This is a genomic window from Nitratireductor sp. ATLC21 (assembly GCF_057196525.1).
This window is the reverse complement of record NZ_JBXUOU010000004.1, coordinates 169,004-279,135: the sequence shown is the minus strand read 5'-3', so window position 1 is coordinate 279,135 and position 110,132 is coordinate 169,004. Positions and strand designations below refer to the sequence as shown.

General features: G+C 62.8%; 111 protein-coding genes and 3 riboswitches (1 of these 114 cut by a window edge). Of the genes, 61 read left to right on the top strand and 50 right to left on the bottom strand.

The annotated features are described in order from the left end of the window. The 3 genes in view from AC2CHD_RS19310 to AC2CHD_RS19300 are tightly spaced (at most 3 nt apart) and all read left to right on the top strand, a layout consistent with a single transcriptional unit that may run on beyond the window. Positions 1-454, top strand: partial view of a sugar ABC transporter ATP-binding protein gene (locus tag AC2CHD_RS19310; protein ID WP_484554950.1) — the final stretch only. The gene continues 1,064 nt to the left of window position 1, outside the view; only the last 454 of its 1,518 coding nucleotides appear in the window; its start codon lies off the left edge, out of view; the stop codon is at positions 452-454. Next, entirely contained in the window at positions 451-1,380 is a 930-nt protein-coding gene (locus tag AC2CHD_RS19305; protein WP_484554949.1) for an ABC transporter permease, read from the top strand. The genes AC2CHD_RS19310 and AC2CHD_RS19305 overlap by 4 nt, the downstream gene beginning before the upstream one ends. A 3-nt stretch (positions 1,381-1,383) precedes the next feature. Continuing rightward, positions 1,384-2,079 carry a GntR family transcriptional regulator gene (locus tag AC2CHD_RS19300; protein ID WP_484554948.1) on the top strand — a complete coding sequence of 232 codons (696 nt, stop codon included), beginning with the start codon at positions 1,384-1,386 and terminating at the stop codon, positions 2,077-2,079. Here AC2CHD_RS19300 and AC2CHD_RS19295 read toward each other — a convergent pair. Together AC2CHD_RS19295 and AC2CHD_RS19290 are read right to left on the bottom strand one after the other, a co-directional pair. Next, positions 2,076-2,462: a hypothetical protein gene (locus tag AC2CHD_RS19295; RefSeq protein ID WP_484554947.1), complete on the bottom strand. Its 387-nt coding sequence runs from the start codon at positions 2,460-2,462 to the stop codon at positions 2,076-2,078. The genes AC2CHD_RS19300 and AC2CHD_RS19295 overlap by 4 nt on opposite strands. A 144-nt stretch (positions 2,463-2,606) precedes the next feature. Next, positions 2,607-3,725 carry a Gfo/Idh/MocA family protein gene (locus AC2CHD_RS19290; protein ID WP_484554946.1) on the bottom strand — a complete coding sequence of 373 codons (1,119 nt, stop codon included), beginning with the start codon at positions 3,723-3,725 and terminating at the stop codon, positions 2,607-2,609. 104 nt (positions 3,726-3,829) lie between these two features. Between AC2CHD_RS19290 and AC2CHD_RS19285 the strand changes: the two genes are divergently transcribed. The 7 genes from AC2CHD_RS19285 to AC2CHD_RS19255 all read left to right on the top strand — a co-directional run bounded on the left by AC2CHD_RS19285 (position 3,830) and on the right by AC2CHD_RS19255 (position 11,196). Further along, on the top strand, positions 3,830-4,642 hold the full coding sequence (locus AC2CHD_RS19285; RefSeq protein ID WP_484554945.1) for a MurR/RpiR family transcriptional regulator: 813 nt from the start codon (positions 3,830-3,832) through the stop codon (positions 4,640-4,642). 142 nt (positions 4,643-4,784) lie between these two features. Continuing rightward, positions 4,785-6,707 carry a bifunctional 5-dehydro-2-deoxygluconokinase/5-dehydro-2-deoxyphosphogluconate aldolase gene (locus AC2CHD_RS19280; RefSeq protein ID WP_484554944.1) on the top strand — a complete coding sequence of 641 codons (1,923 nt, stop codon included), beginning with the start codon at positions 4,785-4,787 and terminating at the stop codon, positions 6,705-6,707. Continuing rightward, complete coding sequence (gene iolD / locus AC2CHD_RS19275; RefSeq protein WP_484554943.1) at positions 6,704-8,527, top strand: 3D-(3,5/4)-trihydroxycyclohexane-1,2-dione acylhydrolase (decyclizing); 1,824 nt, start codon at positions 6,704-6,706, stop codon at positions 8,525-8,527. The genes AC2CHD_RS19280 and iolD overlap by 4 nt, the downstream gene beginning before the upstream one ends. Beyond that, positions 8,528-9,436, top strand: a complete 909-nt coding sequence (gene iolE / locus AC2CHD_RS19270) for a myo-inosose-2 dehydratase (RefSeq protein WP_484554942.1) — start codon at positions 8,528-8,530, stop codon at positions 9,434-9,436. Continuing rightward, the gene (locus tag AC2CHD_RS19265; protein WP_484554941.1) at positions 9,433-9,633 is read left to right on the top strand and encodes a DUF3329 domain-containing protein; all 201 of its coding nucleotides are present in this window, start codon (positions 9,433-9,435) and stop codon (positions 9,631-9,633) included. Before iolE ends, AC2CHD_RS19265 begins: the two co-directional genes overlap by 4 nt. A 10-nt stretch (positions 9,634-9,643) precedes the next feature. Then, positions 9,644-10,459, top strand: coding sequence for a 5-deoxy-glucuronate isomerase (gene iolB, locus AC2CHD_RS19260; RefSeq protein WP_484554940.1), 816 nt, complete (start codon positions 9,644-9,646; stop codon positions 10,457-10,459). A 104-nt stretch (positions 10,460-10,563) separates the two neighbouring features. Further along, on the top strand, positions 10,564-11,196 hold the full coding sequence (locus AC2CHD_RS19255; protein WP_229450874.1) for a MarC family protein: 633 nt from the start codon (positions 10,564-10,566) through the stop codon (positions 11,194-11,196). Between the two features lie 7 nt (positions 11,197-11,203). Here AC2CHD_RS19255 and AC2CHD_RS19250 read toward each other — a convergent pair whose 3' ends face one another. Genes AC2CHD_RS19250 through AC2CHD_RS19240 form a run of 3 tightly spaced genes read right to left on the bottom strand, consistent with a single transcriptional unit; the run spans position 11,204 to position 13,433 of the window. Continuing rightward, positions 11,204-11,848 carry a CDP-alcohol phosphatidyltransferase family protein gene (locus tag AC2CHD_RS19250; RefSeq protein WP_484554939.1) on the bottom strand — a complete coding sequence of 215 codons (645 nt, stop codon included), beginning with the start codon at positions 11,846-11,848 and terminating at the stop codon, positions 11,204-11,206. Beyond that, on the bottom strand, positions 11,845-12,795 hold the full coding sequence (locus tag AC2CHD_RS19245; protein WP_484554967.1) for a phosphatidate cytidylyltransferase: 951 nt from the start codon (positions 12,793-12,795) through the stop codon (positions 11,845-11,847). Before AC2CHD_RS19245 ends, AC2CHD_RS19250 begins: the two co-directional genes overlap by 4 nt. Then, positions 12,795-13,433 carry a lysophospholipid acyltransferase family protein gene (locus AC2CHD_RS19240; protein WP_484554938.1) on the bottom strand — a complete coding sequence of 213 codons (639 nt, stop codon included), beginning with the start codon at positions 13,431-13,433 and terminating at the stop codon, positions 12,795-12,797. The genes AC2CHD_RS19245 and AC2CHD_RS19240 overlap by 1 nt, the downstream gene beginning before the upstream one ends. Before the next feature lie 212 nt (positions 13,434-13,645). Here AC2CHD_RS19240 and ugpB point away from each other — a divergent pair, with 212 nt between their 5' ends. Genes ugpB through AC2CHD_RS19220 form a run of 4 tightly spaced genes read left to right on the top strand, consistent with a single transcriptional unit; the run spans position 13,646 to position 17,852 of the window. Then, on the top strand, positions 13,646-14,968 hold the full coding sequence (ugpB, locus tag AC2CHD_RS19235; RefSeq protein ID WP_229450870.1) for a sn-glycerol-3-phosphate ABC transporter substrate-binding protein UgpB: 1,323 nt from the start codon (positions 13,646-13,648) through the stop codon (positions 14,966-14,968). Positions 14,969-15,028: 60 nt separating this feature from the next. Beyond that, positions 15,029-15,910, top strand: coding sequence for a sn-glycerol-3-phosphate ABC transporter permease UgpA (gene ugpA, locus AC2CHD_RS19230; protein WP_484554937.1), 882 nt, complete (start codon positions 15,029-15,031; stop codon positions 15,908-15,910). Positions 15,911-15,922: 12 nt separating this feature from the next. Continuing rightward, positions 15,923-16,759: a sn-glycerol-3-phosphate ABC transporter permease UgpE gene (gene ugpE, locus AC2CHD_RS19225; RefSeq protein ID WP_484554936.1), complete on the top strand. Its 837-nt coding sequence runs from the start codon at positions 15,923-15,925 to the stop codon at positions 16,757-16,759. A gap of 16 nt (positions 16,760-16,775) precedes the next feature. Further along, positions 16,776-17,852, top strand: a complete 1,077-nt coding sequence (locus tag AC2CHD_RS19220; RefSeq protein ID WP_484554935.1) for a sn-glycerol-3-phosphate import ATP-binding protein UgpC — start codon at positions 16,776-16,778, stop codon at positions 17,850-17,852. Here AC2CHD_RS19220 and AC2CHD_RS19215 read toward each other — a convergent pair whose 3' ends face one another. The 5 genes from AC2CHD_RS19215 to AC2CHD_RS19195 are packed head-to-tail and all read right to left on the bottom strand — an operon-like array spanning position 17,853 to position 22,179. After that, on the bottom strand, positions 17,853-18,338 hold the full coding sequence (locus tag AC2CHD_RS19215; RefSeq protein WP_484554934.1) for a hypothetical protein: 486 nt from the start codon (positions 18,336-18,338) through the stop codon (positions 17,853-17,855). Between the two features lie 27 nt (positions 18,339-18,365). Further along, on the bottom strand, positions 18,366-19,424 hold the full coding sequence (locus AC2CHD_RS19210; protein WP_484554933.1) for a D-TA family PLP-dependent enzyme: 1,059 nt from the start codon (positions 19,422-19,424) through the stop codon (positions 18,366-18,368). A gap of 4 nt (positions 19,425-19,428) precedes the next feature. Then, a complete protein-coding gene (locus tag AC2CHD_RS19205; RefSeq protein ID WP_229450864.1) occupies positions 19,429-20,340 on the bottom strand; it encodes a MurR/RpiR family transcriptional regulator in 912 nt (303 codons plus the stop codon). Between the two features lie 2 nt (positions 20,341-20,342). Continuing rightward, complete coding sequence (locus AC2CHD_RS19200; RefSeq protein WP_484554932.1) at positions 20,343-21,410, bottom strand: ABC transporter ATP-binding protein; 1,068 nt, start codon at positions 21,408-21,410, stop codon at positions 20,343-20,345. 10 nt (positions 21,411-21,420) lie between these two features. Further along, a complete protein-coding gene (locus AC2CHD_RS19195) occupies positions 21,421-22,179 on the bottom strand; it encodes an SDR family NAD(P)-dependent oxidoreductase (protein WP_484554931.1) in 759 nt (252 codons plus the stop codon). A gap of 316 nt (positions 22,180-22,495) precedes the next feature. On the opposite strand from AC2CHD_RS19195, the gene AC2CHD_RS19190 reads away from it, so the two are divergent. The 5 genes from AC2CHD_RS19190 (at position 22,496) to AC2CHD_RS19170 (ending at position 27,403) form a co-directional block, all read left to right on the top strand. Further along, positions 22,496-23,728 (top strand): ABC transporter substrate-binding protein, encoded by a 1,233-nt coding sequence (locus tag AC2CHD_RS19190; protein WP_484554930.1) that lies wholly within the window; start codon positions 22,496-22,498, stop codon positions 23,726-23,728. Positions 23,729-23,812: 84 nt separating this feature from the next. After that, positions 23,813-24,688, top strand: coding sequence for a carbohydrate ABC transporter permease (locus AC2CHD_RS19185; RefSeq protein ID WP_065818001.1), 876 nt, complete (start codon positions 23,813-23,815; stop codon positions 24,686-24,688). Continuing rightward, positions 24,685-25,509 carry a carbohydrate ABC transporter permease gene (locus AC2CHD_RS19180; protein ID WP_007007193.1) on the top strand — a complete coding sequence of 275 codons (825 nt, stop codon included), beginning with the start codon at positions 24,685-24,687 and terminating at the stop codon, positions 25,507-25,509. Before AC2CHD_RS19185 ends, AC2CHD_RS19180 begins: the two co-directional genes overlap by 4 nt. Before the next feature lie 25 nt (positions 25,510-25,534). Continuing rightward, on the top strand, positions 25,535-25,900 hold the full coding sequence (locus AC2CHD_RS19175; protein WP_484554929.1) for a RidA family protein: 366 nt from the start codon (positions 25,535-25,537) through the stop codon (positions 25,898-25,900). A 24-nt stretch (positions 25,901-25,924) separates the two neighbouring features. Next, entirely contained in the window at positions 25,925-27,403 is a 1,479-nt protein-coding gene (locus AC2CHD_RS19170) for a M81 family metallopeptidase (RefSeq protein WP_484554928.1), read from the top strand. A 22-nt stretch (positions 27,404-27,425) separates the two neighbouring features. Here the strand turns inward: AC2CHD_RS19170 and AC2CHD_RS19165 are convergent, their stop codons facing one another. From AC2CHD_RS19165 to AC2CHD_RS19150, 4 genes are all read right to left on the bottom strand, one after another. Next, the gene (locus AC2CHD_RS19165) at positions 27,426-27,890 is read right to left on the bottom strand and encodes an Rrf2 family transcriptional regulator (protein WP_484554927.1); all 465 of its coding nucleotides are present in this window, start codon (positions 27,888-27,890) and stop codon (positions 27,426-27,428) included. Positions 27,891-27,894: 4 nt separating this feature from the next. Then, positions 27,895-28,356 carry a group III truncated hemoglobin gene (locus AC2CHD_RS19160; protein WP_484554926.1) on the bottom strand — a complete coding sequence of 154 codons (462 nt, stop codon included), beginning with the start codon at positions 28,354-28,356 and terminating at the stop codon, positions 27,895-27,897. A 369-nt stretch (positions 28,357-28,725) separates the two neighbouring features. Then, a complete protein-coding gene (locus tag AC2CHD_RS19155; protein WP_484554925.1) occupies positions 28,726-28,989 on the bottom strand; it encodes a hypothetical protein in 264 nt (87 codons plus the stop codon). Positions 28,990-29,322: 333 nt separating this feature from the next. After that, a complete protein-coding gene (locus tag AC2CHD_RS19150) occupies positions 29,323-30,171 on the bottom strand; it encodes a GntR family transcriptional regulator (protein ID WP_229450854.1) in 849 nt (282 codons plus the stop codon). Between the two features lie 168 nt (positions 30,172-30,339). Between AC2CHD_RS19150 and fahA the strand changes: the two genes are divergently transcribed. The 4 genes from fahA to AC2CHD_RS19130 are packed head-to-tail and all read left to right on the top strand — an operon-like array spanning position 30,340 to position 34,357. After that, positions 30,340-31,665, top strand: coding sequence for a fumarylacetoacetase (fahA, locus tag AC2CHD_RS19145; protein WP_484554924.1), 1,326 nt, complete (start codon positions 30,340-30,342; stop codon positions 31,663-31,665). A gap of 19 nt (positions 31,666-31,684) precedes the next feature. Continuing rightward, the gene (locus tag AC2CHD_RS19140) at positions 31,685-32,713 is read left to right on the top strand and encodes an ABC transporter substrate-binding protein (protein ID WP_484554923.1); all 1,029 of its coding nucleotides are present in this window, start codon (positions 31,685-31,687) and stop codon (positions 32,711-32,713) included. Then, the gene (locus tag AC2CHD_RS19135) at positions 32,713-33,531 is read left to right on the top strand and encodes an ABC transporter ATP-binding protein (RefSeq protein ID WP_484554922.1); all 819 of its coding nucleotides are present in this window, start codon (positions 32,713-32,715) and stop codon (positions 33,529-33,531) included. The genes AC2CHD_RS19140 and AC2CHD_RS19135 overlap by 1 nt, the downstream gene beginning before the upstream one ends. Further along, positions 33,524-34,357 carry an ABC transporter permease gene (locus AC2CHD_RS19130; RefSeq protein WP_484554921.1) on the top strand — a complete coding sequence of 278 codons (834 nt, stop codon included), beginning with the start codon at positions 33,524-33,526 and terminating at the stop codon, positions 34,355-34,357. Before AC2CHD_RS19135 ends, AC2CHD_RS19130 begins: the two co-directional genes overlap by 8 nt. Before the next feature lie 117 nt (positions 34,358-34,474). Here AC2CHD_RS19130 and uxuA read toward each other — a convergent pair whose 3' ends face one another. The 11 genes from uxuA to AC2CHD_RS19075 form a co-directional block, all read right to left on the bottom strand. Beyond that, positions 34,475-35,635, bottom strand: coding sequence for a mannonate dehydratase (gene uxuA, locus AC2CHD_RS19125; protein WP_484554920.1), 1,161 nt, complete (start codon positions 35,633-35,635; stop codon positions 34,475-34,477). Then, positions 35,632-37,092, bottom strand: a complete 1,461-nt coding sequence (locus tag AC2CHD_RS19120; protein WP_484554919.1) for a mannitol dehydrogenase family protein — start codon at positions 37,090-37,092, stop codon at positions 35,632-35,634. The genes uxuA and AC2CHD_RS19120 overlap by 4 nt, the downstream gene beginning before the upstream one ends. 6 nt (positions 37,093-37,098) lie before the next feature. After that, positions 37,099-38,160, bottom strand: a complete 1,062-nt coding sequence (locus AC2CHD_RS19115) for an ABC transporter ATP-binding protein (RefSeq protein WP_484554918.1) — start codon at positions 38,158-38,160, stop codon at positions 37,099-37,101. A 2-nt stretch (positions 38,161-38,162) separates the two neighbouring features. Further along, positions 38,163-39,404, bottom strand: a complete 1,242-nt coding sequence (locus tag AC2CHD_RS19110) for an AGE family epimerase/isomerase (RefSeq protein WP_484554917.1) — start codon at positions 39,402-39,404, stop codon at positions 38,163-38,165. Continuing rightward, positions 39,401-40,231: a carbohydrate ABC transporter permease gene (locus AC2CHD_RS19105; protein ID WP_484554966.1), complete on the bottom strand. Its 831-nt coding sequence runs from the start codon at positions 40,229-40,231 to the stop codon at positions 39,401-39,403. Before AC2CHD_RS19105 ends, AC2CHD_RS19110 begins: the two co-directional genes overlap by 4 nt. Positions 40,232-40,278: 47 nt before the next feature. Next, positions 40,279-41,166, bottom strand: coding sequence for a carbohydrate ABC transporter permease (locus AC2CHD_RS19100; RefSeq protein ID WP_484554916.1), 888 nt, complete (start codon positions 41,164-41,166; stop codon positions 40,279-40,281). A gap of 78 nt (positions 41,167-41,244) precedes the next feature. Continuing rightward, a complete protein-coding gene (locus tag AC2CHD_RS19095; RefSeq protein ID WP_484554915.1) occupies positions 41,245-42,567 on the bottom strand; it encodes an extracellular solute-binding protein in 1,323 nt (440 codons plus the stop codon). A gap of 144 nt (positions 42,568-42,711) precedes the next feature. Next, positions 42,712-43,974 (bottom strand): neutral/alkaline non-lysosomal ceramidase N-terminal domain-containing protein, encoded by a 1,263-nt coding sequence (locus tag AC2CHD_RS19090; protein ID WP_484554914.1) that lies wholly within the window; start codon positions 43,972-43,974, stop codon positions 42,712-42,714. Beyond that, a complete protein-coding gene (locus tag AC2CHD_RS19085; RefSeq protein ID WP_484554913.1) occupies positions 43,971-45,122 on the bottom strand; it encodes an N-acetylglucosamine-6-phosphate deacetylase in 1,152 nt (383 codons plus the stop codon). Before AC2CHD_RS19085 ends, AC2CHD_RS19090 begins: the two co-directional genes overlap by 4 nt. Further along, positions 45,119-45,889 (bottom strand): sugar isomerase domain-containing protein, encoded by a 771-nt coding sequence (locus tag AC2CHD_RS19080; RefSeq protein WP_090330209.1) that lies wholly within the window; start codon positions 45,887-45,889, stop codon positions 45,119-45,121. The genes AC2CHD_RS19085 and AC2CHD_RS19080 overlap by 4 nt, the downstream gene beginning before the upstream one ends. Next, positions 45,882-46,580: a 6-phosphogluconolactonase gene (locus AC2CHD_RS19075; protein WP_484554965.1), complete on the bottom strand. Its 699-nt coding sequence runs from the start codon at positions 46,578-46,580 to the stop codon at positions 45,882-45,884. Before AC2CHD_RS19075 ends, AC2CHD_RS19080 begins: the two co-directional genes overlap by 8 nt. Before the next feature lie 256 nt (positions 46,581-46,836). Here AC2CHD_RS19075 and AC2CHD_RS19070 point away from each other — a divergent pair, with 256 nt between their 5' ends. Next, positions 46,837-47,847, top strand: coding sequence for a LacI family DNA-binding transcriptional regulator (locus AC2CHD_RS19070; RefSeq protein WP_484554912.1), 1,011 nt, complete (start codon positions 46,837-46,839; stop codon positions 47,845-47,847). Positions 47,848-48,053: 206 nt separating this feature from the next. Here the strand turns inward: AC2CHD_RS19070 and AC2CHD_RS19065 are convergent, their stop codons facing one another. After that, the gene (locus tag AC2CHD_RS19065; protein WP_229450839.1) at positions 48,054-48,962 is read right to left on the bottom strand and encodes a LysR substrate-binding domain-containing protein; all 909 of its coding nucleotides are present in this window, start codon (positions 48,960-48,962) and stop codon (positions 48,054-48,056) included. A 137-nt stretch (positions 48,963-49,099) separates the two neighbouring features. Between AC2CHD_RS19065 and AC2CHD_RS19060 the strand changes: the two genes are divergently transcribed. The 16 genes from AC2CHD_RS19060 (at position 49,100) to AC2CHD_RS18985 (ending at position 64,270) form a co-directional block, all read left to right on the top strand. Next, on the top strand, positions 49,100-50,074 hold the full coding sequence (locus tag AC2CHD_RS19060; protein WP_484554911.1) for a Bug family tripartite tricarboxylate transporter substrate binding protein: 975 nt from the start codon (positions 49,100-49,102) through the stop codon (positions 50,072-50,074). Positions 50,075-50,111: 37 nt separating this feature from the next. Then, entirely contained in the window at positions 50,112-50,624 is a 513-nt protein-coding gene (locus tag AC2CHD_RS19055; protein ID WP_484554910.1) for a tripartite tricarboxylate transporter TctB family protein, read from the top strand. A 27-nt stretch (positions 50,625-50,651) separates the two neighbouring features. Continuing rightward, a complete protein-coding gene (locus AC2CHD_RS19050) occupies positions 50,652-52,145 on the top strand; it encodes a tripartite tricarboxylate transporter permease (protein WP_007007220.1) in 1,494 nt (497 codons plus the stop codon). Beyond that, positions 52,138-53,328, top strand: a complete 1,191-nt coding sequence (gene argE, locus AC2CHD_RS19045; RefSeq protein ID WP_484554909.1) for an acetylornithine deacetylase — start codon at positions 52,138-52,140, stop codon at positions 53,326-53,328. The genes AC2CHD_RS19050 and argE overlap by 8 nt, the downstream gene beginning before the upstream one ends. Positions 53,329-53,422: 94 nt before the next feature. Beyond that, a complete protein-coding gene (locus AC2CHD_RS19040; RefSeq protein WP_229450835.1) occupies positions 53,423-54,340 on the top strand; it encodes a LysR family transcriptional regulator in 918 nt (305 codons plus the stop codon). 98 nt (positions 54,341-54,438) lie between these two features. Further along, positions 54,439-55,443, top strand: coding sequence for a TRAP transporter substrate-binding protein (locus AC2CHD_RS19035; protein WP_229450834.1), 1,005 nt, complete (start codon positions 54,439-54,441; stop codon positions 55,441-55,443). A 35-nt stretch (positions 55,444-55,478) separates the two neighbouring features. Next, entirely contained in the window at positions 55,479-55,982 is a 504-nt protein-coding gene (locus AC2CHD_RS19030; protein WP_007007224.1) for a TRAP transporter small permease, read from the top strand. Positions 55,983-55,997: 15 nt separating this feature from the next. Then, the gene (locus AC2CHD_RS19025) at positions 55,998-57,281 is read left to right on the top strand and encodes a TRAP transporter large permease (RefSeq protein ID WP_484554908.1); all 1,284 of its coding nucleotides are present in this window, start codon (positions 55,998-56,000) and stop codon (positions 57,279-57,281) included. 37 nt (positions 57,282-57,318) lie between these two features. Next, positions 57,319-58,125: a carbon-nitrogen hydrolase family protein gene (locus AC2CHD_RS19020; protein ID WP_478361433.1), complete on the top strand. Its 807-nt coding sequence runs from the start codon at positions 57,319-57,321 to the stop codon at positions 58,123-58,125. 11 nt (positions 58,126-58,136) lie between these two features. After that, complete coding sequence (locus AC2CHD_RS19015; protein ID WP_007007227.1) at positions 58,137-58,796, top strand: RraA family protein; 660 nt, start codon at positions 58,137-58,139, stop codon at positions 58,794-58,796. Between the two features lie 163 nt (positions 58,797-58,959). Beyond that, a riboswitch (TPP riboswitch) is annotated at positions 58,960-59,085 on the top strand. A gap of 112 nt (positions 59,086-59,197) precedes the next feature. Then, a complete protein-coding gene (gene thiC, locus AC2CHD_RS19010; protein WP_484554907.1) occupies positions 59,198-61,012 on the top strand; it encodes a phosphomethylpyrimidine synthase ThiC in 1,815 nt (604 codons plus the stop codon). A gap of 3 nt (positions 61,013-61,015) precedes the next feature. Further along, positions 61,016-61,984: a glycine oxidase ThiO gene (gene thiO / locus AC2CHD_RS19005; protein ID WP_484554906.1), complete on the top strand. Its 969-nt coding sequence runs from the start codon at positions 61,016-61,018 to the stop codon at positions 61,982-61,984. Continuing rightward, positions 61,968-62,165: a sulfur carrier protein ThiS gene (gene thiS / locus AC2CHD_RS19000; protein ID WP_484554905.1), complete on the top strand. Its 198-nt coding sequence runs from the start codon at positions 61,968-61,970 to the stop codon at positions 62,163-62,165. Before thiO ends, thiS begins: the two co-directional genes overlap by 17 nt. A 1-nt stretch (position 62,166) precedes the next feature. Beyond that, positions 62,167-62,940, top strand: coding sequence for a thiazole synthase (locus AC2CHD_RS18995; protein ID WP_484554904.1), 774 nt, complete (start codon positions 62,167-62,169; stop codon positions 62,938-62,940). Further along, complete coding sequence (locus tag AC2CHD_RS18990) at positions 62,937-63,542, top strand: thiamine phosphate synthase (protein ID WP_484554903.1); 606 nt, start codon at positions 62,937-62,939, stop codon at positions 63,540-63,542. Before AC2CHD_RS18995 ends, AC2CHD_RS18990 begins: the two co-directional genes overlap by 4 nt. Then, positions 63,512-64,270, top strand: coding sequence for a hydroxymethylpyrimidine/phosphomethylpyrimidine kinase (locus AC2CHD_RS18985; protein ID WP_484554902.1), 759 nt, complete (start codon positions 63,512-63,514; stop codon positions 64,268-64,270). The genes AC2CHD_RS18990 and AC2CHD_RS18985 overlap by 31 nt, the downstream gene beginning before the upstream one ends. 7 nt (positions 64,271-64,277) lie before the next feature. Here the strand turns inward: AC2CHD_RS18985 and iolG are convergent, their stop codons facing one another. The 5 genes from iolG to AC2CHD_RS18960 form a co-directional block, all read right to left on the bottom strand. Then, entirely contained in the window at positions 64,278-65,279 is a 1,002-nt protein-coding gene (iolG, locus tag AC2CHD_RS18980) for an inositol 2-dehydrogenase (RefSeq protein WP_484554901.1), read from the bottom strand. A 37-nt stretch (positions 65,280-65,316) separates the two neighbouring features. Further along, positions 65,317-66,117, bottom strand: a complete 801-nt coding sequence (locus tag AC2CHD_RS18975; RefSeq protein ID WP_229450824.1) for an ATP-binding cassette domain-containing protein — start codon at positions 66,115-66,117, stop codon at positions 65,317-65,319. Positions 66,118-66,133: 16 nt separating this feature from the next. Next, a complete protein-coding gene (locus AC2CHD_RS18970) occupies positions 66,134-67,120 on the bottom strand; it encodes an ABC transporter permease (protein WP_484554964.1) in 987 nt (328 codons plus the stop codon). 122 nt (positions 67,121-67,242) lie between these two features. After that, positions 67,243-68,187, bottom strand: coding sequence for a sugar ABC transporter substrate-binding protein (locus tag AC2CHD_RS18965; protein ID WP_229450823.1), 945 nt, complete (start codon positions 68,185-68,187; stop codon positions 67,243-67,245). A 226-nt stretch (positions 68,188-68,413) separates the two neighbouring features. Beyond that, entirely contained in the window at positions 68,414-69,244 is an 831-nt protein-coding gene (locus AC2CHD_RS18960) for a TIM barrel protein (protein ID WP_484554900.1), read from the bottom strand. 193 nt (positions 69,245-69,437) lie between these two features. Between AC2CHD_RS18960 and purU the strand changes: the two genes are divergently transcribed. Further along, complete coding sequence (gene purU, locus AC2CHD_RS18955; RefSeq protein WP_484554899.1) at positions 69,438-70,292, top strand: formyltetrahydrofolate deformylase; 855 nt, start codon at positions 69,438-69,440, stop codon at positions 70,290-70,292. A 21-nt stretch (positions 70,293-70,313) separates the two neighbouring features. Here purU and AC2CHD_RS18950 read toward each other — a convergent pair whose 3' ends face one another. The 4 genes from AC2CHD_RS18950 to AC2CHD_RS18935 are packed head-to-tail and all read right to left on the bottom strand — an operon-like array spanning position 70,314 to position 73,974. Further along, positions 70,314-71,822 carry a tripartite tricarboxylate transporter permease gene (locus AC2CHD_RS18950; RefSeq protein ID WP_484554898.1) on the bottom strand — a complete coding sequence of 503 codons (1,509 nt, stop codon included), beginning with the start codon at positions 71,820-71,822 and terminating at the stop codon, positions 70,314-70,316. A 4-nt stretch (positions 71,823-71,826) separates the two neighbouring features. Continuing rightward, positions 71,827-72,258, bottom strand: coding sequence for a tripartite tricarboxylate transporter TctB family protein (locus tag AC2CHD_RS18945; protein WP_025031717.1), 432 nt, complete (start codon positions 72,256-72,258; stop codon positions 71,827-71,829). After that, on the bottom strand, positions 72,255-73,223 hold the full coding sequence (locus tag AC2CHD_RS18940) for a Bug family tripartite tricarboxylate transporter substrate binding protein (RefSeq protein WP_484554897.1): 969 nt from the start codon (positions 73,221-73,223) through the stop codon (positions 72,255-72,257). The genes AC2CHD_RS18945 and AC2CHD_RS18940 overlap by 4 nt, the downstream gene beginning before the upstream one ends. A 58-nt stretch (positions 73,224-73,281) precedes the next feature. Further along, positions 73,282-73,974, bottom strand: coding sequence for a GntR family transcriptional regulator (locus AC2CHD_RS18935; RefSeq protein WP_484554896.1), 693 nt, complete (start codon positions 73,972-73,974; stop codon positions 73,282-73,284). A gap of 149 nt (positions 73,975-74,123) precedes the next feature. Here AC2CHD_RS18935 and AC2CHD_RS18930 point away from each other — a divergent pair, with 149 nt between their 5' ends. The 3 genes from AC2CHD_RS18930 to AC2CHD_RS18920 all read left to right on the top strand — a co-directional run bounded on the left by AC2CHD_RS18930 (position 74,124) and on the right by AC2CHD_RS18920 (position 77,577). Continuing rightward, a complete protein-coding gene (locus AC2CHD_RS18930) occupies positions 74,124-75,089 on the top strand; it encodes a hydroxymethylglutaryl-CoA lyase (protein ID WP_484554895.1) in 966 nt (321 codons plus the stop codon). Positions 75,090-75,093: 4 nt separating this feature from the next. Beyond that, positions 75,094-76,326 carry a CaiB/BaiF CoA transferase family protein gene (locus AC2CHD_RS18925; protein ID WP_484554894.1) on the top strand — a complete coding sequence of 411 codons (1,233 nt, stop codon included), beginning with the start codon at positions 75,094-75,096 and terminating at the stop codon, positions 76,324-76,326. A gap of 246 nt (positions 76,327-76,572) precedes the next feature. After that, the gene (locus AC2CHD_RS18920) at positions 76,573-77,577 is read left to right on the top strand and encodes an LLM class flavin-dependent oxidoreductase (RefSeq protein WP_484554893.1); all 1,005 of its coding nucleotides are present in this window, start codon (positions 76,573-76,575) and stop codon (positions 77,575-77,577) included. A 7-nt stretch (positions 77,578-77,584) separates the two neighbouring features. Here the strand turns inward: AC2CHD_RS18920 and AC2CHD_RS18915 are convergent, their stop codons facing one another. Together AC2CHD_RS18915 and cobD are read right to left on the bottom strand one after the other, a co-directional pair. Beyond that, a complete protein-coding gene (locus AC2CHD_RS18915; RefSeq protein ID WP_484554892.1) occupies positions 77,585-78,091 on the bottom strand; it encodes a tyrosine phosphatase family protein in 507 nt (168 codons plus the stop codon). Next, positions 78,091-79,137 (bottom strand): threonine-phosphate decarboxylase CobD, encoded by a 1,047-nt coding sequence (gene cobD, locus AC2CHD_RS18910; RefSeq protein ID WP_484554891.1) that lies wholly within the window; start codon positions 79,135-79,137, stop codon positions 78,091-78,093. Before cobD ends, AC2CHD_RS18915 begins: the two co-directional genes overlap by 1 nt. Between cobD and cbiB the strand changes: the two genes are divergently transcribed. Continuing rightward, entirely contained in the window at positions 79,130-80,095 is a 966-nt protein-coding gene (gene cbiB / locus AC2CHD_RS18905; protein WP_484554890.1) for an adenosylcobinamide-phosphate synthase CbiB, read from the top strand. The genes cobD and cbiB overlap by 8 nt on opposite strands. A 157-nt stretch (positions 80,096-80,252) precedes the next feature. Here cbiB and cobO read toward each other — a convergent pair whose 3' ends face one another. The 3 genes from cobO to AC2CHD_RS18890 are packed head-to-tail and all read right to left on the bottom strand — an operon-like array spanning position 80,253 to position 82,011. After that, the gene (cobO, locus tag AC2CHD_RS18900; protein ID WP_484554889.1) at positions 80,253-80,867 is read right to left on the bottom strand and encodes a cob(I)yrinic acid a,c-diamide adenosyltransferase; all 615 of its coding nucleotides are present in this window, start codon (positions 80,865-80,867) and stop codon (positions 80,253-80,255) included. Between the two features lies 1 nt (position 80,868). Further along, positions 80,869-81,375 (bottom strand): bifunctional adenosylcobinamide kinase/adenosylcobinamide-phosphate guanylyltransferase, encoded by a 507-nt coding sequence (cobU, locus tag AC2CHD_RS18895; RefSeq protein WP_484554888.1) that lies wholly within the window; start codon positions 81,373-81,375, stop codon positions 80,869-80,871. Between the two features lie 15 nt (positions 81,376-81,390). After that, a complete protein-coding gene (locus tag AC2CHD_RS18890; RefSeq protein WP_484554887.1) occupies positions 81,391-82,011 on the bottom strand; it encodes a HupE/UreJ family protein in 621 nt (206 codons plus the stop codon). 35 nt (positions 82,012-82,046) lie between these two features. After that, positions 82,047-82,245, bottom strand: a riboswitch (cobalamin riboswitch). 60 nt (positions 82,246-82,305) lie between these two features. Continuing rightward, positions 82,306-82,507, top strand: a riboswitch (cobalamin riboswitch). A gap of 173 nt (positions 82,508-82,680) precedes the next feature. Between AC2CHD_RS18890 and cobW the strand changes: the two genes are divergently transcribed. The 6 genes from cobW to AC2CHD_RS18860 are packed head-to-tail and all read left to right on the top strand — an operon-like array spanning position 82,681 to position 90,370. Beyond that, positions 82,681-83,718, top strand: a complete 1,038-nt coding sequence (cobW, locus tag AC2CHD_RS18885) for a cobalamin biosynthesis protein CobW (RefSeq protein ID WP_484554886.1) — start codon at positions 82,681-82,683, stop codon at positions 83,716-83,718. Positions 83,719-83,722: 4 nt separating this feature from the next. Next, positions 83,723-87,055 (top strand): cobaltochelatase subunit CobN, encoded by a 3,333-nt coding sequence (gene cobN / locus AC2CHD_RS18880; protein ID WP_484554885.1) that lies wholly within the window; start codon positions 83,723-83,725, stop codon positions 87,053-87,055. Next, on the top strand, positions 87,052-88,239 hold the full coding sequence (gene cobG / locus AC2CHD_RS18875; RefSeq protein WP_484554884.1) for a precorrin-3B synthase: 1,188 nt from the start codon (positions 87,052-87,054) through the stop codon (positions 88,237-88,239). Before cobN ends, cobG begins: the two co-directional genes overlap by 4 nt. Further along, entirely contained in the window at positions 88,240-88,872 is a 633-nt protein-coding gene (locus AC2CHD_RS18870) for a precorrin-8X methylmutase (protein ID WP_484554883.1), read from the top strand. Then, the gene (locus AC2CHD_RS18865) at positions 88,869-89,609 is read left to right on the top strand and encodes a precorrin-2 C(20)-methyltransferase (RefSeq protein WP_484554882.1); all 741 of its coding nucleotides are present in this window, start codon (positions 88,869-88,871) and stop codon (positions 89,607-89,609) included. Before AC2CHD_RS18870 ends, AC2CHD_RS18865 begins: the two co-directional genes overlap by 4 nt. Beyond that, positions 89,606-90,370: a precorrin-3B C(17)-methyltransferase gene (locus tag AC2CHD_RS18860; protein WP_484554881.1), complete on the top strand. Its 765-nt coding sequence runs from the start codon at positions 89,606-89,608 to the stop codon at positions 90,368-90,370. Before AC2CHD_RS18865 ends, AC2CHD_RS18860 begins: the two co-directional genes overlap by 4 nt. Here the strand turns inward: AC2CHD_RS18860 and AC2CHD_RS18855 are convergent. Continuing rightward, positions 90,334-91,107, bottom strand: coding sequence for a cobalt-precorrin-6A reductase (locus tag AC2CHD_RS18855; protein ID WP_484554880.1), 774 nt, complete (start codon positions 91,105-91,107; stop codon positions 90,334-90,336). The two genes, AC2CHD_RS18860 and AC2CHD_RS18855, sit on opposite strands and share 37 nt — an antisense overlap. Here AC2CHD_RS18855 and cbiE point away from each other — a divergent pair. Genes cbiE through cobF form a run of 8 tightly spaced genes read left to right on the top strand, consistent with a single transcriptional unit; the run spans position 91,106 to position 98,136 of the window. Then, entirely contained in the window at positions 91,106-92,353 is a 1,248-nt protein-coding gene (cbiE, locus tag AC2CHD_RS18850; protein WP_484554879.1) for a precorrin-6y C5,15-methyltransferase (decarboxylating) subunit CbiE, read from the top strand. The two genes, AC2CHD_RS18855 and cbiE, sit on opposite strands and share 2 nt — an antisense overlap. Further along, on the top strand, positions 92,332-92,736 hold the full coding sequence (locus AC2CHD_RS18845; protein WP_484554878.1) for a cobalamin biosynthesis protein: 405 nt from the start codon (positions 92,332-92,334) through the stop codon (positions 92,734-92,736). Before cbiE ends, AC2CHD_RS18845 begins: the two co-directional genes overlap by 22 nt. Continuing rightward, the gene (gene cobM, locus AC2CHD_RS18840) at positions 92,733-93,497 is read left to right on the top strand and encodes a precorrin-4 C(11)-methyltransferase (RefSeq protein ID WP_484554877.1); all 765 of its coding nucleotides are present in this window, start codon (positions 92,733-92,735) and stop codon (positions 93,495-93,497) included. Before AC2CHD_RS18845 ends, cobM begins: the two co-directional genes overlap by 4 nt. Continuing rightward, a complete protein-coding gene (gene cobA / locus AC2CHD_RS18835) occupies positions 93,494-94,270 on the top strand; it encodes a uroporphyrinogen-III C-methyltransferase (protein ID WP_484554876.1) in 777 nt (258 codons plus the stop codon). Before cobM ends, cobA begins: the two co-directional genes overlap by 4 nt. After that, a complete protein-coding gene (locus AC2CHD_RS18830; protein ID WP_484554875.1) occupies positions 94,267-95,580 on the top strand; it encodes a cobyrinic acid a,c-diamide synthase CobB in 1,314 nt (437 codons plus the stop codon). The genes cobA and AC2CHD_RS18830 overlap by 4 nt, the downstream gene beginning before the upstream one ends. A 4-nt stretch (positions 95,581-95,584) precedes the next feature. Next, on the top strand, positions 95,585-96,349 hold the full coding sequence (cobS, locus tag AC2CHD_RS18825) for an adenosylcobinamide-GDP ribazoletransferase (protein ID WP_484554874.1): 765 nt from the start codon (positions 95,585-95,587) through the stop codon (positions 96,347-96,349). Between the two features lie 9 nt (positions 96,350-96,358). Then, complete coding sequence (gene cobT, locus AC2CHD_RS18820) at positions 96,359-97,372, top strand: nicotinate-nucleotide--dimethylbenzimidazole phosphoribosyltransferase (protein WP_484554873.1); 1,014 nt, start codon at positions 96,359-96,361, stop codon at positions 97,370-97,372. A gap of 2 nt (positions 97,373-97,374) precedes the next feature. Next, positions 97,375-98,136 carry a precorrin-6A synthase (deacetylating) gene (gene cobF, locus AC2CHD_RS18815; protein WP_065817931.1) on the top strand — a complete coding sequence of 254 codons (762 nt, stop codon included), beginning with the start codon at positions 97,375-97,377 and terminating at the stop codon, positions 98,134-98,136. Positions 98,137-98,337: 201 nt separating this feature from the next. Here cobF and AC2CHD_RS18810 read toward each other — a convergent pair whose 3' ends face one another. From AC2CHD_RS18810 to AC2CHD_RS18770, 9 genes are all read right to left on the bottom strand, one after another. Beyond that, on the bottom strand, positions 98,338-99,555 hold the full coding sequence (locus AC2CHD_RS18810; RefSeq protein WP_484554872.1) for a GTP-binding protein: 1,218 nt from the start codon (positions 99,553-99,555) through the stop codon (positions 98,338-98,340). Between the two features lie 195 nt (positions 99,556-99,750). Then, positions 99,751-100,581 carry an amidohydrolase family protein gene (locus AC2CHD_RS18805; RefSeq protein WP_484554871.1) on the bottom strand — a complete coding sequence of 277 codons (831 nt, stop codon included), beginning with the start codon at positions 100,579-100,581 and terminating at the stop codon, positions 99,751-99,753. A gap of 2 nt (positions 100,582-100,583) precedes the next feature. Further along, on the bottom strand, positions 100,584-101,024 hold the full coding sequence (locus tag AC2CHD_RS18800) for an RbsD/FucU family protein (RefSeq protein WP_229450791.1): 441 nt from the start codon (positions 101,022-101,024) through the stop codon (positions 100,584-100,586). Continuing rightward, entirely contained in the window at positions 101,024-102,064 is a 1,041-nt protein-coding gene (locus AC2CHD_RS18795) for an aldo/keto reductase (protein WP_484554870.1), read from the bottom strand. Before AC2CHD_RS18795 ends, AC2CHD_RS18800 begins: the two co-directional genes overlap by 1 nt. Next, entirely contained in the window at positions 102,061-103,356 is a 1,296-nt protein-coding gene (locus AC2CHD_RS18790) for an L-fuconate dehydratase (RefSeq protein ID WP_484554869.1), read from the bottom strand. The genes AC2CHD_RS18795 and AC2CHD_RS18790 overlap by 4 nt, the downstream gene beginning before the upstream one ends. Positions 103,357-103,439: 83 nt before the next feature. Continuing rightward, positions 103,440-104,387, bottom strand: coding sequence for an ABC transporter substrate-binding protein (locus AC2CHD_RS18785; protein WP_404935120.1), 948 nt, complete (start codon positions 104,385-104,387; stop codon positions 103,440-103,442). 80 nt (positions 104,388-104,467) lie between these two features. After that, complete coding sequence (locus AC2CHD_RS18780) at positions 104,468-105,475, bottom strand: ABC transporter permease (protein WP_007007278.1); 1,008 nt, start codon at positions 105,473-105,475, stop codon at positions 104,468-104,470. Next, positions 105,472-107,046, bottom strand: a complete 1,575-nt coding sequence (locus tag AC2CHD_RS18775; protein WP_484554868.1) for a sugar ABC transporter ATP-binding protein — start codon at positions 107,044-107,046, stop codon at positions 105,472-105,474. The genes AC2CHD_RS18780 and AC2CHD_RS18775 overlap by 4 nt, the downstream gene beginning before the upstream one ends. A gap of 10 nt (positions 107,047-107,056) precedes the next feature. Continuing rightward, positions 107,057-107,806, bottom strand: a complete 750-nt coding sequence (locus AC2CHD_RS18770) for an SDR family oxidoreductase (RefSeq protein WP_484554867.1) — start codon at positions 107,804-107,806, stop codon at positions 107,057-107,059. Between the two features lie 142 nt (positions 107,807-107,948). On the opposite strand from AC2CHD_RS18770, the gene AC2CHD_RS18765 reads away from it, so the two are divergent. After that, entirely contained in the window at positions 107,949-108,713 is a 765-nt protein-coding gene (locus AC2CHD_RS18765) for an IclR family transcriptional regulator (protein ID WP_484554866.1), read from the top strand. Between the two features lie 113 nt (positions 108,714-108,826). Further along, a complete protein-coding gene (locus tag AC2CHD_RS18760) occupies positions 108,827-109,951 on the top strand; it encodes an extracellular solute-binding protein (protein ID WP_484554865.1) in 1,125 nt (374 codons plus the stop codon). Positions 109,952-110,132 lie beyond the last annotated feature (181 nt).

Sequence of the window (110,132 nt, the reverse complement as noted above, 5' to 3'; positions counted from 1 at the left end):
TCACCATCGCGCCGTCGGTTCCTTGCCCGTTGTCTCGTGGCGGCGGGCGCGGGCGGGCATTCGCTCCGCGCTTGAAGGGCTCAGCGTCAAATATGGCGGCCTTGGCGATCGCATCTCCACCCTGTCGGGCGGCAATCAGCAGAAGATCATGATCGGCCGCTGGTTCGATCCGTCGCTGAAACTGTTCCTGCTCGATGAGCCGACGCGCGGCGTGGATGTGCGCTCCAAGGCGGAGATCCACACCCTGTGCAACCGCCTTGCGGGCGAGGGCGCGGCCGTTCTCTTCGCCACCAGCGATCTTGAAGAACTCCTGATGCTCGCAAGCCGTGTCGTGGTCATGGCGCAGGGGGCCGTCACGCTCGATGCGCCCAACAGCGCCGTCACGCGCCAGTCCGTCATCGACGCTACGTTTCACGCCTCGCCGCAGCCATCAAAGCCGGAGACACGAGTTTGAGCTTTTCCGCCCGCTACGGAACCCTGATCGGCCTTTTGGCCATCGTCGCCCTTTTTGCCGCGCTCTCGCCGGAGGCCTTCGCCAAGGGCTCGAACCTCATCAACATCACGCAGCAGATGTCGCTGCTCGCCATTGTTGCGCTGGGGGCCACCTTCGTCATGTCGCTGTCGGAGTTCGATCTTTCGGTCGGCGCGGTGGTTTCCATGGCGGGCATTGTTTCCGTCACGCTGTTCGGCGCCGGCTGGGGCATCGTGCCAGTCATGCTGGTCACGCTCATTGCAGGCTTTGCCGTCGGTGCGATCAGCGGGCTCGCCATCGCCACCTATCGCATGCCGAGCTTCATCGTCACGCTTGCCATGGGCACGATTGTCGGTGGCATCACCTACTGGATCAGCGATGGCGCAACGCTGTTCGGCAACATTCCGGTGGGCTTCCGTGATCTGGGGCGCGGCTATCTCGCCGGTATTCCCGTTCTCACGCTCTGGGCGCTCGCGGCGACGCTGTTTGCCGCCTTCATTCTCGACCACACGGAGCTTGGCCGCCGCATCCTCGCCATTGGCGGCAACCGGGAGGCGGCACGGCTCACCGGTGTGCGCATCGTGCCCAACAGTGTGTGGGCTTTCGGCCTCTGCACGCTGTTTGCCGCGCTTGCCGGCCTGCTTCTCACCGCGCGTCTCGGCAGCGCCCATCCGACCGGCGGCAACGGTTTCCTGCTTCAGGCCTATGCGGCAGTCTTCCTCGGCATGACCGCTTTCCGAGACGGGCAGGCCAATGCGCTCGGCACGCTTCTGGGCGCGGCGATCATCGCCGTGGTCGCCAACGGTCTCACCATTCTCGGTGTGCCGAACTATCTGCAGGATATCTTCACCGGCCTCATCATCATCGGCGCGGTGCTGGTGCGGAACATCGGCGGCAGGGCGGCCTGAGGCATGGGAGCGGATCACGCCTATCAGCGCCTTGCCAACAGGCTCATCCGCGAGCTGACAGGCGGTCTGTGGCGCAATGGCGATCCGCTGCCATCGGAAAACGCGCTGGCCACGGCCTACGCGGTTTCGCGACGCACCGTCAGGCAGGCGCTAGAGCTGCTCCAGCGCGAGGGTTTCGTGTCGAAGGGGCAGGGGCGCAGCACCGTCTACCGTGAACGCGCCATCGGGCGCAGCGGCGAGAAGCTGATGGATTTTCCCACCGCCGCGCGCGAGGCCGGCTTTCGCCCGTCAACGCGTCTTGTCTCCACGGGGCGTGTTGAGGCGGGGCTCTCCATCGCCCATGCGCTCTCACTGCCGCTTGGAACCGAGGTCTTCGAGATCCGCCGGGTGCGCCTTCTGGAGGGCCGTCCCGTCGTTCATCAGACCTCGCTTTTGCCGGCAGCTCTGGCTGAGAAGCTGAACGTCTCCAGCCTCGCGGAAACCTCGCTCTACACCATGTTGCGGGCTGCCCTTGGCGGCGAAATTTTCCTGGCGCGCGAGCACGTCTCGCTTCTGTCGGCTTCGCAAGAAGAGGCAGAGGCATTGTCCATACTGAAGGCCTCGCCGCTGCTTAGGGTCCAGCGCGTGGTGGTGGATGGGGGAGGCCGGCCCGTTGAATATTCCAACTCGGCCCTGCAGGATTCCTTCTTTCGGTTCTAAAGCCGCTCCACAAGCTTCACCTGAAACGTGTGCATCTGCCCCTGACGGGAGATCGAGATATATTCGCCCTGCCGAAAGCGTTCTTCGCCGAGGCGGAAGCCGATCTCGTCGTCGCGGTCGCCTTCTTCGTAATCGAAATACCATTGCCCGCCGGGCTTGCGGCGCAATCGGCCGATCTTGTCTTCCGCATTGGGTTCGAAGCGCCGCACGCGGCATTGCGCTTGGTGCTTCTTCCATTCCGCGGCGTCGAGATGCCCCTCCGTGTCGAGCGGAACCAGCAGGTCATATCCTTCGTCATGATCGCCCAGGGGGTGGCCCTTCTCGCGGGCCAGTTCCAGGCGCACATGCCGGAATTTCGGGGAGAGATCAGAAGCTGAGGTCATGCTGGATCCTTTCGTTCTCCACCACCCTATGGGTATGATTCTGGTCCTGCTTTGACAAAGATCAAGCAGAGAAATTGCCCCTTCTCTCGTGGCGGTCAGATCCGGCCACCGGTCGGCGCGGCATTGAAAGGGTTCATGCCCGCCCTACACCGTCACACGCTGTCCCTCGTGTGCAGAAGCAGCGATGGCGTGAATGACCTTCTCGAACTCCAGCGCGTCCGTGAAATCGGGACCAACTTTCGCACCGCCTGCTATTTCCCGCAGGAAGGCACCGGCCTCCAGAACCTTGAGATCGTTGAAACCGAGCTGATGGCCGGGCGCGGGACAGAACGCAGCATACGCTCCATGGGTCGGGCCGGTGAGTATTGTTCGAAATCCCTGCTCGGCCGCCGGACCCTCGTTCCGATAGAGTTGGAGCTCATTCATGCGCTCCTGTTCAAAAGCGATCATGCCCTCGGTTCCATGAACTTCGAAACCCAGCCGGTTCTTGCGCCCCCATGCGGAACGGGAGGTGGCCAAAATGCCTTGTGCCCCGCTTCCGAACCGCACCAGGGCCGAAGCCACGTCCTCATTTTCCACCGCCCCGCGCCCGTTTCCGTCGGGCATCGGGCGTGTCTGATGAATGGTCTGCATATCGGCGATCAGGCTTTCGATGGGCCCCATCAGTCCATAGGCCATGGAAACCAGGTGGCAGCCGAGATCACCAAGCGCGCCGAGCCCGGCATCCTCGATGCGCGCTCGCCATGTCCAGGCGAGTTCCGGATCGGCTTGGTAGTCCTCGTCCACAAAGCCGCGAAAATGTATCGGTGTGCCGATGGCGCCCCTGGCAATCAGTTCTTTGGCATGTTCGAAGGCCGGATTTTTGATGTAGTTGTAGCCGACCATGGTTTTGACCCCGGCCCTGGCCGCGGCTTCTGCCATGGTGCGAGCTTCTTCGAGTGTCAGGCCCATCGGCTTTTCGCAATAGACGTGCTTGCCGGCTGCAATGGCTGCCAGCGCCATCTCGCAGTGCATCCGGTTTGGGGTGGTGATGGAAACAAGCTCCACAGCCGGGTCATCGACCAGAGCGCGCCAGTCTTCCGTGGCGCGCGCAAAACCGAATTGCGCAGCCATCTGCTCGGCGCGCGTGGCCGGCGTGTCGCACAGAACCTCCAGTCGCGCTTCCGGCACATCGGCGAGGACAGCCCTTGCTGCGCGAAAGGCCAAAGCATGAGCCTTTCCCATGAAACCCGTCCCGATCAGGCCGACGCCGATGTCGCTCATGGAAATTCTCCTCCAATACTGGAATTTTTATTCCAAATGCGTAAGATCATCCCAGCCACGCTGTCAAGCGAAAGACCCATCGAGCAAAAGAAAGAGAGCCGGGCATGAGAGAGCCTTCCGCACCACAAACAATCGAGGAGTTGCTCGATCGAATGCTCGAAGTTTCAGACGGTTTGCCCAAGCGGTTGAAGCAGTGTGCTGATTATGTAGCCGCAAATCCGGATCGCATCGCGGTGTCCACCGTTGCGGAAATGGCGGAAGGCGCCGGTGTGAAACCATCGGCGTTCATGCGGTTCTGTCAGGTGCTCGGCTTCTCCGGATTTTCGCAGATGCAGCGGCTTTTTCGGGATTCCTATGTTCAGAATTGGCCCGATTATCCGACGCGGCTTGAAAAGCTGAGAGAGAGTGGGGCGGGGAGTGCGTCCGCACTCCTGGCCGAGTTCATCGAGGCCGGACGTTTGTCGCTTGAAAGCCTAGCAAAGACCATCGATCCGGAGACGCTCGACGCAGCCATCAAAACTCTGTCTCAAGCGAATATGGTGCACATCGTCGGGTTGCGTCGGGCATTTTCAGTGGCAGCCTATTTCGCTTACGCCTTCGAGAAGATGAATGTGCCGACGATGATTCACGACCACGTCGGCAGGCTCGACAACCGGCATGCCATCCGCAAAGGCGATGCCGTCATAGCAATCACTTTTGCGCCCTATACGACCGAAACCGTCGAATTGGCCGAAGCCGCGCGCGCTGTCGGTGCCGACGTGATCGCAATCACCGATGCCATCGCAAGTCCGTTGCGGCCCATCACCCCTCTTATGCTCACCGTATCCGAAGCCGATTTCGGCGCCTTTCGATCACTCTCTGCAACGCTGTCACTGGCTGTGGCGCTCGTGGTCGCTGTGGGCGCCAACACGCAGTAAAATGGAATTCTGATGTTGATTTTGCCATTAAAATAGAACATATCTTCCATTATGTGAATGATGGAGCGCCGGACCCGGTACACCATCGCCCTCTGCCGTTGCGCGACCACAAGCGCGGCAGAAATGTATGGAGGAGACAAGGATGAAGTCCCTCGACCTCATCACCATCGGCCGCTCCTCGGTCGATCTGTATGGCGCGCAAGTGGGCGGGCGGCTGGAGGATATGGGCTCCTTCAACAAATATATCGGCGGATCTCCCACCAACATCGCGGCAGGCACGGCACGTCTCGGCCTCAAATCGGCATTGATCACGCGGGTGGGCGACGAGCATATGGGGCGTTTCATCCGCGAAGAGCTCGAGCGCGAAGGTGTCGACACACGCGGTGTGGTGACCGACCCCGAACGCCTGACGGCACTTGTGTTGCTCGGCATTCGCGATCAGGAGCAGTTCCCGCTGATCTTCTATCGCGAGAATTGCGCCGACATGTCGCTGGGTGAGGAAGACATCGATCCGGATTTCATTGCCGAGGCCCGCTGTGTGTGTGCGACCGGCACTCATCTTTCCCATCCGCGCACCGAGGCCGCCGTTCTCAAGGCGCTGCGGCTTGCCCGCGAGCATGGCGCGCTGACCGCGCTCGATATCGATTACCGTCCCAATCTCTGGGGGCTTGCCGGGCATGACGCCGGTGAAAGCCGCTTCATCGAATCCGAACGTGTCACCGCCAAGCTGCAATCCACCCTGCCTTTGTTCGACCTGATTGTCGGCACGGAAGAGGAGTTCCACATCGCAGGCGGTTCCACCGACACGGTTGAGGCGCTGAGAAATGTGCGTGCGCTGACGGACGCCGTGCTCGTGTGCAAGCGGGGACCGATGGGAGCCTCCGCCTTCAAAGGCGCGATCCCCGACACGCTGGATGAGGGCGAGGCAGGGGAGGGGTTCCCGATCGAGGTGTTCAACGTGCTTGGCGCGGGCGATGGTTTCATGTCCGGGCTTCTGAAAGGGTGGCTCTCGGGTGAGGACTGGCCGACAGCGCTGAAATACGCCAATGCCTGCGGCGCCTTTGCGGTCTCCCGTCATGGCTGCGCGCCGGCTTACCCATCGCTTGAGGAGCTGGAATATTTCTTCCGCACCGGCATTCGGGAGAAGGCGCTGCGCAAGGATGCCGCGCTTGAGCAGGTGCATTGGGCGACGACACGGCATGGCGAGTGGCCGCAGATGCGTGTTTTCGCCTTCGATCACCGCATGCAGCTGGAAGCCATGGCCGATGAGGCGGGCGTCTCGCATGAGCGCATCGGCGACTTCAAGAAACTGTGCCTCGAGGCGGCAAAGACCGTCGCTGGCGGGCGCCACGGATATGGAATCCTGTGCGATGGCCGGCTCGGGCGGGAAGCCCTCTACGCGGCCTCGGGCTCCGGACTGTGGATCGGCCGTCCGGTCGAATGGCCGGGCTCGCGCCCGCTCACGCTGGAACCGGCCATTGGCCCCGATTGCGGCGGGCTCAATGAATGGCCGCTGGAAAACGTGGTCAAGGTTCTGTGCTTCTATCACCCGGACGATGAGCCGCCGATGCGAGAAGAACAGGAAGAAACGGTCAAACGCCTGTTTGCCGCAAGCCGCCGCAACCGGCTGGAAATGCTGCTCGAAATCATTCCGTCCAAGGTCGCCGTGTGTGACGATGACACCGCAGCCCGCGCCATTCAGAGGTTTTACGAGATCGGCGTCTATCCCGACTGGTGGAAACTCGAACCGATGACCTCGCGCGCCGCATGGCAAAAGGCCTGCGATGCGATCAAGCGCAACGATCCGCATACGCGCGGGATTGTTGTGCTCGGGCTTGATGCGCCGGCAAAGGAGCTGGAGGAGAGTTTCGCGGTTGCCGCCTCTTTCGATCTGGTCAAGGGTTTCGCAGTTGGTCGCACCATCTTCGCCGAGGTGGCGCGGCGCTGGCTTTCCGGCGCGATCGACGACAAAACGGCGATTGCTGAAATGGCGAGAAATTACGCAGATCTCTGCGCTGTCTGGGATCGGGCGCGGGCACGGGCGCAAAAGGGAGAGGCAGCATGAAGACAACCCGGCTGACGGCGGCGCAGGCAATGATCCGCTACATCGCCGCCCAGAAGAACGAGGACGGCGAGCCCTTCATCGCCGGCATGTGGGCCATTTTCGGCCACGGCAATGTGGCGGGCATGGGCGAGGCGCTTCATGCCGCGCGTGAAACGCTCACCACCTATCGCGGGCACAATGAGCAGTCCATGGCGCACGCCGCCATCGCCTATGCAAAGCAGCTTGGCCGCCGCCGCGCCATGGCGGTAACATCGTCCATCGGCCCCGGCGCTACAAACATGGTGACGGCGGCTGCACTCGCCCATGTGAACCGCCTGCCCGTGCTTCTCATACCGGGCGATGTCTTTGCCAATCGTGGTCCCGATCCCGTCTTGCAGCAGATCGAGGATTTTGGCGATGGCACCGTAAGCGCCAATGACTGTTTCCGCCCTGTCTCGCGTTATTTCGACCGCATCACCCGGCCCGAGCAGCTCTTGACCGCGCTGCCACGCGCCTTCCGCGTTATGACAGATCCGGCCGATTGCGGGCCGGTCACACTCGCCTTCTGCCAGGATGTGCAGGCGGAAGCGTATGATTGGCCGGAGAGTTTCTTTGCAGAAAGAACATGGCGCCGCCGCAGGTCCCGGCCTGATGAAACGGAACTGGCCGATGCCATCGAAACCATCCGCGCCGCAAGCCGCCCGGTGATTGTGGCTGGCGGTGGCGTTCACTATTCAGGGGCTTGCGATACGCTGAAAGCGTTTGCGGAAAAACACGCCATACCGGTGGTGGAAACGCAGGCTGGCAAGTCCGCGCTCCCGTGGGACCATCCGCTCAATCTCGGCCCGGTCGGGGTCACGGGTTCGGCGAGCGCCAATGCGGTCTGCGAGGAGGCGGATCTGGTTTTCGGCATCGGCACGCGCTTTCAGGATTTCACCACCGGGTCCTGGGCACTGTTCAAAAAACGGCCCGGAATCCTGTCTCTCAACGTTCAGCCCTACGATGGCAGCAAGCACGACGCGCTGGCGCTGATCGCCGATGCCGATGTCGGCCTCAAGCTTCTGACTGAAGGGCTCGGTGGATGGAAGGCGGAAGCGCCATCGCCGGCACTGAAGGAAGACTGGTTCAGGGCCGCCGATGCGGTGACGGAAGCACCTTCGATGGACGAAAACGCGCTCCCCACCGACATGCAGGTCATCGGCGCGGTGCAGCGCGCGGCGCGTGAAAACACGGTGGTCATGTGCGCGGCCGGCACCATGCCCGGCGAATTGCACAAGCTGTGGAAAGCCGGGCGCCCCGGCTCCTATCACATGGAGTATGGCTATTCGTGCATGGGTTATGAGATCGCCGGCGGACTGGGCATCAAGATGGCCGAGCCCGAGCGAGACGTGATCGTGATGCTGGGCGATGGCTCCTACATGATGATGAATTCGGAGCTGGCCACCGCAGTTTCCATGGGCATCAAGATCACCGTGGTCATCACCGACAATCGCGGTTTCGGTTGCATAAACCGGCTGCAGATGGGCACCGGTGGTGCCGAGTTCAACAATCTGCTCGACCATACGCACCATGTGAACCCGTCGCGGATCGACTTTGTCGCCCACGCGGCTTCGATGGGGGCCAGGGCGTGCAAGGCCGGTTCCATTGCCGAGCTGGAGGCCGCCCTTGCCGAAGCGCGCTCTGCCGAGGGGCCTTTCGTTGTGGTGATCGACACGGACCCCTATCCCTCGACAGAGGCTGGCGGGTACTGGTGGGATGTCGCCGTGCCCGAGGTTTCCGACCGGCAACAGGTCAAGACCGCCCGCAGGGCCTACGAAAAAGCGCTGAAGGAAAGACACTGAATGATCCGTTTCGGCACCAATCCCATTGCCTGGTCGAATGATGACGATCAGACCATCGGCGCGCATATTCCGCTTGAGCAGTGCCTGTCGGAAACGGCGACCATTGGCTTTGACGGCATCGAGAAGGGGCACAAGATGCCCTCCGATGGCGAGACGCTCAAAGCGGTTCTGGCCGGGCACGGCCTCGTCTTCGTTTCCGGCTGGCACTCGCTCAACCTTCTGGCCAATGCCATCCAAACCGAGAAGAAGGCGATCCAACCGCATCTCGACATGCTGAAGGCGAATGGCTGCAAGGTGTGCATCGTCTGCGAGACGTCGAACGCCATTCACGGCAACGATGCGGTTCCACTGGCGGACCGTCCCCGCCTTGAGGATGATCGCTGGCCAGCCTTCTGTGCCGGCGTCGAGGACATTGCAGAGTATTGCGCGGGCCAGGGCGTCACACTGGTCTATCATCATCATATGGGCACCGTGGTTGAAAAACGCGAGGAGATCGGTCGCCTGATGGATGGCACAGGCCCCGCGACCCACCTTCTGCTCGACACCGGCCATGCCTGGTTCGGCGGGGCCGACCCGGTGGAACTGGCCGAGACCTATGGCGAGCGGGTGGCCCATTTCCATGCCAAGAATGTTCGCCCCGCCATTCGCAGCGAAGTGGAGCAGGAAAGGCTGTCCTTTCTCGAAGGCGTGCGTCGCGGCGTTTTCACCGTGCCGGGAGACCCCGAAGGTGGCATCGCGTTCGAGCCTGTGCTGAGCGTGCTCGCGAAGAAGGGCTATGATGGATGGCTCGTGATCGAGGCCGAGCAGGACCCGCTCAAGGCCGACCCGGTCAAATATCAGTCCATGGGCTTGAAAGCGCTCCGGCAGGCAGCGCATGCTGCCGGCCTCACCCGGAACCCTGCAGAATGAGTTTTCTCGATCCACGCCATCCCTTCTTCAAGCCGCTTTGGCGACGGGTGGTCGTGGTGGCCGTCTGTCTTGGCTGGGGACTTTTCGAGTTTTTCTCCGGCGCGCCGTTCTGGGGAATGCTGTTCACTGCCGCAGGCGTCTATGCGGCCTGGTCGCTGCTCTACACCTTCACGCCCGGCGACACCGAAAGCGAATAAGGGAGGAACCATGCCCGATCTTCTGGTCAAACCCGCAGGCACCGCCGGCAAGGTGCACGACATCACACCGGCATCGGCAGGCTGGGGCTATGTCGGCTTCGGCCTCTACCGTTTGAAAGCCGGCGAAACGGCCTCCGAGGCGACAGGAGACCGCGAGGTCATTCTCGTACTTGTGGAAGGGAAGGCGGATATTTCGGGCGCAGGCAAGGCTTTTGGCGAACTGGGCGAGCGCATGAATGTGTTCGAGCGCCTGCCGCCTCATGCAGTCTACATTCCCGATGGGACCGAATGGCAGGCCACAGCCACCACGGACTGCACGCTCGCCGTCTGCAGTGCGCCGGGTAAGAGTGGCCATGAGGCACAGGTGATCGGCCCCACAGGCATCAGCCTCGAAGAGCGCGGCAAGGGCGCCAACACGCGCTACATCCACAACATTGCCATGGAAGGCCGCGATGTAGCAGACAGCCTGCTCGTCACAGAGGTCTACACCCCGCAGGGCAACTGGTCGTCCTATCCGCCGCACCGGCATGACGAGGACGATTTCCCGAACATGACCTATCTGGAGGAGACCTATTATCACCGGCTCAACCCGGCGCAGGGTTTCGGCTTCCAGCGTGTGTTCACCGAGGATGGCGAACTGGACGAGACGATGGCCGTGAGCGACCATGATGTGGTTCTGGTGCCGAAAGGGCACCACCCCTGTGGCGCGCCCTATGGCTATGAAATGTACTATCTCAACGTCATGGCCGGCCCACTGCGCAAATGGCGCTTCGCGAACCATCCGGATCATGACTGGATCTTCCGGCGGGATGCAAAAGCCGGCTGATACCAGCGTCGCCCGTGGCGCAGCTTGATGCCATACTGCCTCGGAATTCAGTGAGTCGTTTTTTGCTTTGGCAGTGAGGCGAAATCGGCAGGCGGGGCAGGATCATGGACTACACCGAACTGACAAAAGCCTTCGGCGCATTCTTTGCCATCATGAACCCGTTCGTGAACTTGCCGATCTTTCTGGCGCTGACGGCAGGTTTCACGGTTCAGCAGCAACGCTTTCTGGCATTCAGAATTGCGATTTTCTCAGCCATCATGTGCGCTGTTATCCTATTTGCCGGCCAGGCGATCATCGGGTTTTTCGGCATTACTGTCGATCAGTTTCGCGTCGCTGGCGGCATCGTGCTGGCGCACATCGCCTGGTCGATGCTCAATGGAAACGGCTTCTCGTCCCACCATGGAACCGAGAGCGAACAGAATCGCATGGGCGACCTCTCGGGGCTCGCCTTCTATCCGATCACCTTTCCGATGATTGTCGGTCCCGGCACCATTGCAACATTGATCATCTATGCGGGGCATGCGGGCGGGTTTGAGGCGACTTTGGCCGTCGGCTCTGTTGTCGCCATCATTCTGGCGATCCTCTTCGTTGTTCTTTTCTTCGCAGCAGAAATCGGACGTGTGCTGAGCGAAACCATGCGCGTGATCACCACCCGGCTCATGGGCATGATCCTGCTCGCCATCGCCGTGGAGATGATCGTCGCAGGTGTGAAAGCCGTGCTGCCGGGCCTTGCCTGAAGATAAACTAGGCCTGGCCGCGCAGCTCCTTCACCAGCCGCACGGAGCGGCGCAGTGCTGTCAGGACCGCGCCGATGGCGACGATCCAGAGTGCCACCGTCAGCACCTCGCCACGCCCGTTCCAAAGAGGTTCGAACAATGAAAGTGCGGCGGCAAGTGTGATCGCCGCCATCCGATGCGGTTTCGCCATGGGGCCGGAGAAATCCGCTTCCTGGCCGCAGGCGCGACCCAGCTCACGCACATAGGCGGTGAGGACGGCGAAGCCGGCGGCGGCCCAGCCAAGCGCAGGCTGGTCGACCCCATAGCCCACGCCGATGAGGATCGCGATGTCGGCCACACGGTCGGGGAACTCGTTCCAGAAGGCGCCATCCGGCGATCCCTTACCCGCCTCCACGGCCACCATGCCGTCGAACAGATTGCACAGCAGCCGGCATTGCACCAAAAAACCGGCCAGAACCAGGAGAAAAGCCCGCGCAGCGCCCTCCGTCTCGCCCACTTGCCAAAAGGCAAGACCGGCAAGCGCCGCGAACACCACGCTCGCCATGGAGATCTGGTTGGGCGTGATGGATGTTTCGGCCAGCCGGCGGGCCACGGCCTTCGCCCAGCCGGTGTCGCGGCTCGCCAGAGGGCGGCGGTTTTCGGTCTTGTTCATGTGAGCGACCACCAGTAACGCACGAGGTGAAAGAAGATGGGGGCGGAAAAGATCACCGAATCCAGCCGGTCGATGAAGCCGCCATGGCCGGCGATCAGATGCCCCCAGTCCTTCACGCCACGGTCGCGCTTGATGGCCGACATGACGAGCCCGCCGAAAAAGCCCATGAGCACGATGACAAAGGACAGCAGTCCCGCCTGAAATGGCGTGAAAGGTGTCATCCAGAACAGTGCCGCGCCGACAAGCGTGGCGCTCAGCGCACCGCCGATGAAGCCTTCAACCGTTTTGGAGGGAGAGAGTTTTGGCGCGATCTTCGTGCGCCCAAGCATTTTGCCCCAGACATATTGCAGCACGTCGCTCGACTGCACGACGACCACCAGGAAGGCGATCAGAAGCAGGTTGCGCCCCTCATAGCCGGGGATCTGCAGCGTAAGCAGTGCCGGCACATGCGAAACGCAGAAGACGCAGATCATCAGCGCCCATTGGACTTCCGCCACACGCACAAGGAAATGGTCCGTGTCCCCCCGCAGGGCCGAGATGATGGGCATCAATAGAAACGCATAGACCGGAACGAGGATCGAATAGAGCCCATACCAGTCGATATAAACCAGATAATACTGAACCGGCAAAACAATGAAGAATGCGGAGGCAAGCGCCCAATGATCGCCGCGCCGTGTGTCCGTCAGCGTCACAAACTCACGCAGGGCGGCGAAGGAAGCGAAGCCGAAGAGCAGAATGGCTCCCAATCGGCCGAAAAGCAGCGCGCCGCCCATCAGGATGATCATCACCCACCAGGCATTCACCCGGTCGTTCAGGTTTTCGATGACGGTGTTGGTTCCGTCGGGGGAGAGCTTGCGCTTGAGAAGGCGTCCTGCGAGAGAGGCCAGAACAAGTACGGCGGTGAGCCCGCCGAGCAGTTTCAGAAGGTCTATCTGATGCTCGTTCATCATGCGTTGCCTTCGACTGTTCCGGAGGTGGATAGGAGCGCGTCGCGTGCTCGCTTCACAAATGCGTCCTTGGTCTCGTCGGATTCCACACGCAAGGGCGCACCAAACGTGACCGTGCAGATCAGCGGAATCGGAACAAACTCTCCTTTTGGCATGACACGGTTCAGATTGGCGATCCATACCGGAACGAGATCGATGTCGGGCCGTTGTTTTGCCAGATGAAAGATCCCGCTCTTGAAAGGCAGAAGCGGATTGTTCGTCTCATTGCGCGTGCCTTCGGGAAAGATGATGAGCGAGGCGCCGCCATCCAGTGCATCGGCCATCTGCTTGATCGGGTCGTCGGCACGTGTCTTGCGGTCGCGATCGATCAACACGGCGTTGAACACATCGCGGCCGATAAAGCGCCTGACGGAGGATTTCAGCCAATAGTCCGCGCCCGCCACCGGACGGGTCTGCTCGCGTAGGCGCGGAGGCAGGACCGTCCACAGGAGAATGAAATCGCCATGGCTGACATGATTGGCAAAATAAATTCGCTGTCGGGGGATAGGTTCAATGCCATCCCAAACGGCCCGCACGGCAGTGATGAAGCGCGCGAAGAGCGTGATAGCACCAGCCGCGAGCCGCGTCAGGAAACTCATTTGATCCTCAGACCCAGAATTCGATTCGACCCTGCACTTGTATAGGATGGCGAGAGGCTAGGCCAATCGCGTGAGCGCTGTGCTGTAGTATGAAATTTCTATACTGGAAAAGGTATGGACAATGTATTCTACAGATGCTGTCATCCAACGGTAACACAAGCCGACCAAGAGAGACCGGTTAACCGGCGATCGACGCTACAGGGAGAGACACAATGAGATTTCGCGCAATGCTTTCCGCAGCCACGGCTCTGACCGTGGCGCTTCCGGCCATGGTCGGCGCCGCACAGGCGCAGACCCAGGTCCAGTTCTGGCATGCCTTCACCGGCCGTCTCGGTGAACTGCTGGAAAAACAGGTCTCCGATTTCAATGCCAGCCAGGAAGATTATGAGGTCGTTGCCACCCTCAAGGGAAATTACTCCGAAGCTCTGAACGCCGGCATCGCCGCCTTTCGTGCTGGCGAACAGCCGCACATTCTGCAGGTTTTCGAGGTTGGCACCGCCACAATGATGGCGGCCAAGGGCGCCATCAAGCCGGTCTATGAAGTGATGGCGGAGGCTGAAGCCGAGTTTGATCCGAACGCCTATCTCGCGCCGGTCGCGGGCTATTACACCAATACGGACGGCGAAATGCTGTCCTTACCATACAACTCCTCCACGCCCGTTCTCTACATCAACAAGAAGGCGCTTGAGGAGGCCGGTCTTGACCCCGAGGCGAAGCCTGCCACCTGGCCGGAAGTCGAGGAACTGCTCGTCAAGCTCAAGGAAGCCGGTTCTGCATGCCCGCTGACGACGGCATGGCAGTCCTGGATTCATCTCGAGAATCTCAGCGCCTACCACAATGTGCCGTTTGCCACGCAAGCCAACGGCTTTGCCGGCACCGACACCGAACTCGCCTTCAATGGCGATCTGCAGGTGCAGCACATCGACAAGATGGGCGAATGGGCCAAGGAAGGCCTCTTCAGCTATTCGGGCCGGCGCAATGAGGGCGGTGCGCGCTTCCGCTCGGGCGAGTGCGCCATGTTCACCGAATCGTCAGCCGGCTATGCCGGTGTGAAGGCCGAGGCCGACTTCCCCTTCACCGTGACAAACCTGCCTTACTGGCCGGATGCGGAAGGCGCGCCCTACAACACGATCATCGGCGGTGCTTCGCTGTGGGTCATGTCGGGCCACGAGGCCGAGGAATATGCCGGTGTTGCCGCATTCCTCAACTATCTCTCCAGCGCTGAGGTGCAGGCCCAGTGGCACCAGGACACCGGTTATCTGCCGATCACCACCGCCGCCTATGACCTGACCAAGGAGCAGGGTTTCTACGAAGAAAACCCGGGCACCGACATTGCCATTCTGCAGATGACGGGCAAGGCTCCGACGGAAAACTCCAAGGGCATCCGTCTTGGCAATTTCGACCAGATCCGCGCCATCATCGACGAGGAACTGGAAGCCGTCTGGCAGGGCCAGAAGGACGCCAAGACAGCGCTCGACGAAGCCGTGAACCGCGGCAACGAGCTGCTGCGCCGCTTCGAGCAGTCGACGCGATAAGTCTGTGAAACCTGCGGGGCCGGCAGAAATCTTGCCGGCCCTGGCATTCTTGGTTTGCCCATGGAAAAGCGCGTCACCTTCGATAACCGTTTGCTGCCCTATCTGCTGCTCGCGCCGCAGCTCGCAGTGACGATTGTTTTTTTCTTCTGGCCGGCCGGTCAGGCCCTTTACCAGTCGCTGCTTCTGCCCGATCCGTTCGGTCTCGGCGCGCGCTTTGTCTGGTTTTCGAATTTCGAATATCTCTTCAACGACCGGTACTATCTTCAGTCCTTCGTCACCACCGCCGTCTTCACCTTCTTCGTGACGCTGGTCTCCATGTCGGTCGCGCTGCTCTTTGCCGTGATGGCCGATCAGGTCATCAAGGGGGCGGGGGCATACAAGACACTGCTCATATGGCCCTATGCCGTGGCCCCTGCCGTTGCCGGCGTGATGTGGCTCTTCATGTTCCAGCCCTCCATCGGCGTGATCGCCTTTTACATGAAGGCGATGGGCATCGACTGGAACCCCGTTCTCAATGGCGGTCAGGCGATGACGCTGGTCATTCTCGCCGCCGCATGGAAGCAGATCAGCTACAATTTCCTGTTTTTCCTGGCCGGCCTTCAGGCGATCCCCAAAAGCCTGATCGAGGCGGCGGCGATCGATGGCGCGGGCAAATGGCACCGCTTCCGCACCATCATCTTCCCGCTTTTATCGCCCACCACTTTCTTCCTGCTCGTGGTCAACATCGTCTACGCCTTTTTCGAGACCTTCGGCATCATTCACACCATGACGGCCGGCGGGCCCGGCCAGTCCACCACCATCCTCGTCTACAAAGTCTATTCCGACGGATTCGTCGGGCAGGATCTCGGCTCCTCCGCCGCCCAGTCCGTCATCCTGATGGTTGTCGTGGGCATTCTCACCGTCATCCAGTTCCGCTTCATCGAGCGGCGTGTGCACTATTGAGGAGGGCGGAGCGTGGTTGAAAAACAGGGCTTTGGCACGATCTTGATGCATGCGGTGCTGATCATCGGCATCGCCATTGTCTGCTTCCCAATCTACCTCACCTTTGTCGGCTCGACGCTGACGCATTTCGAGATCATCCGCCCGCCCATGCCGCTGGTGCCGGGGCCGCATTTCATCGAAAATTACAGCGAAGCGCTCACTTCCGGCATCACCGCGCCGGTGGGGCGCATGCTGTTCAATTCCTTCGTCATGGCCATGGGCATCGCCATCGGCAAGATCGCCATTTCGATCCTGTCGGCCTATGCGATCGTCTATTTCCGTTTTCCGTTTCGCATGTTCGCCTTCTGGGCCATCTTCATGACGCTGATGCTGCCGGTCGAGGTGCGCATCGTGCCGACCTATGAGGTCGTGGCTTCGCTTGGCATGCTCAATTCCTACACCGGCCTTATCCTGCCGCTGATCGCTTCCGCCACAGCCACATTCCTGTTCCGCCAGTTTTTCATGACCGTGCCGGATGAGCTGGTGGAGGCTGCCCGCGTCGATGGCGCCGGGCCGCTGCGCTTTTTCAAGGACATTCTCCTGCCGCTCTCGGTGACCAACATCGCGGCGCTGTTCGTGATCCTGTTCATTTACGGTTGGAACCAGTTCCTCTGGCCGCTTCTGATCACGACCAAGCCGGAAATGAACACCATCGTCATGGGGCTGAAACAGATGATGCCGACCGCCGATGACTACGGCAACTGGCCCGTGACCATGGCCGCCGCAACGCTGGCCGTTCTGCCGCCGGTGGCGGTGGTGATCTTCATGCAGCGCCTTTTCGTCAAAGGCCTTGTCGAGACAGAGAAATAGAAGGACCGAAATCGGCATGGCGACGATTTCCATACGCGACGTTCGCAAATCCTACGGCAAGACCGAGGTCATCCATGGCGTCAGCCTGGATGTGGCCGATGGCGAATTCATCGTCATTGTCGGCCCGTCCGGCTGCGGCAAGTCCACACTCCTGCGCATGGTGGCCGGTCTTGAGCGCATCACCGCCGGCACGATGGAAATCGGCGGGCGGGTGGTCAACGATCTGGAGCCGCGCGAGCGCGACATCGCCATGGTGTTCCAGAACTATGCGCTCTATCCGCATATGTCGGTCTTCGACAACATGGCCTATGGTCTGAAGATCGCCGGCAAGACGAAGGACGAGATCCGCCAGCGGGTCGATCAGGCCGCCGCCATGCTGCAGCTCGAACCCTATCTCGACCGCAAGCCGCGCGCGCTTTCCGGCGGCCAGCGCCAGCGTGTCGCCATGGGCCGCGCGCTCGTGCGCAACCCGGCCGTCTTCCTGTTCGACGAGCCGCTGTCAAACCTCGATGCCAAGCTGCGTGTGCAGATGCGACTTGAGATCAAGCAGATGCAGCGCTCCGTCGGCACCACCGCGCTTTACGTGACGCATGATCAGGTGGAGGCGATGACGCTCGCCGACCGGCTCGTGGTCATGAATGCCGGCATCGCCGAGCAGATCGACACGCCGATGGCCGTCTATGAACGCCCCGCGACACGCTTCGTTGCGGGCTTTATCGGATCCCCGGCGATGAACATCCTGAAGGGAAGCGTTTCGGGCTCCGACTTCGTGCTGGAAGGAGGCGGAAAACTCGCGCTCGACACGAAGCCGGCCGAGACCGGCCGGCCGCTGCTCTTCGGCGTGCGTCCCGAGCACCTGCAGATTGCCACAGCGAAAGAGGCGACGCTCAATCTTTCCGTCACGGCGGTGGAGACGCTTGGAGCCGACACACTGGCCCATGGCGCGCTGTCAGGTGCCAATGGTGCCGGCGGTGAGCTGATCGCCCGGCTTCCCGGCAGCGCAAAGGTCGCGCCCGGCGACACACTGCCGCTCACCGTTCAGGAGAACATGACCCATCTCTTCGATGCCGAGACGGGCCGGCGCGTTGAATGATCAGCCACCCAGTGGGTGCGGCATGTAACCGACAAAGCCGGTGATCTTCCAGCGCCCGTCGATCCTGGCGCAGAAATAGAGCGTCTGCCAATTCAACCGGTCGACGCTTCCATCGGCCTTCGCCACATTGCCATTGAATTTCTTGTGCAGCACCGCGCGGTCGCCATCGATGTCGATGTCGCGCATGTTCGTCACGCGGAAGAGCGCATCGCGCAGCGGCTCGGCAAACTCCGTTGCCGCTGTTTCCCTGCCCTGCCGCAGCCATTCGTCGCGGTAGGTTTTCACATCGGGAAACTGAAGCCGCCAGGAATCCGCGTCGCTGAGGAAATGCGCATGCATGCCGAAGAACCGGTCCTCGGCAAAATCTCCTTCCACCATCGACCAGTCCTGCGAAAGGAACGCGTCGATGTCGCGCCGCACCAGCATTTCCCAGAGATAGTGACGGTCGGCATCGCCTTCAGGGAAGGGGTTCTTGTCGTAGGTCATATGCTTGTTCCTCGGAATGACTGGTTCTCAGGTCAGGCGGCCGCGGGCGGCAACGGCAAGTGTTTCGGTGACCCTGTCGCCCTCAACGAGGTTCACCGCGTCGTAAAGGTTCGACACCGGGCAGACATGATTGGGAATGATGCGCAGCTTCTCGCCGATCTCAGGTTTCGTCGCACATTTCGAAAGGTCCACAATACCATGCTCCTCGCTGAGCGAGGCGATTACCGCATCGGGATACTCCACGATGTGCCCGTGGCCGGGCACGGGTGCGGTGTCGGCAGCGAGTGCCTTGGAGCCGGTATCGATGATTGCGCGGTGTTCGGTCGGCCGGCTCACCACCGTGGCCAGCACGGTGAACGCGCAGTCTTCCAGCGTGCCATGACCGAAAGCCACCTGCATGCGGTCGCAATAGATATAGGTGCCGGGCCTGTGTTCGGTGGCGCTGGTGATCTTCTGGGCCTGGTAAAAATCGGGCGATCCGCCATTGGAAACCGTGTTCACCGCCAGCCCGCTCTCCTTGAGCGCGGCGATGGCATCCGCCAGCCAGCGTTCCACTGCCTCGGGCTCGCCGCGCGGCGGATAGGTCATCAGCCCTTCGAAGCGCAGCCCCGGTGCTGGATCGATCTGTTTCGCCAGCGAAACGACTTCTTCCACCGTTTGCACGCCGCAACGGCCCATGCCCGTATCGCATTCTACGAGCACGGGGAGAGGATGGTCGGGATCGGTGAAATGCCCGGCATAGCCGGCAATCGTCACCGCGCTGTCCGCCGTCACCGAAAGCGTCACGCGCTTGTGCAGGGCAAGAAGCCGGTCGAGCTTGGCCGTGCCGAGAATGTTGTAGGGAATGAAGATGTCGGTCAGCCCCGCATCGGCCATCACTTCGGCCTCGCCCACCTTCTGGCAGGTGATGCCTGCCGCCCCCATCTCGCACTGCATTTTTGCGAACAGGGGTAGTTTGTGGGTCTTGATGTGCGGGCGCAGTTTCAGCCCGTGCGTGTCCGCGTGGGCCTGCGCGCGGGCAAGGTTTGCGCGAACTTTCGCAAGGTCGATCACCACGGCAGGTGTTTCAAGGTCGAGAATGCGCAAGGCATCAGTCTCCGATGGGAAGGTTGGGGTTCTTGATGTTCTGGCTCGCCAGGCTGTGGCGCACCCGCCTGAGCGGCTCCAGCACCTTGGTGCCAAGCGTGAGTGCGGTCGCCATGGCGATCATGTCCACCGCGGCGAGCAGCGTGTAGCGCATGGAAGACGGCTTGTAGAGATTGCCGTCCTCCTTGAAGGTGAGAGGCAGGATATCGTCGCCGGCAGCGGCCAGCGGCGAGTTTGGGGTGGTCACCACAAAGGCGCGCGCGCCATATTGCCGGGCGATCGTCACCGCATCCATCACCGAGGCGGCCTGTCCGGAAACGGAGAAGCCGATCACCACAGCCTTGGGCTCCAGCACGGAAGCGCTCATGCGCTGGAGCTGCGGGTCCGTGTGCGCGGTCACGTGCAGCCCAAGGCGGAAGAGCCTGTTCTGCAGTTCCACCGCCGCAAAGGAAGAGCTGCCGCCCGTGCCATAGACAAGGATCTGGCTTGCCCGGCTGATCTGCCTGGCCATGGGCTCCAGATCGATGTCTGCAAGCGCCATCGTCATGAGATCAAGGGCTGCATGGGCACCGGAGGCAACCTTTGCCACCACCTGGCCGGAGAGCGGCAGTTCCTCCACCGGTGCGCTCGGCTCGCGCAGATAGGCGCCACCAATGGCGAGCGCCTGCGCCAGATGAAACCGCATTTCCCGCGTACCGGGAAAGCCGAGTGCGCGTGCCAGCCGCGTGATGGTCGGCTCGCTCACGCCTGCGCGCTCGGCGATCTGCGCGATCGGCGCGTGGGCGGCAAATTGCGGATCGGCCAGAATGCTCTCCACCAGGCGGATTTCCGCGCCGCGCCCGCGCTCAAGGCGATCCTGCAACCGGGCGATGATATCGACCGTGCGTTCGCTGTCGTCGGGCACGCGTTCGTCCATGATCAGTGTGGCTCCAGCCTTTGTCCGCCGTCGCGGTCGAAGATGTGCACATGCTCGACCGGCACGGAAAGCGCAAGCGTCTCGCCCGGTTTCGGCAATTCCCTGTCGCGCAGCACGACACGCACATCCTCTCCGGCAATCGTGCCGAACACATGGATCTCCGGACCGGTCGGCTCCACCACCTCGACCTGAAGTTTCAGCGGCCCTTGCGGGTCCCTTTGATAGGATTCGGGGCGAATGCCAACGGTCACGGTTTCATGGCCGAACCCCTGCGCAACGGGGAGGCTCGTCCCATCCTGAAGCACCGCCACGGGTGTCGCGCCCACCATGCCCGTTTCAGCTTGCAAAAAGCTCATCGCCGGCGAGCCGATGAAGCCGGCAACGAAGGTGTTGGCGGGCCGGTCGTAGAGTTCCAGCGGTGTGCCCACCTGCTCGATGTTGCCGCCATTCATGACAACAATCCGGTCGGCCATGGTCATGGCCTCTATCTGGTCATGCGTCACATAGACGATGGTCGTGCCAAGCTTCTGGTGTAGCGCCTTTATCTCGGTGCGCATCTGAATGCGGAGCTTCGCGTCGAGGTTCGACAGCGGCTCGTCGAAGAGAAACACTTTCGGATCGCGCACGATGGCCCGGCCCATGGCGACACGCTGGCGCTGGCCGCCGGAAAGCTGGCCCGGCTTGCGGTCGAGATAGGCGCCAAGATTGAGGATTTCAGCCGCTTTCTCGATGCGCTGTTCGGTCTCGTCCTTCGGCTCGCCGCGCACGCGCGGTCCGAAGCTGATGTTTTCCCGAACGCTCATATGCGGAAAGAGCGCATAGGACTGGAACACCATGGAGGTGTCGCGCTTCTGGGGAGGAATATCATTGGCGCGCGCGCCACCGATGAAAAGGTCCCCGCCGCTGATCGGCTCCAGCCCAGCGATCATGCGCAACAATGTGGATTTTCCGCATCCGGATGGCCCGACCAGGACCACGAACTCGCCATCGTCAATCGCCAGCGAGAGTTTCTCGATCACGGTCAGCGAACCGTAGCGCTTGGAAATGTCCTTCAGTTGCAATTCTGCCATGAAGCGCTCCTCAGCCGGCTATCTGTTCGAGAAAGGGCAGGTTGCCGGCAGAAATCCCGGCATCCACGGGAAGCACCGTGCCGGTGATGCCGCTTGCAAGCGGTGAGGCGAGAAAGGCGGCGGCACGCGCCACTTCGGCGGGCTCGACCATGCGCCCCAGCGGATAGAGCTGACGCACCTTTGCCAAGATGCCCGGATCGCGCTCGATGCGGTGGTCCCATGCCATGGTGCGCACTGAGCCCGGTGTGATCGCGTTGGCGCGTATGCCATGCCGGCCTTCCTCCGTGGCGATGGCGCGCATCCAGGCGATCAGCCCTGCCTTGGCCGCCGCATAAGCGGGGTTGCCATAATGCGAAAGCGCGTTGATGGAGGAAATGAACACGAACGCTGTGCCGTTCTCCCGGTTGCGCATGGCGGGCAGAAAGGCCTGCGAAAGCCGCGCTGCGCTGCGCAGGTTCAGGTCCAACTCGTGAGAGAGCGCCTTGGGCGTCACGTCATCCAGAGTTTCGGCGCGCGTCCAGCCGGCGTTGGAGATCACGGCATCCGGAACGCCCCCGTCGCAGATGCGCCTTGCCGCCGCTTCAACCGCACCATCGTCCAAAAGGTCAAAGCGCTGTGCTTCCCCAACCCCGTCAAACGACAGGTCGGCCTCCTCCAGATCGCAAGCGACCACAAACGCGCCAAACCCCGAAAGGACGTCCACCATGGCCCGGCCGATGCCCCCGGCCGCACCCGTTACCACGATCCTGTGATCCTTCAGATCGATCATTGCGCTCCCGTTCTTCCCCTCATGTCGTCCGGTTTTCAGAAGTCTCCCCGGTTACCAGCAGTTTCACTGTCTTTTTTCGGGTCTGTTCCGGGCTGTGTGACACCGTCCCCATTGGGACTGTCAGCAAAGATTTGCCGATAAATCGTAATTTAGCAACATGAATGTGTGATTTCACTTGCGTATTTCTATTTTCTGTAAAAAAATTACACAAAAGATCGCCATCCGCGCCGGGCGGCGATCCCAAGAAACAGTGCAGGCGCAAATGCCCTTTGCCGGGCATGCATCAGAAACCCGAGAGAGGAACAGGGAGTTACCAATGAACAGCACCGCATTGAAAGCCACCGTCGCCGGTGTCGCGCTTCTATCCATGGCTGGGTGGGCGCAGGCCGAGACCGTGCGCGTCACCGTGGCTGAATACAGCTCCAAGACCGGCCCCTATTTCGAAGAGGCCGCCAAGGCGTTCGAGGAGGCCAATCCCGGCTCCGATATCCAGATCGAGGTGGTGCCGTGGGATGTGCTTCTGCAGAAGCTGACCACCGACATATCCGGCGGCGCCAATGCCGATCTGTCGATCATCGGCACGCGCTGGCTGATCGACTTCGTCGAGCAGGGCATTGCCGCGCCGCTGGACGATTACATGACGCAGGATTTCAAGGACCGGTTCTTCCCGGTGTTTCTTGAGCCCTCCGTGATGCAGGACAAGACCTATGGTCTGCCCATCGCCGCATCGGCCCGCGCCATGTATTACAACAAGGCCCTGTTCGAGCAGGCCGGCATCACCGAGGTTCCCGACACCTGGGACGAGCTTGCAGAAGCGGCCAAGAAGATAGGTGCGCTGGGCGACGACATTGCCGGCTTCGGCCTTCAGGGCAAGGAGATCGAGACCGACGTCTATTTCTACTACGCCTTCTGGGCTTATGGCGGCCAGCTTGTTGAGGAAGACGGCACATCCGGCCTCGACACGGATGCCGGCTACAAGGCGGCCGAGATGTACAAATCGCTGATCGATTCCGGCGCGACACAGCCCGGCGTTACCTCCTATAACCGCGAGGATGTGCAGAACCTGTTCAAGCAGGGCAAGGTCGGCATGATGATCACCGCGCCGTTCCTTTCAAACCAGATCAAGGAAGAGGCGCCGGATCTCGAATATGGCGTTGCCGCCATTCCGGCGGGACCGGATGGAGAGCGCGGCACCTATGGCGTGACCGATTCCATCATCATGTTTGAAAATTCCCAGAACAAGGATCTGGCCTGGAAATTCCTCGATCAGCTCTTCACCACCGAGTGGCGCGCGAAGTTCACCTCGGGTGAAGGCTTCCTGCCGGTTAATCCGGAGGTCGCGGCGCAGCCCGCCTTTGCTGACAATGCGGATCTGAAGGCGTTCACGGCGCTTCTGCCGGACGCCCGCTTCGCGCCCGTCATCGCCGGCTGGGAGGAGATCGCCGCCACCACGTCGGATGCGGTGCAGACCATCTATCTCGGCAATGGCGAACCCAAGGCCACGCTCGACGCTGCCGCTGAAGAGATCAACGGCATCCTCGGGCAATAGCAGATCCATTGAAAATGGCATGCGCGGTTGTGGCCGCGCATGCCGCTTCTGTCCGCTTGAAATCCTGCGAAAACTGACGGGACCATGATCCGCTCGCCCCTGACAAATCCCTATCTGTTGATCCTGCCGGGGTTTCTTCTCGCCGCGTTCATCATCCTGTGGCCGCTTTATCAGCTCGGCACGATTTCGCTCAACGACGTCAACCGCTTCGGCCAGCTGCGCGGGCTCAACGGCGTCGAAAACTATGTCGCCGTCTTCACCGATCCGGATTTTCTGGGCGCGCTGTGGCGCACCTTCATCTGGACCGGCGGCATCGTCTTCGGAACGCTCATCGTCTCCGTGCCTGTTGCCATGATCCTCAACGAGGATTTTTATGGCCGCTCGCTTGCACGCGTCATCGTCATGCTGCCCTGGGCCGTGTCGCTCACCATGACAGCCATCGTCTGGCGCTGGGCGCTGAATGGCGAGAGCGGCATGCTCAATTCGGGCCTGCAGAACATCGGTCTGATCGATCAGAACATCCAGTGGCTCGCCCGCGCCTCCACCGCCTTCCCGGTGCAGATCATGATCGGCATTCTGGTCACGATCCCGTTCACGACGACCATCTTTCTCGGCGGTCTCTCGTCCATTCCCGACGATCTCTACGAGGCTGCCAAGCTTGAAGGTGCATCGCGCTGGCAGACCTTTCGCGAGATCACCCTGCCGCTGATGAAGCCGTTTTTGAACATCTCGATCGTGCTCAACATGATCTATGTGTTCAACTCGTTTCCGATCATCTGGGCGACCACGCAGGGCGGGCCGGCCAATTCCACCGACATCCTCGTCACCTATCTCTACAAGCTCGGTTTCCGCTTCGGCAAACTGGGCGAGGCGTCCGCCCTGTCGGTGATGATGTTCGCGCTGCTTCTGGCCTTCACCATCCTCTATGTCGCGCTCGCCATGCGCAGGGAGCGGACATGAACCCCAAGCTGAAGAAATCGCTGCTCTACTGGGCGCTGCTGTCACCGCTCATCGTGCTGATCCTGTTTCCGTTTGCCGTGATGTTCATCACCGCCATCAAGCCGGCCAATGAGGTGCTGTCGCCCACCTGGTGGCCGCGTGAGGCGGCATGGCGCAATTTCATCGACATGTGGGCCGTCACCAATTTCGGCACGGCGCTGTGGAATTCGATCTATGTCTCGGTGCTGTCGACCGTTCTGGCGCTCGCGGTCTCCATTCCAGCGGCTTACGCCATGAGCCGTTTCCGCTTCAGGGGGCAGGGCTTTTTCCGCCAGTTCCTGCTCGTCACGCAGATGCTCTCGCCCATCGTGCTTGTCATCGGCCTGTTCCGGCTGGTGGTGTGGCTCGGCCTGCTCGACAATGTGAACTCCATCGTCTTCGTCTATGGCGCGTTCAACGTCGCTTTCACCGTGTGGATGCTGCAGAGCTATTTCTCGACCATCCCGAAAGATCTTGAGGAAGCCGCGTGGATCGAGGGCGCGAGCCCGGCCAAGGCGCTGGTGATGGTGTTCCTGCCGCTCGCCCTTCCTGCGATGACGGTGACTGCCATCTTCTCCTTCATCAATGCGTGGAACGAATTCGTCATTGCGCTCACCATGCTGCGGCGTCAGGAAAGCTACACGCTGCCGATCCAGATTTTCTCTCTGGTCGCCGGCCGCTATACGGTCGAGTGGCATCACGTCATGGCGGCAACCTTTGTCGCCACGATCCCCGTCGCCGTCATCTTTGCCTGGCTACAGCGCTATCTCGTGCGTGGTTTGGCCATCGGCGCGGTGAAATAGAGCAACCCGAAAACGGAGTTTATCAATGACCAAACAGTGCTTCGGCACCTCCCATGTGCCGCTCTCCCCCGCCGTGCGCGCCGGCGATTTCGTCTACATCTCCGGTCAGGTTCCGGTGGGCGCCGATGGCGTTGTCGTCAAGGGTGGCATCACCGAGCAGACCGTGCAGGTGATGGAAAACGTCAAGGCGGCATTGGCGCTTGCCGGTTGCACGCTGGACGATGTGGTCAAGACAACCGTCTGGGTGGAAGACGCCCGCGATTTCGGCCCGTTCAATGCGGTCTATGGCAAATATTTCCCGAAAGACCCGCCCGCGCGCACCACGGTTGAATCGCGGCTGATGCTCGACATCAAGATTGAGGTCGAGGCCGTCGCCTACAAGCCGCTCTGATCCACAAAGCCGGGACATCAACGCATGCGTGTCTTCACCGCCTCCTTCGCCACCGAAACCAACACCTTCTCACCGATCCCCACGGATCGGCGTGATTTCGAGATGGCGTTTTATGCGGGGCCGGGGAAGCATCCCGAGACTCCAACGCTCTGCTCGGCGCCCATCCCCGTGTTGCGGCGGCGGGCGCGGGAGGAAGGGTTCACCCTGATCGAGGGCACTGCCACGTGGGCTGAGCCGGGTGGCTATGTGCGGCTCGATGTCTATGAGGCGCTGCGCGACGAGATTCTGGATCAGCTTCGCGCCGCCATGCCGGTGGACTGCGTGGTGCTTGGTCTCCACGGTGCGATGGTCGCGCGCGGGCTTGATGATTGCGAGGGCGATCTTCTTGCCCGTGTGCGCACGATCGTCGGGCCAAACGTCATTGTGGCAGCAGAGCTCGACCCGCACAGCCATTTGACGGCGAAGCGCGTGGCGGCAGCCGACATTCTGGCGTCTTTCCTGGAATTCCCCCATACGGATTTTCTGGAGCGCGCCGAGCATGTGGTGGATCTGGCGCTGCGCGCCACGCGCGGCGAAATCCGCCCGGTCATCTCCACCTTCGACTGCCGTATGATCGACGTCTTCCCGACGAGCCGAGATCCCATGCGCTCTTTCGTGGACCGCATAAAGGCACTACAGGGCAGGGAAGGGGTTCTCTCCGTCTCGCTCATCCACGGCTTCATGGCCGGAGACGTGCCGGAAATGGGCACGCAGGTCATGGTCATCACCGACAATGAACCGGAGAATGGCTCAGCGCTTGCCGAAAAACTCGGCCAGGAGGTGCGCGCCATGCGCGGCAAGACCGCCATGGAAAGCCTTTCTGCTGCCGATGCCATAGCCCGGGCAAAAGCCGGGGGCATCGGCGGCAAGCCGGTCGTCATCGCCGACATGTGGGACAATCCCGGCGGCGGCACGGCGGGAGACAACACCGCCCTTCTGCATATTCTCGCCAAAAGCGGCATCACCCGCGCCGGCGTTGCCACCATATGGGATCCGCAGGCCGTCGGCTTCGCGCATGGTGCGGGCGAGGGCACCATTCTCGATATGCGCATTGGCGGCAAGGCAAACGCCGCCAGCGGCACGCCATTCGACGGCGCATTCGAGATCCGCAAGCTGGCTGAGGAAGGCTGGCAGACATTCGGCACCAGCCGCGTCACGCTTGGCCCCGCCGCGGTGGTGCGGCTTGTGGGCACCGAGATCGACATCGTGCTCAACACCAACCGCACCCAGACCTTCGAGCCCGACATTTTTTCCAATCTCGGCGTCGATCCGCTCGAAAAGCAGTTGCTGCTGATCAAGTCGACCAACCATTTCCACGCGGGCTTTGCTCCCATTGCCGAGGAAATCATCTATGCAGTCGTGGAGGGCTGCTACCCGAACAACCCAAAAACCGCCGGCTACAAAAAGCTCGCGCGTTCGATCTGGCCTATCGATGAGGATGCGTTTGACGAACGTGCGGGATAGAACAGGGCAAGGGGCGCCGTTCTCAAGCTGATGTCACGGCATCAGAGGCTTCCATCTCGACACCGAGCAAGCCCGCAAGGGATTGCCGATTGGTCACAAGATCAGCCAGTGTGTAGCGATCGAACACGGCGAGATAGGCATCCAGCGCCTCGGCGACGATGCCTTTGAGCCGGCAGGCCGGCGTCAGCACGCAGGCGCTTTCTCCTGCGCCCATGCACTCGACAAGGGTGAGGCTTTCCTCCATGCCGCGAACAATGCCCCCTAGCTCGATGTTTTCGGGTACCTCCGCCAGCATGATCCCCCCTGCGCGTCCGCGCAGTGTCGTGACCGCGCCAAGTTGTGCGAGCCTGCGGGCGACCTTCAGCAGATGATTGTGCGAAAGCCCATAGGCTTCGGCCACATCACTCACGGTGCAGGGTGCCTCAGGCCGCACTGCCAGAAAGATCAGCATTCGCAGCGCATAGTCGGTGTGGAGTGTCATGCGCATCGCGTCACTCCCGCGACCGGGCGCGGGCCGCATCAGGCCCAAGCGCAGCAGGCAGGCGAAAGAACATGGCAAGCTTCAGGCTTTTGGCTATGCGCTCTGCCCGTTCCAAGAACGTCGCTGCAACCGCCGGCGCGCAAAGCTCCTCAACGGTTTCACGAAACAGCCCCAGCCAGATATCGAAGTCAGCTTCCACAACCGTTTTCAGTTTGAGATGCGCCGGCACCGGCCTGCCGTGATAGCTTCCGTCCTTGAGGATAACGGCGCACCAGAAATCGGTCATCTTCTCCAGATGGGGCTCCCAGTCATCCTTGATTTCGCCGGCAAAAATGGGCCCCAGCCGCGCGTCGCTTCGAACACGCGTATAGAACGTTCGCACCAGTCGCCCGATGAACTCCCTGTCTACGGCAGGGTCCTCAAGAGCTTTCTCTGGTTGAGGTTTTGGCCGGGCGATGAAGGTGCCGCTCATGGAACTCTCCAAAACTGGTATATTATATGCCAGTTTATCATGCCCGCGTGTCCGCACAACAGACGCGATGCCGCAGGCTCAAGTCTGGAATCAAGTTCTCACGGGGATGTTATCTGGGCTTTGAGCCGGAACCAGCGCTCGCACACAATGATCACCAGGGATGCGGCCGCACACAGTGGCGCCGAGATAGGGATATCACAGCGGACGTTCTCAAATAAGCGCGGCAAATCCTGCCCTGAACGGCGGTATCCGCTCCCCGTATCGGCGCATCAACTATCAGTTCCGCCTGTCGCGGTGAAACCATAAGTCAGCGCCTGGATCGCGCCGAATGAGATGGCGCTCACCAACCCTTCTGCGGGGGGTATTGAGCTATTCCGTACCCCGTTGCCAGATCGGCATGCCGAGGGCAATTGCCGCGCAGGCAAAGCCGATATGTGCCGGCGCGCCCTCCTGCCGGTATTTGGCGACCGTCGTTCTGGATATCTGCAAGGTTCTGGCTGCATGCCGTTCGCTGAAATTGACGTGCTTCAGCCATGCGCAGAACTCTTCCGCCGGCATGGCGGCGCGCCGGGGTTTATTGGCTGTCTTTTCAGTAAGCTGCCGTTCCGGATCGTCAAAAGCGAGAGTGTCCACCCGTTCCCCACCGCCAAAAAGCTTGCACTGTGAATGCCGCGTGCAAGTTGCAATAAACTACGCTGGATTGCATTATGCAACCTGGAGATATCGATTTCCCACAACCGAAGCGTTTGCTTGGACGCGACAAAAGGGGCAGTGCCCCCGATACTCCGGACGGGCCACTGATGCCCGCCCCCCGGGACCATGACTATCCGCTCGACGGGCCCCTACACAACCCCTCTGGTGAAAACTGTGCGGACAGGCAACTGGAATGCGCCGAAGCAGAATTCAGGCTGCAAGAGCAATGAAATCCCACACCGGGGCTTTTTTTTTCTTGGCGCGACTGATCCTTCAGAGCAGCTTGTAGAACTTTTCGAACGCCAGATAGGTTGATTTCACATGCTGGCGCGCAATCAGCTCGGCTTCCGCTGGATCTCGAACTGCGATCGCATCGGCGATCGCCTCGTGCTGCTGTTGGAAAAGCGCGGCCTCTTCGCGAGAGACGAATTGCGCGAAACGGTGGGCGAAATAGTACTGCATGTTTTTTCTGATCGCACTCACCAGGCGTTCGTTGCCTGACGCAGCGAAAATCAGCCCGTGCAGCTCCCGGTTCGATGTCAGACGGTCCGAGATATTGTCGAAATCGAGTTCTGAACGGGCGGTGGTTGCAGCCACGATCGATGCGACCTCTTCTTCGCTTGCGCGAATGGCAGCCTGCGCGGTGGCAAAACCTTCCAGCGCCATGCGCACCTCGTAAGATTCCCGAATCTGGACGAGATCGAGCTTACGCACTTCCCAGCCACGCTTGCGCCGCGAGAGGAGGCCATCGGCAGAAAGCCGCTGCATAGCTTCGCGCACCGGAGTGCGGCTGACGGCAAGCGCGTCCCCGATCTCGGCTTCGATCAGAGGTGTGCCGGTAGCAAGGGCACCGGTGCGAATTGCAATTCGCAGCATCTCGTAAACGATGTCGACAAAGGGGATAGCTTGTGCGGCAATTTTCGCCGGGTCTTCTGATTGCGTTTTTTCATGCCGCAACTCCTCGGCAAGTCGCCAGAAATCACCGCCTGCGATAACGCGCTCTTCCAGGTGCTGCAACCAGGAGGGCGATGCCTGGCTGGCAGGTGTCATGCGGTCGCGCGGCAGCGGTCCGTCGATGACCCAGGCTTCGTTTTTGCAATGCTGTTCTCGAGACTTGCTCATACGGCTCAAACTGCTCCCTAACCGCGCGCGGAATCCGGTCTGCCACGTCGGAATGAATATTCCACAAACCGATTGGCCTTCAAACTCATATTTGCATCCCTTGACGTATCCTAATTTGGATGCTTCTTTGTATACAAACTTTGTAACTATTTATCGGCGCAACAATCAATGACAATCTGGATGCTCGACGAAACACATGATCCCCAAACGGAAAGCTGGGTTTCCAGCGCCAATCGGGTGTCCTGTGATTTCGCACTGCAGAACCTGCCCTATGGCGTTGCTGCGGCGGGCGATGCGGCCAAGCCGGTGATCGTCGTTGCCATTGGCGATCAGGCGCTCAATCTCTCGGCCTGCGCCCAGGAAGGGCTGCTTGATCAGCTTTTTGGCGCAGACGCACGCAGCATTCTGTGTCGTGACGATCTGAACGCGCTGATGGCGTGCTCGCCTGCGGAATGGCGCGCGCTGCGTCTGTGGCTGCATCGCGCCCTGCGTGCCGGCTCCGAGATGCAGTCGAGCATCGAGGGTTTCCTTCTGCCGATTGAAAGCCTTGAGATGTGCATACCGGCGCGGATCGGCGACTACACGGATTTCTACTGCTCGGTCGAGCACGCCACCAATGTTGGCAGGCTGTTTCGGCCGGACAATCCATTGCTTCCGAACTTCAAGAGCCTGCCGGTCGGCTATCATGGACGCGCGTCGTCCATCGTTGTTTCGAACTCACCGGTGCGCCGCCCCAACGGTCAGATCCGCGTGGATGGCGACATCGTGTTCGCACCGAGCCGTATGCTCGATTACGAGCTGGAGCTGGGCGCGTTCATCGGCGGCGGCAAAAATGACACCAGCGTGCACCGTTTGCCAGAAGCGCGCGAACGGCTGTTTGGCGTGTGCCTCGTCAATGACTGGAGCGCGCGCGACATTCAGGCATGGGAATACCAGCCGCTTGGACCGTTCCTCTCCAAGAGCTTTGCAACGACCATCTCGCCCTGGGTGGTGACGATGGATGCGCTGGCTCCTTTCCGGGTGGCCGCGCGCGAGAGGCTGGCCGACGATCCGGCGCTGCTCGACTATCTCGCCGATCAGGACGAGGCCGGAGGCGGCGCTCTGACCATCGATCTGGCCGTGCGTCTTGAAAGCGCGGCGATGCGGGAGCGCGGCGATGCCCCGCTCACCGTGACACGCACCAATGCGGCGGGGCTCTACTGGACCTTCGCGCAGATGATCACGCACCACATGTCCAATGGCTGTCCGGTACTGCCGGGCGATCTGATCGCCAGCGGGACGATCTCCGGTGAAACGCCGGGATCGCAGGGCTGCCTGCTCGAGCTGACGCGCCGCGGCGCGGAGCCGCTCGAACTCGGCAATGGAGAGAGCCGCAGCTTTCTGCAGGACGGGGATGAAATCGTACTCGAAGGCCGATGCGAACGGGAGGGTTTCCGGGCAATTGGCTTTGGCGAGTGCCGTGGAGCCGTGCTCCCGGCATCTGACTGGTCGTAGGCAAAACAGGGAGGACCGAATGTTTAACGACTGCAAGACAATGGCACAGAAGGCATCGCGCTGGATGCGCCACATGGGCGTGGCGGCTGCAGCGCTCGCAATCACAGGCGGGGTCGCCATGGCCCAGGAGCTGAAGCAGGTCACGGTGGTTCTGCCGGGCTCTTCCGCGATGGCCTGGTATCCGATGATCGTCGCGCAGCAGCGCGGGTTCTTCAAGGAAGAAGGCCTTGAAGTCACGATCAAGAGCCTGGATGGATCGGGCGCCGTTCTTCAGGCTATGGAAGCCGGCCGTGCCGAGTTCGGCGCGCCTGGACCGGGCCCGGTGCTCAATGCCGTTGCGCGCGGCGCTGACGTAAAATTCTTCTACAATCTGTTCTCGCGCGGCCTGTTCGTGCTCGCCGGTGACCGCAATGACGGTATCGACAGCGCAGAAGGTCTGCGTGGCAAGCAGATCGGCGTCTCCACGGCCGATGGCGCGGAAGTGTCCTTTGCCCGAAGCGCGCTTGCATCCGTAGGCGTGCAGCCGGACGAATACAAGTTCGTGACCATCGGCCAGGAAGGCATGGCTGTAACGGCGTTTGATCGCGACACGATCCACGCTTTTGCGGCATCCTTCACCGGTATCGCGGTGCTGAAGGACCGTGGCGTCGACGTGGTCGACCTCACGCCTGAGGGGCTCGACCTGTTCGGCAATGGTCTGGCTGTTCGTGGCGAGATCTACCGTGACAACCCGGAGATGGTGGCCGGCTTCGCCAAGGCGATCCACAAGGCAACCAAATGGGGCATGGAGAACCCGGAAGGCGTTCTCGAAGATGGCGAAACCTACAATCCGCAGGAAGTGGAACGTCGTGAATATGCGCGTGCTCTTCTCGACACCGTGAACCAGCAATATGCGCCGATTGGCGACAACACGCTCGGCTATCTGCCGGAGAGCGGCTGGAATGCATGGCACAAGAGCCTGCTCGAAACGGGCGAGCTTGATGCAGCGATCGAGGATCTGTCAGTCGTCTACACCAACGAGTTCGTCGAAAACCTGGAGGCCAAGTGATGCATGATGTGCGGTCGGACGGGGACGCGATCCTTCGTCTTGATAATGTGAACAAGCATTACCGCCGCGCACGATCAGGCCAGGCTGACATCATCCACGCCGCCAAGGATGTGTCGTTTGAGCTGGAGAGGGGCCAAATGGCCTCTCTCGTCGGCGCGAGTGGGTGTGGCAAGTCGACTGTTCTGAAGATGATCGCCGGCCTGATCCCGCCGACGGGCGGAGAAATCACGCTCAGAGGCGAGGCTCTGACCGGGCCGAATGAGCATATCGGCATCATGTTCCAGCAGCCCACGCTTCTGCCGTGGCGCAGCGTGATGGAAAACGTGCTGCTTCCCATCGAAATCCGCGAGGGGCGAAAAGCAGCGAACGCTGCGCGCGAACGCGCTACGCAGCTTCTCGAGATGGCGGGGCTTGCCGAATTTGCCAATGCGGTGCCATCGGAGCTTTCCGGCGGCATGGCGCAGCGCGCGGCCATTTGCCGGATGCTGGTGACACAGCCGGAAATCCTGCTCCTGGACGAACCGTTCGGCGCGCTCGATGAATTTACACGTGAGCAGATGAATGTGGAGTTCGAGCGGATCTGTCGTTCGCGCGAGGCCACGGCCATCATCGTTACGCACTCCATCCAGGAAGCGATCTTCCTGGCGGATTCCGTCTTCGTGATGTCGCCGCGACCGGGCCGGATCGTCAAGCGCATCGACATCGATCTGCCGCGTCCGCGTACGCCCGACATGATCACCGGCAACCGCTTCAACGAATATGTCCGCGAAATTCACGACCTGCTGTTCGGAAGCGGAGAGGGGGCCAGCCATGACTGACAAGCAAACTGTCGATCCCGAGGTGCTGATCGCGCTTGCCGAAAACGAGCGCAAGACGCTGATCGAGCGCACGCCGCAATGGCTGCTCGTGCTGCTGTTCGGTGCGGCCGTTGTCACTGTGTGGCATCTGGCTGTCACCTATAGCGGCATCTCGCAGCTGGTTCTGCCGGGGCCCTATCAGGTACTGCAGGATCTCATCTTCACGCTCAACAACCTGTTCACTGGCGGTTATGTGGCCCATGCTACATGGATCACGCTGGTCGAGGTTGTCTTCGGCTTCCTGCTGGCTTCGGCCATCGGTCTCACGCTCGGCATGATCATCGGCGCGACCACGTTCGGCCGCAAGGCAATCATGCCCTATGTGGTGGCGATCAACACCATGCCGAAGGTCGCCTTCGCGCCGCTGTTCGTCGCGTGGTTCGGCTTTGGCATCGAATCGAAGATCATGATGGCCGCGTTCATCTCGTTCTTCCCCGTGACGATCAACACGGCGGCGGGTCTGGCGGCAACCGACAGCAACATGTCGATGCTGTTCAAGTCTCTTGAGGCAAACCGCTGGCAGACGCTCATCAAGCTGCAGATGCCCTATGCGACGCCCTACATCTTCGCCGGCCTCAAGCTGGCGGCCGTGTGGAGCGTAATCGGCGTTGTCGTCGGCGAATATATGGGCGGCGGCGAAGGCCTGGGTGAACTGGTCCGTGTCGCGGCAAGCCAGCTGCGCGTTGGCCGTGTTTTCGCACAGATCCTGCTGCTCAGCCTGATGGGGCTCTCGGTGTTCGGCTTCGTGACACTGCTCGAGCGCTATTTCGTGCGCTGGAGGCGCTAGGGTTTTTACGTCAGGTTTCGGTTCCTGAGACCGCCCGCATCCGTTCTATCGTGGATGCGGGTGGTTCTTATTTGTAGAGAATCCGTAGCGGGCTTGCGGCGCGGGAAGCCATCGGTGTCACGTACGCACGTACTCAAGTGTCCGCATCACGCCGCGCAGTTCGGCCAGCCCTTTCAGCCTGCCGATACCCGAATAGCCCGGGTTCACCCGTTTGCCGAGATCGTCCAGTATCGCGTGCCCATGGTCGGGGCGCATGGGTATCTGCCCGCCACGCCGCCTCTCTTCTTCCATCAGGGCAGCCACCACGGCGATCATGTCCGTGTCGCCTTCCAGATGCTCGGCCTCATGGAAAGAGCCGCATGGCTCCCGCTTCACGTTGCGCAGATGCGCGAAGTGAATATGGGGCCCGAGAGCTTTCGCCATGGCCGGAAGGTCGTTTGCCGGGTTCGCGCCGAGCGAGCCGGTGCAGAATGTCAGTCCGTTTGCCTCTGAGGGGACAGCCTCGAGCAATGCCTTCAGGTCGTCATGCGTGGAAACGATGCGCGGCAGGCCGAACAGAGGGAACGGTGGATCGTCGGGATGGATCGCCATCACCACGCCTTCCTCCTCCGCCACCGGTATGATCTCCCGGTGGAACTCTGCCAGGTTTTCGCGCAGGCCATCGGCCGAGATGTCGCGATAGGTATCCAGCATGCGCCGGAAGCTCTCGCGGTCGTAGACGAATTCGCGGGCCGGCACCCATTCGATGAGATTGCGCTCCAGCCGCGCCAGATCGCTTTCGCTCATCGTCTTCAGGCGCTCGCGCGCGGCCTCCACCCGCTTGGTCGGGTGGTCCGCCTCGGCGCCCGGACGCGCCAGGATAAAGACATCGTAGACACAGAACTCGACTGCATCGAAGCGCAGCGCCGTCCCGCCATGCGGCATCGGATAGTCGAGATCCGTGCGCGTCCAGTCGGTGATGGCCATGAAATTGTAGCAGATGGTGCGCACCCCGGCGCGGGCGACATTGCGGATCGAGGTCTTGTAATTGTCGATCAGGGCGCGAAAGTCGCCGCTGCGCGTTTTGACATGCTCATGCACGATCACACTTTCGACGACCGACCATTCAAGGCCGGCCTGTTCGATTTCGTGCCTGCGTTTGTCGATCTCGTCCTGCGGCCAGGCGCGGCCGTCATTGAGGTGGTGCAGGGCGGTGACAATGCCCGTCGCACCCGCCTGCCGCACATGGGCGAGCGTCACCGGATCGTCCGGGCCAAACCACCGCCAGGTCTCTTTCATTGGGGGATGTCTCCTCGAGCATATTGGGCAAGGGTCGCCGAAACGCCATGATCCGAGATGCGCTGACAGGCATCGAGGACGGCAGGCAGGTATCGGTCGACCCTGTCGAAACGGGCAGCCTGAAGAACGGCGGCGACAGTGTCAGCGGGACTGGTTGTGTTTGCGATGGCCGCTTTCAGCGCCTCATCCAGCGGATCGGTAAAGGCCGGCGGCTCGCCTCTATCGGCGAGTGCTGCAATCCAGAGTGCAACACCGGCGGAAAGATGCGGTGCATCTTCGCCCGCATCGAGCCGCTCCAGCAGCGGATTGATGAAGCGCTGCGGCAGTTTCTGCGAACCGTCATTGGCAATCTGCGCCGTGCGATGGCGCAGCGCCGGATTGGCGAAACGGTCTGCAAGCCGGGCCATGTATTCGTCCGGCTTCAGGCCGGCGTCGCCGGAAAGCGTCCGGGCAGATTCCCACCAGAGCCCCTTCACGAAACCATGGATAACCGGATCGGCAAAGGCATCCGCCACCGTCTCGTGCCCGAGCAGCTGTCCTGCATAGGCGATGGCCGAATGCGCGCCGTTCAGAAGCCGAAGCTTCATCTCCTCGAAAGGAGCGACATCGGCCACCATCTCGACGCCATGGCGTTCCCAGGCGGGCCTGCCCATCGGGAAATTGTCTTCCACCACCCATTGCATGAAGGGCTCTGTCACCACGGGCCATGCGTCTTCAACGCCGAGCGCCTGCGAAACCCGTTCGCGGTCGTCATCGGTGGTCGCCGGAACGATGCGGTCCACCATGCTCGAAGGGAAAGCAACATTCTGCTCGATGTAACGGCCCAGTTCGGGATCGCGCAGGGTCGCAAATTCGGTCACCAGCCCGTGTAGCGTTTTGCCGTTGGCGGGCAGGTTATCGCATGAAAGGACAGTAAAGGGAGGGATGCCGTCAGCCATTCTTCGGGCGAGGGCTTCTGTCAGAAAACCCAGTATGCCGGTCGGCCGGTCGGGGTTGGCAAGGTCCGCCGTCACTGTGCGATCCTGCACATCCAGCGTGCCGTCCGAATTCCGCGGATAGGCCTTCTCCGTCACGGTCAGCGTCACGATCCGCGTCTGCGGACTGCTCATCGCGGCAAGAACGGACTGCGGATCCTCCTGCGCCACCAGCACCTTCATCACGGACCCGATGACCTTCAGCGTTTCACTGGAACCATCACGCTGTGCAAGTGTGTAGAGACAGTCCTGCGGGGCGAGGGCGTCGCGCATGGCGGAACTGCGGAGGGAGACACCGACGATGCCCCAACTGGCATCTCCCTCCGCGAGACAGGCATCCACATAGGCGGCCTGGTGGGCGCGGTGAAACGCCCCGATGCCGATATGCACGATGCCCGCGAGCAATCCGGTTGGATCGTAGGCCGGACCCTGAATGGCGCCGGCCAGATGCGAAAGACTGGAGCGGTTAAGACGCTGCGCCATCACGGATCAGCCAAGCCTCTGGCTTGTCTCCGCGTCGAAGAGATGCGCCTTGGCCGCCTGCACACCAAGGCGCACTGTGTCGCCCGCGCGAATGTGGACGCGATCACGAAGCTGCGCCGAGACGATCTGCTCCCCCACGCGAACCTGAACGAGGGTTTCAGACCCTGTCGGCTCGACATTGGTCGCAACGGCCTCGAACCCTTCGCCATCAGCGGCCAGATGCAGATGTTCGGGGCGTATGCCGTAGATCACCTTGCCGGCGGCAGGTGGCGCGCCTTCAAGCGGCAGTTCCGCGCCGCTTTCAACACGGACGCTCTTGCCACCATTGGTAAGGAGGCCCGGCAGAAGGTTCATCGAAGGCGAGCCGATGAAGCTTGCCACAAAGGTGTTGTTCGGTCGGTCGTAAAGGTCCAGCGGCGCGCCCACCTGCTCCACGATGCCATCGCGCATCACGACGATGCGGTCGGCCATGGTCATGGCCTCGATCTGGTCATGCGTGACATAGACGGTGGTTGTCTTCAGGCGGGCATGAATGTCCTTGAGCTCGGCTCGCATCTGAACGCGCAGCTTCGCGTCGAGGTTGGAAAGCGGTTCGTCGAACAGAAAGACCTGCGGATTGCGCACGATGGCACGGCCCATGGCGACGCGCTGGCGCTGACCGCCGGAAAGCTGGCGCGGATACCGGTCGAGATAGTCCGACAGGCCGAGAATGCCGGCGGCCTCGCGGACCCGCTGATCGATCTCGTCTTTCGGGCGCTTGGCGAGCCTGAGCGAGAAGCCCATATTCTCGGCAATCGTCATGTGCGGATAGAGCGCATAGTTCTGGAACACCATCGCGATGTCGCGGTGCTTGGGTTCCACATCGTTGATCACACGCCCGCCAATGCTGATCGTGCCACCGGAAATGTCCTCAAGCCCGGCAATCATGCGCAGCAGGGTGGACTTGCCGCAGCCGGAAGGGCCGACCAGAACCACGAAGGCGCCATCCGGCACTTCGACGGTTACGCCCTTGATGGTTTCGAGCTGTCCGTAGAATTTGCGGACATCCTGGATGTCGACTGAAGCCATGGTTACCTCGAGGCGTAAGCGGTGTGTGACGTTGAAAGAGCCTCCGCAACGCGGATCGCGGCAAGAAGGCTCAGACCGGTGTGATATCCGGGGTCGAGATCGGGCGTGGCGGGCACATAGTCCGTCGGGCCATCCGCAGTGCGGGTCTGGTAGGCGATGGCCGGCGCACCGTGCCAGTAATGGTCGAAGAATGCGCTGTCCGCCTCTTGCCAGATGGCGAGGCTGTCGGCGCTGCCGGTAAGCTGGTGGCAGAGCGCGGCGGTGCGGATCGTTTCCGGCAGCGACCACCATGGCCGGTAGGGGCTTAGCTTTTCGCCGGAAGAAACCGAGACGGTGAGATGCAGCCCGCATTCGGCAAAGCTTGCCCGAAAGGACGCAATCAGGATGCGCTCCAGCGTGGCCACCAGCGCCGCGTTCCGGCGAACGGGCGCATGGTCCAGCGCAAAGCCTGCAAACTCGATGCCGTGGCCGACATTGCACTCATCGCCGCCCGGCACATTGCGCAGCAATCCGGTTTTCTCGTCCAGATGGTTCTCGATGACATGATCGATGAAACGCTGCGCATAGGCGGCGTGATCTGAAAGGCCGCAGCGTTCCAGCATGCCGGCAGCGCCGAGCAGAATCATGCGCGGTCCGAAATCGTCCGGTTCGCCGGCGAGCGCTTCGCCTCCCAAAGGCTTCTCCTCGCCCATCTGGAAGCGGCCATCCTCGATTGCCGCAATCACATCGGCGAGATAGCGCAGATGCCCGGGCAGTTCTTCAGGCGCATAGCGGGCGGCTGCCGCCACCAGTCCCTTGGCGGCGAAAGCGTCGGAATAGGTGAACACGTCTCCCGCCGGTTCCTGGGCAGTCACCGCGCCATCGCCGTCCGCGCGAACAGGGCGAAGCCCGGCATCGTAGCGGAAATAGACATGGCCATCGCGCGCCTGCAGTTCCTTGATGCGCGCGAAGAGCGAGCGCCCGGCATCATCGAGCCGCTGAGAAAGCGCCGCATCGCGCGTCTCGAAGAAAGCCGCATGGCTGACCAGCGCTTCCAGCCCACGCCCCTGAATCCAGCCATAGGTGTAGTCCGGCCCGCGCAGCCCGTCGGCCTCGCCATAATCGGCAAGCGTCAGGCTGTTGACCTTGGTGTTCAGGAAGCCCGCCCCAAGCAGGGGGCGATCCAGCATCCATCTGAGCGTGCCGGCATTTGCCGATGCATAGCGGTCGGCGGCCTCTGGAAAGAAGGCGTTCCCGGCGGTCATTCCTTCATCCCCGTGCTGGCCACGCCCTGCACGAAGTTGCGGCGCAGGATCACGAACAGGGTGATGGAAGGCACGAGCACGGCCGCAGACGCTGCACTCAACCGGCCGAGATCGACCGTGAATCCGGTCTGGAACAGAGCGAGGCCAACCTCAATCGTGTAGCTGTTGCGGGTCGTCGTCACGATCATCGGCCAGGCAAATGACGTCCATGCCTGGAAGAAGGCGAGAACGGCAAGCGCGCCGAGCGCGCCGCGCAAGAGCGGCAGGACGATCCTCCAGAAGATCCAGAACTCTCCCGCCCCGTCGATGCGCGCAGCCTCGAGCAGTTCGTCTGGAATGGAATGCATCACATTCTGGCGGATCAGAAAGATGCCGAAGCTCATCACCAGATAGCCAAGCAGCAGACCCCAGAGAGAATTGAGCACGCCCAGCGCCTGTGCCTGGAAATAAAGCGGGATCATATAGACCTCGAACGGCACGATGGCCGTGGCGAGGATCAGGATGAAGATGATGTTGAGCGAGCGAAACGGAAACTTGGCCAGCACATAGCCGGCGATTGCCGAGGTCATGACAATCGCCACCATGGAAAGGGTGGAGAAGGCGACGCTGTTGAAAATCCAGAGCGGCAGAGGCGTGTCCGCCAGCACCGAGCGGAAATTCTCCAGCGTCGGATCGGTGGGGATGATGCGTGGCGGCCAGGCGACGATCTCTTCAGGCGTCTTGAAGGCGTTCGAGACGAGAAACACCAGCGGCAGGATCATCAGGATCGAGAAGCAGAACAGGAACACATCGATGGCGAAGTCGATGAGCTTGCCCCGCGTCTTCATGCGTCCGCTGGCTTTCGGGCGTGGTGTGGAAGCGGCAATCGTTTGTGTCATTTCCGCCCCTTTTCCCGCAGAAGACCGAACTGGATGAGAGTCAGCACGAGGACGATGGCCAGAAGCACCACGGCCTCGGACGCCGCGTAACCGACGCGGTAATTGCGGAAGCTGTTTTCGAGCATGTCGAGCACCAGAACCCGAACCTGTCTGCCGGGCGCGCCTTGCGAATCCGAGGCAAGGACGAAGGCCTGCGCATAGACATTGAAGCCGGAGATCAGCGTGACGACGGAAACATAGAGCGTGATCGGTTTCAGCATCGGCACCGAAACATGCCAGAAGCGCTGCACGCCGGACGCGCCATCAAGCTTGGCTGCCTCGAAGAGAGAGACCGGAAGGTTCTTGAAGCCGACGAGATAGATCAGCACGGCATAGCCGAGCGCCTGCCAGGAACACAGAATGATGATGCAGATCACCGAAAGAACGGGATCGAAAAGCCAGGCCTGCGCCGGAATTCCAAAGAATTCGAGCAAAGCGTTGAGCGGGCCGAGCTTGGCGTCGAAAATCCATTTCCAGGCCATCGCCGCCGGCACCAGCGACACGACATGCGGGATGAAGACCGATGTCTCGTAGAACCCGGAGAAGCGCGAATGCGTGCGGTGGTGAATGAGCCCGGCGATCACCATGGCGGTGGGCACCGTGAGAATGACCACGCCGAAAGCGATGATCGACGTGTTTGTCAGGGCATTCAGGAAAAGCTGGTCCTGAAAGAGCTCACGGAAATTCGCCAGACCGATGAACGGTTTGTTCTTCGACAGGATGTTCCACTGATGCAGGCTCAGCCGCAATGTCTCGACGATCGGGTACATGCGCACCCAGGCGAAGATCGCCAGCGTCGGTAGGATCGCCAGAATGGCAAAGCGCCATCGCTTTTGTTGCAGCATTTTGTTCCCGTCCGCCTGAAGTCACAGATCGGAAACGGCGCGGACGCCGTTTCCGGGATGATGGTATCGATGAAGCGCCTATTCGGCGAGAAGGCCTTCGCGCTTCAGGATGTTGTTGGTCTCTTCGGCAGCCTTTGCAAGCACCGCGTCGATGGCGGCGTCATCCTCGGCGAGCACGGGGTTGCTATAGGCGTTGGTGAGCTGAGCGGCGAGACGGGTCAGCACCTCCTCGATCGGACCAATGGCCGGCAGGGTGAAAAACTTGTAGTCCTCCGGATAGTCGACGAATGCGCCATAGGCGGGCACCTTGTCCGTGACGACGCTGTAGTCGACGCCCGAACGGTTGGGCAGCCAGCCGACATTGTCGAGAAGCCAGACGAGGTTCTCCGGGTCGTTGGCGGCCTGCACATAGGCCCATGCAGCCTCTGCGTCCTCACCCTCGACGGAGTTCACATAGAGGTTGGCCGGCAGGGCGATGGAGCCGACCGGCAGCGGCGCGGTCGCATAGTTCAGGTCCGGAGCCTTGGCCGCGATGTCGGCGATAACCCAGGACTCGCGGATGAACATCGCCGTCTGACCGCGCTCGAAAGCCTCGGCATCTGCCGGCATTTCGGGCGTGACCGTCTTCAGCACATGCACGTTCTCGAGATACTGCTTGAGTGCCTTGCGGCCGGCCTCATTGGCGTAGTTCGCCTTCCACTTGCCGTCGCTCACCTCTTCGATGACCGAGCCGCCATACTGGAACAGGTTGATCCAGAACTTTTCGGCAATGCCCTGGCCGCCGCCCGAGAGGCGCAGGCTCCAGCCTGAAACGGTCGCCTTGCCGTCAGCATCGCGCTGGGTCAGCTTCTCGGCGTAATCCGTATAGGCCTCCATGGTCTGCGGCGGCTCTTTGAGCCCCGCCGCTTCGAACATGTCGACATTGTAGAAAAGCGCGCCCTGTCCGCGGAAAAGCGGAACACCGTAAACGGTGCCATTCTTGGAAGCGGCACCGACGAAGAACTCGCCGAAATTATCGCTGTTGGTGACGAAATTCGCCACGGCTTCCGGTGCCGCCGGCAACAGATCGTTTTCAATGTAGCGGCTGGCCGTGGAGCCCGCGAGTTCGATCACGGTCACGCCGGCGGAGCCGGAAGTGAGGCCGAGCGCAATGCGCTTTTCGTGCTCGCGCAGGGCAATCGCTTCAACGTTGACTGTGAGGTCAGGGTATTTTTCCTTCAGCCCTTCCGCCACATGCTCATAAAACGGCGCCATTTCGGGGTAGCCGCTCCAGACATTGATGGTCTGGGCAAATGCGGAACCGGAGATCGCGGTAATCGCGGCCCCCAGTGACAGCGCCGCCACCCGAGCCGTGAAGCTCGAGCTGCCGGATTTTGTGTTGCTGGACCTGTACGCTCTCATCTTTTGTTCTCCCTTTCGACGTGAGCAGACTGCAATTTCGTTCCCAATGAAAAACTGCCATGCAACCGGTTGCGCGTCAAGCCGACTTCCTTTTGCATCAGCATGGGCCGCCCGCATTTCGCGAAGGCGTCGCCTCGTCTCCCTCTATTCCCTGCCAGAGTGCGTTTTCTTCAAAAGTGTCACACTGGCCGCAGCGAGTGCTTCTGCGCAACCGGGTGCGAAACTTGCCGGCTGGCCGTAATAGCGGTGCGCTTCATCCACCTCATATCCGCCGAAAGCAAATTCCTCTGACGGCGGAATATAGCCGGGATTGTCCTCCGCAAACCCGGCGATGAAGGCCGGGCGCTCACTGCATGCAGCCCGCAGGCCAAGCGCGGTCGCCGCAAAGATCTCTCCGGGCAGGCCAAAGACTGGCAATCCGCCCCAATCGAGCAGGGACACCCGGCCCGACAGGGCGTCGGCTGGCTCAAGCGCAATGGTCTCCGCCCAGTGGATCCAGGCATCGAGCAGCGCTGCCTGCGCGGGTTCGGCGCCCGCGCGCTCAGCGCGCCACCGCGCTGCCAGTTCTTCCGGCGTCTCTGTCTCACGCCGCTCGAATGGCAGGGAAACCTGCGCTTCCAGTGCCGTCACATCCCCGCCAAGCGCCAGCTCCGGTGCATCCATTGCCGCCTTCGCAATCGCCTCGCCAATCCGTTCGGCGGCGGCAAAGCTGCGATCCGGGTTGGCGGCGAGGCTGATCGAGGCATGGGCGCTGTGGCCCGTGTTCGCGTCGCCCACACATCCGGTAACGAACAGGGCGGTGGCTCCGGGATGCGCGGTCTCAAGCGCCCGGCGCACATAGTGCGGATAGTCGGCGGTCCACCGCCTGTTGTCTGCGCCGAGCACCACGGGGTGGCAGGCATAGCCCGTCATCAAGGCGATCATGCCGCCATTCTCGTCGCGCACACGCAAGAGCGGCAGAGCGCGATCCACCGGGCCGCCCGGATGGCGGCGATTGCGCGCAATGTCGGGGTCGGATCCGAGCCCGACCGAAAGCGTTGCAGGCCTTTGTGCGGCAACAGCCTGATCGATGGCTTCGACACAGGCATCCTCCAGCCTCTGCAGATAGGCCTCATCGGTCTCAATCGTCAGGCGTCCGGCCATGGAAACGGGGCCGCCATGATTGTGCAGGGCGCTGATGATGACATTCGTCTCGGGGAGGGCGCAGCGGCGGCGGATGCGCGCGCTCATGTCTCCGTGCAGGCCGATCACATCGGCAACCACCATCGCCGTATCGTTGACAGCCAGCGCACGCACCGTCAGCGGGTCATGTGCGCCGGTGGCCGGCAGGGTGCGGGCGGCAAAGCCGGAAAGCGGCACGCCCGCGGGCGGGGTGATGTCTACCGTGGCGACGCCTGCGCGGATCATGCGGAGAACACCTCCTCGCCGTGAACAAGCGTGGTCTTCAGCTCAAAGGAGCCGGTTTTCCCGTCAATGGTAAAGCGGATCAGATCGGCCGGTGCATCCAATTTCATCACGCCCCGCCCGCCGACAAACGCGCCGGGATTGGCCGTGGCGAGCCTGAGTGCCTGCGCCAGCGAAAGCCCGGCCATGCGCATCGCGATGGGGATGTTTGCAATCAAAGGCAGGCCGGCTCCGGCCAGATATGGTGTCCCGGCAATGCCCACGCGTCCGTCGGCGCGCACCTCGACATCGCCGCCAATCGGCTGCCGGTAGATGCCGGGCTCCATGCCGGCCAGCGCCACGCTGTCGGAAACGAGCAAGGCGCGTTCCAGCCCCTTGGCGCGCAGCATGGTCTTGAACGTGTCGCCCGGCAGGTGATGCCCGTCGGCGATCAGCGTCGCCGTCAGCCGGTCATCGGCGAGCTGCGCCCAGATCAGGTTCGGATGGCGCGGCATGAGCGCGGCAGCGCCATTGCCCAGATGCGTCGAAAGCCGCGCACCGGCCTCGGCTGCCGCATGCACCTGCTCGGGTGTGGCAGAGGAATGCCCAATGGCGACATGAACACCCTGCGCCGTCACTGCGCGAATATAGGCCGGGGCCTCTTCATATTCGGGCGCAAGGGTCACGAGACGGACAAGACCGCCGCTCGCCTTCTGCCATGCATTGAATTCATCAAGCGATGGTGGCCGCACATGCTCTACGGGATGCGCGCCGCGCGGCCCGTCCTCGGGCGCGATGCTCGGGCCTTCCATGTGGACGCCGGGGATCATCCGCGCGCAGAGAGGATCTTCGCGCCGCGCCGTGGCGATGGCGTCAAGCCCATCGAGCAGCCGCTCGCGAGATCCGGTCACAAGGGTTGGAAGATAGGTGGTCACGCCGAGCCCGGCCATGATGCGGGTGAGCTCGCAAACACGCTTCGGCGTCAGCGCGCCGTCATTCAGGTCGAGGCCCGCATAGCCGTTGACCTGAAGGTCGACCAGGCCGGGCGTGAGATAGGCTTCATCCTGCGCGCCCGTCTCGGCAATGGCCGCGATCCGCCCGTCGCGCATCGTGATGGCGATGCCGCCTCCGGTAACGGGATCGCGCCCGGTTATGGTCTTCTCCGTGTTCACAGCGCACGAACCCGGTCGCGAAAGCGCGCCAGAAAGCGGGCGTTTGCCTCATCGCCACCCGGTGCATTTCCGCTGCGCCAGACCGGCGGTTCGACGCCACGGTCGAGCAGCTTCGCGACGGTGCGGATCACGAGGCAGTTCAGTGCGAACGCATTGGCAAATGTGGAGATGGCGGAGATGTTCTCGGTCATGCCGGGCAGGCTGACCACCGCATCGCCGATCGGGACTTTCGTGTCGATGGCGATGTCGACCACATCATGCAGGTTCTTCTTCTCCGGGTGGCGCGCCGGGTGGTCCGGGCTCGTGCTTTCGGCATGCTCGCGCGAGCTGACGCCGATGAGAAAAGCCCCGCGAGACTTCGCCTCCAGCGCCGCGTCGATCAGGGCCGCATTGATGCCGTAGGCGTTTGCGAGGATCAGCACATCACCTTCGCCAAGCCGGGCATCGGCAATGACAACGCGGCCATAGCCCGGCGTCCGCTCAATCGCCATGGAGCGCAGTGCGCCGTTGGAAAGCAGCGTGCCTTCATCGAGAATGGCGCTCATATGCATGAGGCCGCCGGCCCGGAAGAACACCTCCTGGCTGGCGAGATTGGAGTGGCCGCCAGGGCCAAAAATGTGGATAAGCCGGTCTGCCTCGATCTGGGAGGCGAGGCGCTCGGCAGCCTTGTCCAGAGTGTCACGCTCTTCGACAAGGATGCGCTGCATGAGCGCGTGGCTCGTTGCGAGATAGTCTGCGCAGATCGCGTCGGCGTTGATCTCAGGCATCCGGGTCAGCCTCCTTGTCCAGATAAAGCGTGCAATTGCCGTGCTCGCGCAGGATGCTTGCCGGGCAATCTGTTGTCAGCGGTCCGTGTAGCGCCCCGTGCACGGCATCGCGCTTGTGTGCGCCCGGCACGATGCAGAAGAGGCGGTCCGCGCGCAACAGTCTTGGAATGGTGAGTGAAAGCGCGGTGCGAGGCACTGCGTCGAGGCTTTCAAATCCGCCATCATCATATTGCTGCTGGCGGCAGACCGCGTCGAGCTCCACGAGCTTGACGTCCAGCGGATCCTCAAAATCGGCGATGGGCGGATCGTTGAACGCGATATGGCCGTTGACGCCGATGCCGAGGCACACAAAGTCGATGGGCGCTTCGTTAAGCAGCGCCGCGTAGCGTTGCGCTTCTCTCTCCGGGTCTGCGCCGGGATCGATCCGGTGTGCGGCAGCCAGTGGAAGCGCATCGAAAATGTGCCGGTTCAGCCAGTGCGCGAAGCGCTGGGGCGCATCCGGCGCAAGGCCGATGAACTCATCCATGTGAAAGGCGGTCACGCGTGACCAGTCGATGTCGGGCATGGCGCGAAGCTGCTCGATCATCGAAGCCTGGCTCGGCGCGGAGGCGAAAATGACGCGCACATTCTCCTGGCTGGCCAGCCGTTCGCGCAGCGCTTCTGCAATATCGGCTGCAGCGGCCGCTCCCATCGCTTCGCGGTCTGCAAACGTCTTTACGGTGAGCCTGTCGATCTTCCGGTCAAGAAGCGGGGTTGGCTGGAGCGCGGCTTGGCTGTGCTGCAAATCATGTCTCCCAAGAGTGCGCCCGCTGATCGCAGGGCCTTGCGGCAGAGTAGAACGAGAATGCGCGCACTATGCTGTGCAACCGGTTGCATGTCAACCGGTTGCCTGACGCCTCGCGGCGGTGCATCTTGTGGCAAGCAAGCAGAGGGTTCGAGGGCAGGCAGTGGCAGCGGAACGCAAGGGCGGCGTCACGATCAGTCAGGTGGCAAAGGAGGCCGGGGTGGCGCGTTCGAGCGTGTCCCGCGCCTACACGCGACCCGATATGCTGAGCCCGGAGACCGTTGAACGGATCAAGGCCGCCGCCGGCAAACTGGGTTATGTACCCAATCACACGGCCCGCGCGCTCAGCACCGGACGCTATGGCAATGTGGCGCTGATTGTGCCGGACGTCGCAAACCCGTTTTTCCCGCCCATGATTCGCGCCGCCCAGGTTGAGGCGGATCGCTCCGATTTTTGCGTGTTTTTGGGAAATTCCGATGAAGACCCGGAGAAGGAGGACCAGCTTCTCGGTCGTTTTGCCGGGCAGGTCGAGGGCATCATCCTGGCATCGCCCCGGCTTTCGGACGAGCGCATCGCGGCCCATGCGCTGCTGCGCCCTCTTGTTCTGATCAACCGCGATGTGAAAGGCATCCCGAAAGTGCTGATCGACAGCGGCACCGGCATTGCCGAGGCGACGCAGCATCTGGCCGATTTCGGGCACCGCAACATCGTCTATGTCAGCGGCCCGTCCACATCCTGGTCCAACAAGCAGCGCCGTGCCGCCGTGCGCCATGCCTCAAAGAAACTTGGCCTTGAGCTGAGCTTCGTCTCCGCCAGCGTTCCGAGTTTCGAGGCCGGTTTGCAGGCGGTCGATGCCATCCTTGCCAAGGGCGCGACGGCGGCGATTGCCTTCGACGACGTGACGGCGCAGGGCATTCTGGCCGGCCTTGGCGAGCGCGGCGTCAGCGTGCCCGGTGAATTCTCGGTGGTGGGCTGCGACGATGCGCTGGGACCGTTGACGGTGCCAAGCCTCACCACCGTTTCCAGCCGCTCCATAGAAGCTGGAAAGCTGGCTGTGTCTCTGCTGCTGGAGGTGCTGGGCTCGCAGGCGGTGCGCGATGCCTCCTATGTTCTGGAGACCCATCTGATCGTGCGCTCGACCACCGGTCCTGCGCCCGAGCGCGGGCAGGACTGAGAAAAGATACCGCACGGGCTGGTGCCCACCGGGTTTCCCCCATGGGGAAGGCTGGGAAAAGCTCTCGTGTTCTTCCCTGCAGATGGCCTTGCCCATTTGCCTTATGGCCAAGTGGGCTGTGAATGCGACGGCAACGTTTGATGCAATGTTGCGATCACCCCATTCAACAGTAGCTCGCATAATATGCATTATGGAACTTGCGACCATCACGAAAGAACACCCTCTTCTCGCAATTCGCCGATTTCGGCTCTGATCGTTTCGATGAAGGCGTTCTCGATGCGGCTCAGCGGCCGGTCTTCATGGTGGAAAATCGCCATTTCCCAGGGAATGGAAGGCTCCAGTGGTCGTTCAATCACATCATCGCCCGATGGCAGGAGAATGCTGAACGGGTCGACGATTGCGATGCCCACGCCGCGTCGCACGAGACCGTGCACCGCGCGCAACGTGCGCGCTTCGGCGGCAATGCGCCGCTGGGCGCCCGCCGTCTGCATCATGTAGTCCACGCGCGTGCGCAGCGGGCTGCCGATGGCCAGCTCGACGAACACCTCGCGCCGCAGGTCCTCCAGGCGCACAACGTCGCGGCTCGCCAGCCGGTGTCCGCGCGGGATCAGGCAGCGCGCCTCGCAGGCGCCGAGCGGTATCAGGCGTGCGCCATAGGGGCTCGCATCGAGCGTGATGCCGACACCCAGATCGCAGCTCCCCTCGTTGAACATGCGCAGCAGCTCTTCCAGTCCCGTATCGACGATCTTCACCGCCACGTCGGGATGTGTCTGTTTGAAGCGCGCCACCACATCGAGCAGAAACGTATCCACATAGATCGGCTGGGCCGCCACCACGATGCGCCCCACCTGACGGTTGGCGATGGCGCGCGCCTCGCGTTCGAGTTCCTGAAACGTGGTCAGCGAGCGTGAGACATTGGCGTGAAAAAGGATCGCCTCATGTGTCGGCATCAGCTGGTTGCGTTTGCGGACAAACAGCGGAAAGCCGATCGTCTCTTCCAGTTGTCCCAGAAGCCGGCTCACCATCGGCTGGCTGATCTTGAGCGCGGCCGCTGCCCGTGTCGCCGAGCCATGGCTCATGAACGCATCGAAAGCTTCGAGCTGCTTCAGGTTCATCTGCGTATCCTCAATAGTCAGTATTCATAAATGTAATACTAACAGGCATAATTTGCAGTAGAAAGCATACTGTGCAAAAACCTCACGGCGCTCGAACCCTTCGGGCGAATGGATTCACTCTCCCCGGGAGGATTTGTATGAAATCTCTGATGAAAACCGTTCTGGCGGCCGCAGCCGTCATTCTCGCCTCCGGCACCGCATATGCCGACTATCCGGAGAAGGCCGTGACCATCGTCGCCCCTTATGGTGCTGGCGGCGCTTCCGATCTGGCAGCCCGGGCGCTGGCTGAAACAGCCCGCGACTACCTCGGCCAGCAGCCGGTCGTCGTCGTCAACAAGCCGGGCAATGGCGGCATGAACGGCGCGCGCTTCGTTTCCGAAAGCACGCCCGATGGCTACACGCTGCTGCTCGCCCGCGTCGGCATGGCGTTATATCCCGCCGTGCAGGAAAGCTCGCCGGTCGGCTGGGACGATTACACCTTCCTCGGCTCTCTGGAAGCCACGCCGATGATCCTCGCCGTGGCGGAAAACTCTCCCTATAAGACCGCCGAAGAGCTGGTCGAAGGCCTGAAGGCCAACCCCGGCGCTCTCACCTATGGCGCATCGGGCGCGACCGCCATTGACGGTTTCACCGTTCAGGCGCTTCTGGCCGACAACGAGCTCGACCCGCTGACGGCAGCAACCCTCGTCCCCTACAAGGGCGGGGGCGCGCTGGCGACTGCGCTTCTCGGTGGCCATGTGGACTTCCTCGCCATCGCGGCCGGTTCGCTGATGCCGCACATTGAGTCCGGCAAGATGCGCGCCCTCATGGTCTATGCGCCTTCGCGCATGGATGCTCTGCCGGATGTTCCGACCGCTTCCGAGCTCGGCTTTGAAAAGGCCGGCCAGATCACCGGCTGGAGCGCGCTCTATGGCCCGAAAGATCTGCCGGAAAACGTCGTGACGCGCTGGCAGGAAGCGCTTGCAAAGGTTGCCGAGGACGAGAAGTGGCTGGAGCTCGCCAAGCGTCGTGGCTCCATCTCCACCGTTGGCAAGGAAGACATGGCAGCCTATGCCAAGTCGCAATACGAGCTTTTTAACGGGCTCGCCCGCGAGTTCGGCTACATTAAGTAACCCGGAAGTAAGCCAGCACAACAAAGGAGGACGCGGCATGTTGAACAAGGCCATGCTCCGGGGGCTGCTGATAGCCCTGTTCTTCGGCACAGTGCTTTTCGCATTGATTCCGGTTCATGTGCCGCGTCCTTCCTTCATTCCGGGCTTCGCGCCGCCGCCGGACATGTGGCCGCGCACTGTCTCGATCCTCGGGCTCGCCCTTGGCCTGCTGGCGATGGCGTTCGCGGCGCTTGGCGGCGGGAACGAAACGAGCGATGAGCCGGAGCGGGGACCGGCGTCGGCGGTTGAATGGCGCAATCGGCTCATCCGGCTCGCGCTGGCGCTCGCCGCATTCGCAGGTTTTGTCGTTCTTGTGCCGTTGCTGGGTTTTCTCGCGTCTTCCATGCTTCTGGCGCTTGCCAGTTTCCTGCTTGCCGGCGCATCCGGGCGGTGGGTTGCCGTTCTGGCTCTTGCCGTTCTTCTGCCGCTCGGCCTGCAGCTCTTCTTCGGCAATGTGACACACACACCCTTTCCGCCGGGAAGCTGGAGCATCTTCCCCACCCTCAACTGACCGACCGCCACCGGGACCGCTCAACACATGTGGAACGATCTTCTTTTCGCATTCGAATCCGTCGCCACGCTCGCCAATGTGCTGGCCATGGGCGCGGGCATCCTGGCCGGCGTCGTCATCGGCGCCATTCCGGGCATGACCGGCACAATGGCGGTCACGCTTGCTCTGCCCTTCACCTTCTATCTGCCGCCCGTTACCAGCATTCTGCTGCTTGTCGCGCTCTACAAGGGTAGCACCTACGGCGCGTCGATTTCGGCGATCCTGATCAAGACGCCGGGCACGGCGTCGGCCGCCTGTACGGTGCTCGATGGCTGGCCGCTCGCCCAGAAGGGCAAGGCCGGCAAGGCGCTCAACATGGCGCTCATCTCGTCCTGCATCGGCGACTTCCTGTCGAACATCTCGCTGATCTTCCTCGCGGCCCCGCTGGCGCTTCTGGCGCTGCGCGTCGGTCCGCCGGAATATTTCATGCTGATGGCCTTCGCGCTCACCATGGTCGCCTCCATTTCCGGCGGCTCGCTCCTGCTCGGCGTTGTGTCGGCCTGTTTCGGCCTGCTGCTCGCCACGGTCGGTGAGGATATGTACGGCTCGTTCCGCTTCGCCATGACCGAAGACATGAAGAGCGGCCTTTCGGTTGCGCCGGTTCTGATCGGCCTGTTCGCCCTGCCAGAGCTTCTGCGCCTCATCATGTTTCGCGATGAAAACCACGGTCAGGCCATGAAGCTCGGCGACAACCGACTGACGCTGGCGGAGTTCCGCGGCTCGCTGAAATCCATCATTCGCGGCAGCTTCATCGGCGTGGTTCTGGGCGCCATTCCCGGCATCGGCCCGTCAGCCGCCGCCTTCTTCTCCTATGGCGAGGCGCGCCGCTCCTCGCCCAACAGCGAGAATTTCGGCAAGGGCGAGCTGGAAGGCATCGCCGCGTCCGAATCCGCCAACAATGGCTGCTGCGGCGCGACCATGATCCCGCTTCTGGCGCTCGGCGTTCCCGGTGACGTTATCACCGGCGTCATGCTTGGCGCGTTCATGATTCAGGGGCTCACCCCCGGCCCGCTTCTCTTCCAGAACAATTTGAACGAAGTCTACATGCTGTTCATCGGCATGATGTTCTCTTCGGTTCTCCTGTTCGGCGCCGGCAAGCTCACGGTTCGCTTCTTCTCGCACATCTCCTCCATTCCGCAGGTGCTTTTGACGCCGGTCGTTCTGATGCTGTGCATCTACGGCATCTATTCGATTTCCAGCAGCATGTTCGATGTCACCGTCCTGCTCGTCATGGGCGTGGTAGGCTTCATCATGCTGCTCCTGAACATCCCCCCGGCACCGTTCCTCATCGCCTTCATTCTGGGGCCGATGTTCGAGGACAATCTGCGCCGCGCGCTGGCCATTTCGCGCGGTGATCCGTCCGTCTTTTTCCAGTCCGCCATTTCCTGGATTTTCGCAGGCCTCATCGTGTTCTTCGTCGGCCTGACGATCCGCCGGGAGTGGCAAAAATTCAGAGAGAATCGTGCAGCAAAGAATGCCTGAGGCCGAAAAGTCCACCATGTCACTGCTTGAGAATGCCAAGAGCCACCTGAAGGATCTGGTCGCCTTCGATACGACGAGCCGCTACTCGAACCGGCCGCTCATCGACCACATGGCGGCGTTCCTGCGGGGATACGGCATCGAGCCGGTCATTTTGCTGGACGAGACGGGCGAGAAGGCAAACCTGATCGCCCGCATCGGCCCGGCCGACGTGCCGGGTGTCGTGCTGTCAGGTCACACCGATGTGGTGCCGGCGCTGGAAAAGGGCTGGACCTCCGGCCCCTTCGACCTGACCGAGCGCGACGGAAAGCTCTATGGCCGCGGAAGCTGCGACATGAAGGGCTTTGCCGCCTGCGTCATGGCGATGGTGCCGCAGCTTGTCGCTGTGAAGCTGGAGCGCCCTGTCTGGCTGTGCTTCTCGCATGACGAGGAAGTGGGCTGTCTTGGCGCGCCGGCCATCGCCGAATGGCTGGCCGCGCTCGACGTGCCGCCCATGCTTGCGATCATCGGCGAGCCGACCGACATGAAGCTGGTGACCGGCCAGAAAGGCAAGATCGCCATGCGCTGCCATGTGCATGGCACGTCCGGCCATTCCTCCTTCGCGCCAGATCATGTCAACGCCATCGACCATGCCGCGCGCATCATCGCGATGATCGCCGAGCGCGCCGAAGAGATTGCTGAAAACGGCCCCTTCGACCACGATTTCACCGTGCCGCATTCCACCATGCTGGCAACCATGATTTCCGGCGGCGTCGCCACCAATGTGACGCCGGATCTTTGCAGTTTCACCTTTGAAATCCGTAGCTTACCCACTCACGACGCACGGGCCGAACTGGAATTTCTGAAAACGCGTGCAAATTCGGAAATTCTGCCCAAAATGCAGGAAAAGTGCGCCGAAACCGGTATCGAATGGGAAGAAATCTTCGCCTATCCGGCGATGGGCGACAACACGGCGAGCGAGGGCTTCGCCTTCTTCCGCGACATCATGCCGGAATGGTCCGGAAAGGTCTCTTACGGTTCGGAGGGAGGCGTGTTCGAGACCATTGGCGGCATCCCTTCGGTGATCGTCGGCCCGGGCTCCATCCGGCAGGCGCACAAGCCGGATGAATACGTCGAGGTCGAACAGCTTTCTCTCTGTCTTGCGTTTCTGGAAAAGCTGGCAGCGAAGATTTCCGAACCGGCGTGAACTTCGGTGCTATGGCGCGGGAGCACAGCATCAACTAGCATGCGGCCTGCTGCCCGAAAGGGTGGTGGGCCGTTGTTCTTTTGAGGTGCGTTCCGTGCAATTGCGATTTCTGGAAACCTTCATTCACCTCGCGAAGGTGCGGAATTTTCGCAAGGTGGCCGATCTTCTGCACACCACCCAGCCCGTCATTTCCTCACGTATAAACGCACTCGAAAATGAGCTGGGCACCAAGCTTTTCGAGCGATCCAAACGCGGGGTGCAGTTGACGAGCGAAGGCCGGGTCCTTCTTCCGCATGCGGAGATGGTGGTCGAACTCACCAATGAAATGAAATGGCTGGTCAACAAGAACAGAAAGATGACCGGTTCGCTGCGCGTTGGTGTGACCGACACGATCCTGCGCTCCTGGTTCGTTCAGCTCATGGAATGCTTCCGGGCAAAATATCCCGGTGTGAACATCGAGATGCTGTCGTCGACCTCTGCCGATGTCATCCAGTCGCTGCGGGATCATGCGGTGGATGTGGGACTGGCGATGCGGGATGGAAACGACCCCAAGCTCGATTTCGTGCCGCTCGGCTCTTTCCCGGTCGCCTGGGTGGCGAGCCCCACCGCCTTCCCCATTCGCAGAGCGACTGTGGGCACACTGCTTGACATGCCGATCCTCAGCTTTCCCAAGAACTCGATCCCCTACAAGACACTGGAGCGCTATCTGAAAATGCACTCCAAGGTGCGGGTCAATGTGCACTCATCCAATTCCATCGCGACCATCGTCCAGATGGCCGAGGAGGGGCTAGGCATTGCGCCCATGCCGCGCGCGGTGGTGATGAAGGAATTGGCAAGCGGCACCCTGCACGAAATCAAGGTAGATGTGGAATTTCCACCCCTGGAGTTCTTCGCGATCACCGAAGCCTCGCCCCGAAAGACCCTCAGGGACGAGTTCGTCGAAATGGCCCGCCAACAGGCGATTGCCTATTCGAGCCGCTTTCCTGATGACTATCTGATCAACCCTGATTGAAAAAATTTATCACCGGAAGCCATATTTTTCATTTGGACTTTTTAAGACGGCTCTCCGATCCTGTTCCCATAAACACACAAAAACCAAGGGGAAGGATAATGAACCGTATTCTACGCAATCTTCTGGCTGCCGGTGTGATGACGGCGATCGGTGCCGCCGCCACGGTTTCGGCCCATGCCGAGACCTGGCGCATGGCGCACAAGATGCCGCCGGACAGCATCGAGGGCGAACTGTTCCAGTTTTTTGCCGACAAAGTAGTCGAGAAGACCGGCGGTGAAGTCGAGATCAAGGTGTTTCCGAACGAGCAGCTTGGTTCGGACGACACGGTCCTCGAACAGCTTCAGATCGGTACCGTGAATGTCTATCCGGAAGGCACCAGCTATCTCCAGAAGTGGGTTCCGGACATCAAGTTCACCTCTGCCCCTTTCCTCTTTGATGATCGCGAGCACTGGGTCCGCTTCATGCAGACCGATCTGGTGAAGGGCTGGTTCAAGCAGATCGAAGACGAAGCCGGCATCGCGCTGATCGGCTCTCCGACCGCCTTCCTGCGCGGCCCCTATCGCGTGATGGTGACCGACAAGCCCTGGACGAACCTGGAAGAAATGCAGGGCACGCGCCTGCGCATGCATCCCGATGAGCTGGCCGCGGCCGCCTGGCGCCATCTGGGCGCAGAGGTTCGCACTCTTGCCTGGACGGAAGTCTACGAATCCATCAGCCGCGGCATCGTCGATGCGGTGAACAGCCCGATCGCGCTCGTCGAACCGATGAAGTTCTACGAGGTTGCGCCGCATATCATCCGTCATGACGAATATCCGCAGGGCATGGCCTTCATGACCAACGCGAAGCGCTGGAACGCGCTTTCCGATGAGCTGCGTGCACAGGTTCTCGACGCCTTTGCCGAAATGGCCGAAGAGTCGGAAAAGCGCATGATTGCCGCGGCGAACAGCGATCTTGAAGCCATGAAGGCCAAGGACGTGGCCTATACGGAGCCGGACACGTCCGATTTCGTCGAGCGTATGCAGAGCTTCTATCAGGAGATGGAGGAAAAAGGCGAACTCCCCGAAGGATTCCTTGACGCGGTTCGTTCGTCGCGCGCCGAATAGGTTTCCGTTGAACTTTCATTGATGGGGGAGGTTCCATGCCCGTCCTGGATCGAATCCTGGCCGTTATCGATCGGCTGTTTCTTGTGGGAGCGAATGCGGCCTTGTTCGCCATGCTCCTCGTGACCGCACTCAATGTCGCGTCACGTGCATTTCTCGGTCAGGGGGTGGTCTGGGCCTTCCCCATCAGCATCGTCTGCTTCGTGTGGATGAGTTTTCTGGGCTTTTTCGTCGTCTACCGGCAGAACAAGGACATCACCGTCGACTTTCTCTTGAACGCGACCCCGCCACCGGTGCGTCGCGCCGGGCGGATGCTGGTGGACATCGCCGTCATCGCGCTCCTGCTCATCATCCTGCGTGAGGCACCAGAACTGATCCAGCGTCAGGTGGGCAATATCGAGATGGTCGGCATCCAGCGCTATTGGCTGAGTGTCCCCTTCTTTGTCTCCTGCGGGCTCATCGCCCTGCATTTCTTCAGCGACTTCGTCCATGCCCTTAGAGGGCATCCGGAGCCTGAACATCATCATGTTGGCGACATCTAGGACCCGGGTAGAACCATGACCTTGCTTCTTTTCGCGGGCTTCGTCGCCCTCATCCTCCTGCGTGTGCCGATCACCATGGCGATCGGCCTGGCGGTGCTCTCCGCGCTTATCTATGCGGGCTTTTCCGACACGCTCTACATCATCCCTCTTCAGGTTCTCGACGGGGTCGACAACCCGTCCCTGCTTGCCATTCCCTTCTTCATCATGGCCGGCAATCTGATGAACGGCGTCGGCATGACTGATCGCATCTTCAACTTCGCGTCCGCGCTTGTCGGCCATATGCGGGCCGGCCTCGCACAGGTGAATGTTGTCTCCTCGCTGCTCTTTGCCGGTGTCTCCGGCGCGGCCGTGGCCGATTGTGCCGGCCTCGGCACGATCGAGATCAAGGCGATGCGCGAGCGCGGCTATCCAGCACCCTTCGCGGCGGCCCTCACGGCTGCAAGCGCTGTGGTCGGGCCAATCATTCCACCATCCATCAGCCTTGTGGTGTATGCGTTCCTGTCCAACACGTCGGTCGCGCGGCTCTTCCTCGCGGGCATCATTCCCGGTCTCATCGTCGGCATGTCGCTGATGGCGTTCAACTACCTCGTCGCGCTGAAGCAGGACTTTCCGCGCGAGGAACGCAAGAGCCTGCCGCAGATCGGCCGCTCTGCGATTGACGGCATCGCCGCGCTGGTTGCACCGGGCATCATCCTCGTTGCCATCCTCACTGGTTTCACCACAGCCACGGAAGCCGGCGTTCTGGCCTGCGTCTACACCATCGCGCTCGGCTTCGTTTACCGCACCTTCTCCTTCCGCATGCTCTGGCAGGCGCTGACGGAGACGATGACCATCACCAGCGTCATCATGATCATCATCGGCTTCTCGCATGTGATGGGCTGGCTTCTGGCCATCGAGCAGATCCCGCAGCAACTGGCGGACCAGATCCTTCTATTCACCGAATCGCGCACGGTCTTCCTGTTCCTTCTGCTCGGCTTCCTGCTTCTGGTCGGCTGTTTCGTGGAAGGTGTGCCGGCAAAGCTGATCCTCGTGCCGATGTTGCTGCCGATCATCGACCAGTTCGGCATCGACCGGATTCATTTCGGCCTGATCATCACCCTGGCGCTTCTGATCGGCATTGCCACACCGCCCATGGGCATTGCGCTCTACATCGTCGCTGAGGTGGGCAAGGTGCCGTTCGAAAAGGTGGCGGTGGCGATCCTGCCCTTTCTCATACCACTGATCGTTGCCCTGCTCCTGATCACCTTCGTGCCCGAGCTGGTGCTCTTCCTCCCCAATCTCATCCTGGGGCCGGCCTGAGGGCCGCCCCGCTCAAACTCCAAAGCAAGGGAAATTCATGAAAATCTCCGTCATTCAAATGAACTCGCAGGACGACAAGGCAAAGAACATTGCCGATGCGGAAGCCTTGATCCGCAAGGCCGTTGCCGAGGACAAGTCCGATCTCGTCGTGCTTCCCGAAACCTTCACCTATATGGGCGGGACCGTGGAAAGCCGCCGCGCCCATGCGGAAACCTTTCCCGATGGCGAAGCCTACCGCGCCATGTCGGCCCTGGCCGCCGAGCTGAAGGTGAACATTCACGCCGGCTCCATGGCCGAGGCTGCGGGCGAGAAGTGCTACAACACGACCATCGTGTTCGACCGGCAGGGCAAGGAGATTGCCCGCTACCGCAAGATCCATCTCTTCGACGTGAAGGTTCCGGGCGGCCAGAGCTATCTGGAATCCGACACGATGAAGCGCGGCGAGGACGTGGTCGTCTACGAGCTGGAAGGCGTGAAAATCGGTTGCGCCATCTGCTACGATCTGCGCTTCCCGGAGCTGTTCCGCAAGCTGCGTGACAAGGGCGCCGAGGTGATCGTGCTGCCCGCCGCTTTCACGCTGCAGACCGGCAAGGACCATTGGGAACAGCTTCTGTGCGCCCGCGCCATCGAGACCCAGTCCTATGTGGCCGCATCGGCCCAGATCTTCGGGCATGACGAAGGCAAAAAGCTGTGTTTCGGCCACTCGCTGATCATCGATCCATGGGGCGTGACCATCGCCAACTGCTCGGACCGCGTCGGCCATGCAAGCGCGACCATCGACACCGGCTATGCCGAGCAGATCCGCCGCTCCATGCCTGTCGCAGACCATCACGTCGTCGCATAAGGAATACGCATATGTACCAGGTCAACTCGATGCCGGAGCAGCTGGCACAGGCCAAGATCGACAAGCTGATGCAGGTGGAGACCGCCACGGTCGGCCACTTTCTGCACGCAAACTTCCTCGACACGGGCATCCGCTCCATGCTGCCCAGGGTGCGGGCCGCCGGAACGGCGGTGACCCTGCGCCTGCCCCATGCCGACAGCACGCTTCTGCATTACGCGATGGACCATATCCGGCCCGGCGATTTCGTGATCATCGATCGTGCCGGCGACACACGCCACGCCTGTTGGGGCGGCGTCATTACCCACACGGCGGCCCGCAAGAAGGCCGCCGGTGCGGTGGTGGACGGGCCGGCGACAGACGTTGCCGATTTCGAGCGTCACGGTTTCCCCATGTGGTGCCGGGGCCCCTCGCCCATCACCACCAAGCTGCTGGGCGTTTCGGGTGAAATGAACATCCCCGTCAGCGTTGGCGGCGTGGTGGTCAATCCGGGCGATGCGGTGCTGGCCGATGAAAACGGTGTGCTGATCCTGTCTCCCGACGAAGTGGACATGGTGGCAGACCGCGCCATCCAGATGCAGGCGCGTGAAGTCGAACTTCTGAAGCGCATCGACGCCGGCGAAAGCCTGCCGACCATTTCCGGCGCCAAGGCGCGCGTTGAGGCAAGCGCCTAGCATTTTGACAAGGTGTCGAGCTTGCGGCCAGCTTCTTCTCCCCGGTTGCGGGGAGAAGGAGACTTCGAGGTTGGTGTGCTGCGATACCAACCCTGCTGATCCCCGCCTTTCCACACGCCTTCATCACCGCGCTTGACAAGAGTGCCCCTCTTCACTCACCTTGCGGCCTCACCTGGGGGGTCCCGCCAAGGGGCTGAGATTCTGCTGGGCATGGTTTTCCATGCAGCGCAGTGACCCGATGAACCTGATCCAGTTCATACTGGCGTAGGGATGGTGCATGCCTGGCGGGTCGCTGGCTCCTTCGAGCCGAAATCCATATCCATAGCGGATCGCCGGAGCTCTTCCTCCTCTCGGCACGAACTGGGTCTCCATTGCAAAACACGCAGAGGAGGCTCTGACCCATGGATGCTATTGCTCCGAAAGTGACAACCGGCCCGTTGCCGGCATCGCGCAAGATCTACAAGCCCGGCAAGCTTCACCCCGAGATTCGCGTGCCCCTGCGCGAGATCGCCGTGCACCCGAGCGCCGGCGAGCCGCCGGTGACGGTCTATGATTCCTCCGGCCCCTATTCCGATCCGGACGCGCTGATCGAGATCGAGAGGGGTCTGCCGCGCATTCGCGAGGCCTGGGTGAAGGCGCGCGGCGATGTGGAGGCCTATGAGGGCCGCCATGTGAAGCCGGAGGACAATGGTTTCGTTTCCGGCGACCGGCTGACGCCGGAGTTTCCCACGCGCCACCAGCCGCTGCGGGCCAGGGACGGCAAGGCCGTGACGCAGCTCGCCTATGCGCGGGCCGGCATCATCACGCCGGAAATGGAATATATCGCCATCCGCGAGAACCTTGGCCGCGAACAGGCGAAGGCCGCGCTCGTGCGCGATGGCGAGAGCTTTGGTGCCGCCATTCCCGATTTCGTGACGCCGGAATTCGTGCGCGACGAGGTGGCGAAGGGTCGTGCGATCATTCCCGCCAACATCAACCACCCGGAAGCCGAGCCGATGATCATCGGCCGCAATTTCCTCGTGAAGATCAACGCCAATATCGGCAATTCCGCCGTCACCTCGTCCATGGCCGAGGAGGTGGACAAAATGGTGTGGGCGACGCGCTGGGGCGGCGACACGGTGATGGACCTTTCCACGGGTCGCAACATCCACAACATCCGCGAATGGATTATCCGCAATTCGCCCGTGCCCATCGGCACCGTGCCGATCTATCAGGCGCTGGAAAAGGTGAACGGCATCGCCGAGGATCTGAACTGGGAGGTGTTCCGCGACACGCTGATCGAGCAGGCCGAGCAGGGCGTCGATTATTTCACCATCCATGCCGGCGTGCGGCTGCATTACATCCCGCTGACGGTCGACCGCGTGACGGGCATTGTCTCGCGCGGCGGCTCGATCATGGCCAAGTGGTGCCTGCACCACCACAGGGAGAGCTTCCTCTACGAGCATTTTGAGGAAATCTGCGACATCTGCCGCGCCTATGACGTTTCGTTCTCGCTGGGCGACGGCCTGCGCCCCGGCTCCATTGCCGATGCCAATGACGCCGCGCAATTTGCCGAACTGGAGACGCTGGGCGAGCTCACGCAGATCGCCTGGAAGAAAGACTGCCAGGTGATGATCGAGGGCCCCGGCCATGTGCCGATGCACAAGATCAAGGAGAATATGGACAAACAGCTCGATGTCTGCGGCGAGGCACCTTTCTATACGCTTGGGCCGCTCACGACCGACATTGCGCCGGGCTATGACCACATCACCAGCGGCATTGGCGCGGCGATGATCGGCTGGTTCGGCACGGCCATGCTCTGCTATGTGACGCCGAAGGAGCATCTGGGCCTGCCCGACCGCGACGATGTGAAGACGGGCGTCATCACCTACAAGATCGCGGCCCATGCGGCGGACCTCGCCAAGGGGCATCCGGCAGCGAAGATCCGCGACGATGCGCTTTCGCGCGCGCGGTTCGAGTTCCGCTGGGAGGACCAGTTCAACCTCTCGCTCGACCCCGAGACGGCGCGCAACTTCCACGACGAGACGCTGCCCAAGGAAGCGCACAAGGTGGCGCATTTCTGCTCCATGTGCGGGCCGAAATTCTGCTCCATGCGCATCTCGCATGACATCCGCGCCGAGGCGCAAAAGGAGGGCATGGCCAAGATGGCGGAGAAGTTCCGTGAGGGCGGCGAGCTCTACATGCCGCTGGAGAAGGCGGTCGAGCCCGGGGAGTGATCCATGCATGTCCTTGTTCGTGGGGCGGGCGTTGCCGGCCTCACGCTGGCGCATGAGCTGGTGCGGGCGGGTGTGCGGTTGACGGTGTGCGACACCCGCTCCGGCCCCGCGGGCAGCGCCTCGTGGCTGGCGGGTGGGATGCTGGCACCGTGGTGTGAGCGCGAGAGCGCGGAAGAGCCGGTGCTCACGCTCGGCAAGAGCGCGGCAGACTGGTGGCACGAGGCTCTTCCCGGCCATGTGGTGCGCAATGGAACGCTCGTTGTCGCGCCTGCGCGGGACCGGGCGGAGCTCGACCGTTTCGCCGCGCGCACTTCCGGCCATGAATGGCTGGAGGGCGAAGCGGTGGCCGCGCTGGAGCCTGATCTTGAAGCTCGGTTTCGGCGCGGGCTTTTCTTTCGGGGCGAGGCCCATCTCGATCCACGGCGGGCGCTGACGGCGCTTGCCGAGGGGTTGAGGAAGGCGGGTGTTCGTTTCGTCTGCGAAATGGAGGTTGAAGCGGACAGGGTTGCCGATTGCACCGGCATGGCAGCGGCGGATCCGGGGCTGCGCGGGGTGCGGGGTGAGATGCTTCTGCTGCGCACGAAAGAGGTCAGCCTTTCGCGCCCGGTGCGTCTGCTTCACCCGCGCATACCGGTCTATATCGTGCCGCGTGCGGATCACCATTTCATGGTGGGTGCGACGATGATCGAGAGCGATGATGCCGGGCCGATCAGCGCCCGCTCGATGATGGAATTGCTCAACGCGGCCTACAGCCTGCATCCGGCCTTTGCCGAGGCGAAGATCGTGGAGACAGGTGCCGGTGTGCGGCCCGCCTATCCCGACAATCTGCCGCGCGTGAAGCGTACGCCGGAGGGCATCAGCGTGAACGGGTTCTACCGCCACGGTTTTCTGCTCTCGCCGGCCATGGCGCGCGAGGCGGCCACCCTCATCCTGAACGAACGCGTGGAGGTGTTCGATGAAGCTCACGGTTAATGGCGAAGAGCGGCAGGTGACGTCAGCAACGCTGGCCGCCCTGCTCGATGAACTGGACTACGCGCCCGATTTCCTCGCCACCGCGCGCAATGGCGAGGTTGTTCCGGCAGCGGAACGAAGTGGGTGCACGCTGAAAGACGGGGACCGGATCGAGATCCTTTCACCCATGCAGGGAGGCTGACATGCTGGAAGTCTATGGCGAACAGATTTCATCGAGGCTGCTGCTCGGCACGGCGCAATACCCCTCCCCCGCCATCATGGCCGACGCGGTGCAGGCAAGCGGCTGCGAAGTCGTGACCGTCTCGCTGCGCCGCGAGATGGCGGGCAACCGCACGGGCGGCCGGTTCTGGGAGCTGATCCGCGAGCTCGGTGTGCGTGTTCTGCCCAACACGGCGGGCTGCCATTCGGTGAAGGAGGCGGTGACGACGGCGCGGATGGCGCGGGAGCTTTTCGGCACGGACTGGATCAAGCTCGAGGTGATCGGCCATCACGACACGCTCCAGCCCGATGTGTTCGGCCTTGTGGAGGCCGCGCGCATCCTGAGCGATGAGGGGTTCAAGGTTTTTCCTTACACGACCGACGACCTGGTGGTGGGGGAGCGGTTGCTTGAGGCGGGGTGCGGGGTGCTGATGCCCTGGTGTGCGCCCATCGGCTCGGCGCGGGGCCCAGCCAATCCCGAAGCGCTTCTGGCCATGCGGGCAGAATTTTCCGGTGTGCCGCTCATCGTGGATGCGGGCCTTGGGCGCCCCTCCCATGCGGCGATGGTGATGGAGCTCGGGTTTGACGCGGTGCTGCTCAACACGGCTATTGCCAAGGCGGGTGAACCGGTGGCGATGGCAGAAGCCTTTGGCGGGGCTGTGGAGGCCGGTCGAAAGGCCTTTCTGGCCGGTCCACTGGAGCCGCGCAATATGGCTGTTCCCTCAACGCCGGTGATCGGCAAGGCGGTGTTTGAATGAAACTCGATCCCTTCTACCTGATTGTCGACAGCGCGGCGTGGATCGCCCGGCTCATTCCCCTCGGCGTGAAGCTCGTGCAGTTGCGCATCAAGGAGATGGATGAGGCAGCACTTTGCGAAGAAATCATCGAGGCAAAGCGCCTTTGTGCCGAACACGATTGCCAGCTCATCGTCAACGACCACTGGCGGCTGGCCATCGAGACGGATTGCGATTTCATCCATCTGGGCCAGGAAGATCTGGCTGAGGCCGATCTCGATGCGATCCGCGCGGCGGGGCTGAAGCTCGGCATCAGCACCCATGACGGGGCGGAACTGCGCACGGCACTCGCCGCGAAGCCGGACTATGTCGCGCTCGGGCCGGTCTATCCGACGATCCTGAAAAAGATGAAATGGAACCCGCAGGGGCTCGAGCGGCTGGCCGACTGGCGAAAGCGTGTGGGCAGTGTGCCACTGGTGGCGATTGGCGGGCTGAATCCCGAACGGCTTCCCGGCGTGTTTGCGGCGGGGGCGGATAGTGCTGCCGTGGTGACGGACATCACGCTGAATCCAGATCCGGAAGCGCGCACGCGCGAATGGCTGGCAGCCACCGCGCAATGGCGGTGAGCATGGCGCATGTGCTGGTGATTGCCGGTTCGGACTCGTCTGGCGGGGCCGGCATCGCGCGCGATGTGGAGACACTTGCTGCCTTTGGCGTGAAAGCCTGCCTCGCGCTTACGGCAGTAACGGTGCAGACCCACACGGCGGTGGAGCGCGTCCAGCTCTGCGAGCCCGATCTGGTGGAAGCACAGATGCGCGCCGCCCTTTCGGCCAACGTGGTCGCGGCCATCAAGATCGGCATGCTCGGTAGCCGCGAGACCGTGGAACGTGTTGCTGCGGTTCTGCGCGATCATGCGGCGATACCGGTGGTTCTCGATCCCGTTCTTGCTTCATCATCCGGGCGGGCGCTGCTTTCCGACGATGCCATTGCCGTGATGCGGAAAAGCCTGATGCCGCTTTGCACCCTCGTGACGCCCAACCTGCCTGAGCTCACACTCCTTTCAGGTGGGAGCGAGGAAGACGAGCATCAGCAGGCGGGCGATCTGCTTGAGGGCGGTGTGAAGACGCTGCTCGTGAAAGGCGGGCATGCAGAGGGGCGGCGCGCCACCGACACGCTGTATCGGGCGGGAGAGCCGCCGCTGCGGTTCGAGGGCCCGCGCCTGCCCGGCACGATGCGTGGCACCGGCTGCATGCTGGCCAGCGCCATCGCTGCGGGTCTTGCCCGGGGCGATGGGCTGGAGGCCAGCGTGCGCGCAGCAAAAACCCACTTGTCCGAACGCTGGCTTGCCAACTGACTCCCTGTCAGAGGATTTCTGACAGCTTTACCGCACGACCTTCCTTCACCGAGAGCAGCGCCGCATCGGCCAGTGCCAGCGCGCGCAGACCGTCCTCGCCCGAGGGTGACGCCGGCTTGCCCGCGACAATGGCGGCGATGAAGCTGGCAATCTCGGCTGCATAGGCTTCCGTGTAGCGGGTCATGAAGAAGTCATGCAGCGGCGGGCGGGTAAAACCCTGCGCATTGGCGATCTCGATGGAAACGGGCCGCTGGTTTTCGGCAGCTATCGCGCCCGCCGCACCCAGCACCTCGATCCGCTGGTCATAGCCATAGGTGGCGCGGCGCGAATTGGAGATGCTGCATTGCCGCCCCGAGGCGGTGGTCAGGATGACGGACACGCTGTCGAAATCGCCCGCCTCGCCAATCGCCGGATCGACCAGCACGGAGGCGGTGGCAAACACCGTTTCGGGCTCCTCGCCCAGCAGGAAGCGCGCCATGTCGAAATCGTGGATCGTCATGTCACGCAGGATGCCACCCGATGACTTTATGTAGCTGATGGGCGGCGGACCGGGGTCGCGCGAGGTGATCTGCACCATCTCGACAGGGCCGATTTGACCGTCGTCGATGGCGGCGCGCACGGCGGCGAAATGCGGGTCGAAGCGGCGATTGAAACCCACCATGAGCACGGCACCCGTTTCCTTCACCACGCCAAGGCACTTTTTCACGCGGGCAAGATCGAGATCGATGGGCTTTTCGCAGAAAACGGCTTTGCCGGCGCGGGCGAAGCGCTCGATCAAATCCGCATGGGTGTCGGTCGGCGTGCAGATGACGATGGCATCGATGCTCTTGTCGGCTTCGACATCCTCAATGCAGCGCACCGCGCAGCCATAGGTGTCCGCGACGGCCTGCGCTGCCTCCGCAAAGGCATCGGAAACGGCGACAAGCCGGGCGTCCCCATTGCCGGCGATCGCTTTTGCATGCACCTTGCCGATGCGCCCGGCACCAAGAAGCGCGAAGTTCACGGTCATAGAGGGTCTTTCTGTCTGGGTTCCTGAAGGTTTTGTCTCAGATGTAGCTGGCGTTCTCGTGGACGCCGGACTGCACGCCGGTGATCAGCGAGACCACTTCGTTTCCGTCCGTCTTGTCGGCTTCCAGCATGCCGGCGATGCGGCCGCGCCGGAACACCCAGATCTTGTCGACGAGGTTGAAGACCTGCCTGAGATTGTGGCTGACGAGGATCAGCGGAATGCCGCGTTTCTTCAGGCCGCGAATGATGTTTTCCACCTGCGTCGTTTCCTGCACGCCCAGGGCCGCTGTGGGCTCGTCCATGAGGATCAGCTTCGAAGCGAAGCTCGCAGCGCGGCTGATGGCGACACACTGGCGCTGACCGCCGGACATGTTGGCGATGGCGTTGTGCAGGTTGGGGATTTTCACACCCGTTTTTTCGAGTGCTTCCTGGCTGCGTTGCAGCATTTTCTTCTCGTTCAGGAAGCTGAACGGACCGAGATTGAAATAGGTCTCCTCCCGGCCGAGAAAAATGTTGGAGGGCACGTCCAGATCGTCGGCGAGTGCAAGATTCTGGAACACGGCCTCGATACCTGCCTCGCGGGCATCGACCGGACTTTGAAAATCCATTTCCTGCCCGTCGAACAGGATCTTGCCGGACGTCGGTCGCTCCACGCCGGTGATCTGACGTACAAAGGTCGACTTGCCGGCACCATTGTCGCCGACGATGGCCACGTGTTCGCCGTCAAGAAGCTCGAAATTGGCATCCTCAAGTGCGCGCACACCGCCATAATGCTTGGTCAGCCCCTCGGTTCTGAGGATGACTTTGCGTTCTGCGCCTGCCCGTTTTTCGCCTGTCATGGGGTCCTCCCGGGGTTCAGCGCGACCGTGGGCGCATGCGCTGGCGGTAGACATCGGCCACCACGGCGGCGACGATGATCACGCCCTTGATCATTTCCTGATAGTAGGCATCGAGCCGCAGGAAGGTGAAGCCGGATATGATGACGCCGAAGATGACGGCGCCGATCAGCGTTCCGACGATGGAGCCGCGTCCACCGGAAAGCGACACGCCGCCGATAACGGCCATGGCGATGGCATCGAGCTCATACATGACGCCCATACCGGCCTGCGCGGTCAGCCCACGGGCGGCGATCACCATGCCGGCAAGACCGGCGAGAAGACCCGCTATCGTATAGACCAGAACCAGATGCCGCTCGACACTGATGCCCGACATGCGCGCCGCCTGCTCGTTGGAGCCGATGGCATAGGTGTGCTTGCCATAGACGGTGTATTTGAGCGCGACGTGGAAAAGAGCCGCGATCGCCAGGAAGATGAAGACCGGGGTCATGCCCTGCCCAAGGGCTGCAAAACTGTCGGTCGGGAAGGAAACCGGCTGGCCCTTCGTGTACCATTTGGCGATGCCGCGCGCCGTCACCATCATGCCGAGCGTGGCGATGAAGGGGGGGATTTTCGTGAAGGCAATCAGCAGACCGTTGATCATGCCGGCCACGATGCCGCAGGCAAGGCCGATGAGTATGGGAATGATGACGGGAAGATCGGTCAGTTCCGGATAAACCGCGCGCGGATAGGTGCTCACCTGAGCGAAGCTCATCGCTATCATCGCCGTGGCGCCGACCACCGAGCCTGATGAAAGATCGATGCCACCGGTGATGATGACCTGCGTCACGCCGATGGCGATGATGCCCACCACCGAAACCTGCAGGATCATGATGGACAGGCGCTGGGTGTTGAACAGGAAGCTCTGCCCCTGAAAGATCCAGCCAAGAATCTCGAAAATGAGTGCGATGCCGACAAGGCCGAGCAACGCATTCAATTCGTGCGAGCGCGGCCGCTTCTGGGGCATTTCCGCGGCGCTGTCGGAAACTGCTTGTGCCTGGTTTGCCATTGTCAATTCCGCCAAGGGGAGCCGGCACGGGCCGGCGGGATGGCGGCGACCCGATGGCCGCCGCCGTCAGGTCCGGACATTCAGTTCTTGGTCGTGAACTGATCCATATTGTCCGGCGTCACGAGCTGGAAGGGAATATACACCTTCTGATCGACGTCTTCACCCTTGGCGAGCCTGAGGGCCGCATCGAGCGCGCCCTTGCCCTGCCCTGCCGCGTCCTGGAACACGGTCACGTCGAGATCGCCGGCGGCCATGGCTGCGAGCGCATCCTGCGTGGCATCGACACCGCCGACCAGCATGTCTTCCATCGAGATGTTGGCGGCTTTCATGGCCTGGATGGCGCCAATGGCCATTTCGTCATTGTTGGAGACAACGGCGTCGAACTCCAGCCCGGCGGAAAGCCAGTTGGTCATCAGATCGGTTGCCTCGGTGCGCTGCCAGTTGGCGGTCTGCTCCTCGACGATTTCCATGAAGGAGCATTCATCCGTGGCGATGACGTCATGAACATCCTGGGTGCGCATGCGCGCCGCCTGATTGGAGAGCTCACCCATCAGAACAACGATTTTTGCGCCCTCACCCTTGCCCTTCTCCTTGAGCAGGCGGCAGATTTCCTGCGCTTCCAGCGTGCCGGATTCGCGCTCATCGGAGGCGACGAAGGCCTGGTTGTCGGGCAGGTCATCGACATTGACCGGCTCGCGGTTGACGAAGACGAGCGGCACGCCTGCATCGGCTGCCGCCTTGGTCATGGCCACGGTGGCGTCGGTATCGACCGGATTGACGATAACCGCATCGACGCCCGAGGCGATGAAGTTCTGGATCTGGTTGAGCTGTTTGCCGACGTCGTTCTGCGCGTCCTCCACCTGCAGTTCGACGCCGTCGAGCGTTTCGGCATAGTCGACCATGCCATTGCGCAAGACCGTCAGGAAATTGTCGTCGAACAAAGCCATGGAGACACCGACCGTCTCAGCCATGGCCGAGGTGGACATCAGTGCCGAAACGGCAACGCCCATCATAAGCTTTTTCATCTGAATGCTCCTCCACACGATGGGTGTCCGGCAGCACCCGCTTTGACCGGAATCCTTCAATGGGAATGTATGAGCCTCACCGGCACATGAGCAGCCGAACTCCTCGCCTTCCAACCGCCCGACACTCCAAGAAAATAGAATGTCGGCACCGTTAAAAACTCAATATGTAATATTTATTCTATTTCTTGCGGATGCGTCAAGGCGAAATTCCATTTGGCTTTTCGCCTCAGGCGGGTGGTGGAAAAGCGGTGGCGCGCAGGTGCTGCATGCTCTCTTCGAGGTCACTGTGCAGATCGCGGGACGTGTGAACGGAATCCGCAAACGGCTCGAACGAAAACGGCCCTCGATAGCCTTCAGAACACAGGGCTGAGATTTGCCCGACATTGTCCAGCCGGTCGTTCTCGTCGACCAGCACACGATGTCCGTCGCGCATGTCGGAGACCGAAAGCGCCTTGTCGACGACACCGGAAATGTGAACGAGCCCGGTCTCGGCAACATGGAAGCTCTCCTCGCCGGAAAGCGTGTGATGAAACGTGTCATGCACGAGCCGGAAGGTGCCGGCGGCATCCAGCGAGGCGATTGCCTCGACGGCTTCCGATTTGAGGCGCAGGGAACAGGTTTCAAAGCCGAGCGGTTCGACAAGGCCAATGATGCCGGCGTCTTCGAGGAGCGGGCGCAGGCCCTTCAGCGCAGTTCGCAGATTGCCCTGCCGTTCCCCATCGGCGGTTCCGGTGCCGTCATTGACGGGCACGAGCACCAGCGCCTCTGCGCCGCAATCACGCGCATAGGCAATCAGAGATCGGGCTTCCTCCTCGCGGGTGTCGTTCCAATCGTTGAAGCGCTGCAATGCGTTGATGGAGAGGATGCGCAGGCCGCGTGCCTTCGCCTCGCTACGGACCGATGCCGGCGACGTGCCATCCAGAATGGCGTTGCCTTCCAGATCGTTGCGGATTTCCACGCCCTTCACGCCAAGCGAAACGGCGAGGTCGAAGAATTCGGAAATCGGGCAATGAGGGGCGCACATGTGGTTGAGCGCAAAGAGAGCTTCTTTCGTCATGGGGTCTCCTCGGGGACGTGGCCGGGGAATGGCCGGCGAAAGGATGTCGACAGCGTCAATGGCCGTCAACGCAATCGTGAGAGAAAACACCCGTCCGTCGAAACGAACGCGGTTTCAATCCCGGCCCGATGGCGTATAAACCCCGGCACCTTTCGGGGTGTTCACTCTGCAATCCACCATTTCAGGCCGCGCCATGACCGAGAAGACATTTCATATCAATCTCACCTGCGAAGACCGCCCCGGCATTGTTGCCGCGGTGACGACGGAGCTTGCCGGTCTTGGTGCCAATATTGCTGAATCCAATCAGTTCTGGGACCGGCAGACCAACCGCTTCTTCATGCGCATCGCCGTTACCGCGCCAAAGGGCGTGGAGCGCGACGGGCTGTTGCGGGCGCTGGAGCCGGCCATTGCGCGTTTCGACATGAAAACGGCGATCACCGACACGGCACGGCAGCCGAAGATCATCATCATGGTGTCGAAGTTCGACCACGCGCTTCTGCACCTGCTCTACCAGATCCGTGTCGGCTGGCTCGATGCCGAGGTGGTGGCCATCGTTTCCAACCACGAGGATTCGCGCGCGACAGCCGAGATGGAGGGCATCCCCTATCACTGCTGGAAGGTGACGAAGGAGAACAAGGCGGAACAGGAAGCAAAGCTTCTCGACCTGTTCAAGGAGACGGGCGCGGATCTCGTCATCCTCGCGCGCTACATGCAGGTACTTTCCAATGAGCTTTCGAACCGGCTATACGGCAAGGTGATCAACATTCACCATTCCTTCCTGCCGAGCTTCAAGGGTGCAAAGCCCTATCATCAGGCGCATGAGCGCGGGGTGAAGCTGATCGGCGCGACGGCGCATTATGTGACGCCTGATCTCGATGAAGGTCCGATCATCGAGCAGGAAACCGAGCGCGTGACGCATGCCATGACGGCAGAGGATTTCGTCGCTACGGGCCGCGACATCGAGAGCCGGGTTCTTGCGCGCGCGGTCAAGCTGCACCTGGAAAACCGGGTGATGATGAACGGGCACAAGACGGTCGTCTTCGGGTGACACCTGTCAACGCATGAGGTCTCACCCCGCCGTTACGCGGTTTCGTCTGCGCGAGCGGAAGGCGAGCAGGAAGGCGAGGCCGAGCATGGTGGCGGTGATGGCGTAGAGCGTGAGCGCGATGGGGCTGGAAAACAGGATCTGGAAATCGCCATTGGAGATGGAAAGCGCACGGCGCAGATTGTTTTCCATGTCCGCACCCAGAAGCAGGCCCAGAATGACCGGCACCAGCGAGATGCCCAGCATGCGCAGGATATAGCCGATCACCCCGAACCCGACCATGACGAAGAGGTCGAAGGTGGAGTGGCTGATCGAGTAGACACCGAGAAAGCTGACCATGACGACGAAGGGCATCAGCACCCATTGCGGCATGGAGAGCATGCGCGTGAACAGGCCGATCATCGGAATGTTCATGATGAGCAGCGCGATGTTGGCGATGTAGAGCGCGGCGATCAGGCCCCAGACCAGCTCCGGCTGCCGGTCGAAAAGCAGTGGTCCGGGCTGGATGTTGAGCGAGATGAGCAGGGCCAGCATGACCGCTGTGGTGCCGCTGCCGGGCACGCCGAGTGTCAACATGGGGATGAGCGCGCCGCCGGACGCTGCATTGTTGCCGGCTTCGGGGGCCGCGATGCCGCGCGGGTCACCCTCGCCAAATCTACCGTCCTTGGCGCTCCAGCGCTGTTCGGCGATGTAGGACATGAATGCGCCGAGCGACGCCCCTGCCCCCGGCAGGATGCCGCAGACAAAGCCGATGACAGAGCCACGCAGATTGGCCCAACCGCCGGCCATCATGTCCCTGAAACGCGGCAATGCGCGGCCGAGTGGAACCATCTTCTCCTGCCCCTGATGCACGCGCTCCAGATAGACCAGCACTTCGGAAATGGCGAACAGGCCGACAATGGCAACGATGGGGTCGAACCCGTCATAGAGATGGAACGAACCGGCCGTGTAGCGCGCCGTGCCGGTGGCGGGGTCGAGCCCGACCGTGGCGATCATCAACCCGATAAAGGCGGCAAGCAGCGTTTTGAACGGATTGACCGAGGTGATGCCGCCGATTGTGGCGAAGGCCATGACATAGAGCGCGAAATAATCCGCTGGGCCGAAATAGATGGCGGCCTTGGCCAGAAGCGGCGCAAACAGCGTGAGCCCGATCGTGGCGAAGGTGGCACCGACAAAAGAGGCGACCGCCGATATGGCCAACGCCTCCGACGCTTTGCCGGCGCGCGCCATAGGGTAGCCGTCGAGCGTGGTCATGATGGCCGGCTCGTCGCCGGGAATGTTGAGCATGATCGAGGAGATGCGCCCGCCATACATGCAGCCATAATAGATGCATGACAGCATGATGAGCGCGGAGGTGGGCTCCAGCCCGAGCGAGAAGGCGAGCGGGATGAGGATGGCGACGCCGTTCACGGGGCCAAGCCCCGGCAGCGCGCCGATCAGCGTTCCCGCGAAGCAGCCGAACAGCGCCAGTGCCAGATTGGTCGGCGTGATCGCCACCGCAAAACCCTGCGCCAGGGCGGAGAGCATATCCATGAAATCAGCTCACGAATTCTGGGAGAAGCGGCAGCGGCAGGCCGAGCAGCTTGTCGAAGGCAAGAAACAGGAACGCGCTCATGATCGCCGCAGAAGCGATGGATTTCGGCCATGAGCTGCGCAGGATGCGCCCCAAAAGCGCGACGGCGATGAAGGTGGCGAGCGGAAAGCCGAGCACCTCCAGAAAGCCCGCATAGGCAAGCAGAAGCGAGACCGCTCCAACCTGCAACAGAAGCGGCTTGCCCGTGACCCAGGCCGGCTCCTCATCCGGGCGGATAATCATCGTCAGGCTGAGGATGGCCGCGGGCACGGACAGCATGATGGGAAAGGCCGCGGGGCCAAGAGGGTCGCCGAAGCTCGCCTCATAGTCTCCCGCGGTCACGCCGTACCAGATCGAAATGGCCAGAAGAAAAAGGCCGACGATCCTGTCTGTCACTTGATGACTCCGATCTCCTGGGAAATCTTGCGCATCTGTTCGGACTGGTCCTTCACATAGGCCTCGAACTCCGCGCCGCCGCGCCACACCGGCACGAGGCCGTTGCCCTTGGCGGTCTCTTTCCAGTCGTCCGTGTCATAGAGTTTCTGCAGGCGCTCGACCCAGGCATTGTAGCCTTCGTCGGAGACCTCGCCGCCCGTGTAGAAACCGCGCCAGTTGTAGCCGGTCACATCGAGGCCCTGTTCCTTTGCGGTGGGCGAATCCGGGAAGGCGGGAATGCGCTCGTCGGAGAGGGCTGCCAGAATGCGGATGTCGCCCGATTCCACGAAGCCGGCGATTTCGCCCAGATCGGTGGAGACCGCCTGAACCTGGCCGCCGATCATCTGCGTGACGGCGGGGCCGCCGCCATCGAACTGCACCCAGCGGATCTGCTTGTACTCATCGCCCAAGAGGCCGGCGGCCTGCGCCAGCATGAGGAGGCGGATATGGTCCCAGCCGCCCGCGCCGGAAGAGCCGGCGACAGCAAGTGCGCTCGGATCTTCCTTGAGCGCGGCGGTCAGATCGTCGAGCGTCTTGAAGTCCGAATCCTTCGGCACGACGATCACGCCCACATCGGTGCCCAGCATGGCGACCCAGCGCATCACCGACGTGTCAGCCGGATATTTGCCCTGCGCGATCTGCGTGACGCCCACGGTGGAGGTTGCCACCATCAGCTCCGCATCGTCGGCGCGCGACGACATGACCTTGGCATAGGCGACCGCGCCCACGCCGCCCGGCATGTTGGTGACCTGAACCGGTGCATCCACCAGCTTCTGGTCGAACAGCATCTTGCCGATGGTGCGGCAGGTGAAATCCCAGCCGCCGCCGGGATCGGCAGGTGCGATGCATTCGGCTGCCGTGGCGCCAGCCACGGAAAGCGACGTCCACAGGACAGCCGCTCCAAAAAACTTTGAAAATTTCCTCATCAAGTCCTCCCTCATTGAAGTCGAATGTTCAGATCTCGAGAGCGGATTGCCTCCGCTCTCAGCCTCCTTCCACAAACCCGCGCGCGCCGAAAAGGCGGCGCGAATCCTCCAGCGCCTGCAGGATCTGCCCGCGCACGTCGCGCGCATGCCCGCGAATGGCGGCGGCGGCCTCCTCGGTCTTCCGCTGCCGGACAAGCGCTATGATGTCATTGTGCTCGCGGTGGGCGATGGCGCGTGCCTCCCGCGAGCTCGCCACCAGCCAGCGGGCGCGGATCGTGCGGTTGACCGCATCCTGCACCGCGTCGCGCAGGAAGCGATTGCCCGAAAGGGCGGCAAGCTGCACATGCACGTCGAGCCCCGCCTCGAACCAGTCGTCGGGCGTGAAGTCGCTCAGGCCTTCGTCCACCGTGCGCAGGATGGCGTCCAGCTCCTCCGGCCTTGCCCGTTCGCAGGCAAGGCGGATCGCCGCGTCCTCGACGATTTCGCGATATTCGAAGATTTCCTCAAGCTGCTGCAGGTCGAAGGGCGCGATGGCATAGCCCCGCTCGGCCTTCACGACGAGCCCTTCACGGATCAGCTCCGCCAGCGCCTGCCGGATGGGCGTGCGCGAAACGCCATAGGTGGTTTCCAGCGATCGTTCGGACACGACCTCGCCCGGCGCAAGCTTGAGCGACAGCACATCGCCACGAATGCGCGAAAGCACGCGTTCGCCGAGCGGCTGTTCGGTCATGTCTTTTGCAGCCTCACCCATGATGGACGGGCACTCCTCCCTGCATGTGCGGCGGTCCGGACAAGCCTCCCTGCCCTCCGGTCTGCCATTTTCGGAACGGGCATTGACCGTTCTTTGCAAGACGGTATACCAATCCGGTCTACCGATGCAATCAGGTGGGAGGAAAAATCGTGACAGCACCAGCCGGCCACCTTGTGAAGGGGTTCCCCGAGCGCGTCAGCGTCGTCGAAGTGGGACCGCGCGACGGATTGCAGTCGGAGCCGCAATTCGTGCCGACGGAGAAAAAGATCGCGCTCGTCAACGGACTGATCGATGCCGGCATCCGCCATCTGGAGGTCACGTCCTTCGTTTCGCCACGCGCCGTGCCGCAGATGCGGGATGCAGCAGACGTTCTGGCCGGCATCGACCGCTCGAAGGGTGCGGTGTTGACCGCGCTGGTGCCCAATGCGCGCGGCGCCGACCGTGCAGCCGAGGCCGGTGTCGATGCCATGGTCGTTTTCATGTCGGCCTCGGAGAGCCACAATCTGAAGAATGTGAACCGCACCCGCGCGCAATCGCTTGAAGGCTTCGCCGATATCGTGCGCATTGCAGGCGATGCAGACATTCCGGTCTATGGCGCGATTGCCACATCCTTTGGCTGTCCTTTCGAGGGCGATGTGCCGGTCTCCTCCGTGGTGGAGATCGCCCGCGCCTATCGCGACATGGGCATCACCACGCTTTCGCTGGGCGACACGACGGGCATGGCGACACCGCCCGTGGTGCAGGAGCGCTGCCGGGCGCTGAGAGAGGCGGTGCCGGAAGCCGACATCGCGCTGCATTTCCACAACACGCGCGGCGTGGGGCTTGCCTGTGTCTATGCCGGGCTGCTCGAGGGTGTGGCCCGCTATGAGGCGAGCATTGGCGGCCTTGGCGGCTGCCCCTTCGTGCCGCGTGCGACGGGCAATATCTGCACCGAGGATCTCGTCTACATGCTGAGCGAATGCGGGGTGGAAACCGGTGTCGATCTCGAAAAACTGATCGGTGTCGCGCAGGAAGCCGAAGCGATCATCGGGCGCACGCTTCCCGGCCAGGTGATGAAGGCGGGCCCGCGGCTCCAGACCGCCAGCATGGACAGCGTTGCGACCGCCAATGGCTGAGAACATGACCGAGAAAAAAGCGCCGCTTGAGGGAATTCGGGTCATTGATCTGACGCGGGTTCTCTCCGGCCCGTTCTGCACCATGATGCTGGGCGACATGGGAGCGGAGGTGATCAAGGTCGAACCCGCCAAGGGCGACCCGATCCGCGAACAGGGCACGCTGCGCGACGGGTTCTCCGCCTATTATGCAAGCTTCAACCGCAACAAGAAATCGGTCGTCATCGATCTCTATAGCGCGCGCGGCCGCGCGGTGCTGGAGCGGCTGATCGCGGATGCCGACGTCCTCATCGACAATTTTCGCCCCGGCGTCATGGCGAAGATGGGTTTTGGCGAGGAACGCCTGAAAGCGCTCAACCCCAAGCTCGTGACCGCCAATGTGAACGGCTATGGCTCGACCGGTCCCTATGTGGATCGCCCCGCCTTCGATTTCATCGCTCAGGCGATGAGCGGGCTGATGAGCGTGAACGGCGCTGAAGGCACGGAGCCGATGCGCGTTGCGCAGCCGATCACCGATCTCGTGGCCGGTCTCTATTGTGCATTCGGCATTGTGAGCGCGCTGCGCGCGCGCGATATCAATGGAACGGGCCAGCATGTGGAAAGCGCCATGATGAATGGCGCGATCAGCATGATGGCCTATCTGGCGTCGGAATATTTCACCACCGGAGAGCTGCCTGCCCGCACCGGCAATGACCACCCGCTGGTCGCCCCTTATGGCCTCTTCAGGGCGCGGGACGGCGAGATTGCCGTCGCACCCTCCAATGACGTGATCCTGAAGCGGTTTCTCGATGTGCTGGAGCTTGGTCACCTGATGGAGGATCCGCGCTATGACACGAATGACAAGCGCTTTGCCCGCCGCCCCGAACTCAACGAGGTGATCAATCAGGCTGTCGGCCGGGACACCCAGGAGGCATGGATTGCGCGGCTCAATGCCGCCGGCGTGCCCTGCGGCAAGGTGCAGAACCTGGCCGAGGCGCTGAACGACCCGCAGACGCAGGCGCAGGAAATGGTGATCGAGGTTGACCAGCCGAACCACGGCCCGATCCGCATGCTGGGCTTTCCGGTGAAGCTGAGCGACACCCCCTGCCGCCTGCGCCATCCAGCACCCGAGCTGGGTGCGGACACGAGGGCGGTTCTGGAAGCGAGCGGCTTCGACGCTGACGAGATTGAAGCGCTGGCAAAGGAAGGGGTTATCGGGGGGAATTGGATCGTGGTGCGTGGTTCGACAAGCTCACCATGAGGGGCGGGGTTGGCCAATGAACGCGTTGCACCGTCTCCGCCCAGGGCTCATTGCCGGGCAAAACTTTCCTCATGGTGAGCTTGTCGAACCACGCACGGCGATAATGCAGTGGAGCATCGAAACAATCTGAAGACTGGATGCCAGCGTTCTGCCCATGACGGCAGGGGCCATTGAAAACGCCACCCTTGGATCGGCGCAAATTGCCCCCATATGCCGGGGAGTGATTTTCCTCCCCGGAGCTCTCCCATGATCCCCTTTTCCGTTCTCGACCTGGCGCCCGTCCCCGACGGTTCGAGCGTTGCCGATGCACTCCACAACACGCTCGATCTTGCCCGCCATGCCGAGAGCTGGGGCTATCGCCGTTTCTGGCTTGCCGAACATCACAACATGGCGGGCATCGCCAGCGCGGCAACCTCGGTCCTCATCGGGCAGGTGGCCGCCGCCACCAAGACGATCCGCGTCGGTGCAGGCGGTGTGATGCTGCCCAACCACGCCCCACTGATCATCGCCGAGCAGTTCGGCACGCTGGCAACGCTTTATCCCGACCGCATCGATCTGGGGCTTGGCCGCGCGCCGGGCACCGACATGGCCACGGCCCGCGCCCTGCGGCGGGGGCTCGACGATGGCGAGGGTTTTCCGCGTGATGTGATGGAGTTGATCGCCTATCTGGGTGACGATGAGCCGGGCCAGAAGGTACGCGCCATCCCCGGGCGGGGCACGCATGTGCCCGTCTGGATCCTCGGATCGAGCCTTTATGGCGCGCAGCTCGCCGCGCATCTTGGCCTGCCCTACGCCTTCGCCTCGCATTTCGCGCCCGCCGCGCTGGAACAGGCGATCGAGGTCTACCGGCAGACATTCCGCCCCTCCGAACATTTGGAAAAGCCGCATTTCATGATGGCGCTCAACGTGTTTGCTGCCGATACGGACGCGGAGGGGCAGTTTCTTAAAACGTCCATGCAGCAGGCCTTTGCCAATCTGCGCACCGGGCGACCGGGTCCCCTGCCCCGCCCGGTGGAGAATGTGGTGGAAACCTTCGACCCCGCCATCGCCGCCGGCGTGGCGCAGGCGCTGGCCTGCACGGCAGCCGGCAGCCCCGAAACGGTGCGTAAGGTCCTTGAGGACTTTGTTTCCCGTTATGAGCCGGATGAAATCATCATCACCGGCCAGATCCACGACCACGCGGCGCGGCTCAAATCCTTTCGGATCGCGGCAGAGATCCTGTCCGAACGCGCGGCAGCCCCGTCCTCATAAGAAGCTTTCAACGGGCGGGATAGTGGAACGGCTCGCCTGCAAAAGCCTCCCTGCCCCGTCCGATCTCGTGGATGGCGCGGATCATGCGCCCTTCGCGCGCTAGCAGCCGGTCGCCCAGCGCGACAATGCGGCGGTTTGGCGTGGCGCTCGGGGCGCGCTCGCGCAGCATCCGCGCCAGGGCGAACTCGTCCATCTCGCGCGCGAAGGCACTGGCGATGACATAGGCGGCGGCCGTGGAGCGGCTGATGCCCGCATGGCAATGCACCACCATGGGCGAGCGCCAGTCCCAGTCGCGGGCGAAATCGAGCAATTGCTCGACCTGATCCAGGGCCGGTGCGATCAGCCCCGGGCGCTGGTCCGTGATGTCGTGCATGGCAAGGTGCAGGCGTTTCGGCACCGTATCGATCTGGTCAAGAGCGGGTGGTTCACCGCTCGATGTCAAAGAGATCATGTGCTGCGCACCGGTCGCTTGCAGCATGCGCTCCAGATGCGAAGCAGGACAGACATAGAGCATTACCGGCGGCTCCCGGCCCAGCTTGCCAGCGCCAGGCCAAGGCGCTCGAAACCCAGATCGTCTCCCGGCAGACCGATGCGCAGGCAATCGGGACGGCCAGCAAATCGCCGAACGAGAATGCCATTGCGACCCAGATGATTGAAGAGTTCCGCCGCGCGCGGATGGCGCAGGAAACGGAAGAGATCGGTGCCGGCGTCGATCGTCAGTCCTGCGTCGTCGAAAAGGGCATCGAGACGCATGCGTGCCGCGATCAGGTTTTGGCGCATGGTGTTCTGCCAGTTGCGATCGGCAAGCGCCTCAAGCCCGGCATGAAGCGCCGGCCCTGCAACCGCCCATGGGCCCAGCCAGTCATTGAGCTTTCGCGCCACATCCCGGGAGGCCAGCGCGAAGCCGAGCCGCAGGCCAGCGAGACCGAAGAATTTTCCGAAGGAGCGCAGCACCACGATGTTGCCGGCCTCCACATCGCCGGCGAGGCTCTCGGCCTGCGGACCGACATCCATGAAGGCCTCATCGACCACCAGAACTCCGCCATTGCGGCGCAGATTTTCTGCAAGCTCAAGCAATTCATCGCGACTGATCAGCCGCCCGTCGGGATTGTTTGGATTGACCACGACGGCAAGCCGCGCGCCATAAAGAGCATCGAAACGCTCTACCTCTTCGACCGTATGCCCGGCGAGTGCGGCAGCGCGCGCGTGTTCGGCATAGGTGGGGCCGAGAATGCGGGCGGGGCCGGGCGCAAGAAGCGAGGCGACCAGCGGCAGAAGAAGCTGCGTTCCCGGCGCAGCGATGACATGGGCGGCAGACGGTGCGCCATAATATGCGGCGGCTTGCTCCGTCAGGGCGGCGATGTCAGCCTCTTCGGGCAGGCGCTCGACGGCGCTGGCAGGCAGGGGCGAAAAAGGATAGGGGTTCGGGTTGATGCCGGTGGACAGGTCGAGAAAGGGCGTCGGCGCGTCTGGAAAGAGCGCCGAAGCCTGTACGAGACTGCCGCCGTGATCGGTCACCCTATCCACCGCCCGGTCAGCCAGTCGAGGCCTGATGTCCATTCTGATCGCCCTTTCATCCATGCTGATCGAGCTCGCCATCGGTTATCCGCAGCGGCTCTTTCGCCTGATCGGCCATCCCGTCACCTGGATCGGCCGTCTTATCGCGCTGGCGGACGCGCGATGCAATGTCGAAACCCTTTCGCCCGGTGCGCGCCGCCTGAATGGCGCGCTCTCGCTGGCCGTCATTCTGATGCTCGCAGGTCTGGCGGGCTGGTTGATCCAGACGGCTCTTTCCGGCTGGGCCGGGCTGGTGATCGCTGCGCTTGTAGGCAGTTCGCTCGTCGCCCAGCGGAGCCTCGCCACCCATGTGAAAGCGGTGGCGGACGGGCTGGACGCCGGCGGGCTCGCAGAGGGCCGAAGAGCGGTTTCGCAGATCGTCGGCCGCGATCCCGAAAGCCTCGATGAGGCCGACGTTTCGCGCGCGGCCATCGAGAGCCTTGCCGAAAACTGCTCCGACGGCGTGGTCGCGCCGGTGTTCTGGCTGGCGGTCGGCGGGCTGGCGGGCGGTGCGTTCTACAAGGCTGCGAACACGGCCGATTCCATGATCGGCCACAAGACCGCGCGGCACCTTCATTTCGGTTGGGCGGCGGCGCGGTTCGACGATCTGATCAACCTGCCCGCTTCGCGCCTGACGGCGCTTCTCTTCATCGCCGCCGCCGTCTTCATGCGCGATGCCTCGGCAGGCGCGGCATGGAAGGCGGTGCGCCGCGATGCGCGCCATCATCGCTCGCCCAATGCGGGCTGGCCGGAAGCGGCCATGGCCGGCGCGCTCGGCCTCGCCCTTGCCGGCCCGCGCCGCTATGGCGGCGAGGTGGTGGAGGATGCCGTGATGGGGGATGGCGGCCGCCGCGCGGCCAATGCCGGCGACATCCGCCGCGCGCTCACGCTCTACCGGATTGCAGACGGGCTCTTGATCGGGCTTGTGGCGGTGGCGGCTGGGCTTTGGCAACTGTTTTGATCTCGTGGCAATGGCGTTGTGCGTGGTTCGACAAGCTCACCATGAGGATGGGTGGAGACCTGCAATCCTGTACATCAACATGGAGAACAGAGTTGCAGCGCATCCACCTCCCTCATGGTGAGCTTGTCGAACCACGCACCACCTCAAAGCAGGCGATCTAAAACTCGATCCCCTTCTGCGCCTTCACGCCAGCGGCGAAATGATGCTTCACCTGCCCCATCTCCGTGACGAGATCGGCGGCCTCGGTCAAGTGCGGTTTGGCGTTGCGCCCGGTCACCACCACATGCAGATCCTCGCGCCGCCCGGTGAGTGCGGCCACCACGCGTTCAAGATCGAGATAATCGTAGCGCAGCGCGATGTTCAGCTCGTCGAGAACCACAAGACCGATGCTCGGGTCGGCCATCAGTTCCTCGGCCTTTCCCCACGCGCGCTCGGCGGCGGCGATGTCACGCGCCAGATCCTGCGTTTCCCAGGTGAAGCCCTCGCCCATCGTGTGCCAGGAAACCTGATCGCCGAAGGCGGCAAAGGCATCCTTCTCGCCGCAGTGCCAGGCGCCCTTGATGAACTGCACGACACCCACCCGGCGGCCATGGCCAAGCATGCGCAGGGCAAGCCCGAAGGCCGCGGTGGATTTGCCCTTGCCCGGCCCCGTATTGACGATCAGAAGCCCCTTCTCGACCGTCTTGTCGCGCACCTCGGCATCCTGAACCGCCTTGCGTTTGGCCATTTTTGCCTTGTGGCGCTCGGCTTCGTTTGCGTCGATCTCTCGCATGTTACTTCACTTTCATGGGCAGGCCGGCAACCACCAGCGTGACGCTGTCGGCAACGGCGGCGATCCTCTGGTTCAGGAACCCCGCCTCGTCGCGGAAGCGGCGTGCCAGCGCGTTCTCGGGCACGATGCCGTAACCGACCTCATTGGAAACGAGAACCGTGGTTCCTTCTCTCGCGGCAAGGGCTGCAACCAGTCTCTCGGTGGCAGGCTTTGGATCATGGTCGTTCAGCATGAGATTGCTCAGCCACAGGGTCAGGCAATCGACCAGAACCGTTTCGCGGGCCGGCAATTTTTCAAGCACGCCCGGCAGGACGAGCGGGGCGTCGTGTGTCTGCCACGCCCCCTCGCGCCGGGCGCGGTGCATGGCGATGCGCTCGCGCATCTCGTCATCGAAGGCCTGCGCCGTGGCGATGTAGTGCCAGGGCGCGGGTGCGGCCTCGATCAGCCTCTCGGCATGGCGGCTCTTGCCGGAGCGCGCGCCGCCGAGAACGAAATGAAGCGATCGCATCGCTATTTTGCCGGCTCAGCCGACGAGATGCCCGGCAAGGAAGGTCACGCCAACGCCAAGGATGGCGGCACCGGCAAGCCGGGGCTGCATGGCCTCGATGGCCCAGCCGCGCGACTGGACCAGAAAATATGCGCCGAGCGCGATGGCGCTCTGGATTGCGGCGAGGCCGGCGAGATAGGCGATGAGCGGCGTCTCTTCGCTACCGACAATGGCCTCGCCGAAGGCATAGCCATGGAACACGCCGACCACCAGAAACAGCGCGAAGACGAGGATGTGATTCTCCACCGCCCGGCCGCGCGCCAGAAGCCAGCCGCCGGCAAGAACGCTTGCCGCAATGATGATTTCAGCCGCCGGCAGATCGAGCAGCATCAGGTGAAGACCGACGCCGATCAGCGAGCCGGCGACGAACAGAAGCGGCGCGAAAAGGCTCATGCCGGCGACAGCGGCAATGAGGCCGGCAGCGACGATGAAGGCCAGATGGTCAAGCCCGATCACGGGATGGGCGAGCCCTGATACCAGCCCTTCGTAAAGGGTGGTGGGCGTCTGCCCGTCCATGGCGTGATGGGCCCTGGCGCTGGTTGCGAAGAGCGATGAAAAAACGAATGCGGAAAAAATGCGTGCGATACGCGCGGTCATGTCCGGTCCTTTCCCCTCCACCCGAGGGATACGGTGTTTCTTTCATGCTGTCGGCAGGTTTCCTGGCTCACGGGTCGCAGCGTTTTCCAGCCTTCCCAAGGCAAAAAGCCTCAGTGGCGATCAGGAAAATGCTCACCGCTTACAGTTGCGGGGGCAGCCATGGCCTTGGCGCTTGAGCGCCGCACCATGTTCCCTCTGGTCCGCTTGCGCGGAACCGACAGCGGCCCGACCATACAGGAGTCGTCTCTCCCGGCAAACGCTTTCTTCACGCATTGACAGACATGCCAGGCGAGCCATAAATGCGAGGCAGACGGTCCTCTTCCCTCAAGGGAGGAGGCTAAGAGGGAATGCGGTGCGGGCCTTGCCCAATGCCGCAGCTGTCCCCGCAACTGTAAGCGGAGAGCGCACCTGACACGCCACTGGGGCAACGCCCTGGGAAGGCTGGAGAGCGCAGCGACCCGTGAGCCAGGAAACCTGCCGTCTGAAAATGAAATCCTGACCGCCTGGCGGGTGTCCCGGGCAAGGAGTGTGCATTGTGACTGCAGACAGCGCCACCGCGCGCGATCTCCCGACCATTCATGGTGTCTCCGCCAGTACGCGGCCGCGAAAGGCCCGTGCGCCCCTCGCCCGCATCCCCGCATTCACCACACTCCGTCTGAAGGATATCCCATGACCACGAGCTTCAATCGTGTGCCCTGCACCGTCGTGACCGGCTTTCTCGGTGCCGGCAAGACAACGCTCATCCGCAATGTGCTGGAAAACACCAAGGGCAAGCGGCTTGCCATCATCGTCAACGAATTCGGCGATGCGGGCGTCGATGGCGAGGTGCTGAAAAACTGCGGGCTCGACAATTGCCCGGAGGAAAACGTGCTGGAACTGGCCAATGGCTGCATCTGCTGCACCGTGGCCGACGATTTCGTGCCGGCACTTGACCAGATCCTCGCCCGCGAGCCGAAGGTGGATCACATCCTGATCGAGACCTCGGGCCTGGCATTGCCCAAGCCACTTGTGCAGGCCTTCCAGTGGCCGGCGATCAAGAATCGCGTCACCGTCGATGGCGTTATTGCCGTGGTGGACGGGCCGGCGCTGGCGGACGGCCAGGTCGCCTCCGACATGGATGCGCTCGCCGCGCAGCGCGCCGCCGATGATTCGCTCGACCATGACGATCCGGTGGAAGAAGTGTTCGACGATCAGGTGGCCTGCGCCGATCTCATCGTCTTGTCCAAGAGCGACCTTCTGGACGCGGAAGGCAATGAGCGCGCCCGCGCCCGCATCGAAGATCATCTGTCGCGCAATGTGCAGATCGTGCCGAGCGCCCATGGCAAGGTGGACCCGGCGCTGCTGCTCGGTCTCGGTCTCGCGGTGGAAGACGATATCGAGAACCGCAAAACGCATCACGACGACCCACATGACCATGAGCATGACGATTTCGACACATTCATTGTCGATCTGCCGCCGGTGCTGCGCCCCGAAGATCTGGAAGCGCGCGTCAATGCGGCGGTAGGCACCGGCGAGGTGCTGCGCCTCAAGGGTTTTGCGCATGTGAAGGGCAAGCCCATGCGTCTTCAGGTGCAGGCCGTGGGCCCGCGCGTTTCGCATCATTACGACCGCCCGTGGAAGGCCGGTGAAGCTCCCGAAACGCGGCTCGTCGTGATCGGCCTCAAGGGCATCGACCGCGCGCGCATCGAAAGCCTGCTCTCGGCCTGATCCGATGCACATCCTTGCCACCACCACCGCCTCTCTGGACGACCTGATCGAGCCTGTCGATCTGCAACAGTCGCCGGCGGATATGGTGGCGTTGTCGTTTACCGACAGCGATCTGGCGGGGATCGCCTCTGCGTGGCAGGCGAACCGCGAGGCCCTGCCCTCGCTGCGCCTTGCCGCCTTGCGTGACCTCAGACACCCCATGTCGGTCGATCTGTGGATCGACAACACGGCAGCGCACGCCCGCACCATTCTGGTGCGGGTGCTTGGGGGCTATGAGTGGTGGCGCTATGGCTGCGACCGGCTGGCGGAACTTGCGCGAGACAAGGACATCGCGCTGGCGCTGCTGCCGGGCGAATGCCATCAGGACGACCCGCGCCTTGCCGAGCGCTCCACCGTTTCGGCTGAAGCGCGCGCGGCGCTGCTTGCGTGCTTCCGCGAGGGCGGGCCGGACAATATGCGCGCGCTGACCATGCAGATGGCGCGCCTTGCGGGGCGGGAGCTCGAAGCGCCGGAAGCCAAACCGGTCGCCAAGGCAGGCTTCTATGCGCCGGGCCATGGCATCGTGGAGGCGGGCTTCTTTGCCGCGCAGCCCGGCAGGGCAATCGTTCCCATTCTCTTCTACCGCTCCATGCTGCTTGCCAGCGATGTCGCGCCCATCGACGCGCTGGTGGAGGCGCTTGAGGAACAGGGCGTGTGCGCCGCGCCGGTGTTCGTTTCCAGCCTGCGTGACCCGGTTGCCCCCGGTTTCGTGCGGGATGCCGTAGAGACGTTGAAGCCTGAGGCGCTCATCACCGCGACGGCGTTTTCCAGCGGCGCGGAGCCCGGCGAAAAAACACTGTTCGACCGCTTTGGTGTGCCGGTTTTTCAGGTGGTCACCGCCACCACGCGGCGCGAAGCGTGGCAGGAAGGCCAGCGCGGTCTCGCGCCTGCGGACCTCGCCATGCATGTGGTGCTGCCGGAACTCGATGGCCGGCTGATGGCCGGTGCGATTTCCTTCAAGGACGAGGCAGCGCTGGACGAAGGGCTTTCCTTCGGCGTTCAGCGCAACCGGCCCGAACCGGAGCGCATAAGGCAGGTCGCGGCAAGGATCGCCGCGTTTCTGAAACTCGGCCGCACACCGGCGGCGGAGCGCCGCATTGTCGTTCTCATCCCGGATTATCCGAGTGCGCCCGGGCGCACCGGCTATGCGGTGGGGCTCGACGTGCCATCGAGCGTGCTTGCCATGCTGCATGACCTCGGTGAAGCGGGTTATGCGGTTTCTGATGTTCCGGAGACTCCAAGGGCGCTGATGCAGCGGCTTGAACAGCCATCGGAAGCGCTTTCGCTGGATGAATACCGGCAGGCCTTCGATGCGCTGCCCGAAGAGGCGCGCGAAACACTGCTCGCCACATGGGGACCGGCGGAAGACGATGCGGAAGATGACTTCTTTCCGTTCCGCGCGGCGCGATTTGGAAATGTCACCGTGGCGCTTGCGCCCGACCGGGGGCGCTCGGCGGACCGGCGCGTGGATTATCACGACCCGACGCTTGCGCCGCGCCATGCGCTTGTCGCCTTCGGTCACTGGATGCGGGAGGCGCTTGATGCGCATGCGCTGATCCATGTGGGTGCGCATGGCACGCTGGAATGGCTGCCGGGCAAGACCGTGGCGCTGACGGAAACCTGTTTTCCGGAGATCGTGGCTGGTGCGCTGCCGGTGGTCTATCCCTTCATCGTCAGCAATCCGGGCGAAGCCGCGCAGGCCAAGCGCCGCATTGGCGCGGTGACGCTTGGGCATCTGACGCCGCCACTGGCGGGCGCAGGGTTCTCGCAGGATCAGCAGGAACTGGAACGGCTGGTGGATGAATATGCGCAGGCCGACGGGCTGGACCGCCGCCGCCGCGACCGGCTGGCGCAGCTGATCGTGGAAACCGCCGAGCGGACGGGCCTCACCCGCGATGCCGGCGTTGAGGACACGGGCGACACGGATGCAGCGCTGATGCAGATCGATGCCTGGCTTTGCGATCTGAAAGATTTCGCCATCAAGGACGGGCTGCACATTTATGGCCGGGGCAGCGGCATGGATGAAGCGCCCGAACGACGCGCCTGCGCGGAGAGCGAGAAGCGTGCGCTTCTGGCCGCACTCGATGGCCGGCACATCGCGCCCGGCCCCTCCGGCGCACCGGCGCGGGGGCGCACCGATGTTCTGCCGACCGGCCGCAACATCTTCACCGCCGATCCGCGCACCCTGCCGACGCCAACCGCAACCGCACTTGGCAGAAACGCGGCGGATGAGGCCGTGCGCGGCTATCTGCAGGAGCATGGCGACTGGCCGCGCTCGCTGGTGATCGACCTGTGGGGCAGCGCCAGCCTGCGCACTGGTGGCGAGGAGATCGCACAGGGGCTGGCGCTGATGGGCTGCCGCCCGCAATGGGATCAGGCGACCGGCCGTGTGACGGGCATCGAAGTTTTGCCGCCGGCCAGCCTTGGCCGCCCGCGCATCGACGTGACGTGGCGCATTTCCGGCCTGTTCCGCGACATGTTCCCCACCCAGATCGCGCTTCTCGATACGGCGGTTGCCGCCGTGGCCGCGCGCGACGAGGACGACAGCGAAAACCCGTTAGCCGCCGCCGCCCGAAAAGCCGGCAAAGCGCCGGCGCGCATTTTCGGCTCGGCTCCCTGCACTTATGGCGCGGGGCCGGAAGAAAAGCTCGCGCGCGGCGACTGGCAGGAACGCACCGAGCTGGGCGAAGCCTATCTCGCCGCCGGGGCCTATGCCTTCGGCGGTGCGGAGGGCGAAGGCCGGCTGGAAGACGGCGCGTTTGCGAGGCAGGTCGCCGATGCCGACATGCTCATCCACACCGGCGACGATGCCGGGCGCGACATTCTCGAAGGTTCGGCGGATGTGGCCTTTATCGGCGGGTTCGCGGCGGCGGTGGAAGCGCTGGGCGGCAAGGCCGATCTGGTGGTGCTCGACACGACCGATCCGGAGCGCCCGCGCGCCCGCTCTCTGGCGCAGGCCATTGCCCGCACCGTGCGCGCGCGTGCCGTCAATCCACGCTTCATCGAAGGCCAGTTGCGCCACGGCCCGCGCGGTGCTGCGGAACTGACGGAAACGGTGGACCGGCTGATCGGCTTTGCGGAGACCACGGATGCGGTTTCAGGCAACCTGATCGATGCCGTGTTCGATGCCTATCTCGGTGATGAGCGTGTGCGTGATTTTCTTCTGGCGGAAAACCCCGCCGCGGCGCATGCGATGGCGGAACGGTTTTACGCCGCCCGCAAACGCGGCCTGTGGCACCCCCGCCGCAATTCCGTCGATGCCGATCTCGCCGCACTTCTTGCGGAGGCGACAGCATGACGATGCGGCGCGGCGCTTGCCCCACACTCTCCGCCCCCATGAAGACCGGCGACGGGCTGCTCGCGCGGATTGCGCCGGCCCATGGCGCGCTGACGCCTGAAAAACTCGCGGGCATCGCCCGCGCCGCGCGCCGTCATGGCAACGGAATTCTGGAAGTGACCGCGCGTGGAAAATTGCAGATACGCGGACTGACGGCCCAAAGCACGCCCCTGTTTGCCACGGAAATCAACGCGCTCGATCTTGGTCCCGTCGATGGCTTCGCGGTGGAAACGGGACCGCTTGCGCCGGCCCAGCCGCTTGCAGAGCAGATCAATGCGCATGTGACAGAGTGTGGTTATGCTGCGTTGCTCGCGCCAAAGGTATCCGTCACGGTCGATTGCGGCGGCGCACTGAATCTCGATGCGATCAGCGCCGACACAAAGCTCATCATGACAGACGACGGGCAATGGCTGATCGGCATCGGCGGCAATGGCGCGACCGCGCATTGGCTGGGTGCGGGGGATGAACGTATGGCAGGCGACAGGGCGCTCGCCATTCTCGACCTCCTGGCGCAGACCGGCGGACGCGCGCGCGATTTCACGCCTGAGGAAACGAACGCGCTGAGCGCCGGGCTTGAGCCGGTGAAGACACATGCGCCACGCGCCGATGCGGCACCGGTCGGCCCGTTCGCCATGGCAGGCGGGGAAAACGCGCTGGGCATCGCCCTGCCCTTCGGCCAGGTCGCAGCGGAAGCGCTGGTGGCGCTCTGCGAGGCTGTATCCGATGCAAGGGAAATTCGCCTTGCGCCGCGTAGCGGCCTGCTGGTGATCGGGCTCGATGAGCCCCGGCAGGAAAAGCTGTTGCGGGCGGCTGAGGCTCTGGGCTTTGTCACGTCCGGGCGTGATCCGCGTCTTTCCATAGCGGCCTGCGCCGGCGCGCCGGCATGCGCCTCGGCGCGGTTCGATGCCAAGGCGCTTGCCGCCGAGGCGGCTGCGGCGGGTCTGCCCGATGGCCCGTTCCGCCTCCACCTTTCGGCCTGCGAAAAACGTTGCGCCCAGCCCACGGGCTCCGTGGTGAACCTGATCGCGGCTGAGGGTTGCTGCACCCTTTCCTCCGTTGGCACAAAACCTTCTGAACGCCTTCGCACCTTCCTCATCGAGCGCGGCGAGACGCTGCGCGCCGCCCTTCTTCGAAAGTCAGGCTGAATGCAAGAAACCGAATACATACGCGACGGCAACGCCATCTATGAAAAGTCGTTCGCGATCATCCGCGCCGAGGCCGATCTCGCGCGTTTCAGCGCGGAAGAGGCCGATGTCGCCATCCGCATGATCCACGCCTGCGGGCTTGTGGAGGCCGCAAGACATTTCGTCTTTTCCGAGGGGTTTGTGGCGGCTGGCCGCGCGGCGCTGGAAGCCGGAGCGTCGATCCTGTGCGATGCGGAGATGGTGGCGCGCGGCGTCACCCGCACGCGGCTGCCCGCCGAAAACGATGTGATCTGCACCTTGCGCGATGCGCGCACGCCGGAGCTTGCACAAAAGCTTGGCAACACGCGTTCCGCCGCTGCGCTGGAACTGTGGCGCGATCACATGGAGGGCGCGGTGGTGGCCATCGGCAATGCACCGACAGCACTCTTCTACCTGCTCGACATGCTGCGCGCCGGCGCGCCGAAGCCCGCCGCCATCATTGGCATGCCGGTCGGTTTCGTCGGCGCGATGGAATCGAAGGAGGCCCTTGCCGAGAGCGGGCTTGGCATTCCCTTTGCCATCGTGCGCGGCCGCATGGGCGGCAGCGCCATGACGGCAGCGGCGATCAACGCACTTGCGAGGGCCGGACTGTGAGCGGAACCCTGATTGGCGTCGGCACCGGACCCGGCGATCCCGAACTCATCACCGTCAAGGCGCTGAAAGCGCTGGAGCGGGCGGATGTGGTGGCCCATTTCGCCAAGCGCGGTCGTCGGGGCAATGCCCGCCGCACGGTCGAAGGGGTGTTGCCGGAAGGCATCGAGGAACTGCCGCTCGAATATCCCGTTACCACCGAGATCGACAAGGCCGACCCGCGCTATATCGCGGCCATCACCGGCTTTTACGAAGCTTCGGCGCGCGCGGTGGAAGCGCATCTGAAAGCGGGGCGCACGGTTGCCGTTCTGAGCGAGGGCGATCCGCTGTTTTACGGCTCCTACATGCATCTGCATGTGCGGCTTGCCGCGCAGCATCGAACTGAGGTGATCCCCGGCATTACCGCCATGTCGGGCTGCTGGTCGCAGGCGGGCATCGCCATCGTTCAGGGCGACGACATCATGACGGTTCTGCCCGGCACGCTCGATGAAGATGAGCTTGTGCGCCGCGTGAGCGACACGGAGGCCTTCGTCATCATGAAGGTGGGGCGCAATCTGCCGAAAATCCGCAGGGCGCTGGCCCGCGCCGGCAGGCTTGGCGTCACCGTCTATGTGGAACGCGGCACCATGGACAATACGAGCATGACCCCGCTCGCCGAGAAGGCGGACGACACGGCCCCCTATTTCTCACTGGTGCTCGGACCGGGCTGGCAGGCAAAGCCCGGCGAGGCGGTGACATGAGCGGGCGTCTCGTCATCATCGGCACCGGCCCCGGAAAGCCGGCCCAGACGACGCCGGAGGCACGGGCGGCGATTGCGGCGGCCAGCGATTTCTTCGGCTATGGCCCGTATCTCGACCGGCTCGAACTGAACGATGGCCAGACCCGCCATGCCTCCGACAACCGGGAAGAGCTTGCCCGCGCGAAGGCGGCGCTCACCATGGCGGCCCAAGGCAGGCATGTGGCCGTGGTTTCGGGTGGGGATGCGGGCGTCTTCGCCATGGCAGCGGCGGTGTGCGAGGCCATCGAGCACGGGCCTGAGGACTGGCGCGCGCTCGATCTGGAGATCGTGCCGGGGCTGACGGCCATGTTGGCCGTGGCGGCCCGCGTGGGCGCGCCGCTCGGCCATGATTTCTGCGCCATATCGCTTTCGGACAATCTGAAACCCTGGGAACTGATCGAAAAGCGGCTTGCGGCCGTCGCCGGCGCGGGCTTCGTGATCGCGCTCTACAATCCGATCAGCCGCGCCCGGCCCTGGCAGCTTGGCCGCGCCTTCGAACTGTTGAGCGGCATTCTGCCGGCGTCCACGCCGGTCGTGTTCGGCCGCGCCGCGGGCCGGCCCGACGAGCGCATGGCGATCGTTCCGTTGAACGAGGCGCGTGGCGAGATGGCCGACATGGCCACCTGTGTCATCATCGGTTCGCCTGAAACGCGCCTGATCGAACGCCCGGGCAAATCGCCGTTGGTCTATGCGCCGCGCTCGGCCAGCGGAGCCGCCAGATGAGCCTCGATTGCAGTCATGGCTTCCTCGACACCGGCCACAATGGCCGCGTCCGCCGGCTTTGGCCGGTCGATCATGACGACGGGCAGACCAAGCCTGCGCGCCGCCGCGATCTTGCCATAGGTTGCGGTGCCGCCGCTGTTCTTTGCGACCACGATGTCGATGCGGTGTTCGGTGAGAAGGGCAATCTCATCGTCTTCGCAGAACGGCCCGCGCGCGAGAATGCAGTGAGCGTTCGGCGGCAGGTGAGCGGGCTCCACCGGCTCCACGCTGCGCACCAGATAATGATGCTGCGCCGCCGCGCGGAACGCCTGCACCTCTTGCCGGCCGATTGCGAGGAAAACGCGCCGGGGATCGGTTCCGAGCAGCGTGGCCGCCTCGGCCATGCCGGACGCGCTCTGCCAATTGTCGCCGGCGACCGGCTGCCAGGCGGAACGCATGAGCGTGATGAGCGGAACGCCGGTCAGGCGGGCCGCCTTGGCCGCATTGCGCGCCATGCGCGCGGCGAAGGGATGCGTGGCGTCCACCATCAGGTCGACGCGTTGGTCCTTGAGATAAAGCGCAAGCCCCTCGGCACCGCCGAAACCGCCCACGCGCACCTCGCCGGGCAGGGTCTCAGGCGCGCTTGTGCGCCCGGCAAGCGAGGTGACGACACGCAGCCCGCCCCGCGCGCAAAGCCGCGCTGCCAGCCGCCGCGCCTCGCCGGTTCCGCCAAGAATGAGAAGGGTTTGGTTCGCCATGACGTCTTCTAGAGCATTTTGCAGTCAGGCGGAAAGCTCTCAGCGCTGGCTTGCCATCGTGGGGATCGGCGAGGATGGGCTGGCGGGGCTCGGTGACGAAGCACGCAGAGCGATTGCCGATGCCGAAATCGTCTTCGGCGGTGCGCGGCATCTCGAACTTGCGGCAGAGGAGATTGCGGCCGAGCGGCGGCAATGGCCCTCGCCTTTCGATAAGGCGGTCGATGAAATCGAAGCGCTGAGGGGCAAGAACGTTTGTGTGCTTGCCTCCGGCGATCCGTTTCATTTCGGCGTTGGCGCGACGCTGGCGCGGCGCATTCCGGCAGAGGAAATGCGGGTCTTTTCCGCACCTTCCTCTTTTGCGCTTGCGGCTGCCCGGCTTGGCTGGCCGCTGCAATCGGTCGAGACGGTTTCTCTGCATGGCAGGCCCATCGCGCCGATCCGCCCGCTGCTTCATCCCGGCGCGCGCATTCTCGCGCTCACATCCGATGGCGCGGCTCCGGCTGCGATTGCAGAGCTGATCACGACTGAGGGCTTTGGCCCCTCGCGCTTTCACGTGCTGGAAGCGTTGGGCGGACCACGCGAACGGCATGTCAGCTTCATGGCTTCCGCGCTTTCGGCAGACGGTTTTGACGATCTGAACGTCGTCGCCATTGAGGTGGCGGCGGATGAGGATGCACGCATCCTGCCGCTTGGAACCGGGCTTGAAGACGGGCTTTTCGAGCATGACGGGCAGATCACCAAAGCGGAGGTGCGGGCCGTCACCCTGTCGGCGCTTGCCCCGAAACGCGGTGAACGGCTCTGGGACATCGGAGCGGGTTCAGGCTCCATTTCCATCGAGTGGCTGCGGCAGCACCCATCGCTGAGCGCCATCGCCATCGAGGCGGACGGGGAGCGCGCGGCGCGCATTGCCCGCAACGCGGAGCGCATGGGCGTGCCGCAGCTCACCGTGGTTGAGGGAAAGGCTCCCGCCGTGCTCGCGGGCCTTGCCGCGCCAGATGTGGTTTTCATCGGTGGCGGGGCGACCGTGCCGGGGCTGATGGAGGCGGCGATTGCCGCTCTTGGAGCCGGAGGCCGGCTTGTCGCCAACGGGGTGACGCTCGAAACGCAGGCGCTTCTGATCGACTGCCACGGGCGGCACGGCGGAGAGCTGATCGAGATCGCCATCGCGCGCGCTGCGCCCGTTGGCACCATGAGGGCGCTGCGCCCGGCCATGCCGGTGCTTCAATGGCGCTGGAGGAAGCCATGATCTGCGCCGGGTTTGGAGCCAGAAAAGGTGTTTCGCGCGAGGCCGTTCTTGCCGCACTCGACGCCGCCCTGACAATGCACGACATCGCACGGGACAGGCTCGATGCGCTGGCGACCGTGCCGCAGAAGCGTAACGAGCCCGGCCTGGCGGACGCGGCAAAGGCGCTTGGCCTGCCGCTTTCCATCGCCGATGAAAATGCACTGCAGGCAGCGGCTGCGCACTGCCTGACCCGCTCGGAACAGGCGCTTTCCACCACCGGCCTGCCATCGGCCTCGGAGGCGGCGGCGCTGGCCGTCTGCGGCCCAGCCGCCCGGCTTCTCGGGCCGAGGCTCACACTTGACGGCGTGACCTGCGCCATCGCGACCACCGGAAGAAAATCATGACCGTTCATTTCATTGGCGCCGGACCGGGCGCTGCCGACCTCATCACCGTTCGCGGCCGTGACCTGATCGCGCGCTGCCCGGTCTGCCTTTATGCGGGTTCGCTGGTGCCGGAGGAATTGCTGGCGCATTGCCCGCCCGGCGCACGCATCGTCAACACCGCGCCCATGTCGCTTGAAGAGATCGAGGCGGAATATATCCGCGCCCATGAAGCGGGCGAGGATATCGCCCGGCTGCATTCGGGCGATCTTTCCGTCTGGAGCGCGGTTGCCGAACAGATCCGCCGTCTTGCCGCACTCGGCATCGATTACACGCTGACGCCGGGCGTGCCGTCCTTCTCGGCGGCGGCGGCGGCGCTGGGGCGCGAGCTCACCATTCCGGAAGTGGCGCAGAGCCTCGTCCTGACCCGCATGTCCGGCCGCGCCTCGAAAATGCCGGAGGGTGAAACACTCGCCAATTTCGCGGCCACCGGCACGACACTCGCCATTCACCTGGCCATTCACGCGCTCGACCGGGTGGTGAAGGAACTGACCCCGCATTACGGCCCCGACTGCCCGGTCGCCATTGTCGCTCGCGCTAGCTGGGCAGACGAGCGCATTCTGCGCGGCACGCTTTCCACCATCGAAGCGGAGATGGCGAAAGATCCCATAGAGCGCACGGCGCTCATTCTCGTCGGGCCGGGGCTGGGAGCCGAGGATTTTCGTGAAAGCGCGCTCTACAGCGCCGATTATCAGCGCCGGTTTCGCGGACGGGAGGGATTATGAGCCTGAATGAGGCGTTGAGCCGCCTGCCTTTTGAGCCAGTGCCCTTTGAGCCGGGCCATGTGTGGCTTGCCGGCGCCGGGCCGGGCGGCTTTGCCTGCCTGACGCTCGGTGTTCTGGCCGCGCTCGATGCGGCGGATGTGGTGATCTATGACGCGCTGGTGGACCCGGAGATCCTGAAGGCGGCGCCGGAGGCCCGGCACATTTTCGTCGGCAAACGCGCTGGCCAACCCTCCACGGCGCAGGATGAAATCAACCGGCTGATGGTGGCCGAGGCCGAGGCGGGGCACAGGGTTCTGCGGCTGAAAGGCGGTGACCCGAACATGTTCGGCCGTGGCGGCGAGGAAGCGCTGGCGCTGGCGCTTGCCGGCATTCCCTTCCGCTTTCTGCCGGGCATCACCTCGGCGGTGGGGGCGCTCGCCGATGCGGGCATTCCCGCCACCATGCGCGGTGTGAACAAGGCGGTGATCTTCGCCACCGGCCACGCCGCCGGCACGCCGGACGATCTGGACTGGGCGGCGCTGGCAAAAACCGGTCAGCCAATCGTCATCTATATGGGAATGCACAAGCTCGCCCTGATCGTGGACGCGCTCTCCTCCGGCGGTACGGCGGGCGACACGTCGGCAGCCCTCATCATGAATGCGACCAAGCCGGACGAACGCATTCTCACCACCACGCTCTCGTCCCTTGTTTCGCAGGCCGAAGAACAGGGCTTCGGCTCCCCTTCCATCATCGTCATCGGCGGCATCGTCGCGTTGCGCGAGGCGCTGTCATGACGGCGCGGGCGATCATCATCGGCGCGGCCCGTTCGGGCTCGGGCAAGACCAGCGTCACCATCGGCCTGATGCGCGCGCTCAGGAGGCGCGGTCTTGCCGTGCGCGGCGCGAAATCCGGCCCCGACTATATCGATCCCGGTTTTCATCAGGCGGCGACGGGGCAACCGGGCGTCAATCTGGACAGCTGGGCCATGCACCCGGATTTGCTCGCCCATCTTGGAAGCCGGCAAAGCGAAGACGCCGACATGCTTTTGATCGAGAGCGCCATGGGCCTGTTCGACGGCATCGTTTCGGAACCGGGACGATCCGGTGCGGCAGCCGACATCGCGCGGCTTTATGACGTGCCCTGCGTGGTCATTCTTGATGTGTCCGGCCAGTCGCAGACGGCTGCTGCGCTGGCAAAGGGTTTTGCCGCCTACGACCCGCAAGTGCGGATTGCCGGCGTGGTGCTCAACCAGGTGGCGAGCCCGCGTCATGAGGCGATGGCGCGTGACGCCATCGAGGCCATCGGCATTCCGGTGCTGGGCGCGGTGTACCGCAACCCGGACATGGCGCTGCCAGAGCGGCATCTGGGCCTTGTGCAGGCGAGCGAACATGCCGCGCTCGAAGCTTTCATCGAGCGGCTTGCCGATGTGATGGAACAGGCCATCGATCTCGATGCCGTGATGAAGGCTGCCGTGCCGCTTTCCATGCAGGCGGGGGATGCGGCGCGGCTTCTGCCGCCGCCGGGCCAGCGCATCGCCATCGCGCAGGATGCGGCCTTCAGCTTCGTTTACCCGCATCTCGCCCACCACTGGCGCCAGGCGGGTGCGGAGCTTCTGACCTTCTCGCCGCTTGCCGACGAGGGGCCGGCGGAGAGCGCCGACGCCTGCTGGCTGCCGGGTGGGTATCCCGAACTTCATGCGGGGCGGATCGCCGCTGCGGAGAATTTTCGCGCTTCGATGAAGGCTTTCGCGGAGAAGAGGCCCATTCACGGCGAGTGCGGCGGGTTCATGGTTCTGGGTGAGGCGCTGGAGGATGCCGAGGGCGTTCGCCACGCCATGCTGGGTCTGCTTTCTCACGTGACGAGCTATGCGAAGCGCAAGATGAATCTCGGCTATCGGCAGGCCACGCTCATGAGCGACTGCGCCATCGGCAGCAAGGGCGAGACGATCCGTGGCCACGAATTCCACTATTCGCGGCTGGTGGAACCGGGCAGCGATGCGCCGCTCGCCATGCTCGCGGATGGGCAGGGCCGCGCGCTCGGCCCCTCCGGCGCGCGGCGCGGGCATGTCTCCGGCACCTATTTTCACGCGATAGCGCGGAGCTGACGCCATGGCCGAACCCCGCTCGATGCTCATGACAGCCCTTCGCGATGTGGCCGCCTGTCTGGGCTTTTACACGCGGCTGCCTCTGCCGGCGTTCCAGATGCCGGCGCACTGGTTTGCCGCCGCCCAATGGGCGGCGCCTCTGGCCGGTCTGGTGGTTGGTGCGATTTGCAGTGCGGTGCTGATCGGCGCGGCGATGCTCGGACTGCCGGCCGCCATTGCCGCTGCGCTCGCGCTGGCGGTGGGGACGCTTGTGACCGGCGGGCTGCATGAGGACGGGCTTGCAGACGTGGCCGATGGTTTCGGCGGCGGTTCGACGCGCGAGAAGAAGCTCGCCATCATGAAGGACAGCCGCATCGGCTCTTATGGTGTCGCCGCGCTGATCCTCTCGTTTCTCTTGCGCTGGTCGGCGCTCGTGGCGCTCGGCTTCGTGGCCATTCCCGTCCTTCTATTGGCGCATGCGGCCTCGCGCGCACTCATGCCGGCGCTGATGCGCCTTTCGCCACCGGCGCGCGAAAACGGGCTTTCGGCAGGCGCAGGGCGTCCGGGACCAGGCACCGTTTTCGTTGCGCTCGCGATTGGCGCTGCGCTGCTTTTCCTTTTCGATCCCGGCTTTGCGTTGGTGGCTGCGCCGCTTCTCGCTCTCGCGCTCTTCTTCATCAAGTGGCTCGCCGAAAAGCAGATTGGCGGGCAGACGGGCGATGTGCTCGGCGCACTGCAGCAACTAGCCGAAACCATCGTGCTCATCGCCGCCGTTGCTCATTTCACCTGAAGGATTTCCATGACCCGCTTTCCCTCGATCGACGATCTGCGCACCGCCTGTAACGACCGCCCCAATGGAGACGAGGACGCCGCCCAGGCTGCAACCGCCCGCCAGGCCGTGCTTACCAAGCCGCCCGGCAGTCTTGGCCGGCTGGAAGAGGCAGCCATCCTGCTGGCTCGCTGGCAGGCGCGCGAAAAGCCTGCGCTCGACCGGGTCCATGTGTTGATCTTTGCCGGCTCCCATGGCGTGACCGCGCGGGGCGTTTCCGCCTTCCCGGCTGAGGTGACGGCGCAGATGGTGGCGAATTTCTCTGCCGGCGGCGCGGCCATCAACCAGTTGGCAAAGCAGTCCGGCGCGAGCCTCACCGTCACGCCGCTGGAGATCGAGCGCCCCACGGCGGATTTCACGCAAGCGCCGGCCATGGAGGAAGCCAGCTTTCTGACCGCCGTCCAGACCGGTTTCGATGCGGTGCCGGAGGGAGCCGATCTCGTGGCACTCGGGGAAATGGGCATCGGCAACACCACCGCCGCCGCCGCGCTGGCCGCGGCTCTTTTCGGTGGCGGGGGCGCGGATTGGGTCGGGCGCGGAACAGGCGTCGACGATGCCGGCCTTTCGCGCAAGGCGGAGGCCGTGGATGCCGCCCTTGCCTGCCATGGCGAGGCACTTTCCGATCCGCTGGAGGCGCTGCGCCGTGTCGGCGGTCGCGAGCTTGCCGCCATGTTCGGCGCAGCCCTCGCCGCGCGGCAGAAGCGCATTCCGCTGCTGCTCGACGGGTTCGTGTGCGGATCGGCAGTCGCGCCGCTCGCGTGCCTTGGCGAGGGCGGTCTGGCGCACGTCATTGCCGGCCACGTTTCCGCCGAGCCCGGCCACCGCAAACTGCTTGCCGAACTCCGCCTCCAGCCACTGCTCGACCTCGACATGCGCCTTGGGGAAGGCTCCGGCGCATGCCTTGCGATCAACATTCTGCGCGCAGCACTTGCCTGCCACAACGGCATGGCGACTTTCGCCGAAGCCGGCGTATCGGACGGTTGACCATGCGCACGCTCTCGCTCATCGGCATTGGCACCGGCAATCCCGAACACATGACGGTTCAGGGCATCAACGCACTGAACCGGGCAGACGTGATCCTGATCCCCCGCAAGGGCGAGGCGAAAGAGGATCTGGCCGATCTGCGCCGCGTCATCTGTGAGCGGTTTCTGGAGAACCGGCAGACGCGGGTCGTGGAATTCGACCTGCCGGTGCGTGACGCGGCCAATCCGAGCTATCGCCAGGGCGTGGACGACTGGCACATGGCCATCGCCCGCGCCTATGGCGATCTGCTTGCGGCGCATACGGGCGAGACGGGCTGTGCTGCCTTCCTCGTCTGGGGCGATCCTTCGCTCTATGACAGCACGCTGCGCATCATCGAGCACATGCGCCGCGAGACGGCGCTTGCGGTCGCCTTGGAAGTGGTGCCGGGCATCACCAGCATTCAGGCGCTCGCGGCCAGCCACCATATGCCGATCAACAGGATTGGCGGCTCGGTGCTGATCACCACCGGAAGGCGGCTGAAGGCGGAGGGCTTTCCGCCCAACGCCGACACGCTTCTCGTCATGCTCGACGGCGACTGCGCCTTTCAGACGCTCGACGGCGATGCTTACGAGATTTTCTGGGGGGCCTATCTCGGCACGGCGGATGAGCTTCTGGTTAGTGGGCTGCTGGGGGAGGTGATGGAGCAGATTGTGGAGACGCGGGCCAGAGCGCGGGAAGACAAGGGCTGGATCATGGATACCTATCTCCTGCGGGTGAGGCGGTAGGTTCGGCGGACTTCATCCCGCCCTCGCCCTTCGACAAGCTCAGGATGAGGGCTGTGTGGGCGCTTCACCTTTCTGTGGCGAGGGGGCTAATTATACCCGTTTCCGCTCAACAGGGTTTCTAACCACGATCCATGTCCTCTCCCTCATCCTGAGCTTGTCGAAGGGCGAGGGAGAGAACACGCGCTGCCGGCACACCGCCCCTCAGGCCGCCCGCGCCCGCTGCCAGCGCGGGAAAGGGTCCGCCAGCGCACGGAATTCTGCGGGATCAAACCGTGTCTCGCTTCCCACCAGCGCTGCATCCAGCGCTGCGGTGATGCGCTCGCGGTCCATGCCTGTGCCGATGAAGACCAGCTCCTGCCGCCGGTCGCCATAGGGCTCGCGCCAGTAGCGGTCCATGAAGGCGCGGGCTTCGGGATGCGTGGGATGCCGCTCGCGGGGAACCGCCGCCCACCAGGTGCCCAGCGGCTTTACGCTTGAAAGCGCGCCCGCCAAGCTGAACTCCGCCACCCAGTCGGGTCGCGTCGCGATCCAGAAATGCCCCTTGGCGCGGATCACGCCGGGCAGTGGCGCGTTCAGCACCTGATGCACCCTTTGCGGATGGAAGGGCCGTCTGGCGCGATAGACGAAGGAGGAAACGCCATATTCCTCCGTCTCCGGCACATGATCGGCGAAGCCGTAAAGCTCCTTGGCCCAGAGCGGGTGTTGGTGCGCGGCCTCGAAATCGAAAAGCCCCGTGTCGAAGATGCGCTCGGGCGCAACATGCGAATGATCGGTTTCGATGATCTGCGCATCCGGGTTGAGCGCGGTCACGATCTTGCGCGCGGCATCAAGACGTTCAGGCCCGGCGTCGCTCACCTTGTTCAGGATCACGACGTCGGCGAACTCGATCTGATCGACCAGAAGATCCACAAGCGTGCGCTCGTCCCCCTCGCCCGCGACCTCGCCCCGGTCGCGCAGGAAATCATGGCTGGCATAGTCTTCGAGCAGGTTCAGCGTGTCGACCACCGTGACCATGGTGTCGAGCCGTGCGACATCGGAAAGGCTAACGCCTTTCTCATCGCGGAATTCGAATGTGGCCGCCACCGGCAGCGGTTCCGAAACGCCGGTGGATTCGATCAGCAGGTAGTCGAACCGCCCTTCCGCTGCCAGGCGCCGCACCTCCTTCAGGAGATCGTCGCGCAGCGTGCAGCAGATGCAGCCATTGGTCATCTCTACCAGCTTCTCGTCGGTCTGCGAAAGGTTCGCGCCGCCCTCGCGCACCAGGTTGGCGTCGATGTTCACTTCCGACATGTCGTTGACGATCACCGCCACCCTGCGGCCTGCCCTGTTGCTGAGCACATTGTTCAAGAGCGTCGTCTTGCCCGCCCCCAGAAAGCCGGAAAGGACGGTGACGGGCAGGCGTTTGTCCGGATTGGGCATGCATGGCTCCTCTGGCTGACGTTCGGTATGTAATATCATAACATTTTAGATACGCAAGTGGGCGAGCTGGGACGAAAGCGCAGCAGGAGGAAAATTGACCGCAACGGCATGGATGCCCGGCTCAGAGCGAGCGTGGCGTGGTGACTGGCTTGGGAAGGCTCAGGGCCGTGATACCGGCGGCAGCCCTGAACGAGATCAGCTCAGCCCGTAAATTCGCCCCGCATTGCCACCGAGGATTGCCTCGCGGTCCGCCGCATCAAACCGCTGGAGCAGCGCGGCAGTCGCTTCGCACCAGTCGGAATAGCTTGCGGCGAGCGTACAGACCGGCCAGTCGCTACCCCAGATCACACGCTCCGGGCCGAAGACCGCGAGCACATGATCGGCATAGGGCTGGAGTTTCTCACGGTTCCAGCTTTCACCTGCCTCGGACACCAGGCCGGAAAGCTTGCACGAGACCTGTTCGCGCGTGGCAAGAGACGCCATGTCTTGAGCCCACGCCTCGAATGCGCCCGATGCGATGTCCGGTTTGGCGCAATGGTCGATCACCACGGTCATTTCGGGATAGCGGTCCAGCAGAACGGCGAGATTTTTCAGGTGGCGTGGCAGCACCAGTGCATCGAAGACGAGCCCGTGATCGATGAGCGCGCGAAAAGCCGCATTGAGTTGCGGCCGCAACATCCAGTCCGGGTCGGGGATGTCCTGAATCATGGGGCGCAGCCCCTTGAGCCTGTCGTGCGCAGCCAGCTCCGCGATGCGCCTCGGTGCGTCCGGGCTTTCGAAATCCACCCAGCCGACAACGCCCCTGATGAAGGCGTTCTCGTTGGCCAGCGAGAGCATGAAATCCGTTTCCGCATCGCTCGGCGCCGCCTGCACCAGCACCGTGCCTACAATGCCTTCGGCTGCCATGAGCGGTATCAGATCGTCGGGCAGGAAATCCCGGTAGATCGTGGAAAGCTCCGGCGTCAGCCAGCCATAATCGCCACGAGAAAGTTTCCAGAAATGCTGGTGGGCATCGATCCGGCGCATGGTCAGGCGCCCTCTTGCGGCAGAACGCCCTTCTTCAGGATCACATTGCCGTAAAAGCGCCGCTCGCCGGTCTGGATGACGGCAAAGGCATCGCGCGCGCGGTCGTAGAAGGCAAAGCGCTCCAGCGGGCGTATCTGCGCCGGGTTGTCCGCCACGCGATCGATCACGGTCTGAAACTCGGCCACCACCGGCGGCACACCATCCGGGTCGTCCACCATCTGCATGCTGATCGCGGGATCGTCGACAAAGGAATCGAGCGGCATCACGCTCAGAACCGCTTCCAGCACGCGCGGCGCGGAAATGCCGTCGAGCCGCACGAAATCGCGCGCGCTCGCCTCGCCGGGAAAGTTCGCATCGGCAATGACGATCTCGTCGCCATGGCCCATGGCGCGCAGGATGCGCAGGAGATCGGGTGAGAGAATGGGGTCGATACCACGCAGCATCAGTTTTCCTCCGGTGTCGGTGCGTCGGGCCGGATCAGGTTCTGGCCCTTGAGGTCAGACCACAGTCCGACGGGCACATTACGGGAAAAAAGCGCGATGTTCGCCTGCACTTCTTCCGGTGTCATCGCACCGGGGATAACCGTGCGCACCGCCGGGTGTCCCATCACGAATTGCAGCGCCGCCTCGATCAGCTTCACGCCGTGCGCCGCGCACACGGCCTCGATCCGCCGCACCCTTTCAAGGATGTCTGCCGGCGCGGGCTCGTAATTATAGCGCGCGCCCTCGATGGCCCCGGTCGCCAGAATGCCGGAATTGTAGGGTCCACCCAGAATGATGCCGACATCGCGCTTCACGCAGAGCGGCAGGAAACTGTCGAGCGCTTCCTGTTCCAGAAGCGTGTAGCGCCCGGCCAAGAGAAAAGCGTCGAAATCGCCCAGCCCGAGCAGGCGTTCGCACACCTGCCATTCATTGACGCCGGCGCCGATGGCCCGCACCTGCCCCGCCTCTTTCAGCTCGCAGAGCGCGCGATAGCCACCACCGTCGAAAAGCTCGCGCACCTTCGCGTCGCTTGCCTCCTGAGTGCCGTGGGTGAAAACGTCCACATCGTGCACGAGAAGGATGTCGACACGCTCCACACCGAGCCGCGCGAGGCTTGCCTCATGGCTGCGCATCACGCCATCATAGGTGTAGTCGTAGACGATCCTCTTCTGGGGCGTGTCGACAAAGGCGGTGGGTGTGACTTCGTCCGGTCCGCAGTCTTCCAGAAGCCGCCCGACCTTGGTCGAGAGCGTGATCGCATCGCGCCCGAAGCGCCGGATCGCCTGTCCGAAGCGCTGTTCGGAAAGCCCGAGGCCATATTGCGGCGCGGTGTCGAAATAGCGCATGCCGCCGTCGAAAGCGGCCTGCAGCGTCGCCTGCGCGTCCGCTTCCTCGACCCGGCGATAGAGATTGCCGAGCGGCGCGCCGCCAAAGCCCATGCGCGTCAGCATGACCGGCGGCACGGTGCCGCCGCGCAGCGCAACCGGGTCCGAAGCTCTCATGCCGGCACCTGATCCCGCGCCGGGTGGTGACGGTATTTCTCCAGTGATGCCGGTTTCATCTCGATGGAGAAGCCCGGTGCCTGCGGCGGCATATAGGCCGCGTTGCGGATCACGCAGGGTTCGACAAAATGCTCATGCAGATGGTCGACATATTCGATGACGCGGCCCTCGCGTGTGCCGGCGATGCATAGATAGTCGATCATGGAGAGATGCTGCACATATTCGCAAAGACCGACACCGCCCGCATGCGGGCAGACCTTGAGCCCGTGTTTTGCCGCCATCAACATGACGGCGAGAATCTCGTTCACACCGCCGAGCCGGCAGGAATCGATCTGCACCACATCGATGGCGCCGCGCATGATGAGCTGTTTGAAGATGATGCGGTTCTGGCACATCTCGCCGGTGGCAACCTCAACCGGCGCGACACCTTCGCGGATCTTGCGATGTCCTTCAATGTCGTCCGGACTGGTTGGCTCTTCGATGAACCAGGGTTTGGCGAAAGCAAGTTTCCCCACCCACTCGATGGCCTCATCGACTTCCCAAACCTGATTGGCGTCTATCATGAGATTGACATCCGGGCCGACCACTTCGCGGGCGATGGTGAGCCGGCGAATGTCGTCGTCGAGATCGCGACCAACCTTCATCTTGATGTGCTTGAACCCGGCATCCACCGCCTCGCGGCACAGCCGGCGGAGCTTTTCATCGTCATAGCCGAGCCAGCCTGCGGATGTGGTGTAGCAGGGGTAGCCCTCGCGTTCGAGCGTGGCGATGCGCTCTTCCTTGCCCTTCGCTCTTTCACGCAGGAAGGCAAGTGCTTCTTCCGGTGTGATGCAATCGGTGATGTAGCGGAAGTCGATGCAGCGCACCAGCTCTTCGGGGCTCATCTCGGCCACCAGCCGCCACACCGGCTTGCCCTCGATTTTTGCCCACAGATCCCAGACGGCGTTCACCACCGCGCCTGTTGCCAGATGGATCGCGCCCTTGTCGGGTCCGATCCAGCGCAACTGGCTGTCGGAGGTGACATGCCGCCAGAAGCGGCCCATGTCCTCGGCCACCCAGTTCATGTCGAGCCCGACGACCAGATGGCGCATCGCCTCGATGGCGGCGCAGCAGATGTCGTTGCCCCGCCCGATGGTGAAGGTCAGGCCGTGGCCTTCGTGCTCGCCATCGGTTTCGAGGATCACATAGGCCGCCGAATAGTCCGGGTCCGGGTTCATGGCATCCGATCCATCCAGATGGTCGGAGGTGGGAAAGCGCACATCCACGGTGCGCAGGCCGGTGATCCTGGTCATGGTCCGAGTCATGGTCAGTCGTCAAATCCGTTGTTTGAATGGCGCTCCGGGGAAGGCTCCCCGGAGCGATTGGCGATCCCGGATCAGTCGTAAAGAACGGCTGCGATTTCCGGATCGTCGATGTTGGTCTTGTCGTAATAGTAGAAGCCGGTATCGATGGAAGCCGGCACCTCTTCGCCCTTGGCGGCGGCCACGGCGGCCTTGACCGTCTCGTAACCGATGCCGACCGGGTTCTGCGTGATCGCACCGGCCATGAGGCCTTCGCGGATTGCCTCTTTCTGCTGCGCGCCGGAATCGTAGCCGATGATCACGACATTGGAGCGATCCATCTCGCGCACACCATTGACCACGCCGATGGCGGAGCCTTCATTGGTGCCGAAAATGCCCTTCAGATCCGGATTGGCCTGAAGGATGGACTTGGTGATCTCCGTCGACTGCAGGTGGTCGCCGCCGCCATACTGGATGGTGACGATCTCGATGTCCGGATATTTCTCCTTCACCTGATTGACGAAACCGTCGCGCCGGTCGATGCCGGTGCGGCTCGTCTGGTCGTGGGCGACAACGGCAACCTGCCCAGCCCCGCCGATCAGTTCTGCCATCTTGTCGGCGGCAAGGGCGGCTGCGGCCAGGTTGTCGGTCGAGGCCGTCGCTTTCGGGATGTCGCTGTCGACACCGGAGTCAAAAGCGATCACGGGAATGCCCGCCTCATCCGCCTGTTTCAGCAGCGGAATGGCCGCCTGGCTGTCGAGGGCGGCAAAGCCGAGTGCTGCCGGCTTCTTGGCAAGGGCTGCCGCCAGCATGTCGATCTGGCGGTCGACCATGGTTTCATTGTCCGGCCCCTCGAAGGTGACCTCCACGTCCAGCTCCTCGGCTGCCTTGTCGGCACCGGCTTTCACGGCCTGCCAGAACTGGTGCTGGAACCCTTTCGAGATCAGCGGGATATACATCTTGTCCTGCGCCGAAGCGGCCATACCGCTTGCGACGAGGGCTGCGGCGCTGATGGCGCCCAGCATTGCGCGTCTCGTGAACATGTTTCCTCCTCCGGTTTCTTGCTCACACTCACTTATCTGATCGAAACCCGGGGCGTTCACCGCCCTCTTCGTGTTGAAACTCATCCCATGCGCCGCTTGCGCATCATGTCGGCATAGACGGCGAGAATGATGATCGCGCCCGTCACCACGGTCTGCCATTCCTGCGCCACCGAGAGGATGCGCAGGCCATTGGCCAGAACCGCCATGATCAAGGCGCCGATCAGCGTGCCGAGGATCGTGCCGCGCCCGCCGGCAAGCGAGGTTCCGCCGATGACGACGGCGGCAATCGCCTCAAGCTCGTAGCCGAGACCAAGAGCGGGCTGCGCGGAATTGAGGCGCGAGGCGATGAGCAGGCCGGCAATGCCGCATATGCCGCCGGCCAGCGCATAGACCGCCATCTTCCACGCATCCGTGTTGACACCGGAAAGGCGCACCGATTCCTCGTTGGAACCCAGTGCAAAAGTGTAGCGCCCGAGCACGGTGCGGCCCAGAATGTAGCTTGCTGCGATGGCCACGAGAAACAGGATCAGCACGCCATTGGGGATCGGCAGGGCGGGGATGACCTCGCCGATCAGCGACCCGCGGGAAATCTCGGTAAAGCCCGGCGTGTCGTTGAAATAGATCGGCCGCGTGCCGGATATGACGAGCGACAGCCCCTTGAGCATCAACATCATGCCGAGCGTTGCAATGAAGGGCGGGATCTTCATCTTGGCGACGAAAGTGCCCGAGGTGAGCCCGCACAGCGCACCGGCGCCAATGGCCGCGAGAACGCCGAATGGCAGCGGCAGACCCCAATAAGTCAGCACCACGCCGGCGATGACCGCGCAGAACGTCATCAGCGTGCCGACCGAAAGGTCGATGCCGCCGGTGATGATGACGAGCGTGGCCGCAATGGCCAGAACCCCGTTCACCGAGGTCGCCTGCAGAATGGCGATGATGTTCGAGGTCTGCATGAAGTTTGGCGAGGCCAGCGAAAAGCCGATCAGAAGTATGATCAGGCTCATGAAGGCCAGCAGTTTCTGGTGTGCGCCCGCCTGCAGAAGCCGTGCGGCAAAGCCGGCCTGCGGAGTGGCTTCCACGGTGCTCATTCTTCTCCTCCCACCGGTTCCATGGCGCTCTCGCGTTCTGTGGCAAGGCGCATGATGTCCTCCTGGCTGGTTTCCGCCCCTCCCGGCAGAATGCCTGTCAGCCGCCCCTCGCACATGACGGCAATGCGGTGGCTGAGCCGCAGCACTTCCGGCAGTTCCGACGAGATCACGATGATCGCCCGTCCCTGTGCCGCCAGCGCATTCAACAGTTTGTAGATTTCGCTCTTCGCGCCGACGTCGATGCCGCGTGTTGGCTCATCGAAGATCAGGATGTCGCAGTCGCGCAGAAGCCATTTGGCGATGACCACCTTCTGCTGGTTCCCGCCGGAGAGAAGGCGCACCTCCTGCCGGTCGGAAGGGGTGCGGATGTCGAGCTGCTGGATATAGCCGCGCGCGGCATCGCGCATGCCCGCCTCGTCGAGCGCGCCGAGCCTGCCGGTAAAGCGCTCCAGGCTCGCCATGGCGACATTGGCGCGGACATCCATGCCCACCGCAAGGCCGAAATGCTTGCGGTCTTCGGAGAGGTAGCCAATGCCGGCGGCGACCGCATCGGCGGGCCTGCGGATATCAACCGGTGTGCCGTTGACGATGATCTCACCGGCCTCACGCGGGTCAGCGCCGAAGATCGCCCGCGCCACTTCCGTGCGGCCTGCCCCCATCAACCCGGCAAAGCCGAGGATCTCTCCCTGGCGAACCGAGAAACTGACATTGCGGATTTCGCGTCCGCGCGTGAGCCCCTTCACTTCCAGCGCGACAGGTGCGTCTTTGAGGTCGGGCACCTTGACGGCACTGTCGGTCAGCGCCCGCCCCACCATCATGGAAATGATCTCGTTCACCGGTGTGTCTGTGGCGGACACCGTGTCCACATATTGCCCGTCGCGCATCACCGTCACCCGGTCGGCAATGCGCTTCAGCTCATCCATCTTGTGCGAAATGTAGATGATGCCGACACCTTCGGCCTTCAGCCGGCGGATGATGACGAACAGTTCCTCGATCTCGGCATTGTTCAGGGCCGCTGTCGGCTCGTCCATGATCAGCACGCGCGAATGGAAGGAGAGCGCCTTGGCGATCTCCACCATCTGCTGTTTGGCGATGGTAAGCCCGCCCACCTGCACCCTTGGGTCGAGCTTCAGATTCATGGAGGCGAAGATTTCCGCCGTCTGGCGATTGAGCGCGGTCTCGTCCAGCCTGCCGAAGCGCAGGCGCGGCTCGCGGCCGATGAAGATGTTCTGGGCAGCGGTCAGATCATTCATCAGGCTGAGTTCCTGATGAATGATGCTGATGCCCAGATCCTGCGCGGCGCGCGGGCTCTCGATCTCGACCGGCTGGCCGTCGATCAGCACCTCGCCCTCATCCTTCGGGTAGATGCCGGAGAGAATTTTCATCAGCGTGGACTTTCCCGCGCCATTCTCTCCCATCAGCGCGTGGACCTCACCGGGCATCAGCTCGAAGCGCACATCCCTGAGCGCATGCACGCCGGGAAAGCGCTTTTCGATGCCGCGCATGGAAACGACCGGCCGGATTTCATTTTTGCCGGCTTCGGTCGTCATGCTCGTGGACGCCGTTGCCATCGCGCGATCCTCAGATCGTCACGCCGCCATCGACGAGCATCGCCTGCCCGGTGACAAAGCGGCTTTCATCCGAAAGGAGATAGAGCACCATCGGTGTCATGTCGTCCACAGTGGCGAGCCGCCCCATGGGCTGGCGCGCGATGAAATCCTTTTCCGCCTGCACCGGATCGGGGGCGGAGGCGATGCGTCCGCGCAGCGAGGGCGTGTCGACCGTGCCGGGGCAGAGCGCATTGCAGCGCACCCCCTGTTTCACGAAATCGGCGGCGATCGATTTGGTCAGTCCGATCACGGCTGCCTTGGTCGCGCCATAGACGGCCCGGTTGACGAAGCCTTTGATGGAAGAGGCCATGGAGGCCATGTTGAGAACGGAGACGCTGCCCGTCTCCTCTGCCCTCTCCAGCATGCCGGGCAGGAAAGCCTGTGTCATGCGATACATGGAGGTGATGTTGAGGTCGGTGCTGAAGGCCCAGTCCTCTTCCGTCACGTCGAGGATCGTTCCGTGGTGAACAAAGCCGGCGCAATTGAAAAGCCCGTCGAGCTTTCCTGCTTTCTGAGCCAGCGCATCGATGGCGGTGCGGTCGCACACATCCAGCCGGTGCGTCTCTATGGCGCTGTTTTCAGCAGCCAGCGAGGCAAGCCCCTTTTCATTGATGTCGACGGCGATGACCGACGCTCCTTCGGCGGCACAGGCAAGCGCGCTGGCACGACCAATACCCTGAGCGGCGGCGGATATCAGAATCCGCTTTCCTTCAAGTCGCATACGATGACCTCCTCCCTATTGAGCCGCAGCTCCATCATCGTTTATATACGAATAGTCTATTCATATATGAAAGATCATTGCAATATCAAAGTTGACAAGAGAGACGATTCCCCGTCAATGCACCGGACCGGAGGGCGAAAAGGTGAGCAGCAGGAAGACCACGGAAGAGCGCTACCGCGCCCCTGCGCTGGACAAGGGGCTCGATATTCTCGAACTGCTTTCCCGCCAGCCCAACGGACTGACCCGCGCCGAGATTGTCAAGGAAATGGGCCGCGGCCCAAGCGAGATTTACCGCATGCTCGAGCGCCTGGTGGCGCGCGACTATGTGAGCCGCTCCATCGAGGGTGATCGCTATGCGCTGACGATGAAGCTCTTCATGCTCGGCAGCCAGCATCCGCCGCTGCGTCGGCTTGCCGCCCGTGCCTTGCCACTGATGGACGGCTTTGCGCGCAGGACGCATCAGTCGGTGCATCTCGTGGCGCCGGAGCGCGGCTACGCCATCGTCGTGGCGCAGGCCAGCAGCCCCGCCAACTGGGAGTTTCGGCTGCGCCCGGGCGCCCAACTCGATCTGCTCAACACAGGTTCGGGCCAGACCCTGCTTGCATTCCAGAGCCCGGACCGGCGCAACGAGACGCTTGCCATCTGGGGCGGTGCAGACCGGGTGCGCCATCTCACGGCCATGGAGCCTTCTCTGGAAGATGTGCGCACACGGGGATACCGTATCGGCGACAGTCTTCAGCTCGTTGGGGTTCGAGATATTTCCGTGCCGGTTTTCGGCCCCTCCTGCGATGCCATGGCGGTGCTCACCTGCCCCTATTTCGAACAGTTGGAAGACACGCAGGCCGCGGATGTGGAAACCGCGCTTGCGGCTCTAAAGGAGGTCGCGGAGAGCCTCTCGATCTCCTGATTTTTGGCATCCTCAACGTTTTCGACGTTTTTTGTTGCCGCCCGGTCATCGCGCTGTAACATAGCGGGAATAACGCCTGCGATCTCAACGCAGAAATCAGGGGAGTGCTTTCCATGACATTGATCAAACGCCGCAACTTCATCAAGGGCGCTGCCTCGATGGCTGGCCTTTCGCTGGCCGCGCCGTTCATTTCGCGCAGCTATGCGCAGGGCTCCTCCGGCTCGGTGAACATCTTCGCCTGGGCCGGCTATCTGAACGACGAGATGCTCGCCGCCTTCGAAAAAGAGACCGGCATCAAGGCAAAATACACGCCCTACGGCACCAATGACGAGCTTCTGAACCAGCTCCGCGCCAACAATGGCGGCGGTTTCGACATCATCTGGCCGACGGTCGACCGCGTGCCCAACTATGTCGAGTTCGAGCTCGTGCAGCCCATCGACGAGAGCAAGGTCAACGTCGACAACTGCCTGCCGAGCGCCTGGACGAACTCCGCCAATCTTGGCGCGGTGATCGACGGCAAGCGCTATCAGGTGCCCACCGACTGGGGCACGGAAGCCGTTTCCTTCGACAAGGATCAGGCGCCGCTCGAATATGGCACGGCCTCCTATGGCGACATCTGGAAGCCGGAAATGAAGAGCAAGGCCACAGTGCGCGGCCATTCGGGCCTCGTTGGCCTCGGCCTCTGGCTCGAAGGCGAGGGCAAGCTGCCCATGCCGATGACGGACGCCTTCAAGTCCGAAGAGAACATGGTCAAGATCTACGACGTGATTCTCGAGGAAGCGATTGCCCGCAAGGCCAACATCGCGCAGTTCTGGTCCAACGAGAACGAGGCGCAGGGTGCCTTCCGCGTCAATGGCTGCGCCATCGGCCAGACCTGGGATTCGACCGCCGCGGCACTCGCCAAGGAAGGTCTGCCCATCGGCTTCATCGCGCCGAAGGAAGGCGCGCTGGCGTGGATGGAAGGTGTGGCGATCCCAAAGGGTGCGGAAAATCTCGACCAGGCCTATGCCTTCATCAACTGGTTCCTGACGCCGGAAGCCGGCGCCATGTACACCAACGCCACCTCGATCAACTCCACCGCCGTGGGCGCTGCCGACAAGACCTCGGACGACGCCAAGGCGTTCTTCGCCGCCGCCTATCCGGAGGATGCGCTCGACAAGCTGTGGTGGTGGCCGATCCAGGAAAGCTGGTTCGTCGCCAAGCGCAACGAGTATCAGGACCGCTTCCTTTCGGCCTGAGGCTGCTGGAAGAAATGACGGCGCTCGCCCCTCACCCTTACCCTCTCCCCGCACGCGGGGAGAGGGGGACATAGACGTTGCGGCCATCTTCCTTCTCCCCGCTTGCGGGGAGAAGGTGCCGGCAGGCGGATGAGGGGCGGGCGCCACCGGACAATCCTTGCGCACGCCCACCAAACATCGG

What these genes read in the sequence shown, in the direction of transcription:
- AC2CHD_RS18780 (WP_007007278.1), bottom strand. Translation starts at nt 105,475, where the DNA reads ATGAGCACCGTGGAAGCCACTCCGCAGGCCGGCTTTGCCGCACGGCTT.
- cobN (WP_484554885.1), top strand. Translation starts at nt 83,723, where the DNA reads ATGCACATCCTTGCCACCACCACCGCCTCTCTGGACGACCTGATCGAG.
- iolE (WP_484554942.1), top strand. Translation starts at nt 8,528, where the DNA reads ATGATCCGTTTCGGCACCAATCCCATTGCCTGGTCGAATGATGACGAT.
- AC2CHD_RS18790 (WP_484554869.1), bottom strand. Translation starts at nt 103,356, where the DNA reads ATGACCAGGATCACCGGCCTGCGCACCGTGGATGTGCGCTTTCCCACC.
- iolD (WP_484554943.1), top strand. Translation starts at nt 6,704, where the DNA reads ATGAAGACAACCCGGCTGACGGCGGCGCAGGCAATGATCCGCTACATC.
- thiS (WP_484554905.1), top strand. Translation starts at nt 61,968, where the DNA reads ATGAAGCTCACGGTTAATGGCGAAGAGCGGCAGGTGACGTCAGCAACG.
- AC2CHD_RS19265 (WP_484554941.1), top strand. Translation starts at nt 9,433, where the DNA reads ATGAGTTTTCTCGATCCACGCCATCCCTTCTTCAAGCCGCTTTGGCGA.
- AC2CHD_RS19090 (WP_484554914.1), bottom strand. Translation starts at nt 43,974, where the DNA reads ATGATCCGCGCAGGCGTCGCCACGGTAGACATCACCCCGCCCGCGGGC.
- AC2CHD_RS19165 (WP_484554927.1), bottom strand. Translation starts at nt 27,890, where the DNA reads ATGCGCATGACACTCCACACCGACTATGCGCTGCGAATGCTGATCTTT.
- thiC (WP_484554907.1), top strand. Translation starts at nt 59,198, where the DNA reads ATGGATGCTATTGCTCCGAAAGTGACAACCGGCCCGTTGCCGGCATCG.
- AC2CHD_RS19055 (WP_484554910.1), top strand. Translation starts at nt 50,112, where the DNA reads ATGTTGAACAAGGCCATGCTCCGGGGGCTGCTGATAGCCCTGTTCTTC.
- AC2CHD_RS18845 (WP_484554878.1), top strand. Translation starts at nt 92,332, where the DNA reads ATGGCGCTGGAGGAAGCCATGATCTGCGCCGGGTTTGGAGCCAGAAAA.
- AC2CHD_RS18805 (WP_484554871.1), bottom strand. Translation starts at nt 100,581, where the DNA reads ATGCGCCGGATCGATGCCCACCAGCATTTCTGGAAACTTTCTCGTGGC.
- AC2CHD_RS18870 (WP_484554883.1), top strand. Translation starts at nt 88,240, where the DNA reads ATGCAAGAAACCGAATACATACGCGACGGCAACGCCATCTATGAAAAG.
- AC2CHD_RS18970 (WP_484554964.1), bottom strand. Translation starts at nt 67,120, where the DNA reads ATGCCCCAGAAGCGGCCGCGCTCGCACGAATTGAATGCGTTGCTCGGC.
- AC2CHD_RS18960 (WP_484554900.1), bottom strand. Translation starts at nt 69,244, where the DNA reads ATGACGAAAGAAGCTCTCTTTGCGCTCAACCACATGTGCGCCCCTCAT.
- cobU (WP_484554888.1), bottom strand. Translation starts at nt 81,375, where the DNA reads ATGCGATCGCTTCATTTCGTTCTCGGCGGCGCGCGCTCCGGCAAGAGC.
- AC2CHD_RS18995 (WP_484554904.1), top strand. Translation starts at nt 62,167, where the DNA reads ATGCTGGAAGTCTATGGCGAACAGATTTCATCGAGGCTGCTGCTCGGC.
- cbiB (WP_484554890.1), top strand. Translation starts at nt 79,130, where the DNA reads ATGTCCATTCTGATCGCCCTTTCATCCATGCTGATCGAGCTCGCCATC.
- cobA (WP_484554876.1), top strand. Translation starts at nt 93,494, where the DNA reads ATGAGCCTGAATGAGGCGTTGAGCCGCCTGCCTTTTGAGCCAGTGCCC.
- cobD (WP_484554891.1), bottom strand. Translation starts at nt 79,137, where the DNA reads ATGGACATCAGGCCTCGACTGGCTGACCGGGCGGTGGATAGGGTGACC.
- AC2CHD_RS18855 (WP_484554880.1), bottom strand. Translation starts at nt 91,107, where the DNA reads ATGGCGAACCAAACCCTTCTCATTCTTGGCGGAACCGGCGAGGCGCGG.
- AC2CHD_RS19110 (WP_484554917.1), bottom strand. Translation starts at nt 39,404, where the DNA reads ATGACCGCCGGGAACGCCTTCTTTCCAGAGGCCGCCGACCGCTATGCA.
- AC2CHD_RS19115 (WP_484554918.1), bottom strand. Translation starts at nt 38,160, where the DNA reads ATGGCTTCAGTCGACATCCAGGATGTCCGCAAATTCTACGGACAGCTC.
- AC2CHD_RS19190 (WP_484554930.1), top strand. Translation starts at nt 22,496, where the DNA reads ATGAACAGCACCGCATTGAAAGCCACCGTCGCCGGTGTCGCGCTTCTA.
- AC2CHD_RS19150 (WP_229450854.1), bottom strand. Translation starts at nt 30,171, where the DNA reads ATGAGCAAGTCTCGAGAACAGCATTGCAAAAACGAAGCCTGGGTCATC.
- cobO (WP_484554889.1), bottom strand. Translation starts at nt 80,867, where the DNA reads ATGCGAGAGATCGACGCAAACGAAGCCGAGCGCCACAAGGCAAAAATG.
- AC2CHD_RS19020 (WP_478361433.1), top strand. Translation starts at nt 57,319, where the DNA reads ATGAAAATCTCCGTCATTCAAATGAACTCGCAGGACGACAAGGCAAAG.
- cobW (WP_484554886.1), top strand. Translation starts at nt 82,681, where the DNA reads ATGACCACGAGCTTCAATCGTGTGCCCTGCACCGTCGTGACCGGCTTT.
- AC2CHD_RS19185 (WP_065818001.1), top strand. Translation starts at nt 23,813, where the DNA reads ATGATCCGCTCGCCCCTGACAAATCCCTATCTGTTGATCCTGCCGGGG.
- AC2CHD_RS19175 (WP_484554929.1), top strand. Translation starts at nt 25,535, where the DNA reads ATGACCAAACAGTGCTTCGGCACCTCCCATGTGCCGCTCTCCCCCGCC.
- AC2CHD_RS18785 (WP_404935120.1), bottom strand. Translation starts at nt 104,387, where the DNA reads ATGTTCACGAGACGCGCAATGCTGGGCGCCATCAGCGCCGCAGCCCTC.
- AC2CHD_RS19215 (WP_484554934.1), bottom strand. Translation starts at nt 18,338, where the DNA reads ATGACCTACGACAAGAACCCCTTCCCTGAAGGCGATGCCGACCGTCAC.
- AC2CHD_RS19130 (WP_484554921.1), top strand. Translation starts at nt 33,524, where the DNA reads ATGACTGACAAGCAAACTGTCGATCCCGAGGTGCTGATCGCGCTTGCC.
- cobM (WP_484554877.1), top strand. Translation starts at nt 92,733, where the DNA reads ATGACCGTTCATTTCATTGGCGCCGGACCGGGCGCTGCCGACCTCATC.
- AC2CHD_RS19240 (WP_484554938.1), bottom strand. Translation starts at nt 13,433, where the DNA reads ATGAGTTTCCTGACGCGGCTCGCGGCTGGTGCTATCACGCTCTTCGCG.
- cobG (WP_484554884.1), top strand. Translation starts at nt 87,052, where the DNA reads ATGACGATGCGGCGCGGCGCTTGCCCCACACTCTCCGCCCCCATGAAG.
- AC2CHD_RS18800 (WP_229450791.1), bottom strand. Translation starts at nt 101,024, where the DNA reads ATGCTGCGTGGTATCGACCCCATTCTCTCACCCGATCTCCTGCGCATC.
- iolB (WP_484554940.1), top strand. Translation starts at nt 9,644, where the DNA reads ATGCCCGATCTTCTGGTCAAACCCGCAGGCACCGCCGGCAAGGTGCAC.
- AC2CHD_RS18890 (WP_484554887.1), bottom strand. Translation starts at nt 82,011, where the DNA reads ATGACCGCGCGTATCGCACGCATTTTTTCCGCATTCGTTTTTTCATCG.
- AC2CHD_RS18760 (WP_484554865.1), top strand. Translation starts at nt 108,827, where the DNA reads ATGACATTGATCAAACGCCGCAACTTCATCAAGGGCGCTGCCTCGATG.
- AC2CHD_RS19080 (WP_090330209.1), bottom strand. Translation starts at nt 45,889, where the DNA reads ATGCCTGAGATCAACGCCGACGCGATCTGCGCAGACTATCTCGCAACG.
- AC2CHD_RS18935 (WP_484554896.1), bottom strand. Translation starts at nt 73,974, where the DNA reads ATGGGTGAGGCTGCAAAAGACATGACCGAACAGCCGCTCGGCGAACGC.
- AC2CHD_RS19180 (WP_007007193.1), top strand. Translation starts at nt 24,685, where the DNA reads ATGAACCCCAAGCTGAAGAAATCGCTGCTCTACTGGGCGCTGCTGTCA.
- iolG (WP_484554901.1), bottom strand. Translation starts at nt 65,279, where the DNA reads ATGACCGTGAACTTCGCGCTTCTTGGTGCCGGGCGCATCGGCAAGGTG.
- AC2CHD_RS19015 (WP_007007227.1), top strand. Translation starts at nt 58,137, where the DNA reads ATGTACCAGGTCAACTCGATGCCGGAGCAGCTGGCACAGGCCAAGATC.
- fahA (WP_484554924.1), top strand. Translation starts at nt 30,340, where the DNA reads ATGACAATCTGGATGCTCGACGAAACACATGATCCCCAAACGGAAAGC.
- AC2CHD_RS18770 (WP_484554867.1), bottom strand. Translation starts at nt 107,806, where the DNA reads ATGCGACTTGAAGGAAAGCGGATTCTGATATCCGCCGCCGCTCAGGGT.
- argE (WP_484554909.1), top strand. Translation starts at nt 52,138, where the DNA reads ATGCCTGAGGCCGAAAAGTCCACCATGTCACTGCTTGAGAATGCCAAG.
- AC2CHD_RS19255 (WP_229450874.1), top strand. Translation starts at nt 10,564, where the DNA reads ATGGACTACACCGAACTGACAAAAGCCTTCGGCGCATTCTTTGCCATC.
- AC2CHD_RS19250 (WP_484554939.1), bottom strand. Translation starts at nt 11,848, where the DNA reads ATGAACAAGACCGAAAACCGCCGCCCTCTGGCGAGCCGCGACACCGGC.
- AC2CHD_RS19120 (WP_484554919.1), bottom strand. Translation starts at nt 37,092, where the DNA reads ATGGCGCAGCGTCTTAACCGCTCCAGTCTTTCGCATCTGGCCGGCGCC.
- AC2CHD_RS19065 (WP_229450839.1), bottom strand. Translation starts at nt 48,962, where the DNA reads ATGAACCTGAAGCAGCTCGAAGCTTTCGATGCGTTCATGAGCCATGGC.
- AC2CHD_RS19280 (WP_484554944.1), top strand. Translation starts at nt 4,785, where the DNA reads ATGAAGTCCCTCGACCTCATCACCATCGGCCGCTCCTCGGTCGATCTG.
- AC2CHD_RS19160 (WP_484554926.1), bottom strand. Translation starts at nt 28,356, where the DNA reads ATGAGCGGCACCTTCATCGCCCGGCCAAAACCTCAACCAGAGAAAGCT.
- AC2CHD_RS19140 (WP_484554923.1), top strand. Translation starts at nt 31,685, where the DNA reads ATGTTTAACGACTGCAAGACAATGGCACAGAAGGCATCGCGCTGGATG.
- uxuA (WP_484554920.1), bottom strand. Translation starts at nt 35,635, where the DNA reads ATGAAAGAGACCTGGCGGTGGTTTGGCCCGGACGATCCGGTGACGCTC.
- AC2CHD_RS19060 (WP_484554911.1), top strand. Translation starts at nt 49,100, where the DNA reads ATGAAATCTCTGATGAAAACCGTTCTGGCGGCCGCAGCCGTCATTCTC.
- AC2CHD_RS19105 (WP_484554966.1), bottom strand. Translation starts at nt 40,231, where the DNA reads ATGAAGACGCGGGGCAAGCTCATCGACTTCGCCATCGATGTGTTCCTG.
- AC2CHD_RS19095 (WP_484554915.1), bottom strand. Translation starts at nt 42,567, where the DNA reads ATGAGAGCGTACAGGTCCAGCAACACAAAATCCGGCAGCTCGAGCTTC.
- AC2CHD_RS19025 (WP_484554908.1), top strand. Translation starts at nt 55,998, where the DNA reads ATGACCTTGCTTCTTTTCGCGGGCTTCGTCGCCCTCATCCTCCTGCGT.
- thiO (WP_484554906.1), top strand. Translation starts at nt 61,016, where the DNA reads ATGCATGTCCTTGTTCGTGGGGCGGGCGTTGCCGGCCTCACGCTGGCG.
- AC2CHD_RS19290 (WP_484554946.1), bottom strand. Translation starts at nt 3,725, where the DNA reads ATGAGCGACATCGGCGTCGGCCTGATCGGGACGGGTTTCATGGGAAAG.
- AC2CHD_RS18925 (WP_484554894.1), top strand. Translation starts at nt 75,094, where the DNA reads ATGACCGAGAAAAAAGCGCCGCTTGAGGGAATTCGGGTCATTGATCTG.
- AC2CHD_RS18810 (WP_484554872.1), bottom strand. Translation starts at nt 99,555, where the DNA reads ATGCCCAATCCGGACAAACGCCTGCCCGTCACCGTCCTTTCCGGCTTT.
- AC2CHD_RS19295 (WP_484554947.1), bottom strand. Translation starts at nt 2,462, where the DNA reads ATGACCTCAGCTTCTGATCTCTCCCCGAAATTCCGGCATGTGCGCCTG.
- AC2CHD_RS18965 (WP_229450823.1), bottom strand. Translation starts at nt 68,187, where the DNA reads ATGAAAAAGCTTATGATGGGCGTTGCCGTTTCGGCACTGATGTCCACC.
- AC2CHD_RS18950 (WP_484554898.1), bottom strand. Translation starts at nt 71,822, where the DNA reads ATGGATATGCTCTCCGCCCTGGCGCAGGGTTTTGCGGTGGCGATCACG.
- AC2CHD_RS18860 (WP_484554881.1), top strand. Translation starts at nt 89,606, where the DNA reads ATGAGCGGGCGTCTCGTCATCATCGGCACCGGCCCCGGAAAGCCGGCC.
- AC2CHD_RS19035 (WP_229450834.1), top strand. Translation starts at nt 54,439, where the DNA reads ATGAACCGTATTCTACGCAATCTTCTGGCTGCCGGTGTGATGACGGCG.
- ugpA (WP_484554937.1), top strand. Translation starts at nt 15,029, where the DNA reads ATGGAAAAGCGCGTCACCTTCGATAACCGTTTGCTGCCCTATCTGCTG.
- AC2CHD_RS19205 (WP_229450864.1), bottom strand. Translation starts at nt 20,340, where the DNA reads ATGGACGAACGCGTGCCCGACGACAGCGAACGCACGGTCGATATCATC.
- cobT (WP_484554873.1), top strand. Translation starts at nt 96,359, where the DNA reads ATGACCCGCTTTCCCTCGATCGACGATCTGCGCACCGCCTGTAACGAC.
- AC2CHD_RS19050 (WP_007007220.1), top strand. Translation starts at nt 50,652, where the DNA reads ATGTGGAACGATCTTCTTTTCGCATTCGAATCCGTCGCCACGCTCGCC.
- cobF (WP_065817931.1), top strand. Translation starts at nt 97,375, where the DNA reads ATGCGCACGCTCTCGCTCATCGGCATTGGCACCGGCAATCCCGAACAC.
- AC2CHD_RS19300 (WP_484554948.1), top strand. Translation starts at nt 1,384, where the DNA reads ATGGGAGCGGATCACGCCTATCAGCGCCTTGCCAACAGGCTCATCCGC.
- AC2CHD_RS19100 (WP_484554916.1), bottom strand. Translation starts at nt 41,166, where the DNA reads ATGCTGCAACAAAAGCGATGGCGCTTTGCCATTCTGGCGATCCTACCG.
- AC2CHD_RS18915 (WP_484554892.1), bottom strand. Translation starts at nt 78,091, where the DNA reads ATGCTCTATGTCTGTCCTGCTTCGCATCTGGAGCGCATGCTGCAAGCG.
- AC2CHD_RS19075 (WP_484554965.1), bottom strand. Translation starts at nt 46,580, where the DNA reads ATGGGAGCGGCCGCTGCAGCCGATATTGCAGAAGCGCTGCGCGAACGG.
- AC2CHD_RS19195 (WP_484554931.1), bottom strand. Translation starts at nt 22,179, where the DNA reads ATGATCGATCTGAAGGATCACAGGATCGTGGTAACGGGTGCGGCCGGG.
- AC2CHD_RS18985 (WP_484554902.1), top strand. Translation starts at nt 63,512, where the DNA reads ATGGCTGGCAGCCACCGCGCAATGGCGGTGAGCATGGCGCATGTGCTG.
- AC2CHD_RS19030 (WP_007007224.1), top strand. Translation starts at nt 55,479, where the DNA reads ATGCCCGTCCTGGATCGAATCCTGGCCGTTATCGATCGGCTGTTTCTT.
- AC2CHD_RS19135 (WP_484554922.1), top strand. Translation starts at nt 32,713, where the DNA reads ATGCATGATGTGCGGTCGGACGGGGACGCGATCCTTCGTCTTGATAAT.
- AC2CHD_RS19220 (WP_484554935.1), top strand. Translation starts at nt 16,776, where the DNA reads ATGGCGACGATTTCCATACGCGACGTTCGCAAATCCTACGGCAAGACC.
- AC2CHD_RS19285 (WP_484554945.1), top strand. Translation starts at nt 3,830, where the DNA reads ATGAGAGAGCCTTCCGCACCACAAACAATCGAGGAGTTGCTCGATCGA.
- cobS (WP_484554874.1), top strand. Translation starts at nt 95,585, where the DNA reads ATGGCCGAACCCCGCTCGATGCTCATGACAGCCCTTCGCGATGTGGCC.
- AC2CHD_RS18795 (WP_484554870.1), bottom strand. Translation starts at nt 102,064, where the DNA reads ATGAGAGCTTCGGACCCGGTTGCGCTGCGCGGCGGCACCGTGCCGCCG.
- AC2CHD_RS19200 (WP_484554932.1), bottom strand. Translation starts at nt 21,410, where the DNA reads ATGGCAGAATTGCAACTGAAGGACATTTCCAAGCGCTACGGTTCGCTG.
- AC2CHD_RS19245 (WP_484554967.1), bottom strand. Translation starts at nt 12,795, where the DNA reads ATGAACGAGCATCAGATAGACCTTCTGAAACTGCTCGGCGGGCTCACC.
- AC2CHD_RS18830 (WP_484554875.1), top strand. Translation starts at nt 94,267, where the DNA reads ATGACGGCGCGGGCGATCATCATCGGCGCGGCCCGTTCGGGCTCGGGC.
- AC2CHD_RS18920 (WP_484554893.1), top strand. Translation starts at nt 76,573, where the DNA reads ATGATCCCCTTTTCCGTTCTCGACCTGGCGCCCGTCCCCGACGGTTCG.
- AC2CHD_RS18775 (WP_484554868.1), bottom strand. Translation starts at nt 107,046, where the DNA reads ATGGCAACGGCGTCCACGAGCATGACGACCGAAGCCGGCAAAAATGAA.
- AC2CHD_RS19170 (WP_484554928.1), top strand. Translation starts at nt 25,925, where the DNA reads ATGCGTGTCTTCACCGCCTCCTTCGCCACCGAAACCAACACCTTCTCA.
- AC2CHD_RS18990 (WP_484554903.1), top strand. Translation starts at nt 62,937, where the DNA reads ATGAAACTCGATCCCTTCTACCTGATTGTCGACAGCGCGGCGTGGATC.
- AC2CHD_RS18940 (WP_484554897.1), bottom strand. Translation starts at nt 73,223, where the DNA reads ATGAGGAAATTTTCAAAGTTTTTTGGAGCGGCTGTCCTGTGGACGTCG.
- AC2CHD_RS18975 (WP_229450824.1), bottom strand. Translation starts at nt 66,117, where the DNA reads ATGACAGGCGAAAAACGGGCAGGCGCAGAACGCAAAGTCATCCTCAGA.
- purU (WP_484554899.1), top strand. Translation starts at nt 69,438, where the DNA reads ATGACCGAGAAGACATTTCATATCAATCTCACCTGCGAAGACCGCCCC.
- cbiE (WP_484554879.1), top strand. Translation starts at nt 91,106, where the DNA reads ATGACGTCTTCTAGAGCATTTTGCAGTCAGGCGGAAAGCTCTCAGCGC.
- ugpB (WP_229450870.1), top strand. Translation starts at nt 13,646, where the DNA reads ATGAGATTTCGCGCAATGCTTTCCGCAGCCACGGCTCTGACCGTGGCG.